Origin of the sequence: Janibacter sp. LM (assembly GCF_039631275.1) — a bacterium.
Lineage (GTDB): Bacteria > Actinomycetota > Actinomycetes > Actinomycetales > Dermatophilaceae > Janibacter > Janibacter terrae.
In genome coordinates, this window is record NZ_JBDIVG010000006.1 from 112,141 (window position 1) to 225,113 (window position 112,973).

Annotated in this window: 102 protein-coding genes, 8 tRNA genes and 1 pseudogene (2 of these 111 only partly in view); 72 read left to right on the forward strand and 39 right to left on the reverse strand. The window is 72.1% G+C overall.

Features of this window, described 5'->3' with window-relative positions; translation table 11 throughout:
• The 7 genes from dxs to ABC138_RS04345 all read left to right on the forward strand — a co-directional run.
• Window positions 1-685 carry the 3' portion of a 1-deoxy-D-xylulose-5-phosphate synthase gene (dxs, locus tag ABC138_RS04315; RefSeq protein ID WP_068324642.1) on the forward strand. 1,178 nt of this gene lie to the left of the window's left edge, so the window shows 685 of its 1,863 coding nt (coding positions 1,179-1,863); its start codon lies off the left edge, out of view; the stop codon is at window positions 683-685.
• 163 nt (window positions 686-848) lie between these two features.
• Complete coding sequence (locus ABC138_RS04320) at window positions 849-2,057, forward strand: substrate-binding domain-containing protein (protein WP_068324638.1); 1,209 nt, start codon at window positions 849-851, stop codon at window positions 2,055-2,057.
• Complete coding sequence (locus ABC138_RS04325; protein WP_068324634.1) at window positions 2,054-2,788, forward strand: ABC transporter ATP-binding protein; 735 nt, start codon at window positions 2,054-2,056, stop codon at window positions 2,786-2,788. The genes ABC138_RS04320 and ABC138_RS04325 overlap by 4 nt, the downstream gene beginning before the upstream one ends.
• Entirely contained in the window at window positions 2,785-3,522 is a 738-nt protein-coding gene (locus tag ABC138_RS04330; RefSeq protein ID WP_068324631.1) for an ABC transporter ATP-binding protein, read from the forward strand. The genes ABC138_RS04325 and ABC138_RS04330 overlap by 4 nt, the downstream gene beginning before the upstream one ends.
• Entirely contained in the window at window positions 3,519-4,403 is an 885-nt protein-coding gene (locus tag ABC138_RS04335; protein ID WP_068324628.1) for a branched-chain amino acid ABC transporter permease, read from the forward strand. Before ABC138_RS04330 ends, ABC138_RS04335 begins: the two co-directional genes overlap by 4 nt.
• A complete protein-coding gene (locus ABC138_RS04340; RefSeq protein WP_068324625.1) occupies window positions 4,400-5,434 on the forward strand; it encodes a branched-chain amino acid ABC transporter permease in 1,035 nt (344 codons plus the stop codon). The genes ABC138_RS04335 and ABC138_RS04340 overlap by 4 nt, the downstream gene beginning before the upstream one ends.
• Entirely contained in the window at window positions 5,431-6,360 is a 930-nt protein-coding gene (locus ABC138_RS04345) for an alpha/beta fold hydrolase (RefSeq protein ID WP_068324621.1), read from the forward strand. Before ABC138_RS04340 ends, ABC138_RS04345 begins: the two co-directional genes overlap by 4 nt.
• Window positions 6,361-6,472: 112 nt before the next feature.
• Here the strand turns inward: ABC138_RS04345 and ABC138_RS04350 are convergent, their stop codons facing one another.
• Window positions 6,473-8,329, reverse strand: a complete 1,857-nt coding sequence (locus ABC138_RS04350) for a helix-turn-helix domain-containing protein (protein ID WP_345912830.1) — start codon at window positions 8,327-8,329, stop codon at window positions 6,473-6,475.
• A 23-nt stretch (window positions 8,330-8,352) separates the two neighbouring features.
• Window positions 8,353-9,132 carry a 3-hydroxybutyrate dehydrogenase gene (locus ABC138_RS04355; RefSeq protein WP_068324615.1) on the reverse strand — a complete coding sequence of 260 codons (780 nt, stop codon included), beginning with the start codon at window positions 9,130-9,132 and terminating at the stop codon, window positions 8,353-8,355.
• 177 nt (window positions 9,133-9,309) lie between these two features.
• On the opposite strand from ABC138_RS04355, the gene ABC138_RS04360 reads away from it, so the two are divergent.
• On the forward strand, window positions 9,310-10,824 hold the full coding sequence (locus tag ABC138_RS04360) for a GntP family permease (RefSeq protein WP_068324612.1): 1,515 nt from the start codon (window positions 9,310-9,312) through the stop codon (window positions 10,822-10,824).
• 153 nt (window positions 10,825-10,977) lie between these two features.
• Here ABC138_RS04360 and ABC138_RS04365 read toward each other — a convergent pair whose 3' ends face one another.
• The 5 genes from ABC138_RS04365 to ABC138_RS04385 form a co-directional block, all read right to left on the reverse strand.
• Window positions 10,978-12,519, reverse strand: a complete 1,542-nt coding sequence (locus ABC138_RS04365; protein WP_068324609.1) for a UDP-N-acetylglucosamine 1-carboxyvinyltransferase — start codon at window positions 12,517-12,519, stop codon at window positions 10,978-10,980.
• A gap of 124 nt (window positions 12,520-12,643) precedes the next feature.
• Window positions 12,644-14,716 (reverse strand): 3-hydroxyacyl-CoA dehydrogenase NAD-binding domain-containing protein, encoded by a 2,073-nt coding sequence (locus tag ABC138_RS04370; protein WP_345912831.1) that lies wholly within the window; start codon window positions 14,714-14,716, stop codon window positions 12,644-12,646.
• Between the two features lie 2 nt (window positions 14,717-14,718).
• Complete coding sequence (locus tag ABC138_RS04375; RefSeq protein ID WP_345912832.1) at window positions 14,719-15,930, reverse strand: thiolase family protein; 1,212 nt, start codon at window positions 15,928-15,930, stop codon at window positions 14,719-14,721.
• Between the two features lie 221 nt (window positions 15,931-16,151).
• Window positions 16,152-17,384 carry an HRDC domain-containing protein gene (locus tag ABC138_RS04380; protein WP_345912833.1) on the reverse strand — a complete coding sequence of 411 codons (1,233 nt, stop codon included), beginning with the start codon at window positions 17,382-17,384 and terminating at the stop codon, window positions 16,152-16,154.
• Window positions 17,381-17,962, reverse strand: a complete 582-nt coding sequence (locus ABC138_RS04385) for a DUF3000 domain-containing protein (RefSeq protein ID WP_068325413.1) — start codon at window positions 17,960-17,962, stop codon at window positions 17,381-17,383. The genes ABC138_RS04380 and ABC138_RS04385 overlap by 4 nt, the downstream gene beginning before the upstream one ends.
• A 110-nt stretch (window positions 17,963-18,072) precedes the next feature.
• Here ABC138_RS04385 and hemE point away from each other — a divergent pair, with 110 nt between their 5' ends.
• Window positions 18,073-19,116, forward strand: a complete 1,044-nt coding sequence (gene hemE / locus ABC138_RS04390; RefSeq protein ID WP_170307474.1) for a uroporphyrinogen decarboxylase — start codon at window positions 18,073-18,075, stop codon at window positions 19,114-19,116.
• On the opposite strand, the gene ABC138_RS04395 is transcribed toward hemE, so the two are convergent.
• Window positions 19,103-20,002 carry a DUF4349 domain-containing protein gene (locus ABC138_RS04395; protein WP_170307473.1) on the reverse strand — a complete coding sequence of 300 codons (900 nt, stop codon included), beginning with the start codon at window positions 20,000-20,002 and terminating at the stop codon, window positions 19,103-19,105. The genes hemE and ABC138_RS04395 overlap by 14 nt on opposite strands.
• Before the next feature lie 108 nt (window positions 20,003-20,110).
• Between ABC138_RS04395 and hemG the strand changes: the two genes are divergently transcribed.
• From hemG to ABC138_RS04410, 3 genes are all read left to right on the forward strand, one after another.
• Window positions 20,111-21,526, forward strand: a complete 1,416-nt coding sequence (hemG, locus tag ABC138_RS04400; protein ID WP_345912834.1) for a protoporphyrinogen oxidase — start codon at window positions 20,111-20,113, stop codon at window positions 21,524-21,526.
• A complete protein-coding gene (hemQ, locus tag ABC138_RS04405; protein ID WP_068324591.1) occupies window positions 21,523-22,242 on the forward strand; it encodes a hydrogen peroxide-dependent heme synthase in 720 nt (239 codons plus the stop codon). The genes hemG and hemQ overlap by 4 nt, the downstream gene beginning before the upstream one ends.
• A 205-nt stretch (window positions 22,243-22,447) precedes the next feature.
• Complete coding sequence (locus ABC138_RS04410; protein WP_338538203.1) at window positions 22,448-23,359, forward strand: hypothetical protein; 912 nt, start codon at window positions 22,448-22,450, stop codon at window positions 23,357-23,359.
• A 101-nt stretch (window positions 23,360-23,460) separates the two neighbouring features.
• Here ABC138_RS04410 and msrB read toward each other — a convergent pair whose 3' ends face one another.
• Together msrB and ABC138_RS04420 are read right to left on the reverse strand one after the other, a co-directional pair.
• Complete coding sequence (gene msrB / locus ABC138_RS04415; protein ID WP_345912835.1) at window positions 23,461-23,889, reverse strand: peptide-methionine (R)-S-oxide reductase MsrB; 429 nt, start codon at window positions 23,887-23,889, stop codon at window positions 23,461-23,463.
• Between the two features lie 82 nt (window positions 23,890-23,971).
• On the reverse strand, window positions 23,972-26,392 hold the full coding sequence (locus tag ABC138_RS04420; RefSeq protein WP_345912836.1) for a lamin tail domain-containing protein: 2,421 nt from the start codon (window positions 26,390-26,392) through the stop codon (window positions 23,972-23,974).
• Between the two features lie 168 nt (window positions 26,393-26,560).
• On the opposite strand from ABC138_RS04420, the gene ABC138_RS04425 reads away from it, so the two are divergent.
• Complete coding sequence (locus ABC138_RS04425) at window positions 26,561-28,486, forward strand: penicillin-binding transpeptidase domain-containing protein (RefSeq protein WP_345912837.1); 1,926 nt, start codon at window positions 26,561-26,563, stop codon at window positions 28,484-28,486.
• Window positions 28,487-28,542: 56 nt separating this feature from the next.
• On the forward strand, window positions 28,543-29,622 hold the full coding sequence (locus tag ABC138_RS04430; protein ID WP_068421804.1) for a DNA polymerase domain-containing protein: 1,080 nt from the start codon (window positions 28,543-28,545) through the stop codon (window positions 29,620-29,622).
• 1 nt (window position 29,623) lies between these two features.
• Here ABC138_RS04430 and ABC138_RS04435 read toward each other — a convergent pair whose 3' ends face one another.
• Window positions 29,624-30,646 carry an ATP-dependent DNA ligase gene (locus ABC138_RS04435; RefSeq protein WP_345912936.1) on the reverse strand — a complete coding sequence of 341 codons (1,023 nt, stop codon included), beginning with the start codon at window positions 30,644-30,646 and terminating at the stop codon, window positions 29,624-29,626.
• 82 nt (window positions 30,647-30,728) lie between these two features.
• On the opposite strand from ABC138_RS04435, the gene ABC138_RS04440 reads away from it, so the two are divergent.
• Entirely contained in the window at window positions 30,729-31,895 is a 1,167-nt protein-coding gene (locus ABC138_RS04440; protein ID WP_245634691.1) for an alpha/beta fold hydrolase, read from the forward strand.
• Here the strand turns inward: ABC138_RS04440 and ABC138_RS04445 are convergent.
• Window positions 31,892-32,569 carry a dihydrofolate reductase family protein gene (locus ABC138_RS04445; RefSeq protein WP_345912838.1) on the reverse strand — a complete coding sequence of 226 codons (678 nt, stop codon included), beginning with the start codon at window positions 32,567-32,569 and terminating at the stop codon, window positions 31,892-31,894. The two genes, ABC138_RS04440 and ABC138_RS04445, sit on opposite strands and share 4 nt — an antisense overlap.
• Before the next feature lie 46 nt (window positions 32,570-32,615).
• Between ABC138_RS04445 and ABC138_RS04450 the strand changes: the two genes are divergently transcribed.
• Window positions 32,616-33,500: a polyphosphate kinase 2 family protein gene (locus ABC138_RS04450; RefSeq protein ID WP_345912839.1), complete on the forward strand. Its 885-nt coding sequence runs from the start codon at window positions 32,616-32,618 to the stop codon at window positions 33,498-33,500.
• Here the strand turns inward: ABC138_RS04450 and ABC138_RS04455 are convergent.
• Entirely contained in the window at window positions 33,487-35,163 is a 1,677-nt protein-coding gene (locus ABC138_RS04455) for an acyl-CoA dehydrogenase family protein (protein ID WP_345912840.1), read from the reverse strand. The genes ABC138_RS04450 and ABC138_RS04455 overlap by 14 nt on opposite strands.
• Window positions 35,164-35,286: 123 nt before the next feature.
• On the opposite strand from ABC138_RS04455, the gene ABC138_RS04460 reads away from it, so the two are divergent.
• The 7 genes from ABC138_RS04460 (at window position 35,287) to ABC138_RS04490 (ending at window position 37,094) form a co-directional block, all read left to right on the forward strand.
• A tRNA-Gly gene (locus ABC138_RS04460) sits at window positions 35,287-35,362 on the forward strand.
• 1 nt (window position 35,363) lies between these two features.
• A tRNA-Val gene (locus ABC138_RS04465) sits at window positions 35,364-35,435 on the forward strand.
• A gap of 68 nt (window positions 35,436-35,503) precedes the next feature.
• A tRNA-Val gene (locus ABC138_RS04470) sits at window positions 35,504-35,593 on the forward strand.
• 134 nt (window positions 35,594-35,727) lie between these two features.
• Window positions 35,728-36,534: a UbiA family prenyltransferase gene (locus tag ABC138_RS04475; RefSeq protein WP_345912841.1), complete on the forward strand. Its 807-nt coding sequence runs from the start codon at window positions 35,728-35,730 to the stop codon at window positions 36,532-36,534.
• 295 nt (window positions 36,535-36,829) lie between these two features.
• Window positions 36,830-36,902, forward strand: a tRNA-Gly gene (locus ABC138_RS04480).
• Window positions 36,903-36,923: 21 nt separating this feature from the next.
• Window positions 36,924-36,994 (forward strand) — tRNA-Cys (locus ABC138_RS04485).
• Window positions 36,995-37,022: 28 nt separating this feature from the next.
• Window positions 37,023-37,094, forward strand: a tRNA-Val gene (locus ABC138_RS04490).
• A gap of 13 nt (window positions 37,095-37,107) precedes the next feature.
• On the opposite strand, the gene ABC138_RS04495 is transcribed toward ABC138_RS04490, so the two are convergent.
• The 4 genes and pseudogenes from ABC138_RS04495 to ABC138_RS04510 all read right to left on the reverse strand — a co-directional run bounded on the left by ABC138_RS04495 (window position 37,108) and on the right by ABC138_RS04510 (window position 43,147).
• The gene (locus ABC138_RS04495) at window positions 37,108-38,661 is read right to left on the reverse strand and encodes an ABC transporter permease (RefSeq protein WP_345912842.1); all 1,554 of its coding nucleotides are present in this window, start codon (window positions 38,659-38,661) and stop codon (window positions 37,108-37,110) included.
• Window positions 38,662-38,720: 59 nt separating this feature from the next.
• Window positions 38,721-39,380 (reverse strand): annotated as a pseudogene (locus ABC138_RS04500) (ABC transporter ATP-binding protein); the annotation flags it as partial.
• Between the two features lie 101 nt (window positions 39,381-39,481).
• Complete coding sequence (locus ABC138_RS04505; RefSeq protein ID WP_345912843.1) at window positions 39,482-40,858, reverse strand: NAD-dependent succinate-semialdehyde dehydrogenase; 1,377 nt, start codon at window positions 40,856-40,858, stop codon at window positions 39,482-39,484.
• Window positions 40,859-40,897: 39 nt separating this feature from the next.
• Entirely contained in the window at window positions 40,898-43,147 is a 2,250-nt protein-coding gene (locus ABC138_RS04510; protein WP_345912844.1) for an MMPL family transporter, read from the reverse strand.
• 70 nt (window positions 43,148-43,217) lie between these two features.
• Here ABC138_RS04510 and ABC138_RS04515 point away from each other — a divergent pair, with 70 nt between their 5' ends.
• The 4 genes from ABC138_RS04515 (at window position 43,218) to ABC138_RS04530 (ending at window position 50,362) form a co-directional block, all read left to right on the forward strand.
• Entirely contained in the window at window positions 43,218-44,516 is a 1,299-nt protein-coding gene (locus ABC138_RS04515) for an ATP-grasp domain-containing protein (protein WP_345912845.1), read from the forward strand.
• Window positions 44,517-44,518: 2 nt separating this feature from the next.
• Window positions 44,519-46,564: a CocE/NonD family hydrolase gene (locus tag ABC138_RS04520; protein ID WP_345912846.1), complete on the forward strand. Its 2,046-nt coding sequence runs from the start codon at window positions 44,519-44,521 to the stop codon at window positions 46,562-46,564.
• A gap of 16 nt (window positions 46,565-46,580) precedes the next feature.
• Window positions 46,581-48,047 (forward strand): FAD-dependent oxidoreductase, encoded by a 1,467-nt coding sequence (locus tag ABC138_RS04525; RefSeq protein ID WP_345912847.1) that lies wholly within the window; start codon window positions 46,581-46,583, stop codon window positions 48,045-48,047.
• A 92-nt stretch (window positions 48,048-48,139) separates the two neighbouring features.
• Window positions 48,140-50,362: a catalase gene (locus ABC138_RS04530; protein WP_345912848.1), complete on the forward strand. Its 2,223-nt coding sequence runs from the start codon at window positions 48,140-48,142 to the stop codon at window positions 50,360-50,362.
• Between the two features lie 7 nt (window positions 50,363-50,369).
• Here ABC138_RS04530 and ABC138_RS04535 read toward each other — a convergent pair whose 3' ends face one another.
• From ABC138_RS04535 to ABC138_RS04545, 3 genes are all read right to left on the reverse strand, one after another.
• The gene (locus ABC138_RS04535; RefSeq protein ID WP_338538193.1) at window positions 50,370-51,467 is read right to left on the reverse strand and encodes an aromatic acid exporter family protein; all 1,098 of its coding nucleotides are present in this window, start codon (window positions 51,465-51,467) and stop codon (window positions 50,370-50,372) included.
• A gap of 416 nt (window positions 51,468-51,883) precedes the next feature.
• Window positions 51,884-52,552 carry a GAF and ANTAR domain-containing protein gene (locus ABC138_RS04540; protein WP_338538191.1) on the reverse strand — a complete coding sequence of 223 codons (669 nt, stop codon included), beginning with the start codon at window positions 52,550-52,552 and terminating at the stop codon, window positions 51,884-51,886.
• A gap of 71 nt (window positions 52,553-52,623) precedes the next feature.
• Entirely contained in the window at window positions 52,624-52,950 is a 327-nt protein-coding gene (locus ABC138_RS04545; protein WP_345912849.1) for a PRC-barrel domain-containing protein, read from the reverse strand.
• A 197-nt stretch (window positions 52,951-53,147) separates the two neighbouring features.
• On the opposite strand from ABC138_RS04545, the gene ABC138_RS04550 reads away from it, so the two are divergent.
• Entirely contained in the window at window positions 53,148-53,939 is a 792-nt protein-coding gene (locus ABC138_RS04550; RefSeq protein ID WP_345912850.1) for a SigB/SigF/SigG family RNA polymerase sigma factor, read from the forward strand.
• 147 nt (window positions 53,940-54,086) lie between these two features.
• Here ABC138_RS04550 and ABC138_RS04555 read toward each other — a convergent pair whose 3' ends face one another.
• The 3 genes from ABC138_RS04555 to ABC138_RS04565 all read right to left on the reverse strand — a co-directional run bounded on the left by ABC138_RS04555 (window position 54,087) and on the right by ABC138_RS04565 (window position 57,318).
• A complete protein-coding gene (locus tag ABC138_RS04555) occupies window positions 54,087-54,593 on the reverse strand; it encodes a hypothetical protein (RefSeq protein ID WP_345912851.1) in 507 nt (168 codons plus the stop codon).
• Between the two features lie 335 nt (window positions 54,594-54,928).
• Entirely contained in the window at window positions 54,929-55,579 is a 651-nt protein-coding gene (locus ABC138_RS04560) for a response regulator transcription factor (RefSeq protein WP_345912852.1), read from the reverse strand.
• Window positions 55,580-55,644: 65 nt separating this feature from the next.
• Window positions 55,645-57,318 carry a GAF domain-containing protein gene (locus tag ABC138_RS04565; RefSeq protein ID WP_345912853.1) on the reverse strand — a complete coding sequence of 558 codons (1,674 nt, stop codon included), beginning with the start codon at window positions 57,316-57,318 and terminating at the stop codon, window positions 55,645-55,647.
• A 171-nt stretch (window positions 57,319-57,489) separates the two neighbouring features.
• On the opposite strand from ABC138_RS04565, the gene ABC138_RS04570 reads away from it, so the two are divergent.
• Window positions 57,490-58,089 carry a hypothetical protein gene (locus ABC138_RS04570; protein ID WP_345912854.1) on the forward strand — a complete coding sequence of 200 codons (600 nt, stop codon included), beginning with the start codon at window positions 57,490-57,492 and terminating at the stop codon, window positions 58,087-58,089.
• 67 nt (window positions 58,090-58,156) lie between these two features.
• Here ABC138_RS04570 and ABC138_RS04575 read toward each other — a convergent pair whose 3' ends face one another.
• Complete coding sequence (locus ABC138_RS04575; protein WP_068324523.1) at window positions 58,157-59,008, reverse strand: helix-turn-helix transcriptional regulator; 852 nt, start codon at window positions 59,006-59,008, stop codon at window positions 58,157-58,159.
• 235 nt (window positions 59,009-59,243) lie between these two features.
• On the opposite strand from ABC138_RS04575, the gene ABC138_RS04580 reads away from it, so the two are divergent.
• The 5 genes from ABC138_RS04580 (at window position 59,244) to ABC138_RS04600 (ending at window position 62,269) form a co-directional block, all read left to right on the forward strand.
• The gene (locus ABC138_RS04580; RefSeq protein WP_338538185.1) at window positions 59,244-59,636 is read left to right on the forward strand and encodes an MmcQ/YjbR family DNA-binding protein; all 393 of its coding nucleotides are present in this window, start codon (window positions 59,244-59,246) and stop codon (window positions 59,634-59,636) included.
• Window positions 59,637-59,652: 16 nt separating this feature from the next.
• Entirely contained in the window at window positions 59,653-60,675 is a 1,023-nt protein-coding gene (locus tag ABC138_RS04585; protein ID WP_345912855.1) for a chorismate-binding protein, read from the forward strand.
• Window positions 60,672-61,520 (forward strand): aminotransferase class IV, encoded by an 849-nt coding sequence (locus ABC138_RS04590; protein WP_068421740.1) that lies wholly within the window; start codon window positions 60,672-60,674, stop codon window positions 61,518-61,520. The genes ABC138_RS04585 and ABC138_RS04590 overlap by 4 nt, the downstream gene beginning before the upstream one ends.
• A 26-nt stretch (window positions 61,521-61,546) precedes the next feature.
• Window positions 61,547-62,092 (forward strand): PGPGW domain-containing protein, encoded by a 546-nt coding sequence (locus ABC138_RS04595; RefSeq protein ID WP_338538183.1) that lies wholly within the window; start codon window positions 61,547-61,549, stop codon window positions 62,090-62,092.
• 100 nt (window positions 62,093-62,192) lie between these two features.
• Window positions 62,193-62,269 (forward strand) — tRNA-Val (locus ABC138_RS04600).
• 64 nt (window positions 62,270-62,333) lie between these two features.
• Here ABC138_RS04600 and ABC138_RS04605 read toward each other — a convergent pair.
• Window positions 62,334-62,513, reverse strand: a complete 180-nt coding sequence (locus ABC138_RS04605) for a hypothetical protein (RefSeq protein ID WP_345912856.1) — start codon at window positions 62,511-62,513, stop codon at window positions 62,334-62,336.
• Between the two features lie 73 nt (window positions 62,514-62,586).
• Here ABC138_RS04605 and ABC138_RS04610 point away from each other — a divergent pair, with 73 nt between their 5' ends.
• Window positions 62,587-63,699 carry a class I SAM-dependent methyltransferase gene (locus ABC138_RS04610; protein WP_068324506.1) on the forward strand — a complete coding sequence of 371 codons (1,113 nt, stop codon included), beginning with the start codon at window positions 62,587-62,589 and terminating at the stop codon, window positions 63,697-63,699.
• On the opposite strand, the gene ABC138_RS04615 is transcribed toward ABC138_RS04610, so the two are convergent.
• The gene (locus ABC138_RS04615) at window positions 63,692-64,807 is read right to left on the reverse strand and encodes a cysteine desulfurase family protein (protein ID WP_345912857.1); all 1,116 of its coding nucleotides are present in this window, start codon (window positions 64,805-64,807) and stop codon (window positions 63,692-63,694) included. The genes ABC138_RS04610 and ABC138_RS04615 overlap by 8 nt on opposite strands.
• 30 nt (window positions 64,808-64,837) lie before the next feature.
• Here ABC138_RS04615 and ABC138_RS04620 point away from each other — a divergent pair, with 30 nt between their 5' ends.
• From ABC138_RS04620 to ABC138_RS04630, 3 genes are all read left to right on the forward strand, one after another.
• Complete coding sequence (locus ABC138_RS04620) at window positions 64,838-65,680, forward strand: PhzF family phenazine biosynthesis protein (protein WP_345912858.1); 843 nt, start codon at window positions 64,838-64,840, stop codon at window positions 65,678-65,680.
• 30 nt (window positions 65,681-65,710) lie between these two features.
• Complete coding sequence (locus ABC138_RS04625) at window positions 65,711-65,944, forward strand: superinfection immunity protein (RefSeq protein WP_345912859.1); 234 nt, start codon at window positions 65,711-65,713, stop codon at window positions 65,942-65,944.
• A 71-nt stretch (window positions 65,945-66,015) separates the two neighbouring features.
• Window positions 66,016-67,701: an ATP-binding cassette domain-containing protein gene (locus ABC138_RS04630; RefSeq protein ID WP_345912860.1), complete on the forward strand. Its 1,686-nt coding sequence runs from the start codon at window positions 66,016-66,018 to the stop codon at window positions 67,699-67,701.
• A 17-nt stretch (window positions 67,702-67,718) separates the two neighbouring features.
• Here the strand turns inward: ABC138_RS04630 and ABC138_RS04635 are convergent, their stop codons facing one another.
• The 4 genes from ABC138_RS04635 to ABC138_RS04650 all read right to left on the reverse strand — a co-directional run bounded on the left by ABC138_RS04635 (window position 67,719) and on the right by ABC138_RS04650 (window position 73,243).
• A complete protein-coding gene (locus ABC138_RS04635; protein WP_345912861.1) occupies window positions 67,719-69,653 on the reverse strand; it encodes an acyl-CoA dehydrogenase in 1,935 nt (644 codons plus the stop codon).
• Between the two features lie 95 nt (window positions 69,654-69,748).
• Entirely contained in the window at window positions 69,749-71,176 is a 1,428-nt protein-coding gene (locus ABC138_RS04640; protein ID WP_345912862.1) for an MFS transporter, read from the reverse strand.
• Entirely contained in the window at window positions 71,173-72,546 is a 1,374-nt protein-coding gene (locus ABC138_RS04645) for a M20/M25/M40 family metallo-hydrolase (protein ID WP_345912863.1), read from the reverse strand. Before ABC138_RS04645 ends, ABC138_RS04640 begins: the two co-directional genes overlap by 4 nt.
• A gap of 22 nt (window positions 72,547-72,568) precedes the next feature.
• Window positions 72,569-73,243, reverse strand: coding sequence for a TetR family transcriptional regulator (locus ABC138_RS04650; RefSeq protein ID WP_068324486.1), 675 nt, complete (start codon window positions 73,241-73,243; stop codon window positions 72,569-72,571).
• Here ABC138_RS04650 and ABC138_RS04655 point away from each other — a divergent pair.
• The 4 genes from ABC138_RS04655 (at window position 73,125) to ABC138_RS04670 (ending at window position 77,261) form a co-directional block, all read left to right on the forward strand.
• Window positions 73,125-74,615, forward strand: a complete 1,491-nt coding sequence (locus tag ABC138_RS04655; protein ID WP_345912864.1) for an acetyl-CoA C-acetyltransferase — start codon at window positions 73,125-73,127, stop codon at window positions 74,613-74,615. The two genes, ABC138_RS04650 and ABC138_RS04655, sit on opposite strands and share 119 nt — an antisense overlap.
• Before the next feature lie 32 nt (window positions 74,616-74,647).
• A complete protein-coding gene (locus tag ABC138_RS04660; RefSeq protein WP_345912866.1) occupies window positions 74,648-75,985 on the forward strand; it encodes a 3-oxoacyl-ACP reductase in 1,338 nt (445 codons plus the stop codon).
• On the forward strand, window positions 75,985-76,830 hold the full coding sequence (locus tag ABC138_RS04665) for a MaoC/PaaZ C-terminal domain-containing protein (RefSeq protein WP_345912867.1): 846 nt from the start codon (window positions 75,985-75,987) through the stop codon (window positions 76,828-76,830). Before ABC138_RS04660 ends, ABC138_RS04665 begins: the two co-directional genes overlap by 1 nt.
• 65 nt (window positions 76,831-76,895) lie before the next feature.
• Complete coding sequence (locus tag ABC138_RS04670) at window positions 76,896-77,261, forward strand: VOC family protein (protein WP_345912868.1); 366 nt, start codon at window positions 76,896-76,898, stop codon at window positions 77,259-77,261.
• On the opposite strand, the gene ABC138_RS04675 is transcribed toward ABC138_RS04670, so the two are convergent.
• The 3 genes from ABC138_RS04675 to ABC138_RS04685 all read right to left on the reverse strand — a co-directional run bounded on the left by ABC138_RS04675 (window position 77,234) and on the right by ABC138_RS04685 (window position 79,504).
• A complete protein-coding gene (locus ABC138_RS04675; protein WP_345912870.1) occupies window positions 77,234-77,992 on the reverse strand; it encodes an MOSC N-terminal beta barrel domain-containing protein in 759 nt (252 codons plus the stop codon). The genes ABC138_RS04670 and ABC138_RS04675 overlap by 28 nt on opposite strands.
• 33 nt (window positions 77,993-78,025) lie before the next feature.
• Window positions 78,026-78,196 (reverse strand): hypothetical protein, encoded by a 171-nt coding sequence (locus ABC138_RS04680; RefSeq protein WP_211596765.1) that lies wholly within the window; start codon window positions 78,194-78,196, stop codon window positions 78,026-78,028.
• A gap of 201 nt (window positions 78,197-78,397) precedes the next feature.
• Window positions 78,398-79,504, reverse strand: a complete 1,107-nt coding sequence (locus ABC138_RS04685) for a sterol desaturase family protein (RefSeq protein WP_068421691.1) — start codon at window positions 79,502-79,504, stop codon at window positions 78,398-78,400.
• Window positions 79,505-79,653: 149 nt separating this feature from the next.
• Between ABC138_RS04685 and thrS the strand changes: the two genes are divergently transcribed.
• Genes thrS through ABC138_RS04700 form a run of 3 tightly spaced genes read left to right on the forward strand, consistent with a single transcriptional unit; the run spans window position 79,654 to window position 82,761 of the window.
• Complete coding sequence (thrS, locus tag ABC138_RS04690) at window positions 79,654-81,699, forward strand: threonine--tRNA ligase (protein ID WP_068421690.1); 2,046 nt, start codon at window positions 79,654-79,656, stop codon at window positions 81,697-81,699.
• Window positions 81,700-81,728: 29 nt separating this feature from the next.
• A complete protein-coding gene (locus ABC138_RS04695; RefSeq protein ID WP_068324462.1) occupies window positions 81,729-82,190 on the forward strand; it encodes a GNAT family N-acetyltransferase in 462 nt (153 codons plus the stop codon).
• Between the two features lie 13 nt (window positions 82,191-82,203).
• Window positions 82,204-82,761, forward strand: a complete 558-nt coding sequence (locus ABC138_RS04700; RefSeq protein ID WP_068324459.1) for an HIT domain-containing protein — start codon at window positions 82,204-82,206, stop codon at window positions 82,759-82,761.
• Here ABC138_RS04700 and ABC138_RS04705 read toward each other — a convergent pair.
• Both ABC138_RS04705 and ABC138_RS04710 read right to left on the reverse strand, forming a co-directional pair.
• Entirely contained in the window at window positions 82,682-83,560 is an 879-nt protein-coding gene (locus ABC138_RS04705; protein ID WP_174522855.1) for a hypothetical protein, read from the reverse strand. The two genes, ABC138_RS04700 and ABC138_RS04705, sit on opposite strands and share 80 nt — an antisense overlap.
• On the reverse strand, window positions 83,557-84,018 hold the full coding sequence (locus ABC138_RS04710) for a hypothetical protein (protein ID WP_345912872.1): 462 nt from the start codon (window positions 84,016-84,018) through the stop codon (window positions 83,557-83,559). The genes ABC138_RS04705 and ABC138_RS04710 overlap by 4 nt, the downstream gene beginning before the upstream one ends.
• 64 nt (window positions 84,019-84,082) lie before the next feature.
• On the opposite strand from ABC138_RS04710, the gene pgsA reads away from it, so the two are divergent.
• Genes pgsA through ABC138_RS04735 form a run of 5 tightly spaced genes read left to right on the forward strand, consistent with a single transcriptional unit; the run spans window position 84,083 to window position 87,868 of the window.
• Window positions 84,083-84,721 carry a phosphatidylinositol phosphate synthase gene (gene pgsA, locus ABC138_RS04715; protein ID WP_068324453.1) on the forward strand — a complete coding sequence of 213 codons (639 nt, stop codon included), beginning with the start codon at window positions 84,083-84,085 and terminating at the stop codon, window positions 84,719-84,721.
• On the forward strand, window positions 84,718-85,653 hold the full coding sequence (locus ABC138_RS04720; RefSeq protein ID WP_068324450.1) for a phosphatidylinositol mannoside acyltransferase: 936 nt from the start codon (window positions 84,718-84,720) through the stop codon (window positions 85,651-85,653). The genes pgsA and ABC138_RS04720 overlap by 4 nt, the downstream gene beginning before the upstream one ends.
• Window positions 85,650-86,825: a glycosyltransferase family 4 protein gene (locus ABC138_RS04725; protein ID WP_068324447.1), complete on the forward strand. Its 1,176-nt coding sequence runs from the start codon at window positions 85,650-85,652 to the stop codon at window positions 86,823-86,825. Before ABC138_RS04720 ends, ABC138_RS04725 begins: the two co-directional genes overlap by 4 nt.
• The gene (locus tag ABC138_RS04730) at window positions 86,822-87,394 is read left to right on the forward strand and encodes a hypothetical protein (RefSeq protein WP_068324444.1); all 573 of its coding nucleotides are present in this window, start codon (window positions 86,822-86,824) and stop codon (window positions 87,392-87,394) included. Before ABC138_RS04725 ends, ABC138_RS04730 begins: the two co-directional genes overlap by 4 nt.
• A 45-nt stretch (window positions 87,395-87,439) precedes the next feature.
• Entirely contained in the window at window positions 87,440-87,868 is a 429-nt protein-coding gene (locus tag ABC138_RS04735; RefSeq protein ID WP_068324441.1) for a hypothetical protein, read from the forward strand.
• Between the two features lie 4 nt (window positions 87,869-87,872).
• On the opposite strand, the gene ABC138_RS04740 is transcribed toward ABC138_RS04735, so the two are convergent.
• The gene (locus tag ABC138_RS04740) at window positions 87,873-89,204 is read right to left on the reverse strand and encodes an aminotransferase class I/II-fold pyridoxal phosphate-dependent enzyme (protein ID WP_068324438.1); all 1,332 of its coding nucleotides are present in this window, start codon (window positions 89,202-89,204) and stop codon (window positions 87,873-87,875) included.
• A gap of 126 nt (window positions 89,205-89,330) precedes the next feature.
• Between ABC138_RS04740 and pdxS the strand changes: the two genes are divergently transcribed.
• A complete protein-coding gene (pdxS, locus tag ABC138_RS04745) occupies window positions 89,331-90,227 on the forward strand; it encodes a pyridoxal 5'-phosphate synthase lyase subunit PdxS (protein ID WP_068421671.1) in 897 nt (298 codons plus the stop codon).
• A 75-nt stretch (window positions 90,228-90,302) separates the two neighbouring features.
• Here the strand turns inward: pdxS and ABC138_RS04750 are convergent, their stop codons facing one another.
• Window positions 90,303-90,635, reverse strand: coding sequence for a hypothetical protein (locus ABC138_RS04750; protein WP_338538150.1), 333 nt, complete (start codon window positions 90,633-90,635; stop codon window positions 90,303-90,305).
• 83 nt (window positions 90,636-90,718) lie between these two features.
• Between ABC138_RS04750 and pdxT the strand changes: the two genes are divergently transcribed.
• The 10 genes from pdxT (at window position 90,719) to ABC138_RS04800 (ending at window position 100,829) form a co-directional block, all read left to right on the forward strand.
• Window positions 90,719-91,330 (forward strand): pyridoxal 5'-phosphate synthase glutaminase subunit PdxT, encoded by a 612-nt coding sequence (pdxT, locus tag ABC138_RS04755; RefSeq protein ID WP_338538149.1) that lies wholly within the window; start codon window positions 90,719-90,721, stop codon window positions 91,328-91,330.
• A gap of 44 nt (window positions 91,331-91,374) precedes the next feature.
• Window positions 91,375-92,136 carry a YebC/PmpR family DNA-binding transcriptional regulator gene (locus ABC138_RS04760; RefSeq protein WP_068324426.1) on the forward strand — a complete coding sequence of 254 codons (762 nt, stop codon included), beginning with the start codon at window positions 91,375-91,377 and terminating at the stop codon, window positions 92,134-92,136.
• 86 nt (window positions 92,137-92,222) lie between these two features.
• Window positions 92,223-92,759, forward strand: coding sequence for a crossover junction endodeoxyribonuclease RuvC (ruvC, locus tag ABC138_RS04765; RefSeq protein WP_068325396.1), 537 nt, complete (start codon window positions 92,223-92,225; stop codon window positions 92,757-92,759).
• The gene (gene ruvA / locus ABC138_RS04770; protein WP_338538148.1) at window positions 92,756-93,349 is read left to right on the forward strand and encodes a Holliday junction branch migration protein RuvA; all 594 of its coding nucleotides are present in this window, start codon (window positions 92,756-92,758) and stop codon (window positions 93,347-93,349) included. Before ruvC ends, ruvA begins: the two co-directional genes overlap by 4 nt.
• Entirely contained in the window at window positions 93,346-94,467 is a 1,122-nt protein-coding gene (ruvB, locus tag ABC138_RS04775; RefSeq protein ID WP_068324420.1) for a Holliday junction branch migration DNA helicase RuvB, read from the forward strand. The genes ruvA and ruvB overlap by 4 nt, the downstream gene beginning before the upstream one ends.
• A 141-nt stretch (window positions 94,468-94,608) precedes the next feature.
• Complete coding sequence (yajC, locus tag ABC138_RS04780; RefSeq protein ID WP_068324417.1) at window positions 94,609-94,917, forward strand: preprotein translocase subunit YajC; 309 nt, start codon at window positions 94,609-94,611, stop codon at window positions 94,915-94,917.
• A gap of 1 nt (window position 94,918) precedes the next feature.
• Window positions 94,919-96,790 carry a protein translocase subunit SecD gene (secD, locus tag ABC138_RS04785; protein ID WP_345912873.1) on the forward strand — a complete coding sequence of 624 codons (1,872 nt, stop codon included), beginning with the start codon at window positions 94,919-94,921 and terminating at the stop codon, window positions 96,788-96,790.
• Window positions 96,787-98,004, forward strand: a complete 1,218-nt coding sequence (gene secF, locus ABC138_RS04790) for a protein translocase subunit SecF (protein WP_245634687.1) — start codon at window positions 96,787-96,789, stop codon at window positions 98,002-98,004. Before secD ends, secF begins: the two co-directional genes overlap by 4 nt.
• Window positions 98,001-98,531: an adenine phosphoribosyltransferase gene (locus tag ABC138_RS04795; RefSeq protein WP_345912875.1), complete on the forward strand. Its 531-nt coding sequence runs from the start codon at window positions 98,001-98,003 to the stop codon at window positions 98,529-98,531. Before secF ends, ABC138_RS04795 begins: the two co-directional genes overlap by 4 nt.
• 9 nt (window positions 98,532-98,540) lie before the next feature.
• A complete protein-coding gene (locus ABC138_RS04800; protein WP_345912876.1) occupies window positions 98,541-100,829 on the forward strand; it encodes a bifunctional (p)ppGpp synthetase/guanosine-3',5'-bis(diphosphate) 3'-pyrophosphohydrolase in 2,289 nt (762 codons plus the stop codon).
• Between the two features lie 8 nt (window positions 100,830-100,837).
• On the opposite strand, the gene ABC138_RS04805 is transcribed toward ABC138_RS04800, so the two are convergent.
• Window positions 100,838-102,211: a DUF349 domain-containing protein gene (locus ABC138_RS04805; protein ID WP_345912877.1), complete on the reverse strand. Its 1,374-nt coding sequence runs from the start codon at window positions 102,209-102,211 to the stop codon at window positions 100,838-100,840.
• Between the two features lie 56 nt (window positions 102,212-102,267).
• Here ABC138_RS04805 and ABC138_RS04810 point away from each other — a divergent pair, with 56 nt between their 5' ends.
• Both ABC138_RS04810 and hisS read left to right on the forward strand, forming a co-directional pair.
• Entirely contained in the window at window positions 102,268-102,972 is a 705-nt protein-coding gene (locus tag ABC138_RS04810) for an MBL fold metallo-hydrolase (protein WP_345912878.1), read from the forward strand.
• A complete protein-coding gene (gene hisS, locus ABC138_RS04815; protein WP_068421632.1) occupies window positions 102,969-104,330 on the forward strand; it encodes a histidine--tRNA ligase in 1,362 nt (453 codons plus the stop codon). Before ABC138_RS04810 ends, hisS begins: the two co-directional genes overlap by 4 nt.
• A gap of 131 nt (window positions 104,331-104,461) precedes the next feature.
• Here the strand turns inward: hisS and ABC138_RS04820 are convergent, their stop codons facing one another.
• Window positions 104,462-105,076 carry a hypothetical protein gene (locus ABC138_RS04820; RefSeq protein WP_345912880.1) on the reverse strand — a complete coding sequence of 205 codons (615 nt, stop codon included), beginning with the start codon at window positions 105,074-105,076 and terminating at the stop codon, window positions 104,462-104,464.
• Window positions 105,077-105,205: 129 nt separating this feature from the next.
• Between ABC138_RS04820 and ABC138_RS04825 the strand changes: the two genes are divergently transcribed.
• The 9 genes from ABC138_RS04825 to ABC138_RS04865 all read left to right on the forward strand — a co-directional run.
• On the forward strand, window positions 105,206-106,117 hold the full coding sequence (locus tag ABC138_RS04825) for a site-specific tyrosine recombinase XerD (RefSeq protein ID WP_345912937.1): 912 nt from the start codon (window positions 105,206-105,208) through the stop codon (window positions 106,115-106,117).
• A gap of 73 nt (window positions 106,118-106,190) precedes the next feature.
• Window positions 106,191-107,066, forward strand: coding sequence for a ParA family protein (locus ABC138_RS04830; protein WP_345912881.1), 876 nt, complete (start codon window positions 106,191-106,193; stop codon window positions 107,064-107,066).
• A 5-nt stretch (window positions 107,067-107,071) separates the two neighbouring features.
• On the forward strand, window positions 107,072-107,950 hold the full coding sequence (locus ABC138_RS04835) for a ScpA family protein (protein WP_255218262.1): 879 nt from the start codon (window positions 107,072-107,074) through the stop codon (window positions 107,948-107,950).
• Window positions 107,943-108,566: an SMC-Scp complex subunit ScpB gene (gene scpB, locus ABC138_RS04840; RefSeq protein ID WP_345912882.1), complete on the forward strand. Its 624-nt coding sequence runs from the start codon at window positions 107,943-107,945 to the stop codon at window positions 108,564-108,566. Before ABC138_RS04835 ends, scpB begins: the two co-directional genes overlap by 8 nt.
• Window positions 108,563-109,474, forward strand: coding sequence for a pseudouridine synthase (locus ABC138_RS04845; protein ID WP_345912884.1), 912 nt, complete (start codon window positions 108,563-108,565; stop codon window positions 109,472-109,474). Before scpB ends, ABC138_RS04845 begins: the two co-directional genes overlap by 4 nt.
• Window positions 109,471-110,598: a prephenate dehydrogenase gene (locus tag ABC138_RS04850; RefSeq protein ID WP_345912885.1), complete on the forward strand. Its 1,128-nt coding sequence runs from the start codon at window positions 109,471-109,473 to the stop codon at window positions 110,596-110,598. Before ABC138_RS04845 ends, ABC138_RS04850 begins: the two co-directional genes overlap by 4 nt.
• Window positions 110,599-110,620: 22 nt before the next feature.
• Entirely contained in the window at window positions 110,621-111,319 is a 699-nt protein-coding gene (cmk, locus tag ABC138_RS04855) for a (d)CMP kinase (RefSeq protein ID WP_345912887.1), read from the forward strand.
• 69 nt (window positions 111,320-111,388) lie between these two features.
• Window positions 111,389-112,876 carry a ribosome biogenesis GTPase Der gene (der, locus tag ABC138_RS04860; protein WP_068421618.1) on the forward strand — a complete coding sequence of 496 codons (1,488 nt, stop codon included), beginning with the start codon at window positions 111,389-111,391 and terminating at the stop codon, window positions 112,874-112,876.
• Window positions 112,877-112,953: 77 nt separating this feature from the next.
• Window positions 112,954-112,973 (forward strand) — tRNA-Pro (locus ABC138_RS04865); it runs 57 nt beyond the window's last position.

Below are 112,973 nucleotides of genomic sequence, written 5' to 3' on the forward strand. Positions count from 1 at the left end.
CCGCGCCTTCGACCAGCTCCTCATGGACTGCGCGATGCACCGGGCCGGGGTCACCTTCGTCCTCGACCGCTCGGGCGTCACCGGCCCGGACGGTGCGAGCCACCACGGCATGTGGGACATGTCCCTCGTCGCCCTCGTGCCCGGCCTGCGCCTCGCGGCGCCGCGCGACGGGTCCCAGGTCCGCCGCGCCCTGCGCGAGGCGGTCGGCGTCGAGGACGGGCCGACGGTGATCCGCTTCCCCAAGGGGAGCGTCGCCGCCCCGCTCGAGGCGATCGCCACGGTCGACGGCCTCGACGTCCTCGCCGGCGACCTCTCCGTCGACCCCGAGGTGCTCATCGTGTCGGTGGGCTCCATGGCCGGGACGGCGACCACCGTCGCCGAGAAGCTCGCCGCCGAGGACCACCCGACCCTCGTCGTCGACCCGCGCTGGGTGCTGCCGGTGCCCGACGCCGTCGTCGAGCTGGCTCGCCGCGCCGGTCGCGTCGCGGTCATCGAGGACAACAACGTCGCGGGCGGGGTGGGGGCCGAGGTGGCGCGGGCGCTCGACGAGGCGGGGGTGGCCGTGCCGGTCCACCGCTTCGGGCTGCCCAAGGAGTTCATCCACCACGCCTCCCGGGCCCAGGTGCTCGAGTCCGTCGGGCTCACCCCCGACCCGATCGTCGAGCGGTTGCGCAGCCACCTCTGAGGTGAGGGGGCATGGCCCCGCAGGACACCCCCTTCGCCCGAATGTGGTCTGACCTCACACACCTCGCTCGGGCTCCGACGGCTTGACTTCCCTCACCGGTCGGACGTCAACGGTTCTCGTTGCAGCAAAGGCGCGAGCGTCCGCCGGAGGTGGAGGTCTTCCCATGTCGACGAAGCGTTGGAGTCTTGCCCTCGCGGGCGCAGCCCTGAGCCTGTCCGTTGCCGCGTGCGGCACCCCCGGTCAGGCGGGAGGTGGCGGGGCGGAGGGTGACGGAGGCGCGGACGGGCCCCACAAGGTGGGCCTCGTCTACAGCAAGTCCGGGCCGCTCGCCCCCTACGGCGCGCAGTACAAGGCCGCCTTCGAGGTGGGCCTGGACTACGCCACCGACGGGACCGGCGAGGTCGGCGGGCAGAAGATCGAGATCACCGAGAAGGACGACGCGGGTGACCCGGCCAAGGCCGTCTCCGCCGTCACCGACCTCATCGGCCAGGACAACGAGATCATCGCCGGCTCGACCGCCTCGGGCGTCGCCCTGCAGGTCGCGCCGCTCGCCCAGGACAACAAGACCCTCTTCATCTCCGGGCCCGCCGCGGCCGACGCGGTCACCGGGGCCAACGACTACACCTTCCGCTCGGGCCGGCAGACCTACCAGGACGTCGCGACGGCCGGCACGATGCTCGGCGACGTCAAGGGCAAGCGGGTCACCGTCCTCGCCCAGGACAGCGCCTTCGGCACCGCCAACATCGACGCCGTCAAGAGCGTGCTCGGGACGAAGGGGGCGAAGGTCACCGCGATCGAGGCGCCGGCCGGCGCGAAGGACTTCACGCCCTACGCGACGAAGATCAAGAGCCAGAAGCCGGACCTGCTCTTCGTCGCCTGGGCCGGTGACAACGCGACCTCGATGTGGGGCACGCTCTCGCAGCAGGGTGTCTTCGACACGACGAAGGTCGTGACGGGCCTCGACATCAAGGCGACCCACGCGCTCTTCGGCGAGGCCGGGACCAAGATCGACTTCCTCTCGCACTTCTTCGCCGGCGCGGCGGACAACGAGGCGTACACCGCGCTCGAGGAGGGCCTGAAGGAGGACGGCGAGGAGGTCGACCTCTTCAGCACCGACGGCTTCGTGGCCGCGCAGATGGTCGTCCGGGCGCTCGAGGAGGGCGACGGTGACGTCGACAAGATGGTCTCCTCGCTCGAGGGCTGGAAGTTCGAGGGACCCAAGGGGCAGATGGAGATCCGTCCCGAGGACCACGCGATGCTGCAGCCGATGTTCACCGTCTCGCTGAAGAAGGAGGGCAAGCAGTTCGTGCCCGAGCTCGGCGAGACCATCGACGCAGCCGACGTGGCCCCGCCCGTCGCGACGAAGAAGTGATCGCCGCCACCGACGTCGGGTGGCGGGTCGGAGGGGCACGGATCCTCGAGGGCATCACCCTCGGCGTCGGGGCCGGTGAGCTGCTCGGCATCATCGGCCCCAACGGCGCCGGGAAGTCCTCGCTCGTCAACATCCTCTCCGGCGTCACCCGACCCACCGAAGGACGGGTCACGCTCGGGGAGCAGGACGTCACCCGGCTCAGCTCCACCCGCCGCGCGCGGCGCGGGCTGGCCCGGTCCTTCCAGACTTCGGCGCTCTTCGACGGGCTGAGCGCTCACGAGAACGTGCGCCTGGCGATCCAGGCGTCGGGCGCCGCGCCGTTCTCCCCCTTCCGGCCCGCGGGCTCGGTGGGCGGGGAGCGGATCGCGGAGCTGCTGACCCTGGTGCGGATGCCGGGCAAGGAGACGGTCCTGGCCCGCGACCTGTCGCACGGAGACCGGCGCAAGCTCGAGCTCGCGATGGCCCTCGCCTCCGAGCCGAGCGTCCTGCTGCTCGACGAACCGATGGCGGGGGTCTCGGCCGAGGACGTCGACGGGCTCACCGAGATCATCGGTGAGGTCAGGGACAGCGGGGTCGCCGTCGCCATGGTCGAGCACCACATGCACGTCGTGCTCGGCCTGGCCGACCGGGTCGCCGTCCTGCACCACGGACAGCTCCTCGCCGTCGGCAGCCCCACGGAGGTCACCTCCGACGACCGCGTGCAAGAGGCCTACCTGGGAGAAGCGCTGTGACCGACACCGACACGACGGGACCGAGAGCGGTCCTCGCCGTCGACGACCTGCACGTCCGCTACGGCGGCTCGCACATCCTCCAGGGCGTCTCCTTCGAGGTGCCGTCGACCGGCGTCACCGCCCTGCTCGGGCGCAACGGCGTGGGCAAGACGACGACGCTCAAGGCGATCCTCGGGCTCGCCCCGCGCACGGGTCGGATCGCCCTGCAGGGGACCGAGATCCAAGGACGGGCCACGACCCGGATCGTGCGCGACGGCATCGGCTACGTGCCCGAGGACCGCGAGGTCTTCGGCGGGCTGACCGTCGAGGAGAACCTGCGCCTCGTCGAGCCCGCTCTCGGCACCGACGCGCCCATCGTCCAACGGCTCTTCCCCGACCTGGTGGCGCGTCGCGCGCAGCGCGCCGGCACGCTCTCGGGGGGACAGCAGCAGATGGTCTCGCTCGCGCGGGTCCTGCTGCGGGACAACCGGTTGCTGCTCATCGACGAGCCGACCAAGGGCCTGGCGCCCAAGCTCGTCACCGAGGTCGCCGACGTCCTGGCGGAGGTCGGGCGGCAGACGCCGATCCTCCTCGTCGAGCAGAACCTGCCGCTCGTGCGGCGGATCGCGGACACGGTCGTCGTCCTCGACGCCGGGGTGGTCGTCCACACGGGGTCGGCGGCCGAGCTCGTCGCCGACCAGGAGCTGACGCGCGAGCTGCTCGGCGTCTCGATGCGACGGGAGGGTGTGGCATGAGCGAGTTCACCCTGATCCTCGCGACCGGTCTCGGGCTGGGCGCGCTGTACTTCCTGGCGGCCAGTGGCCTGAGCCTGATCTACGGCCTCATGGGCGTGCTCAACTTCGCCCACAGCGCCTTCATGATGGCCGGCTCGTACGCTGGCTGGGAGACGATGCAGCGGCTGCCTGAGAGCATGTCGACCTCGCTGCGCCTCGGCGTCGCGGTCCTCGTCGCGCTCGTCGTCGGCGCCCTCATCGGCGTCGTCGTCGAGGTCTGCCTCATCCGGCCGCTCTACAAGCACCACATCCAGCAGGTGCTCGTCACCGTCGGTCTCTCCCTCGCGGCGGTCGCCGCTGCGCAGGCGGTCTGGGGCGCGGACCCCAAGGCGATCGACAAGCCCGGCTGGATGGCCGCCACGACCGACCTCGGCGGGGCACGCCTGCCCAACGACCGGCTGCTCTTCGTCGTCATCGCCATCGCCGTCTTCGTCGGGCTGCTCGCGCTGCTGAAGTACACGCGGCTCGGCCTGATCATCCGGGCCGGTGTCGAGAACCGCACGATGGTCGAGGCGCTCGGCATCAACGTGCGCACGACCTTCACCATCGTCTTCGCGATGGGTGGGGCGGCCGCCGCACTGGCGGGCATCCTGTACTCGCAGTACGCGGGCTCGGTCTCGCCCGCCCAGGGCGGGTCGCTGCTCATCTACGCCTTCATCGTCGTCGTCATCGGCGGCATGGGCTCGCTCGTCGGGACCGCGGTCGCCGCCGTCGCCGTGGGCCTGGTGCAGCAGCTCGCGAACTACTACGCCGTGAGCGGCGTCGGCGACCTCTCGGTCGTGCTGCTCCTCGCCCTCGTCCTGCTCCTCCGTCCCGCATCGCTGAAGGGTGGTCACGGATGAGCTCCCGGTCCCTGGTCAAGGCCCTGCCGGGTCTGGTCCTCCTCCTGGTCCTCCTCGTCCTGCCCTACGTCAGCGCGACCATCCCCGGAGTCCTGCCGGGGCGGGTCAACGGACCGGGCTCGCTGCAGCTGCTCTCCGTCTGCTTCGTCATCGCGGGCATCGCCCTGAGCTACGACGTGATCTTCGGGCGCACGGGGCTGCTGAGCTTCGGTCACGCGCTCTTCGTCGCGGCGGGCAGCTACCTGCTGACCATCTCGCTGTCGTCGTGGTCGCTCCCGCTGCCGCTCGCGATCCTCGTCGCGCTCGGTGTCACGACGCTGCTGGCGCTCGTCGTCGGGGGCATCGCGCTGCGGGTCGGTGGCATCGCCTTCGCGATGGTCACGCTGGCCTTCGCCCAGGCGGCGTCGATCATCGTGCTGCGCAACCCTGGCGATGTCACGGGTGGCGAGGAGGGGCTGGCACTCAACCGCGAGGCGATCCCCGCGATGCTCGTCGGGGTGCAGAACGCGCCCTACCGCTACTGGCTCGCCCTCGGGTTCGTCGTCCTCGCCTGGGTCCTCGTGGCGCTGCTCGTGCGCTCACGGGCCGGGCACGCGATGGCCGCGGTCCGGGAGAACGAGGCCCGCGCGGCCGTCCTCGGTTACGAGGTCTACCGCGTCAAGCTGCTCGCGATCGTCGTCGGGGCCTTCATCGGCGGCCTCGGGGGAGTGGTCCACGCGATCGTCCTCGGCGGCTCGAGCCCGCACGTCACGACGACCGAGTTCACCCTCTCGCTGCTGCTCATGGTCGTGCTCGGCGGCGCGGGCAAGATGTGGGGTGCGGTCGTGGGAGGGTTCCTCTACCACTACGCCGACGCCCGACTCGTCGAGCTCAGCGGGTCCACGATCCTCGGTAGGCTGCCCGACCTCGTCCAGCGACTGCTGGGGGAGCCGCTCTTCATCCTCGGCATCCTCTTCGTCGCGATCGTGTACTTCGCGCCGCAGGGCATCACGGGCCTGGGAGCGCGGCTGCTCCGGCGGGAGCGGGCATGAGCACCGCGGCGAGCTTCGTCATCGAGCTGCCGGTCGGCAGCCTCGCGATCCACGACCTCACCGTCGGGACCGCCCGGCCCGGGGCGCCCGTCGTCCTGCTCGTCCACGGCATCACGGCCAACGGCCTGTCGTGGCGACGGGTGGCCGACGAGCTGCACCACCGTCACGGGGCGGGGGCCGTGCGGGTCCTCGCCCCGGACCTGAGGGGGCGGGCGGCGAGCCGCGAGGCGCCGGGGCCGTACGGGCTGGCGACCCACGCCGCCGACCTACGCACGGTCATCGGTGTCTTCGGTGCCCATCCGGTGCTCGTAGGGCACTCCATGGGCGGCTTCGTCGCGGCGCTCGCCGCCGCCGCGGACCCCGACCTGTACCGCTCGCTCGTCCTCGTCGACGGCGGTCTGGCCTTCCCGCCGCCACCGGACCTGGACATCGACGCGGCGCTGACGGCCGTCATCGGTCCAGCGATGGCGAGGCTGTCGATGCGCTTCGCCGACGAGGCGGCGCACCTGGGGTTCTGGCGCCAGCACCCGGCCCTCGGCGCGCTGCTGGCCGGCGGCCCGGTCGCCGACGCCGTCCGGCGCTACCTCGACCACGACCTCGTCCCCGCTCCCGACGCACCGGGGCAGTGGATGAGCTCGTGCCTCCTCGAGGCCGTCCGCGCCGACGGTGCCGACGTCCTCACCGACGAGGCCGCGCACTCGGCCGCCGCCCGCGCGGTCGCGGCGGGCCTGCCCGTCGAGCTCGTCTGGGCGCACCGCGGCCTGTTCGACGAGCCACAGGGGCTCTACGACGAAGGGAGGATCGACGCCCTTCGGCTGCCACCGGAGATCGCGGTGCACGGTGTCGACGCCAACCACTACGACGTCATCCTCCGTGGTGACGGTCTGGCGGCCGTCGTCGACGCGATCGACCGGGGCCTGGCCTGAGCGCACCCCCCCCGCTCTGCACGACAAACCTCGCCTTCGCAAGAGTTTCAAACTCTTGCGAAGGCGAGGTTTATCGGGTCACCCGAGAATCTTGGGGCGCGCGGGACGACGCTCAGGCAGCGAGCAGACGGCGCAGGCGCAGGGCGAGCTGGATCTCCAGGGCGCGGTCGGGGTGCTGCCAGTCGTCGCCGAGCAGCGCCGCGATGCGCGAGAGGCGCTGGGCCACGGTGTTGACGTGGACGTGCAGCTCGGTGGCCGCGTGCCGCGGGCTGGAGCCCGCCGCGAAGTAGGCCGCCAGGGTCCCGACGAGGTCGCTGCCGCGCTCGCGGTCGTAGTCGAGCGCGGGTCCGAGGACCGAGTCCACGTAGTCCTGCACGTCCGGGTCCGACCCGACGATGAGCCCTGCGAAGCCGAGCTCACGGGCCGCCGCACCCGTGCCGGCGCGCCCCAGCGCGATGAGCGCCGCGACGGTGCGGGCGCCGTCGTCGTGGGCAGCGGGCAGGTCGTCGACGTCCCGGACCGGGCCGCAGCCACCGACCGTGATCCGCGGACCGCGCGTCACCCGCTCGGCGAGCGAGCCGGCCAGGCGGTCCGGGTCGTCACCCGGCACGAGGGCGACGATCGAGTCCTCGTGGGTCCCGACGAGGCTGCCCTCGCCGAGCAGGGTGCTCACGGTGAGGGCGAGCGCGCGCTGCTGGGTCGGGTCACCCCCACGGACGACGAGCAGGCAGTAGGGCTGTCGGTGGTCCAGACCCGCTGAGCGGAGGTACCCGGTGCGGTCGTCGTGGCTGCCCCGTGCCGTGAGGAGGTCGGCGACGACGCGGTTGCGCGCGCTCTGCCGGGCGTCGTCGGCCTGGCGCTCGAAGAGGAGGACGAGCGCGGTGACGACGGCCGCACGCTCGACCGTGCGCTGGTCGCTGTCCTCCAGCGTGCCCTGGCCGCCCACGACGAGCGTGCCGAGCTGCTCGCGCGACGCCGTGACGCCGATGGCGTGGACCCCGGCGTGCTCCGCGAGCCGGGCCGGTTCGCTCCGCGCGCGGTCGACCGCCGCGTTGGCGAGCAGCTCGTCCTCGTCGTCGGCGGTGGGCGCCGGGCCGAAGACGCTGCGGCGCTCCCCGCTGTCGGAGTAGAGCACCGCCCAGCCGCCGAGCAGCTCGACGAGCGCGCGGGTGACGTCCTCGACGCCACCCCCTTCGAGCACCACGGAGGCGAAGCGGTCGTGCGCCGCGGCGGCCCGCTGGACGCCGTGGGACTGGTGACGCATCGTCTCGTGGGCCGCGGAGAGGGCAGCGAGCGCCTCCCGGGCGTCGGCGAGCGCACGGGTCTGCACGATGGCGACCGCCGCGAGCGCGGCGAGGTTGCCGAGGAGCCCGACCTCGTCGTGGGAGAAGGGTCGTGGCGTCCGGTTGGCGGCGAAGAGCACCCCGACGAAGTTGGACTCGACGATGAGCGGCGTGCCGCAGATGGCGATGATGCCCTCGTCGCCCACGCCGTGGTCGATGGTCGACGTGTGGCTGAACCGCAGGTCCGAGGGGTAGTCCGCGGTCCAGTACGGCTTGCGGGTGGAGGCGACGAGCCCGCCGAGCCCGTCGCCGAGGGAGAGCCGCAACGACTGGAAGTCCGCCGACACGGAGCCGTCGGTCACGCGCATGAAGGTGTCGCCGGCCTCCGGGTCGTACAGCGTGAGGTAGGCCAGGTCCGTGCCGAGCAGGGTCCTGGCCCGGCGGACGATCGCCTCGAGGACCAGAGCCGGGTCGATCTCCGAGGCCAGCTCCCGGGCGATGTCGAGCAGAGCGCTCTGCGCGGCCTCCCGCCGCCGGTGGGTCTCGCGCGCACTGCCGATGCGCAGCGCGAGGTCCCGGGCCTGCTCGGGGGCCGGACTGTCGGCGAGCAGGGACAGCGGGGCGTCGGCGGCCAGGAGCTCGAGCAGGCGGATCACCTGCTCCAGGGGCGCGTCCTCGCTCGACATGGGGTGCATCCTAGGCACCGGGCTCAGTGCGCGGTCCAGCCGCCGTCGACCGGGAGCGAGGACCCGGTGATGCTCGTCGCGGCGGGGGTGCACAGGAAGAGGGCCATCGCCGCGACCTCGTCGACCTCGACGAGCCGCTTGATCGCCACGGGCGCGAGCATGATCTGCTCGAGGACCTCGTCCTCGGGGATGCCGTGGGTGCTGGCCTGGTCCGCGATCTGCTTCTCCACGAGCGGGGTGCGCACGTAGGCCGGGTTGAGGCAGTTGCTCGTCACCCCGTGCGGCGCGCCCTCCAGCGCGACCACCTTGCTCAGCCCCTCGAGGCCGTGCTTGGCGGAGACGTAGGCGGACTTGAAGGCGCTGGCGCGCAGGCCGTGCACGCTCGAGACGTTGATGATGCGTCCCCAGCCCTGCGCGTACATGTGCGGCAGGTTGTCGCGGATCAGCCGGAAGGGTGACTGGAGCATCAACCGGTGGATGAGATCGAAGCGCTCCACCGGGAACTCGTGCACGGGGCTGACGTGCTGGATGCCGGCGTTGTTGACGAGGACGTCGACCTCGCCCGGCAGGTCCGCCAGCGCGTCGAGGTCGGCCAGGTCGGCGGCGCGCGTGTCCACGACCAGGCCCGGGAGGCCCTCGACGAGGTGCGTGAGACCCCCTTCGTCCAGGTCGACGGCGGTGACCCGCGCGCCGGCGGCGGCGAACCCGGCCACGCAGGCGGCGCCGATGCCGCTCGCGGCGCCGGTGACCAGGACGTGACGGCCGGACAGGTCGGGGACCAGGGAGGTGTGGGGGGAGCTCATGACGAGCAAGGTACGAGCCGTCCGGTCGGTGGCATGTGGGGCCGGACCACGTGATCTGGGTGAAAGGGTGTGCCGACACACCGAAGGTCCGCCCCGGACGTGGTGCCACGATCGGGGACGCCACACTGGCGTCGGCAGGGCCGACGTCGTCCCTGAATGACGAAAGTAGGAAGACCGATGTCCCTAGGACTCGTCGGCATCGTCCTGTCGCTCGGCCTGCTCATGTACCTGGCCTACCGCGGCATCAACGTGCTGATCCTCGCCCCGATCCTCGCCCTGCTGGCGACGCTGCTGGCCGGCGGGCCGCTGCTCGCGACGTACACGCAGGTCTTCATGCCGGCCCTGGGCAAGTACGCCATCACGTACTTCCCGCTCTTCCTCCTCGGAGCGATCTTCGGCAAGGTCATGGATGTCAGCGGCTCCGCCAAGGCGATCGCCGACTTCATCGTCGACCGGATCGGCGCCTCGCGCGCGATCCTCGCCATCACCCTGGCCTGCGGCATCCTCACCTACGGCGGCGTCTCGCTCTTCGTCGTCGCCTTCGCGGTCTTCCCGATCGCCGCAGCGCTGTTCAAGGAGTCCGGCATCCCCAAGCGGCTCATCCCCGCGACGATCGCCCTGGGGTCCTTCACCTTCACGATGACCGCCCTGCCGGGCACGCCCGCGATCCAGAACGCGATCCCGTCGCCGTACTTCTCGACGAACGCCTTCGCGGCCCCCGGCCTGGGTCTCGTCGCCGGCCTGATCATGTTCGGCGGCGGTGTCGCGTGGCTGAACCACCGCTCCCGCAAGCTCGTCGCGGCGGGCGAGGTCTACGAGCCCCCGGTGATGCCGGGCGGCGGCGGCTTCCTCGGCCTCGGTGGCAGGAAGCGCGACGACGACGCCCCGCTCGACGGCGGTGACGGCAGCGCCGGCGCCACCGTCGCGGTCAAGGAGAAGGCCCCGGCACTCGAGGTCAGCGAGACCGACGAGGACCTCATGGACCGTCCCGAGGTCCCGTGGGCCATCGCCTTCCTCCCGATCTTCGTCGTCATCGCGCTCAACTACGCGCTCGTCAACTGGATCTTCCCCGCGATGGACTTCGAGTACCTCAAGCAGGAGGCCTACGGGTCGGTCGGCATCGACGACGTCGCCGGCATCTGGGGCATCATCGTCGCGCTCGTCGCGTCCATCGTCATCGCGCTGGGCGCCAACTGGACCCGGATCGCCGACGTCAAGGGTGCGGTCAACGAGGGCACGATGGGTTCGCTGCTCCCGATCTTCAACACCGCGTCCGAGGTCGGCTACGGAGCCGTCATCAGCTCGCTGGCCGCCTTCGCCACGATCAAGGACGCCGTCCTGGGCATCTCGGGCAACCCGCTCGTCTCGCTGGCCCTCTCGGTCAACGTCCTCGCCGGCATCACCGGGTCCGCGTCCGGCGGCATGAGCATCGCCCTCGAGGCCCTCGGCGACCAGTTCAAGACGATGGCCATCGAGCAGGGGATCAGCCTCGAGCTCGTCCACCGCGTCACCGCGATCTCCTCGGGTGGCTTCGACGCCCTGCCGCACAACGGCGCGGTCATCACGCTGCTCGCGATCTGCGGCCTGAGCCACCGGCAGTCCTACAAGGACATCGCGGTCGTCGCGATCGCCGTCCCTGTCCTCGCGCTGGTCGTCGTGATCCTGCTCGGCACGATCTTCGGCAGCTTCTGACCGACCTGAGGACGACGGGCGCCGCCCTGAGGAGCCTGCGCAGCAAGCGTCTCGAAGGGCGCCGCCCTGAGGAGCTTGCTCAGCAAGCGTCTCGAAGGGGGAGGCCCCACCGGTGATCCGGTGGGGCCTCCCCCTTCGTCGTGCGCGGGAACGTCAGCCGATGTCGCGGAAGGGCTGCACGCTGGCCCCGAGCGCGTTGAGGCGCTCGGCCAGGTCCTCGTAGCCGCGGTTGATGACGTAGACGTTGCGCAGGTAGGACGTGCCCGGCGCGGCGAGCATCGCGAGCAGCACGACGACGCCGGGACGCAGCGCCGGCGGGCAGGTGACCTCGTTCGCGCGCCACCGGTTGGGGCCCTCGACGAGCACGCGGTGCGGGTCCATGAGGGTGACCTTGCCGCCGATCTTGTTGAGCTCGGTGAGGTAGATCGCCCGGTTGTCGTACACCCAGTCGTGGATCGTCGTCGTGCCCTCGGCGCAGGCGGCGATGAGGGCGAAGAAGGGCAGGTTGTCGATGTTCAGACCGGGGAAGGGCATCGGGTGGATCTTGTCGATCGGCGCCTTGAGCGGCCCGGGGTGGGTGGTGATGTCGACGAGGCGGGTGCGGCCGTTGTCGGCGAGGTACTCCTGCGAGAGGGAGTACTTCATGCCCATGCCGGCGAGGGTCGCCAGCTCGATCTCGAGGAACTCGATGGGGGAGCGGCGGATCGTGATCTCGGACTTGGTGACGACCGCGGCGGCGATCAGGCTCATGGCCTCGATCGGGTCCTCGCTCGGTGCGTACTCGACGTCGACGTCGATCTCGGTGAGCCCGATGACCTCCAGGGTCGTGGTGCCGATGCCCTTGACCTGGACACCGAGCTTCTCGAGGAAGAAGCACAGGTCCTGGACCATGTAGTTGGGCGAGGCGTTGCGGATCGTCGTGCGACCCGGGTGACGGGCGGCAGCCATGAGCGCGTTCTCCGTGACGGTGTCGCCGCGCTCGGTGAGGATGATCGTCGTGTCGGTGGCGTCCTGGTCGGTGACCTTCGCCTCGTACCAGCCCTGCGTGGCGGTCACGTCGAGGCCGAAGTGGGTCAGCGAGGTCATGTGCGGCTCGACGGTGCGGGTGCCGAGGTCGCAGCCGCCGGCGTAGGGCAGCCGGAAGCTGTCGAACTCGTGCAGCAGCGGGCCGAGGAACATGATCACCGTGCGGGTGCGCCGTGCGGCCTCCTCGTCCATGGCGTCGAGGTTGATCCGCGCCGGAGGGGTGATCTCGAGGTCGGAGCTGTCGGGGAGCCAGCGGGTCTTGACCCCGATGGAGTCGAGGACCTCGAGGATCCGGTTGACCTCCTCGATGCGGGCCAGGTTGCGCAGGGTCGTCGTGCCCTTGTTGAGCAGCGACGCGCAGAGCAGGGCGACGGCGGCGTTCTTGCTCGTCTTGACGTCGATCGCTCCGGAGAGGCGACGTCCCCCCTCGATCTTCAGGTGGACCGCGCCACTGGTCGGGGTGCGGGTCAGGGCGACGAGCTCGGTGTCGAGCGTCTCGCTGATCCGGGCGAGGTTGTCGAGCGTCAGGTTCTGACCGCCCGCCTCGATGCGGGCGACCGCGCTCTGGCTGGTCTCCAGCTTCACCGCGAGGTCCGCTTGGGAGAGGCCGGCGCGGTGACGCGCCTCCTTGATGGTGGTGCCGATACGGGCCAGGTAGTCATCAGACATGCGCTCAACCGTAACCCATATATGAGATAGAAGCAGATCCTGGAATCCCGTGCGTGTCGTGACGAAGGGGGAGGTCCCGCCCAGCGGCGGGACCCCCCTTCGAGACGCTTGCTGAGCCCGCGCCTCAGGCCGGGACGCTGGCAGCGCCGCGGGGCAGGAAACGCTGGCCGGTGACCTGCTCCGAGACGCCCTCACGGTCGAGGAGCGGGGTGAGGCCGCCGTTCCAGAACTGGAACCCGGCGCCGGTGATCATCGCCAGGTCGATGTCCATCGGGGCCTGGGCGACACCGTCGTCGAGCATCGTGCGGACCTCTTCGGCGAGGACGCCGAGGACGCGCTCGCGCACCTGCTGGGAGGTCAGCTCGACCGGGGAGGCGGGGGCCGTGAGCAGCTCCGCCACGCCGTCGTCGTCGTAGCCACGCTTGCCCGCCTCGACGATCGCCCTGAGGTTCGGCGAGACGTAGAACCGCTCGCCGAGCTCGCGGTGGAGCGTCTGGCTGTTGTGCAGCGCGATCGCCGGCCCGACGAGGCCGACGAGGACCTGCGGGGGCATCGGGGCCAGGCCCGCGATGCCTTCGTTCGCGACCTCGACGGGGGTGCCCTCGTCGACGATCCGGCTGAACTCGCCCATGAACCGGCCGAGCAGGCGGTTGGCGATGAAGGACGGCGAGTCCTTGACGAGGATGCACGTCTTCTTCAGGCCCTTGCCGGTGGCGAAGGCCGTCGCGAGCGCCGCGTCGTCCGTCCGCTCGCCCGGGATGATCTCGAGCAGCGGCATGACCGCGACCGGGTTGAAGAAGTGGAAGCCGACGACCCGCTCCGGGTGCCGCAGCCGCGACGCCATCTCGGTGATGGACAGCGACGAGGTGTTGGACGCGAGCACGCACTCGGGCGTGACGATCTGCTCGACCTCGGCCCAGACCTGCTGCTTGACGCCCATCTCCTCGAAGACGGCCTCGATGACGAAGTCCGCGTCGGCGAACCCGTCCTTGCTCGTGGAGCCGGTGATGAGCGCCTTGAGCTGGTTGGCCTTGTCCTGCGTGATCCTGCCCTTGGTCAGGGACGTGTCGATCTCGGCGTGGACGTACGCGACGCCCTTGTCGACACGCGCCTGGTCGAGGTCGGTCATGACGACCGGCACCTTGAGCGAGCGGATGAAGAGCAGCGCCAGCTGGCTGGCCATCAGGCCGGCGCCCACGATGCCGACCTTGCCGACGGGACGGGCGAGGGCCTTGTCCGGGGCGCCGGCAGGACGCTTGGCGCGCTTCTGCACGAGGTCGAAGGAGTACAGGCCGGCGCGCAGCTCGTCGCCCATGAGGAGGTCGGCCAGGGCCTCGTCCTCGGCGGCGAAGGCGGCGTCGCGTCCGGCCGTGCGGGCGGCGGTGACGAGCTCGATGGCACGGTAGGGCGAAGGGGACTTCCCCGCGGTCTTCGCGTCGGCGAGCTGGGTGGCGGCCGCGGCAGCGGCCTCCCACACGGCGGCGTCGTCGCTGACCGGCTCGCGCTCGACCGTCGTCTCCCCGGAGAGGACCCCGGCCGTCCAGATGATCGACTGCTCGAGGAAGTCGGCGCCGTCGAGGAGGACGTCGGCCAGGCCGAGAGAGGCGGCCGCCGGGCCGCTCAGCATCCGGTTGGTGCTCAGCGGGTTCTCGATGATGACCCGCAGCGCCTTCTCCGGTCCGACGAGGCGGGGGAGGAGGTAGCAGCCGCCCCAGCCCGGCACGAGCCCGAGGAAGACCTCCGGCAGGGCGATCGCGGGCACGGCCCTGCTCATGGTGCGGTAGTCGCAGGCGAGCGACAGCTCGACGCCGCCACCCATCGCGGCCCCGTTGACGAAGGCGAAGGTCGGCACCGGCAGGTCCATGACGGCCGCATAGGCGGCGTGGCCGGCGCGGGCGATCTCGAGGGCCTGCTCGCGGGTGGCGACACCCGGGACGCCGGAGAGGTCGGCACCGACGGCGAAGACGAAGGGCTTGCCGGTGACGGCGACCGCGACGATCTCGCCCGCCTCCGCACGCTGCTGCAGGGTCTCGACGACGGCTGACAGGCCGGCCAGGCCCTCGGGACCGAAGGTGTTGGGCCTGGTGTGGTCGTGGCCGTTGTCCAGGGTGATCAGGGCCAGCGTGCCGCCGTCGGCGGGGAGCTGGACGTCCTGGACGAGGGCGCGGGTGACGACCTCGGGCTTGGGCTCGCTCATGCTCAGTTCTCCTTGCCGTAGTCGGCGTGGTGCGGGTTCTCCCAGATGACGGCGCCACCCATGCCGATGCCGATGCACATGGCGGTCATGCCGTAGCGGACGCTCGGGTCCTCGGCGAACTGCCGGGACAGCTGCGTCATGAGGCGCACGCCGGAGGAGGCGAGCGGGTGCCCGGTGGCGATGGCGCCGCCGTAGCGGTTGACCTTGTCGGAGTCGTCGGCGATGCCGAAGTGCTCGAGGAAGGCGAGCACCTGCACGGCGAAGGCCTCGTTGAGCTCGAAGAGACCGATGTCGTCGATCGTCAGGTCGGCCTTGCCCAGAGCCTTCTCCGCGGCGGGGACGGGGCCGTAGCCCATGACCTCCGGCTCGACGCCGACGAAGGCGAACTCGACGAGGCGCATGCCGACGGGCAGGCCCAGCTCCTGGGCGGTCTCCTCGGCCGCGAGGATGCAGGCCGTGGCACCGTCGTTGAGACCGGCGGCATTGCCGGCCGTGACCTTGCCGTGCGGGCGGAAGGGGGTCTTCAGGCTCTGCAGGGACTCGAGCGTCGTCTGCGGGCGCGGGGGCTCGTCGGCCGTGGCCAGGCCCCAGCCCTTGTCGGCGTGGCGGGTCGCGGTCGGCACGAGGTCGGGCTGGATCCTGCCGTCCTCGTAGGCCCGGGCGAGCTTGCGCTGGCTGTTGACGGCGAACTTGTCCGAGCGCTCCTTGGTGAGGCTCGGGTAGCGGTCGTGCAGGTTCTCGGCCGTCTTGCCCATGACGAGGGCGGACGGGTCGACGAGCTTTTCGGCGACGACACGCGGGTTGGGGTCGACGCCCTCGCCCATGGGGTGACGGCCCATGTGCTCGACGCCCCCGGCCACGGCGATGTCGATGGACCCGAAGGAGATCGCGCCAGCGACATTGGTCACCGCGGTCATCGCGCCCGCGCACATGCGGTCGATCGAGTAACCGGGGGTCGTGGTGGGCAGGCCCGACAGCAGCGCGGCCATGCGACCGAGGGTGAGGCCCTGGTCCCCGATCTGGGTGGTCGCGGCGATCGCGACCTCCTCCACGCGCTCGGGCGGCAGCTGCGGGTGGCGCCGCATGAGCTCTCGGATGCAGTTGATGACGAGGTCGTCGGCGCGGGTCTGGGCGTACATGCCCTTGTCCCCGGCTTTGCCGAACGGTGTGCGGACGCCGTCGACGAAGACGACCTCACGAGAAGTGCGGGGCACGGTTGGCCTCTCTGTCGTGGTGCAGGTGACCTCAGGCTACTAAGCGCTTGCTTATCTGCCATCAGCTCGTGCAGTGACGCGTCCCACAGGCGGGCAGACAGCCACGTCCTGGAGGGAGCAACCGGGCAGACACGTTCCCTGAGGGAGCGGCCGGGCAGACACGTTCCCTGAGGAGGTTGCGCAGCACCGTCTCGAAGGGACGGTCGCACCAGGCGCGCAGGTCAGGCGTCGGGGTGGGCGGCGAAGGCGTCGGCGATCATCGGCGCGACGATCTCGCGCTGCCAGGGGCGCACCCCGAGGTCGGCGAGCGCGGAGGCGAAGGCCTCGGGACTGCGCTCGGCAGGCGGCGACCAGATGACCCGGCGGAGCGGGTCGGGCGAGCAGACGTTCTCGATCGGGATCGTGTGCTCCTCGGCGAAGGCGCCGAGGCTCTCGCGCGTCGTCGTCAGCCGCTCGGCCGCGATCGGGTCACGGTTGGCCCACGAGCGTTGCGGTGGGGGGCCGTCCGACTTCAGCGAGGGTGCGGGCAGCTCGTCGTCGCCGAGGTTGCGGGCGCGCTGGACCGCGTCGAGCCAGGCGCGCTGGCTGCGCTGGATCGCGCGGTGGCCCCGTGGCAGGTCGCCCGCGGACTGCGGGTTGGCCAGCGCGATGTCGACGAGGGAGGTGTCGGGGATGACGCGGCCGGGGGAGGTGTCGCGGTCCCGGGCGATGCGGTCACGCTCGTACCAGAGCTCGCGCACGGTCGCGAGGACCCGGGGCTGCCGGATCTTGTGCAGACCCGAGGTGCGGCGCCACGGGTCCTCCTTGACGGCCGGCCGCCAGGTGAGCAGCGCCTCGAACTCCTGGCGAGCCCACTCACTCTTGCCCTGCGCGGCCAGGTCGATCCCCATGAGGTTGCGCAGCTCGGTGAGGACCTCGACGTCGAGGGCGGCGTAGCGCAGCCACGGCTCGGGCAGCGGACGCGTCGACCAGTCGACGGCCGAGTGCTCCTTGGCCAGGCTGATCCCGAGGTAGTGCTCGATGACGGCGGACAGGCCCACCCGGGGCAGCCCGAGGAGCCGGGCGCCGAGCTCGGTGTCGAAGATCTGGCGGGGCGACAGGCCGAGGTCCTGCAGGCAGGGCAGGTCCTGGGTGGCCGCGTGCAGGATCCACTCGCCGGTGCCGATGGCCCGGTCGAGGGGGTCGAGGTCGGGCAGCGTCACCGGGTCGATGAGCCAGGTGCCGGCGCCGTCACGGCGCACCTGGACGAGGTAGGCGCTCTGGCCGTAGCGGTAGCCGGAGGCGCGCTCGGCGTCGAGGGCCACCGGGCCGGTGCCCGAGGCGATCGCCGCTGCGCAGTCGTCGAGCTCGGTCTCGGAGGTGATGACCGGCGGCACCCCGTCGGCGGGGGCGGTGAGGACGGGGAGCGGGGCCTCCTCGGCGGCGCTCCCGTCCGGTGCGGGCGGCTGGCTCAACGACGCCGCCCCGGGAGGGCCACCACTCCGGGCGGCAGGGGCGGCAGGCCCCCGACGGTGGCGAGCATGTCGATCCAGGCGAGCAGGTGGGTGCCGACGGAGGCGTCGGCGGGACTCCACGACGCACGGATCTCCATCTCGACGCCGACCTCCCGGTCCTCCAGGTCGCCGAAGGACTCCGACACGACGTGCGTGACGGTGCCCGCGAGGTTGGCGTCGCCGACCCCGTGCGCCTCGAGCGCGTCGGTGAGCCAGGACCAGCCGACGGCACCGAGCATCGGGTCACCGGCGACCTCGGCCTCGAGCTCGGCCCGGGCGAAGGTCACGACCCGCCACGGACCGCCCCAGGGCTCGGGCTCCGCCGGGTCGTGCAGCAGGACGAAGCGTCCGGTCGCGAGGTCCTCGCCGTCCTCGGAGTCGACGATGTCGGCGGTCATCGCGACGGCGTCGGGGGCGAGCCGGGTCGGCGCGGGCACCTCGGTGAGGCGGACCTCGGGGCGCAGGCGGGTCTCGTGCAGGCTCCGCAGTGCGCGGGCGAAGTCCGGCGACGGTGCGTCGGAGATCTCTCGGGTGGCCACCTCGTGAGACTAGGTCGCGCGGGGCCGTTCGCGCGGGAGGGCACGCCGAGGGGCGGCGACCAAGGGGGAGACCCCCCTTCGTCCTGCGGTCACCGTGGGAGGATGCGAGCGTGACCACCACTGCCTCGCCCTCCGACAGCCCCCTCGTCCGCGCGGCGCGTGGCGAGTCCGTGCCCCACACGCCGGTGTGGTTCATGCGCCAGGCCGGGCGGTCGCTGCCCGAGTACCGGGAGATCCGTCGCGGGACGGATATGCTTCAGGCCTGCCGCACCCCCGACCTCGTCACCGAGATCACCCTGCAGCCGGTCCGCCGGCACCGCGTCGACGCGGCGATCTTCTTCTCCGACATCGTCGTGCCGCTCGAGGCCACGGGCATCGCCATCGACATCGAGCCGGGGGTCGGGCCGGTACTCGACCAGCCCTTCGAGTCCCGCGCCGACCTCGACCGCATCCCCGAGCTGACGCCGGAGATGGTCCCGGACATCACCGAGTCCGTCCGGCGGATCGTCCTCGAGCTCGGTCCGACGCCGCTCATCGGTTTCGCCGGGGCGCCCTTCACCCTCGCCTCGTACCTGATCGAGGGCGGGCCGAGCAAGAACCACGAGCTGACCAAGTCGCTCATGCACGGGGACCCGCAGCTGTGGAACGACCTGTGCGAGCGCCTGACCCAGATCTCGACCGCCTTCCTCCAGGTGCAGGTCGAGGCCGGCGCCAGCGCGATCCAGCTCTTCGACAGCTGGGCCGGGTTCCTGTCCAAGGCCGACTACCGCAGGTACGTCCTACCGCACAGCCGCGCCACGCTCGCCGCCCTCGCCGACTCGGGTGTGCCGCGCATCCACTTCGGCGTGGGGACCGGTGAGCTGCTCCCCGACATGGCCGGCGCAGGGACCGAGGTCATCGGGGTCGACTACCGCGTCAACCTCGCCGAGGCCATCGAGCGGGTCGGCAGCACCCACCCGGTCCAGGGCAACCTCGACCCGGCGCTGCTCTTCGCCCCCTGGGAGGTCGTCGAGCGCGAGGTGCGGCGCATCCTGCAGGAGGGCCGCGCCGCACCCGGTCACATCTTCAACCTCGGCCACGGGGTCCTGCCCGACACCGACCCGGTGGTCCTCACCCGCGTCGTCGAGCTCGTGCACGACGTCAGCGCGCGGTAGTCCCCGTCAGTCCCGGCCGGCGGGTGCGGCGACGCAGCCACCACACGAGCGGGCCGCCGAGCACCAGGCCGGTCACGGCGAAGGGGGTCACCGCGCCCAGCACGGTCGCGCCCACCTCGAGCGCCGAGGTGAAGGCCCGCCAGCCGTCCTGCAGGCCGGCGCCGAAGCCGGTCTCGTCCTCGGCCGGTCCGTCCGCAGGAGGCGGCTCGGTCGACAGGCTCACCGTCACGGGGGCCGTCGTCGTCCGCCGCTCCAGGGCCGTGCGCTGGCTGACCATCGACTCGAGGTCCGCCTCGCGCGTGGACAGCTCGTCCTCGAGCGTGACGATCTGGCTCAGGTCCTCGGTGGAGGCGATGAGCTTGCGCAGGCGCTCGACCGACCGCGTGAGGGTCCGCACCCGCGAGGACGTGTCCGTGTACTGCGAGCTGAGGTCCTCGGCCGTGCTCGTGCGCTGCGTGACGTGGCCGACGTCGGCGAGCGTCGTCATCGTCGCGTCCAGCTCGGCGACGGGCACGGTGACGGTGATCTCGGCCCAGGCGCGGCCCCCTTCGTCGGTCGCGGCCCGCGAGTCCTCGGACGAGACGTAGCCCTCGACCTCGCTCGCCGCCGAACGCACCTTGGCGCTGGCCTGCTCGACGTCCTCGACGGTGATCGACATGCGGGCCGTCCGCGCGACGTGGGCGTTGCTCGGGGCCTTGTAGCTGCCGGCGCTCCTGACGTCCTTCGCGGCCTCGCCCGACCCGGCTGCGGAGTCCGACGCCGCGCTCGCCCCACTCTCCGGCCCGACGGCGTCGCCGCCCTCGGAGCCGCCGGCGCTGCAGCCGGCGAGGGCGATCCCGCCCGCCGCCACGAGTGCCGCCCAGGTCCTCGTCTGCGTGGTCCTCATCGTGCTGCCCCCTGCTGCTCGCGCGGTCGGGCGGTCCCGACCGTCTCGTGCCTCAGACGCGACGAGGGCACCGATCGGTTCCATCTGCGCGGGTGGGAGACTCGGGGCATGGGTTCGCGTGTCGTCGTCGTCGGTGGGGGCCTCGCCGGGCTGGCCACGGCCCACCACCTCCTGAGGGCGCGACCCGAGCTCGAGCTCACCCTCCTCGACGGGGGCGACCGCCCCGGCGGCAAGGTCCGTCGGGCGGAGGTCGGGGGAGTGCTCGTCGACGTCGGTGCCGAGTCGGTCGTGGCCTCGAGCGCCGCGGGGCGCGCCCTCTTCGCCGACCTCGGTCTCGCCGACCGGGTCGTGCACCCCGAGCCCGTCCCCGCCGCCATCTGGTCGCGTGGCGCGCGGCACCCCGTGCCCGGCCGCAGCTTCCTCGGCGTCCCCGGCCCGGAGACGGATCTCGCCGGCCTGCTCGACGAAGGGGAGGTCGCCCGCGCCGCGCGACCGGCTCCCTTCGTCCTCGACGCCGACGACGTGAGCGTCGCCGCGTCCGTGGGCGCCGTGTACGGCCGGGCGGTCGTCGACCGGGTCGTCGAGCCGCTCCTCGGTGGCGTCTACGCCGGCCGGGTCGACCGGCTCTCCCTGCGCGCGACCATGCCGGTGCTGTGGGCCGCGATGAGCGAGGGGCTGGCGATGCCCGAGGCCGTCGCGTCGCTGCTCCCGCCCGCCGACGCACCCCCGCGCCCGCGCGTGATGGGACTCGTCGGGGGCATCGGCACGCTCGCGGACGCCCTGGCACGCAGCGTCACCGACGCCGGTGGGCGGATCGACAGCGGTGCCCTCGTGCGCCGCGTCCGCCGCACGAGCACCGGCTGGCAGGTCGTCGCCGGCGCGACCAAGGCCCCCGTGGTCCATGACGCCGACGCCGTCGTCCTCGCCGTGCCGGCCGCCCCGACGGCCCGCCTGCTCACCGACCACGCCCCGGCAGCCGCCGCTGCGCTCGCAGGGATCGAGTACGCGTCGATGGCGGTCATGACCTTCGCGCTGCCGCGCGCCGGCGCCCCCGACCTGCCGGGGAGCGGGTTCCTCGTGCCGGCCGTCGACGGGCGCACCATCAAGGCCAGCACCTTCGCCGCGACCAAGTGGGCATGGGTCGGCGAGGCGAGCGAGGACGTCCTCCTCCTGCGCGCCTCGGCCGGCCGGGCCGGCGACGTCGCCGCGCTGCAGCGCGACGACGACGAGCTGACCGCGGTCGCCCTGACCGAGATCGGCGCGGCCGTCGGCGCACCCCTGCCCGAGCCCGTCGACGTCCACGTGCAGCGCTGGGGCGGCGGGCTGCCGCAGTACGACCTCGGGCACACTGACCGGGTCGCCGCAGTGCGCGCCGCCGTCGCCGCCCTGCCCGGGCTCGAGGTCGCCGGTGCCGCCTACGACGGCGTCGGCATCGGCGCCGTCCTCGCCGGCGCGGCCGCGACCGCCACCACGGTCCTCGACGCACTGCCCCCTTCGTCCACCACCCGACAGGAGTCCGCATGACCACCCGGCCCGCACCCGAGAAGCCCACCCGCGAGCAGCTCGAGGCGATCAACAGCAGCATCCACTACGCGATGTTCTCCGCCTTCGCGCTCACCACCCCGCTCGGCGACACCGACCGGGATGCGCTCGTGCAGGAGGTCGAGGCCCTCTTCGCCGAGGTGACCGACGGCGGCGTGCGCATCCGCGGCGTCTACGACGTGGGTGGCCTGCGCGCCGACGCCGACCTGCTGGTCTGGTGGCACGCCGACGAGATCGAGCTGCTCCAGGACGCGTACAAGCGGCTGCTGCGCACCGAGCTCGGCGCCCACCTCGAGCCGGTGTGGTCCAACGCGGCCGTGCACCGCCAGGCCGAGTTCAACCGCAGCCACGTCCCGGCCTTCATGGCCGGCGAGGAGCCGCGCGACTACGTGTGCGTCTACCCCTTCGTGCGCTCCTACGACTGGTACGTCCTCGACGACAAGGACCGCCGCTTCATGCTCGCCGAGCACGGCGCGATGGCCAAGGACTTCCCGGACGTGCGTGCCAACACCATCCCCGCCTTCGCCCTCGGCGACTACGAGTGGATCCTCGCCTTCGAGGCCGACGAGCTGCACCGCATCGTCGACCTGATGCGCGAGCTGCGCGCCTCCAAGGCCCGCCTGCACGTGCGCGAGGAGATCCCCTTCTTCACCGGCCCGCGGGTGAGCGTCTCGGCGCTGGTGGGTGGCTTGCGCTGAGGGAGGCGCCCCACCTGCCCCAGGATTCTCGGGTCACCCGATAAACCTCGCCTTCGCAAGAGTTTGAAACTCTTGCGAAGGCGAGGTTTCTCTTGCTGAGGCACAGCTGCGTCGCTCGATCCACATCCGGGCACTGCGAGCGGCGACTGTCCCCAGCCCGAAGACCGGCCGGTCAGGTCCTGGTCGGCGACATCAGGGTGAGCCCATGATCGACGTCACCGAGACCCCCTTCGCGCAGCTGCTGACACTGCCCGACGGCATCTTCACGCGGCAGGAGGCGCTGGGCGTCGGCCTGCGCGACGAGGTGCTGATCGCCGGCGTGCGCCGCGGAGTCATCCGTCGCCTCTGTCGTGGCGCGTACACCTCACCCGGGGCACGGACGAAGGGGGAGGAACGTCGCCTGCTCGCCCGGGCGGCCCTGCGGATGTACCCAGACGCGGTCCTCGTCGGTGCCACCGCGGCGGCCGCATACGGGATCCCGCTCTTCGAGGTGCCCGTCGTGCCTGCCGACCTGGCACGCCCGATCCAGCGGGAGGCGAGTACCCGACACATCCGGCTACGCCCCCTGCGTGACACACCCCTGGACACGCCCTGGGGACCGGCAACCGACACGGCGACGGCGCTCATCCAGATCTGTCTGGACCACGGGGTCCTGCCGGGGGTGGCCTCGATCGACGCAGCCTTGCACGCGCAGCGGGTCGACGTGCAGCAGCTGCAGACGGCGTTCGAGCGGGTGTCCGGGTGGCCGCACGCCGGACGGGCCCGGTGCGCGTTGGCGTGGTCCGACGGTGACGCGGAGTCGCTGGGGGAGAGCGTGACGCGGGCTATCCTCCTCGGGGCCGGCTTCCGGGTGGTCTCCCAGCTGCCCATCGCCGATCGCGACGGGGTGGTGTTCGCCCGCGTCGACCTGGGCATCGAGGACACTCCCGTGCTCCTCGAGTTCGACGGCAAGGTCAAGTACAGCGACGGCGGGCCGGACGCCCTCTTCAGGGAGAAGAAGCGTGAGGACCGCATCCGCGCCCGTGGCTACATCGTCATCCGCGTGGTCTGGGCCGATCTGTTCCACCCGGAACGGATCATCCGTGCCGTCATGGAAGCGCTCGCCCGGGTCGCGTGAGCGCTGGGCAAGAGAAACCTCGCCTTCGCAAGAGTTAGAAACCCTTGCGAAGGCGAGGTTTATCGGGTGACCCGAGAATCCTGAGGCGGGTGAGGCGTCGCTCAGCCCTGAGCGGGCCGCAGCGTCATCGAGATCGAGTTGATGCAGTAGCGCTGGTCGGTGGGGGTGTCGTACCCCTCTCCCTCGAAGACGTGACCCATGTGGCTGCCGCAGTTGGCGCAGCGGACCTCGATGCGGGGGCGGCCGGGCAGGGAGTCGTCCTGGATGTACTCCACCCGGTCCCCGGCGAGGGGGGAGTAGAAGGAGGGCCAGCCGCAGTGGCTCTCGAACTTGGTGTCGGAGGCGAAGAGCTCGCTGCCGCAGGCACGGCAGGCGTAGACGCCCTCCGTCTGGGTGTCGGTGTACTCACCGGTGAAGGGCCGCTCGGTCCCCGCTGCGCGCAGCACGGAGAACTCGTCGGGGCTGAGCTCGGCCCGCCACTGCTCGTCGGTCTTGGTGACCGCGTAGTCGCGGTCGGTGGGCTCCATCATGCGAAGACTCCTTCTGGCTGGGTGCGTCCATCATGCAACGACGTGGCCCCCGCAGAACTTCCGGGGGCCACGTCGCGCCCGGTCACCTCTTGAGGTCCAGGTGCACGACCTGCGGGTCGTGGTCGCTGTCCTGGTCGGCGAAGGGGGAGTTGGTGTGCACGATGTCGTACGTGAACGCGGGGCGCGTGCCCCGGCCCGTGCCGCTGCCGCTGCCGCTGCCGTCGAGCGTCGCGAGCGCCGGCGAGAGCAGGATGTGGTCGAGCACCTGGCTGTTGCCCTCGTAGACATAGGTCCACTGCTCGTGCTCGGGCAGCGTCCGCGGCAGGTCGGTCATCGCCGTCGGGCCCGAGCCCTCGAGGATGTCCGTGGTCTCGCTGAACTCGAAGTCGTTGACGTCACCGGCGACGACGAGCTTCGCGTCCGGGTCGGCGGCGAGCAGGTCGTCGGTCAGCGCGCGGACCTCACGGGCCTGCGCGTGGCGGTCGTCCTCGCTCGAGCGCACCGGCTGCTGCCAGCGACCGAAGAGCGGGTCGTCGCCCCCCTTCGAGCTGAAGTGCACGGCGGCGACGAAGACGCGCTCGCCGCGGTACCGGTACTCGGCGATGAGCGGCTTGCGGCTGCCGTCGAAGGCGGGCGAGGACGGCGCGATGCGGCCGGGGGACTCGGTGAGGTAGGCGCCCTTCTTGTCCGTGCCGACGCTCGTGGCGTGGTCGGCCGCACCCGAGCTGCGCTCGACGAAGTCGAGGTCGCGGTCGGTGCGGTGCAGCAGGACGTTGCGGATGTTGCCGCCGGGCTGGCCGCCGTCGGCCTTGTCCTGGGGGTCGACCCAGTGCGCCTCGTAGGTCGGGCCCCCCTGCGCCTCGATGGCCGCGATGAGCTTGTCCGTGGTCGCCGTCGAGTCGACGGTGCCGTCGTCGGCCGGGCCGCTCGCGTCCTGGATTTCCTCCATCGCGATGACGTCGGGGCTGCGCAGGTTGTCGACGACCTGCCCGGCGAGCCGGTCGAACTTGTCCTGCGGGTTCTGCGGCGCGAGGTTCTCGACGTTGAACGCGGCGACGGACAGCTGGCGGTCGTGCTGCTGCGGCGCGACCTCGCGCTCCAGGCCGCCGTCGGCGACCGTCGGGACCTGCGTCGCCAGCAGCTTGACGTTGGCGAAGGAGTAGTCGAGCGGTCCGGCGACGAGACCGGGGAGGGTGTCGCGCACGTCGGCGTCCGGGAGCGATCCCGAGGGCAGCAGGGCGTCGTCGACGAGGACGCGCATCGCGTTGGGGTGGTCGTAGCCGGAGTACAGGACGCCGCCCGCCTCGGTGCGGGTCGCGTCGACGCCGGAGCCGGGGACGACCGGGATCTCGTAGCCCGTCGGGCCGACGACCTGGGCGTCGCGGACGCCGACCTGCATGCCCTCCATCGACTCGTAGAAGTCGATGGCGTCGCGGTCGGGGCGGAAGTCCGCGTCGTCGTACTCGACGCTCTTGGGGTCCTCGGCGTCGACCGTCTGCTGCGGTGCGGTGCGGTCCTCGCCGAGCACGACGGGGACAGGGACCTCACCTCGGCCGGTGACGGTGACCGCGGGGGAGACGATCTCGGTGGTCGTCAGGTTGTCCCAGCCACCCGAGCCCCCGGGACGGAACTCGTCGACGAAGCCGTCGACGCTCACCGTGTCCCCGACGGCCACCGACGGGGCGGAGCGGGTGTAGGTGAGGATGCCCTCAGAGGTCGCGGCGTCGTCGTCCGGCGTGGTGCTCTGCATCCAGAACCCGTTGCGCGAGACCGCCGTGACGACTCCCTCCACCTCGTTGACGGCGGTGCCGTCGAGCTCGCTGAGGTGGTGGCTGCCCTGGATCCGCGCGATGGTCTCCGGCTCGTCGACCGGCGGCTCGCCGCCGTCGTCGGGCTCGCAGACCACCGCAGCCGTGCTGGAGCTCTGCGGGGTCGGTGCACCGACGACGAAGTCGGCCGCGTTGTTGTCCGTGTCCGTGCAGATGTCCCGGCGCGCGACCGAGGTCGCGTTGTTCGTCGCGTCCGCGGAGGCGCCCTCGGCCGGGCTGGCCCCGCCCCAGCCGAGGCGGTCCACGACCTGCCCGTCGGGCCCCACGACCTCGACGCGCGCACCGGAGGAGGACATCGCGACGGTGCCCGTGGCGTCCGCCGTCGGCAGCGGCAGCGCGGTGCCGCTCTGGTTGGCCCCGTCGGCCTGCTTGACGAGGTAGCGCCCGCCGGCGACGACCGTGCCCGACAAGGGCGTGGTCTGCGCGGTGGTGCCGCTCGCCGAGTAGTAGCGCAGCGTCCAGCCGGTGAGGTCGACGTCGCTCTGCGCGCGGTTGGCGAGCTCGACGAAGTCGCTTCTGTGGGTGGCACCGGAGTTGCCTCCGCCCCCGTAGGCCTCGGAGACCACGAGGTCGGGCGAGGCGGCGGACGCGCTCGGCGCGACGACGGCCAGCCCGGTGAGGGCGAAGGGGGCGAGGGTCAGGGCCGCGAGGGCGCGGCGTCGACGAGAGGGCATCTGGGCGGGCTCCTGGGAGGGATGGGGTGTGGCCCCCGCGACCCTAGGCCGCGCAGGTGCTGCGCGCAGCGCGACGAGGTGAACGTCGGACGTCCATCTCACCGCGCCGCGGTGACCGCCGTGACCCCCGCGCTGCGAGGAGGGATCCCGACGGGGAGACTCGTGCCCGTGACCGACCAGCCCCGACGTCGTCCCCGACGTGCCCGCTCCCTGCTCGCCGCCGTCGTGGCACTCGCCCTGCTCGTCGCCGTGGGCGGCTACTGGTGGACCCACCGCGACGACGGCACGGATGCCGCGCGCGAGCTGGGTGACCGGGTCGCTGCCGACCTCGCCGCCGGTCGCGTGCCCGCGGCCCTGCAGGTCGATGACCGGACGACCGCCCAGGAGGAGCTCGACGACGTCCTCGCCGGGATGGGGCGGCTGCGCCCCGAGGTGGACGTCACCGACGTCGCGGTCCCCGACGAGGGCGACGCCGCGACCGTGCGCCTCGACGTCTCGTGGACCGTCCACGAGGGCAAGGAGCCGTGGCGGTACACCTCCGACCTGCCGCTCACCCGCTCCGGGGAGACGTGGACGGGCGACTGGGCCCCGAGCGTGCTCGCTCCCGACCTGGCCGAAGGGGAGGTCCTGCGCGCCTCGCGCGTGGTCGCCGAGCGCGGCGAGGTGCTCGGCGACGGCGGCGACAGGATCGTCACCCCGCGGGCGGTCGTGCGGGTCGGCATCGACCGGGGCCGGGTGTCGGCCGGGTCGGCCGGCGAGTCCGCCGAGGCGCTCGCCGAGGCAGCCGACGTGACGGTGGCTCCCTTCGTCCGGGCCGTGGAGTCGGCCGGCGACGAGGCCTTCGTCGAGGCGATCGTCCTGCGCGCCGACGCCCGGGAGCTCGACGCGGTGCGCCGTGCCGTGCCCGACATCGAGGGTGCCCGGCTCATCGACGGGACGATGGACCTCGCCCCGTCCTCCGGGTTCGCGGCCCAGGTCCTCGGCCGCGTCGGCCCGGCGACCGCCGAGGTCATCGAGGCGGACCCGCAGGTGCGCGAGGGCGACGTCGTCGGGCTGAGCGGCCTGCAGGCCTCGCGCGACAAGCAGCTGCGCGGCAGGTCCGGCTTCACCGTCGAGGCCGTCGCCGAGGACGGGACCGCGCGCGAGCTGCACCGCGTCGACGCGGTCGACGGCACGGACCTGCGCACCACCCTGAGCATCACCCACCAGGCGGCGGCCGAGGACTCGCTGGCCGACCTGCGCAAGGCCGGGGCGATCGTCGCCGTCCGACCGTCCGACGGGCACGTCCTCGCGCTCGCCAGCGCGGAGGGCGGCGGAGGCCAGACGACGGCGACCCTCGGGCAGTACGCGCCCGGCTCGACCTTCAAGCCGGTCACGGCCCTGGCCCAGCTGCGTGCCGGCGCGACCCCGCGCACACAGCTCGACTGCCCGCGCACGATCGAGGTCGACGGGCGCGAGTTCAAGAACCACGACGACTTCCCCTCCGGCCGCAACGGCGCGATGAGCCTCCAGGACGCACTCGCCACCTCGTGCAACACCGCTCTCATCGGTGCCCGCGACCGGCTCCCGGCCGACGGGATCGGCTCTGCCGCATCGGCGCTCGGCATGACCCAGCAGCCCGCCCTCGGCGTCCCGGCGGCCATGGGTGAGGTGCCCTCGGCCCCCACGGGCACCGAGCTCGCCGCGACGAGCATCGGCCAGGGCGAGGTCGTCGCCACCCCCCTGTCGATGGCCACCGTCATGTCGAGCATCGTCGCCGGTCACCGGGTCGCCCCCGTCCTGCTCCCGGGCCGCGCCAAGGCGCCGGCGAAGGGTGGCTCCGTCACCTCCGCGGAGGCCGATCAGCTGCGTCGGATGCTGCGCGCCGTCGTCACGGACGGGTCGGCCACCTTCCTCGCGGACAACACGGGCGGTCCGGTCATCGCCAAGACCGGCACCGCCGAGTACGGCTCGGACTCGCCCCCGCGCACGCACGCCTGGATGATCGTCGCGCAGGACGACCTGGCGGTCGCGGTCTTCGTCGAGGACGGCGCCGGCGGGGCGTCGGTCGCGGGGCCCATCGCCGATCGCTACCTGGAGCTCGTGCGTCGGTAGGGCGAAGGGGGTCCCGCGCGCCTCCCTTCGCCCGCCCGTGGTCCTACGCTGACCGCATGGCCAAGACCCCCGCCGAGATGGTGCCCGCCGGCGACCGGGAGGTGCGCGTCTCGAGTCCCGACCGGGTCATCTACGAGGCGACCGGTCGCACCCCCGAGCTGACCAAGCTCGACGTGTGCCGCTACGTCGCCGACGTCGGCGAGGCGATGATGCGCACGATCGGTGACCGGCCCACGGCCATGGAGCGCTGGCCGGACGGGTGGCGCGAGGGCATGCGGCTGGCGGTCGGGCCGCGGGACAAGGACGCCGACGGCTTCTACCAGAAGCGGCTCCCGCGGGGCGCGCCCGACTGGGTCGAGACGGTCGAGATCGCCTTCCCCAGCGGGCGGACCGCCGACGAGCTGTGCCCCACGGAGCCCGCCGCACTGGTGTGGGCCGCGCAGATGGGGACGCTGACCTTCCACCCGTGGCCGGTGCGCCGGCCCGACGTCGACCATCCCGACGAGCTGCGGATCGACCTCGACCCGCAGCCGGGGACGAGCTTCGTCGACGCGCAGCGCGTGGCCGACGTCGCTCGCGAGCTGCTCGAGGAGCTCGGGATGCGCGGCTACCCGAAGACGAGCGGCAACCGTGGCGTGCACGTCTACGTCCGGGTCGAGCCACGGTGGTCCTTCGAGGAGCTGCGGCACGCGGCGATCGGCTTCGGCCGTGAGCTCGAGCGGCGCGACGACGGCGTGACGACGGCCTGGTGGAAGGAGGAGCGGGGGAGCCGGATCTTCGTCGACTTCAACCAGAACAACCGGGACCGCACGATCGCCGGCGCGTGGAGCCTGCGCGCCCGCCCCGGCGCCCCCGTGAGCACCCCGATGACCTGGGCGCAGCTCGCGGCCGTCACCGACCCGGCCGAGTACAACCTCACGACCGTGCGCGACCACCTCGCCGAGGGCGACCCGTGGGCGGACATGGACGAGCAGGCGTACTCGCTCGATCCGCTCCTGCAGCTCTGGGAGGACCTGCCCGGCGGCGAGCTGAACTTCCCGCCCGACTACCCGAAGATGCCCGGCGAGCCACCGCGCGTGCAGCCGAGCAAGAAGGTCGCGGAGCACTGGGACAGCGAGGGGAACCGGATCGAGTGACTCAGTCCAGGACCTCGCCCAGGTCGTAGGCCAGCGCCCGGTCGATCTGCTCGAGCGTGCACGACTCGGGCTCGCGGTCGGGCCGCCACCGCAGGAACTGCACGGTGTGCCGGAAACGCGACCCCTCGAGCTGGTCGAAGGCGACCTCGACGACCCGTTCGGGCCGCAGCGGCACGAAGCTCACGTCCTTGGCCGAGGAGAAGCGCGAGCGGTCGGTCTCCGCGTGCTCGACCTCCCCGCTCGCGTCCCGCTTGACGAGCGGCTCGAGCTCCTCGACGAGATCGAGGCGGCGCTGCGCGGTGAAGGCCGCGATGCCGCCGACGTTGAACAGCTGTCCCTCGTGGAAGAGCCCGAGCAGCAGCGACCCCACGCCCTGCCCGGACTTGTGCACGCGGTAGCCGGTGACGACGGCCTCGGCGGTGCGCTTGTGCTTGATCTTGAGCATTGTCCGCTTGCCGGGCGAGTACGGCGAGTCGAGCGCCTTGGCGACGACCCCGTCGAGCCCCGCGCCCTCGAAGCGGGTGAACCAGTCCGTCGCCTCGTCCGCGTCCCGCGTCACCCGCGTGAGGTGCAGCGGCGCTCCCTTCGCCATCCCGTCGAAGAGCGACTCGAGCCGCTCCCGGCGCCGGGCGAAGGAGAGGCTCGTCACGTCCTCGCCCCCCACGGCGAGCAGGTCGAAGGCGATGAGCTCGGCGGGCGTCTCGTCGGCGAGCCTGGTGATGCGCGACTCGGCGGGGTGGATGCGCTGCCCGAGCGCCTCCCAGTCCAGGCGCTGCGCGCCGGGCTCGCCGCTGCGCACGACGATCTCGCCGTCGACGACCGCGCTCCCGGGCAGGTGCTCCCGGATGGCCACGACGAGCTCGGGGAAGTACCGGGTCAGGGGCTTCTTGCCCCGGCTGACGAGCTCGACCTCGTCGCCGTCCTTGCGGACGAGGCAGCGGAACCCGTCCCACTTCGGCTCGTACGAGTAGCCGCCGTCGACGGCGTCGGCCGCGGGGACCTCCTTGACGGCCTTGGCGAGCATCGGGTCGAGGGCCACGTCGGGCAGCTGTGGTGTCACTCGTCACATTCTGCCTGTGGCGCAGGACTTTTGAGACGATGAGCGCGTGAAGAAGCGCACGGTGGCCGAGCGGGCCCTGACCTACGGCGCCGTCGCTGCCGGATCGGCGCTCGCCGGGGCCGGTTCCGTGTGGGTGGGCAGCGCGTCCTACTTCGCCCGCCGGGTCCTCACCCCCGAGCTGGTGCGCCCTGACGACACGGTGATCCACGTCGTCCACACCGACAGCGTCACGCTCTCCGGCGGGCCCGACCTGCTGGTCCCCGGCCGCTACGGACTGTGGTTCGACGGCGGACGCGGTCACGCGCGCATCGGCGGCGTGCTCGAGGTCGACCACCGGCTCCAGCGGGTGCGGCGCCAGCTCCTCGCCGTCGACGAGGGGATCCTCCAGCCGGGCCCGGCCCGGTTCAACAGCTACTACTACGCGCGGGACCCGGAGCTCGACCTCGGGCTGGCCACCGAGCACGTCCACGTGCCCTCCGACCTCGGTCCCATGCCCGCCTGGGTCGTGCCGAGCGAGCACGGGGACGGGTCGCGGTGGGCCGTGCTCGTCCACGGTCGGGGCGCCCGCCGCCACGAGACGCTGCGCGGCGTCCCCGCCCTCCACGCCGCGGGACTCACCTGCCTCGTGCCGAGCTACCGCAACGACGGTGACGCGCCCCAGGGGCCCGACGGCCGTTACAACCTCGGCCTGTCCGAGTGGCGCGACATCGAGGACGCGGTCACGCTCGCCCGGGCCCGTGGCGCCAAGGAGATCGTCCTCGTCGGCTGGTCGATGGGCGGAGCGATCATCCTGCAGTTCCTCGACCGGTCCGACCTGGCCAGCGTCGTCTCTCGCGCGGTGCTCGACGGGCCCGTCGTCGACTGGGGCGACGTGCTGACCCACCACGCGGACCTGCACCGGGTCCCCTCACCCGTCTCCCGGCTGGGCAATGCCCTCATGGGCCAGCCCTGGGCCCGCAGGCTCGTCGGCGTGTCCGAGAGCGTCGACGTCGCGCGCACCAACTGGGTCAAGCGCGCCGACGAGCTCTCCCACCGGATGCTGCTCATCCACTCGCGCGACGACGAGTTCGTCCCCGTCGGGCCGAGCGAGGCGCTGGCCGCCGCGCGGCCGGACCTCATCACCTTCGAGCCGTGGTCCCTGGCCCGGCACTGCAAGGAGTGGAACGTCGACCCGCGGCGCTGGGACGCCGTGGTGACCGACTTCGTCCGCTAGCGGTCCACGCGCCACAGGCCGAGGAGCGTCCCGTCCTCCTCGAGGAGGTGCCGACTCGACAGCTGCACGTCGAGGTCCGCGCCGTCGAGGATCCGCGGGTGCTCCCCGCGACCACCCCCGACCAGGCGCGGGGTCCACGAGAGCGCGAGCTCGTCGACGAGCCCGGCGGCGACCAGCTCGGCAGCGAGCGTCGGGCCCCCTTCGCACAGGACGTGGGGGCCGAAGGACGACCGGGCGCGCTCGACCACCGTGGCCGGGTCGACGGTGTCCTCGCCGCACAGCCACACGGTCCCGCTCTCGGTGGCGCCGCAGGACGAGCTCGTCGCGAGCACCACGCCCTGCGAGCCGCGGACCGTCTCGGGCAGCTGCGCGGACCGCGAGACGACGACCATTGGCACGCGCGCCGGCCCGTACTCCTCGGCCCGCACCGTCCCGGCACCGATGAGCAGGACGTCGGCGGCCCGGCGCATCGCGGCGAAGCCGCGGTGGTCGGGGGCGGAGTTGATCGTCCCCGACAGGCCGTCACCCCCCGTCGCCGCGCCGTCGAGCGTGGTGACGAAGTTGAGCCGGAGCAGGTCCCCGGTGTGCCCGTAGAGGGCGTCGAGGGTGGCGTCGTCGACCTCGTCACCGGGGGAGCACGGCACCGCCGCGTCGTCCGCGCTGAGGATCCGCATACCCGGCAGTCTGCCGCACGACGCGCCGGGCTGACATGATGCGCAGATGGCCAAGAAGACGTCAGCCACGAAGTCCGGTTCGTCGACCGAGTCGCCGGACACCCCCTTCGGTGACGCCCTGCGCGCGGGCGAGGGCACCGACCTCGGCGCGATCGACCCCCGCAGCACCCCCGGTTTCGACGGGGACAAGGCGGCCGGCCAGGAGGCCCTGGCGGACCTCTCGGACGAGGTCTCGCACCTGCAGGAGCGGTTCTACGCGGAGGCGAAGGGAGGTGGCCAGCGCAGCGTCCTGCTCGTCGTGCAGGGGATGGACACCGCGGGCAAGGGCGGCATCATGCGCCACGTCGTCGGCGCGGTCGACCCGCAGGGCGTGCAGATCCACGTCTTCAAGCAGCCGACGGCGGAGGAGAAGAAGCACCCCTTCCTCTGGCGGATCCGCAATGCCCTGCCCGAGCCGGGCGTGATCGGCGTCTTCGACCGCAGCCACTACGAGGACGTCCTCATCGTCCGCGTCCACGACCTCGTGCCCCGCGCGCAGTGGTCGCGCCGGTACGGCCAGATCAACACCTTCGAGAAGGCCGTCGCCGACAAGGGCACGACGATCGTCAAGGTCATGCTGCACATCAGCAAGGACGAGCAGAAGGCGCGCCTCACCGAACGGCTGGAGCGCCCCGACAAGCACTGGAAGTTCAACCCCGGCGACATCGACGAGCGCGGTCACTGGGCGGAGTACCAGGAGGCCTACCAGGCCGTCATCGACCGGACGTCCACGGACGTCGCCCCCTGGTACGTCGTGCCCGCGGACCGCAAGTGGTATGCCCGGCTCGCGGTGATGAACCTGCTCAAGGAGCACCTCACGGACCTCGACCCGCAGTGGCCCGAGGCCGACTTCGACGTCCTCGCCGAGCAGGCCCGGCTCAGGAAGAGCTGACGTCCGAGCGGTCGATCGCGCTCGGCCCGGCCAGCGCGGCGAGGCCGGCGTCGAGGGTGCCGAAGGTGTCCCCCTTCGCCCCGCCGAGGCGCGAGGCGACGAAGGCCTCGGCCATCTCCGCGGGGGAGTGCAGCACCATCAGGCTGCCCTGCAGCGTGAGGGCGAGTCGCTCGACCAGCCGTCGGCTGCCCGCCGCGAGCTCGACCGGGTCGACCGACGCCAGCCCGGCGCAGTCGCCCTCGAGGTCGTCGAGCGCGGTGTCGAGCACCGCGATCCGTCCGCGGGCGGCCGACGCCTCCTTGAGCAGCGCCATGAGCGCGGCCGGCTCCTTGCCGAGGGCGCGCAGGACGTCGAGTGCGTTGACATTGCCCGAGCCCTCCCAGATCGAGTTGAGCGGGGCCTGGCGGTACAGCCGCGCCATGCCGTGCTCCTCGACGTAGCCGTTGCCGCCCAGGCACTCGAGCGCCTCCGCGACGAAGGGTGCGGTCCGCTTGCACACCCAGTACTTGCCGACGGCGACGCCCAGCCGCGTCAGCTCGCTCTCGCCCTCGTCGAGCGCGTGCGCCAGCCGCAGGCCGAGCAGGGTCGCGGCCTCGGACTCCAGTGCCAGGTCGGTGAGGACATTGCGCATGAGCGGCTGGTCGACGAGTCGCGCACCGAAGGCCGACCGGTACCGCGTGTGGTGCACGGCCCGGGTGAGCGCCGCGCGCATCGTCGCGGCGGAGCCGAGCACGCAGTCCAGGCGCGTCGTCGAGACCATGTCGATGATCGCGCGGACCCCCCTTCCCTCCTCCCCGACGAGCGCGCCCCAGGTGCCGTCGAGCTCGATCTCGGAGGAGGCATTGGACCGGTCGCCGAGCTTGTCCTTGAGGCGTTGCAGGGCGAAGGGGTTGCGCGTCCCGTCCTCGAGGACCCGGGGGACGAGGAAGCAGCTCGGCGCCGCGCCCTCGGCGGTCTTGGCCAGGACGAGGAAGACGTCGCTCATGGGTGCCGAGCAGAACCACTTGTGACCGGTGAGCCGATAGGTCTCGCCGGTGAGCGGGCCGCCGGGACTGCGCACCGCGAGGGTCGAGTTGGCACGGACGTCCGAGCCGCCCTGCTTCTCGGTCATGCCCATGCCGGCGATGGCGCCGGCCTTGGTCTGCACCTCGCGCAGCCCGAAGTCGTACTCGCGGGAGGCGAGCCTGCCCTCCCAGCGTGCGGCCAGCTCGGGGGAGTGGCGAAGGGCGGGGACTGCCGCGTTGGTCATGGTGATGGGGCAGACGTGGCCGGCCTCGACCTGGCTCCAGGTGACGAAGCCCGCGGCCCGGCGCACGTGCGCGCCCGTCCCGACCGGCTGGGTCCACGGGACGGCCGTGAGCCCGGCGCCGGCCGCCACGGTCATCAGCTCGTGCCACGCGGGGTCGAACTCGACCTCGTCGACACGGTGGCCCCACCTGTCGTGCGTGACCAGCCGAGGGGTGTTGCGCTGGGCGAGGTCGGCCCAGCGCCCGGCCTCGTCGGAGCCGGCGCGCACCCCCAGGGCGGTGAGCTCGGCCACGGCCGGCTCGCGCTGCCCGGCCGGGACCCAGCGGTCGACCCCCTCGACGAGGACCTGGTCGGTCGCGAAGACGTCGTGCCCGCCGTAGGGCGGGACCTGGTTGGTGACCTCGTGCGTCGGCATGCGGGCACCCTACGACCCCGATGGGGCGGCCTGCCGGGCGGCTGTTCACCCCCGGTTTGGATTCTGGTGAGACTGTGGGCTAATCTCGCTCAGCGCGGTCACCGCAGTGCGGGGACAGCGAGTGCGGATGTAGCTCAGTTGGTAGAGCGCAACCTTGCCAAGGTTGAGGTCGCCGGTTCGAACCCGGTCATCCGCTCCACGGGCGATTGGCGCAGCGGTAGCGCGCTTCCTTGACACGGAAGAGGTCACTGGTTCAACCCCAGTATCGCCCACCCGCAGGAACGGCCCCTGACCCGGCATCTCCGCGGGTCAGGGGCCGTTCCTGCGGGTGGGCGATACTGGGTTTGGTGCAGTGACCTCTTGCGTGTCATGGTAGCGCGCTTCCGTGACACGGAAGAGGTCACTGGTTCAAACCCAGTATCGCCCACCAGCAGGAAAGGCCCCTGACCCGCGGAGACGCCGGGTCAGGGGCCTTCCTCGTGCGTGACGCGCCTGCATCGGCACGTCGCGGAGGTGCTGGCCTCGGCGCCGCCCGGACCAACCGTGCCGGGATAGGGTCGCGGTATGCCTGACCCGCGGGTCCCGGCACTCCTCCGGGCGGCTCACCCCCTGCCGACGACGGCGGTGACGGTGCTGGCTGCGGTACTTGCCCTCGCGACCCTCTCGGGTCCGGGGAGGGCGGTCCTCGTGACGGCCGCCGTGCTCAGCGGGCAGCTGTCGATCGGTTGGGGCAATGACCTGATCGACGCCCCCCGGGATCGCGCGGTCGGTCGTGTCGACAAGCCGCTGGCGACCGGCGAGCTCCCGACGTCGACCACCCGGGCCGCCTGCGTCGCGGCGCTCGTGGGCACGGTGGTCCTCTCCCTGGCCTGCGGGATCGTTGCGGGGATGGTGCACCTCGTGTGCGTCGCGGCGGGATGGTCGTACAACCTGGGCGTCAAGGCGACAGTGGTGTCCTTCCTCCCGTACGCCATCGCCTTCGGGGGTCTGCCGCTCTTCGTCGCGCTCGTCGAGCCGGGCGCGACACTCCCGCAGTGGTCGACCGTCGTCGCGGGCGCGCTCCTCGGGGTCGGTGCCCACCTGGTCAACGTCCTGCCAGACCTGGTCGACGACGAGGCGACCGGCGTCCGCGGGCTCGCGCACCGCATCGGGCCCCGAGCGGCCACTCTGCTGACGGTGGGCAGTCTGACCGCGGCGACCGCAGTCATCGCGGTGGGCGCGGGTGCTGTCCCCGCCGGTGTCCTGGTGCTGGTCGTGGCCGCAGTCGTCATCTTGGCTGGTGTCGCCCTGTTCGGCAGCGGCCGGGCGCCGTTCCGCGCGGCGATAGGGATCGCGGTGCTCGACGTGCTGCTGCTCGTGGTCGCCAGATGACGCCGGTGAGCGAGCCGGGCGGCGGGTGGCCCCGGTCGCACCAGCTGGAAGGAGCGGCTGCTGAGGCACCACCTGCGCGCAGCCGCCACCCCGGATCGCGTGCGAGATCTGCTGACCAAGGGCCGGCTGCTGGCCGTCGGTGTGACGCCGGTGCGCTGGCGGTCAGGTCACCGGCGACCGGCGCCCGGTCGCGCTGGCGACCCTCATGGCGGTCGCTCGTGCTCGGTTGGGAGACTGGACGGTCGATGGGCTAATGTCTCTTCGTGCCCTCGGCGTGAGCAACGCTCGGGGCCGCGCGGATGTAGCTCAGTTGGTAGAGCGCAACCTTGCCAAGGTTGAGGTCGCCGGTTCGAACCCGGTCATCCGCTCGGAAGGTATGACACCTTCGTGGTGGAGTGGCCGAGAGGCGAGGCAACGGCCTGCAAAGCCGTCTACACGGGTTCAAATCCCGTCTCCACCTCGACCATGCAGGACACCTGCATGCACCCGGGCGATTGGCGCAGTGGTAGCGCGCTTCCTTGACACGGAAGAGGTCACTGGTTCAAACCCAGTATCGCCCACCGACCACAGTGACTACTCGACGTCCCCTGCGCGGAAGACGAACCACGCGAGGGACACGAGGAGCGCGGCGAGCGCCGTCAGGACGAGCAGCGGGGGCCACCGCCACGGCTCGATCGGGTACATCGGTACCGCGGAGTACGGCGACAGGTCCTGCAGCCACACCGGCAGCTCCAGCAGCTCCCCGACGAGCGTCAGCGTGAGCGACAGGACGAAGAAGGCCCACCCCAGCCAGGGCCGACCGACCGCGAGGCCGAGCAGGGCCACCCCGCCGACGACGCCCACCGCCGGGATCCAGCCGAGCGCGGCCGGTACGGCAGACGGCGCATCGCTGCCGCCGGCAGCCCCGTAGCCGATCGAGAGCCCGAGCGCGCAGACGAGCAGCAGCGCCGCGCTGCCGGTCAGGGCGACCCCGGCGGTGGCGCCGAACCAACGTGCTCGCGAGACGCTCGTGGCCAGCACGAGCCCGGTGCGTCCCTCGGCCCGGTCGTGGTACGCCCCGGCGATGACGGAGATCGCGAAGGGGGTGACGAGGATGGCGGTGACCGAGAGCAGGGCGCCGATGAAGGACCCGCCGAGCCGGTCGATGAGCTCCTCGCCGCCGGAGCCGGCGAGCAGGTCGTCGAAACCCGGGGCCATGGCACCGAAGGCCAGTCCCATCGCGGCCACGCCCACCGTCCACTGGAGCAGGGACGTGCGTTGCAGGCGCAGGGTCAGTCCCCACGGTCCGGCGAGCCGGCTCCGGACGGGTCCGGGGCGCATGGTGACCAGACCGGCGCCGAGGTCACGGTGCGAGCGCATCAGCTGCGCCACGGCGACCAGTGCGGCAGAGGTGACGAGGTAGAGGGCGACCACCCACCAGCGGGGCTCGGACCAGGCGCGTAGCTGCGTGTTCCAGCCGAGGGGCGAGAGCCAGGACAGCCAGCCGAGACCCTCGACCGCGTCACCGACCGCCCGCACCGTGTAGGCACCGGCGAGCGCGCCCGCGGCGAGTGCCGAGCAGGTGCGCGCGCTCGCCGAGACCTGGCAGGCCACGGCCGCGACACCCGTCGCCACGACCCCGGTACCGGCCCACACGACGCCGAACCACACCGAGCCGGCCCACGGCAGACCGCCAGCCGTGCCCGCGAGGGCCAGGAGGCACCCCAGCCCGATCGCCAGGGCGGCGCACTCCATCACGGCCGCTGCCAAGGGGGCATCGCGCCCGACGACGGTGCCGCCGACGAGCTCGGCGCGACCGGACTCCTCCTCGACACGCGTGTGGCGTCTCACCACCGCGACGTAGAGGCCGGCGCTGAAGAGGGCGTAGAGGACCGTGAGCTTCGACATCGCCAGCTCGCCCGCGCTGTCGGGGTCGAGGATCGGTCCGTAGAGCGCGAGCAGCCCGGGCTGGCCGTTGATCTCGGTGGCCAGACGGACGCGCTCCGCGCTCGAGCCGAACAGCGCCGTCGTCGCACTCGCCGAGGCGTAGGTCATGACCACCAGGACGGCCACCCACCCCGGGACGAGGACCCGGTCGCGTCGCACCGCCTGACGCAGCAGCAGCGGAGCACCCGTCAGGGTGCTCATCGGTAGACCTCCAGGAACAGCTCCTCGAGGCTCGCATCGGACGTGGCGTGCTGGGTCAGTCGCAGCGAGGGGAGCGTGCCGGTCTCGACCGTGCGGCCCTCACGGATGATCGTGACCCGGTCGGCCAGGCGCTCCACCTCGCTGAGCACGTGGCTGGAGAGCAGTGCCGTGCCGCCACTGGTACGGTGCTCGGCCAGGCACTCGCGGAACACCTGCTCCATGAGCGGGTCGAGGCCGCTCGTCGGCTCGTCGAGCACGAGCAGGTCGGTGTCGACGGCCAGCGCCGCCACGAGGACGACCTTCTGCCGGTTGCCGCGCGAGTAGGCCCGCCCCCGCTTGCGCAGGTCCAGGCGGAAGCGCTCCACCAGCTCGTCCTTGCGACTGGCCACCGGGTCCACGCCGCGCATGCGCAGCAGCAGGTCGAGCGTCTCGCCACCCGAGAGGTTCGGCCACAGCGTGACGTCACCCGGGACGTAGGCCAGCCGGCGGTGCAGCTGCGGGGCCTCGGCCCAGGGATCCCTGCCGAAGAGCCGCGCGCTCCCTGCGGTGGGGCGCATGAGACCGAGCACGATCCGCAGGGCGGTCGACTTGCCAGCGCCGTTGGGGCCCAGGAACCCGTGGACCTCCCCGGGACGGACGGAGAGGTCCAGGCCGTCCAGCGCCCGGACGTGGCCGAAGGTCTTGACCAGGGCGCTGACGTCGATCACGGGGTCACCCATCGCACGCCCTCCCTCGTCACCCGTTGCCGGCGATGTCGTGCAGTCTTCGCCTGCTGGCGCGGCGGCTGTAGGGCCCTTGGTCCCTCGTCACCGCCCGGGGCCTACCTCGCGGCCACGCGCACCAGCTTGCGGTTGACGAACTCGTTCATGCCGTCCGAGGCGAGCTCTCGGCCGTATCCGGAGCGCTTGACCCCGCCGAAGGGCAGCCCCGGCATGGTCGTGCCGTGCTCGTTGACGTAGGCCATGCCGACGTCGAGCCGGGCGGCGACCTCCGCGGCCCGGTCCGGGTCGTCGCTCCACACCGACCCGGACAGGCCGAAGGCGGAGGCGTTGGCCTGCTCGAGGGCGGCGTCGACGTCGGTCATCCGGTAGACCATCGCGACCGGGCCGAAGAGCTCCTCGTCCCACGCGCGCATGTCGGGAGTGATGCCGGTGAGGACCGTCGGGGCGTAGAAGGCACCCTCGCGGTCGAGGGGCCGGCCACCGGTGTGGAGCGTCGCCCCCTTCGAGACCGCGTCCTGGACCTGCTCGTCGAGGTCGTCCCGGGCCTGGCTGGAGGACATCGGGCCCATCCGCGTGGCCGGGTCCAGCGGGTCGCCCACGGGTGTCTGCTCGACGTGGCGGGTCAGCGCCTCGACGAACTCGTCGTGGATCTCGTCCGCGACGAACATCCGCTTCGGCGAGTTGCACGCCTGACCGGCGTTGGACAGCCGGGCCCGCGCGGCCGTCTTCGCCATGGCGTCGACGTCGGCGGCGTCGAGCACGATCATCGCGTCGGAGCCGCCGAGCTCCAGGACCGACTTAGTGAGGTGCTTGCCCGCGGCCTCGGCCACGGAGGCACCGGCGGCCTCGCTCCCGGTGAGCGAGACCCCCTGCACACGCGGGTCGGCGATGACGTCCGGGATGAGCCGGCTCGAGGCGAAGAGGTTGACGTAGCCGCCCTCGGGCAGCCCGGCCTGGCGGAGGACCTCCTCCATGAGGGTCGCCGACGCGGCGCAGATCCCGGCGTGCTTGAGCAGGATCGTGTTGCCGAGCACGAGGTTGGGCGCCGCGAACCGCGCCACCTGGTAGTAGGGGTAGTTCCACGGCATCACGCCGAGGAGCACGCCGACCGGCTCCTTGCGGACGATGCTGCGCAGGGCGCCCTGGGCGTCGAGCTCCTCGTCGCGCAGCAGCTCGGGTCCGTGGTCGGCGTACCAGCGGTAGATGGACCCGGCGAGGGCGACCTCTCCCTTCGCCTCCTTGAGCGGCTTGCCCATCTCGGTGGCGATCGTGCGGGCCAGCTCGTCGGCGCGCTCGTCGTACAGGTCGGCGGTGCGGCGCAGGACCTCGGCGCGCTCCTCGGGCGACCGCTCGCGCCACCCCTCGTGGGCGGCGTGCGCGAGGTCGACGGCGGCGATCGCCCCGTCCCGGTCCACCTCGTCGAAGGTGCGCTCGACCTCACCGGTGGCAGGGTTCTCCGTGCGGTAGCTCGACATGGGTGCCTCTCGTGCTGGGTGTGTCCGGACCGGGTGGGCCTACCCGGTCCGTCCTCGCTCATGCGCGAGGGACTGCTCGGTGATGCCGAAGCGCGCGTGCAGGCCCTTCATCCAGCGGGGCGCCCACCAGTTCCACTCGCCGAGGACGGACATGGTCGCGGGCACGAGGAGCATGCGCACGAGCGTGGCGTCGATGAGGATCGCGAGGACGAGCGCGACCCCGGTCTCCTTCACGGCGAGGACCCGCGCGAGCACGAAGCCCGAGAAGACGATCACCATCAGCAGCGCCGCGCTCGTGATGATCCTGCCCGAGCGCTGCAGGCCCAGGCGCACGGCGTCGTCGGTGGGGTGCCCGCGCTCGTGCAGCTCGACGATGCGCGAGAGCAGGAAGACCTCGTAGTCCATCGACAGGCCGAAGCCGAAGGCCAGCACGAGGACCGGGATCGAGACCTCCACCGCGCCGACGGAGTCGAAGCCGAGCAGCCCCTCGAGGTGGCCGTCCTGGAAGACCCAGACGAGGACGCCGAGCGAGGCGCCGAGCGAGACGATGTTCATCAGCAGCGCCTTGACCGGCACGACGACCGACCCGGTCATGAGGAAGAGCAGGACGAAGGTCGCGAGCACGACCGTGCCCACGGCGAGCGGGGCGTTGTCGACGATGGAGGCGGTGAAGTCCCCGAGATCGGCGGCCTGCCCCCCGACGAGGGCGTCGAAGGGGGGACGCTCGTCCCGCAGCTGCGCCACGACGTCGCGGTTGCCGGGACCGAGCGGGCCGTCGTCGGTGCGCAGGTCGACGCTGCGGACCGTCTGCCCGTCCACCTCGCCGAGCGTGACCACCTCCGCGGACTCGACGTGCGGGAGGTCGGGGGCGGCCCCCTTCGCCCACGCCCCGACCTCGTCGGCGCCGGCGGTCGTCACGACGCGCACGTCCGGGGCGGCGAGCTCGGGGTAGTCCCGCCCGAGGTCCTCGAAGAACTGCCGCTGGTCGCTGTCGGTCGGCAGCAGCTCGACGCCGGAGGAGGTGACCTCCATGCGCGTGGCGGGCAGGGCCATCCCGACGAGGGCGGCGAGGACGAGGGCGACGACGAGCCACGGTGCCCGCTGCACCATCGCCGCGAGTGAGGCGAAGACGCCGGTGTCGGAGGTGCGCTCGGTGCCGCGCGCGAGCAGCCGGCGCGCCGACAGCGCGCACAGGGCGGGGATGAGCGTCACGGCGACGAGCAGGCAGACGAGGACGACCGACACCCCCGCGGCGCCCGCGGCCCGCATGAAGACGGAGGGGAAGAAGAGCAGGCCGGACAGGGCGATCGCGACGGTCACGGCGGAGAAGACGACGGTGCGACCGGCCCGGTCGACCGTGCGGGCCGTGACCTCGACGACGAGCTCCCGGGAGCCGTCCCCGAGCGGCTGCCCGTCGAGCAGCTCGCGGGCCTCCTCCCGGAACCGGGAGACCACGAGCAACCCGTAGTCGATGCACAGGCCCAGGCCGAGGACGCTCACGATGTTGACGACCGTGGCGTCGAGGTCGATGACGTGCGAGAAGCCCCACAGCGAGCCGAGCGCGCCGCCGATCGAGGCGAAGGCCCCGGCGAGGGGGATGCCCGCGGCGAGGAAGCCACCGAAGACGAGGACCATGACGACGAAGGAGACGGGCAGGGCCAGACCCTCGCCGAGCTTCATGTCGCTGGCCACCTGACCGACGATCTCGTCGATGAGCTGCTTGAGGCTGCCGCGCTGGCTGCTCGTCCCCTGCGACCCGGTGACGATCTCGTCGAGCTGGACGCCGACGTCGCGGCGCACCCGCTCCAGCTCCTCGTCCGAGAGGGAGCTGTCGTACTCGACCACGGTGAGGAAGCCGTAGCGGGAGCCGTCCTCCTCGACGACGAGCGGGGCGCCCTGCGGGCCCTCCACCCCGCCGTCGAGGACGAGCGGGTTGACGACGGACGCGACCCCGTCCATCGCGTGGATGCGTCGGACCGGCTCGGCGACCGCCCGCCGGACGAAGGGGTCGGTGGCGGGGGAGCCGGAGACCATCAGCGTGTCGGTGGCCAGCTCACCGCCGCCGGCGTCGACGACCAGGTCCCGCGCCTGCTGCGCCTCGCCCGGCGTCGTCACGTCGCCGCTGTGGAGCTGGTCGAAGAGCCCCTGGCCGGTGACCCCGCCGAGCGCGAGGGCGAAGGAGGCGACGACGAGCCCCACCCAGGTGAGCACGACGGTCCGCGGCCGCCGGCCCGTGAGCGTCCCCAGGCGGTGCAGGAGGGTGCGGCGCGGGGCGCGGTGTCGGCTCACCGGGACAGCCTGCCACTGCCGATCGACGCGCTGCGCGTGTCAGGCGCAGGTGAGTGGGTAGGGGCCGTGGATGACACACAACGTCTTCGTCCTGGGTCTGACCCCCATGCAGCGTGAGGAGCTCGGCACCGTCCACGAGACCGGTGGGCTGGAGTTCCACGACCTCCTCGACCACGAGTCCCTGGTCGCGACCGAGGAGATCGACTTCGACGCCCTCCTCGAGCGCGCCCGTGCCGAGCTCGACGCCTTCGACGGGAGCGTCGACGCCATCGTGAGCCACTGGGACTTCCCGACCTCCGTCCTCGGGCCGATGCTCGCCGCCGAGCGGGGCCTGCCCGCGCCCTCCCTGACGAGCCTGCTCAAGTGCGAGCACAAGTACTGGAGCCGGCTGGAGCAGCGCCGGGCCGTGCCCGAGGTCGTCCCCGGCTTCGTCGCCTTCGACCCCTTCGCCGACGACGTCGCCCAGCAGATCGATCTCGACTTCCCGTACTGGGTGAAGCCGATCAAGGGGCACTCGTCCAACCTGGGCTTCGAGATCCGCGACGACGCGGACCTGCAGGCGGCGCTCGAGGAGATCCGCGCGGAGATCACCGACGTCGGCGACGCCTTCGACCAGGTGCTGGCGCGGGTCGAGCTGCCCGAGGAGCTGCAGGGACTCGGCGGGTCCGCCTGCCTCGCGGAGGAGATCATCCGGGGCACCCAGTTCGCGCCCGAGGGCAGCGTCTCCCGGGGCGAGTACTCGGTGCACGGCGTCTTCGACATGCTCAAGAGCGCGAGCGGCCTGAGCATCGAGCGCATCGACTACCCGGCTGCCACGGTGCCCGACCACGTCCAGCAGCAGGCGCGGGACATCACCGGACGGCTGCTCGAGCACATCGGCTTCGACGACGGCTGCTTCAACTCCGAGTTCATGTGGGACGAGGAGGAGGAGCGCCTGCGCCTCATCGAGGTCAACACGCGCATCTCCCAGTCGCACAGCGAGATGTTCACCCTCGTCGACGGCCGGTCCAACCACCAGGTCGCCGTGGACGTCGCGCTCGGGCACGCGCCCAGCATGCCGAAGGGGGAGGGTGACCTCGCCGTCGCCGCGCAGTACGTCGTGGTCCACGAGGGCGACGCGATCGTGCGGGGCATCCCCGACGCGTCGGTGCTCGAGCAGCTCGCCGAGCGCTACCCCGGCACCAAGGTCGACTTCCCGGTCACGGTCGGGGACCGGCTCTCCGAGCTGCCGCACCAGGACTCCTACCGGTACCTGCTGGCCATCGTCTACGTGGGCGCCCCCGACAGGGAGAGCCTGCGCCGACGGATCGAGGACATCGAGGAGACCCTGCAGTTCGACCTCGAGGACTGCGGCGAAGGGAGGAGCTGACGATGACGACGACGCTCACGGACACGGAGGTCCGTCACGAGGTGCAGGTGGAGGAGAACGTCTTCATCCCCCTTCGCGACGGTCACCGGGTGGCCGCGCGGATCTGGCGCCCGGCCGGCGAGGTCGGGCCGCTGCCTGCGGTCCTCGAGTACATCCCCTACCGCAAGCGTGACCTCACGCGCGGTCGGGACGCGGTGAACCACCCGTACATCGCCGCCCACGGCTACGTGTGCGCGCGGGTCGACCTGCGCGGCAGCGGGGACTCCGACGGTGTGCTCGTCGACGAGTACCGCGAGCAGGAGCTCTCGGACGCCGAGGACGTCATCGCGTGGCTCGCCGCGCAGGACTGGTGCGACGGCGCCGTCGGGATGATGGGCATCTCCTGGGGCGGCTTCAACAGCCTGCAGGTCGCCGCGCGCCGCCCCCCGGCGCTCAAGGCCATCGTCAGCGCCTCCGCGACCGAGGACCTCTACGTCGACAACATGCACTACATGGGCGGCTGCCTCCTCGGGGACAACCTCTCCGAGGCGACGGTGATGCTGGCCTTCAACAGCCTGCCGCCCGACCCGGCGATCGTCGGCGACCGCTGGCGGGAGATGTGGCTGGAGCGGCTGCAGGGGAGCGGGCTGTGGCTCGACACGTGGCTGAGCCACCAGCGCCGTGACGAGTACTGGCGGCCGGCGTCGGTCAGCGAGGACTACTCGGCCATCCAGTGCCCCGTCATGGCGGTCGGCGGCTGGGCGGACGGCTACACCAACGCGATCTTCCGCCTGCTCGAGCACGTCGAGGTGCCCTGCCACGGTCTCATCGGCCCGTGGGGCCACAAGTACCCGCACCTCGGGGTGCCCGGGCCGGCCATCGGGTTCCTCCAGGAGCTCGTGCGCTGGTGGGACCACTGGCTCAAGGGCGAGGACACCGGCATCGACGAGGACCCCGCGCTGCGGGCGTGGATGCAGGACAGCGTCCCCCCGCGCGCCGCCTACGAGGAGCGCCCCGGACGCTGGGTCGCCGAGGAGCAGTGGCCCTCGCCGCGCATCACCGAGCGGGAGTTCCGCCTGACCAGAGCCAGCCTCGCGGAGGGCGCCCAGGGCGAAGGGGGGAGCGCCCCGCTCTCGCTCCGGTCGCCGCTCAGCGTCGGCATGTTCGCCGGCAAGTGGGCCTCCTACGCGGCCGTGCCCGACCTGCCGTACGACCAGCGCGAGGAGGACGGCGGCGCGCTCGTGTGGGAGAGCGAGCCGCTGACCGGGACGACCGAGGTCTTCGGCCTGCCGAGCCTCGACGTCGCGCTGAGCGCGGACCAACCGGTCGCCCAGGTCGCCGTGCGCCTGTCCGACGTGGCCCCGACCGGGGAGGCCACGCGCATCACGTACGGGGTCCTCAACCTCACCCACCGCAGCTCGAGCAGCGACCCCGAGCCGCTCGTCCCGGGTCAGCGGTACGATGTGCGGGTGCCGCTCAACGGGGTGGCCCACTCCCTCCCCGCGGGCCACCGGCTGCGGCTGTCGGTCTCCACGTCCTACTGGCCGCTCGTGTGGCCGGCCCCGCGCCCGACGACCCTGACGATCCTGCCGGCCGACAGCGTGCTGCGGGTCCCGGTGCGTCCGCCGCGCCCCGAGGACGGGGACCTTGCCCCCTTCCACGAGCCGGTCACCGCCCCCGAGATCGAGACGACGACGCTCGCCCCGAGCGAGCACGACTGGCGGGTCACGCGGGACCTGGCCACCGACGTCTCGACGCTGGAGATCGTCAACGACCAGGGCGCCTTCCGCATCGAGGAGACCGGCACCGTCGTGCGTCGCTCGACGACGGAGTGGTACTCCTTCCGCTGGGACGACCCGACGTCGGTGCGCGGCGAGACCCGCACCGTGCGCCGTCTGGAGCGCGACGACTGGCGTACCGAGGTCGTCACGACCACCGTCCTCACGTGCACGCAGGACGAGTTCATCATCCGCGCGGATCTCGACGCCTACGAGCTCGACGACGTCCGCGGGCACCGGCGCGTGCACTCCGAGAGCTGGGACCGGGCCATCCCCCGGGACCTCGTCTGACCGAGAAGGAGTCACCATGACCTCTGTGTGGCGCGCCTCCCGCGCAAGCACTCCCTCCGACGAGCCGGTGGAGCGGTGCGACGACGTCGTCGTCGGTGCCGGCATCACCGGGCTGGTGACCGCGCTGCTGCTCGCCCGGGCCGGCCGCGAGGTCGTCGTCCTCGAGGCGCGCGACCTCGGCGCCGTGACGACCGGGCACAGCACCGCCAAGGTCTCGCTGCTCCAGGGCACCCGCTACTCGCAGCTCCTGCGACGGCAGTCCGAGGAGGTGGTCGCGGGGTACGTCGAGGGCAACCGCGAGGGCCGGGACTGGCTGCTGCGGTACTGCGACGAGCACGACGTGCCGTACCAGCTGCGCTCGGCGGTGACCTACGCGGCGGACGACGGGCGCGGTCTGGAGCAGGCGCGGGCCGAGCTCGACGCCGCGTCGCGGATGGGGCTGCCGGTGCGCTGGAGCGAGGAGCTGCCGGTGCCCTTCGAGCACGCCGGGGGAGTGGTGCTCGACGAGCAGGCGCAGCTGGACCCGATGGACCTGCTCGACGCCCTCGTCGAGGACCTGCGTGCTCACGGCGGGCGGCTGGTCACCGGTGCCCGGGTCACGGGGATGGGCCAGTCCCTGCGCCCCGTTGTCCGGCACACACGAGGTCGCACCCGCTGCGACCACGTCGTCCTCGCCACGGGTACCCCGGTGCTCGACCGCGGCGGCTACTTCGCGAAGGTGAGCGCCGAGCGCTCCTACGCCCTCGCGTACGAGCACCCCGCCCCGCCGGAGATGATGCTGATCTCGACGGGTGGGTCGACCCGGTCCGTGCGCGACGCCCCCGGGTCGCGGCTCCTCGTCGGGGGGGAGGGCCACTCCGTCGGCCGCGCCCGCTCGGAGGAGGCGCACCTGGACCGGCTGCGCGCGTGGACCGCCCTGCACTTCCCGGAGGCGGTGGAGACCCACGCGTGGTCGGCCCAGGACTACCGCTCGCACGACGGATTCCCCTTCGTCGGTCCGATGCCGCGCGGCCTCGGTCACGTGCACGTCGCGACCGGCTTCGACAAGTGGGGCATGACCAACGGCGTCGCCGCGGCGCTGGACCTCAGCGCGTCCCTCCTCGGCGGCCAGATGTCCTGGTCGAGCCCCATCCACCGCCGGATCAGTCGGCCGGCCTCCGTCGCCCGCCTCGTCGGCATCAACGCCCGGGTCGGTCTCGACCTCGTCACGCGGGCCGCAGGGGTGGCGCTGCACCCCCTTCGTCCCGGCACGCCGGCAGAGGGCGAAGGGGAGGTCGGCCGCCGGGGCGTGGTCCCCGTGGCGCGCTCCACCGTCGAGGGTCGGACCTGCGCGGTCTCCGCGCTGTGCACCCACCTCGGCGGTGTCGTGGAGTGGAACGACGCCGAGCAGTCCTGGGACTGCCCGCTGCACGGCTCGCGGTTCACCGCGGCGGGGGAGGTGCTCGAGGGGCCCGCGACGCGTCCGCTGCCCGCCCGCGACTGACGCGGGCGGGAGACCCGCACCGGGGTGACGCGCATGTCACGACGTGGCAGGGGTAGTCGGGGAGCCCCCGATCCCACCCGCAGGAGAGATCCATGAGTGCCAAGCAGCCCCACGACGACATCCCCGTCCCCGGCTCGCCGGGGGTCGGTACGCCGGCGGTCGAGGAGCCGACCGAGCCTCGCGAGCCGCTGCCCCCTTCGCCCGACCAGCGGCCGGTCGCGCCGATCTCGCCGACGGGTCGCCCCAGCGGCGCCGAGGGGGACCGCACCCAGGCCGGTGCGTACCTCACGACCGCCCAGGGCGCCCGCGTGCGGGACACCGACCACTCGCTCAAGGCCGGCGAGCGAGGTCCCACCCTGCTCCAGGACCACCACCTGCGCGAGAAGATCACCCACTTCGACCACGAGCGCATCCCGGAGCGCGTGGTCCACGCGCGCGGTGCCGCAGCGCACGGGACGTTCACCGGGTACGGGACCGCGACCGGCGTGTGCCGGGCCGGCTTCCTCGCCGAAGGGGTCCAGACGCCTGTGTTCACCCGTTTCTCGACGGTCGTCGGGTCACGCGGCTCGGCCGACGCGGTCCGTGACACCCGCGGCTTCGCCACGAAGTTCTACACCGACGAGGGCACCTTCGACCTCGTCGGCAACAACATGCCGGTCTTCTTCATCCAGGACGCGATCAAGTTCCCCGACATCGTCCACGCGGCCAAGCCGCACCCCGACCGGGAGATCCCCCAGGCCCAGAGTGCGCACGACACCTTCTGGGACTTCGTCTCGCTGCACACGGAGGCCCAGCACCACGTCATCTGGCAGATGTCCGACCGGGCCATCCCGCGGTCGTACCGGATGATGGAGGGCTTCGGCATCCACACCTTCCGCCTGGTCAACGAGGCGGGGGAGAGCAGCCTGGTGAAGTTCCACTGGAAGCCGCGGCTCGGGGTCCACTCCCTTGTGTGGGACGAGGCGCAGCTCGTCAACGGCGCCGACCCCGACTTCCACCGGCGCGACCTCGCGGACGCCATCGAGGCCGGTGCCTTCCCCGAGTGGGAGCTCGGCATCCAGGTCATGCCCGACACCGAGGAGCAGACCCACGAGGGCATCGACCTCCTCGACCCGACGAAGATCGTGCCGGAGGAGCTCGTCCCGGTGCAGCCGATCGGCCTGCTCCAGCTCAACGCCAACCCGACGAACTACTTCGCGGAGACCGAGCAGGTCGCCTTCCACCCCGGCCATCTCGTGCCCGGCATCGACGTCACCGACGACCCGCTGCTGCAGGGTCGGCTCTTCTCCTACCTCGACACCCAGATCAGCCGGCTCGGCGGGCCCAACTTCGGCCAGCTCCCGATCAACCGTCCGCACGCGCCCGTCAACGACATGCTGCGCGACGGCATGCACCAGAGCGCCGACCATGCTGGCGTCGCGCCCTACCGGCCCAACTCACTCGACGGCGGCTGCCCCTTCCACGCCGGGACGCGGGACGGCGCGCTCATCGAGGTGCCGCAGGCGGTCTCGGGGACGAAGTCCCGGGAGGCAGGTGCCTCCTTCGCCGACCACTTCAGCCAGCCCCGCCTCTTCTGGCTGAGCCTGACGCCGACGGAGCAGGACCACATCGTCTCCGCGTACACCTTCGAGCTGGGGCGCTGCTACGAGCAGGCGGTGCGTGAGCGACAGCTGGCGGCCCTCGCCCAGATCGACACGGACCTGGCCGCCCGGGTGGCGCAGGGGCTCGGCCTGCCCGCCCCGAAGACCCGGGGGCTGGCCGAGGTCGAGCCGAGCCCGGCCCTGTCCCAGCTCGGTGGCCAGTGGCCGGCCGATGGTCGCACCATCGGCCTCGTGGTGGACGAGGACACCGATCTCGCGGAGCTGGCCGGGGTGCGCGCCGCCATCCACGACGCGGGCCTCGTCCCCCTCGTCATCGCGCCGGTGGGCGGGGTCCTCGGCACCGGGAAGCAGACCGTCCCCGTGCAGCGCACGCTCCTCACGGCACGGTCCGTGGAGTACGACGCCCTCGTGGTCATGGGCGCCCCGGCCTCGGCGGCGGACCCGCAGTCCGGGACGGACGCGCGGGCCTTCGACCCCTCGGGTGGGTCGGCGGGCCCGGCGATCGACCCCAGGCTGCTGCTGCTCGTCGCCGAGGCCTTCCGCCACGGCAAGGCCATCGGCGCCGTGGGACGAGGTGGCGACGTCCTGGCTGCCCTCGCCACGGACGGCGCCCCGGGAGTCGTCGTCGGGGAGGACCCGGCCGAGGTCTTCGCCCAGCTGCTGGCCCTGCTGGCCGAGCACCGGGTCTGGGAGCGACTCGCCCCCGCGGGGTGACCCGGGCTCAGCCCGCCCGAGTGGCCCCGGCCAGCGGGCCGTTGAGCACCTCGTCGACGATCTCGACGATGGTGCGGGTGCTGTTGATCAGTGCCCCGTAGACCGGCCACGCGACCTGCGGCAGGTCCTCGCGCGACATCTCGTCCGTGAGGGCCTGCAGGCGTGGCAGCAGGCTGGGCTGGTCCTTCGCCGGCGCGGCGATCCGCGCGCCGAGGTCGTGGAGCAACCGGAGCCAGACGTCGCGGAAGTGCGGGTCCCAGTTGTCCGGCTCGATGTGGGAGTTCTCGACGGTGCGAGCCATGGACCGGGTGTGCGTGAAACCCTCGTCGATGCGCCGCAGGAAGTTCTCGTAGGCCGCCGGGTCGATCTCTCGGGACCGCTTGCGCGGGTTGCCTCGCCGTGCCTCACGGGTGTGGCGCAGCAGCCCTCGCGCCTCGCCGACCTGCTCCTCCGCCCGCAGCGTGCGTTCCAACCACGCGGCGGGATCCACGTCCTTGGCGGTCGTCAGGGCGTCGGCCATCTCGTACAGGAGCTCCCCGAGCTCCGTGCGGAGGGCGTCGACCTGGTCCCGAGCGAGACGGTCGTCGAGGGGGGCGAGCACGAGGAGGTTGACGAGGATGCCCAGGGCGACGCCCAACCCGGTGCAGACCACCCGGTCGAGCAGGACCGGAGCCTGCTCGGCCTGGCCGGCGGTGATGACGAAGAGGGCCGTCGTCGCGACCGTGCTGCCCTCGTCGCGGATGGGGCGCACGCGGCCGAGCAGCATGCCGACGAGGAGCGCCAGCCCGAGGGCGGTGGGGGTCTGCCCGACGACCTCGACCGCCGCGTACGAGAGCAGGATGCCCGCGAGCGAGGCGATCATGACCTGTCCGCCGCGGGTGAAGGACCTGAACACCGTCGCGTGGACGGTGAGGAGCGCCGTCCACGGGGCCATGAAGGACTCCTGCAGGCCCAGGACGTGGGCGGCGACCAACCAGGCGAGCACCGCGGCCAGGACCGCCTTGAGGACCTGGGACAGGTCGGAGCGGGTCCGCAGGGAGGTCAGCGTCGGCACGAGGACCGGTCGCGCGCGGACGCGACGGCGTGCGGCACGGTCCTGGTCCACGATCACCTCTGTTGTCTTCACCGATGGGCAGCCACTCCTGTACCCCGTTGCTCGACATGCATGCGGGGTGGACCGCCTTGCCCCGCCGGGTCGTGATCGACGCGATGATCTCCGAGACGCGCGACGACGGTCGCCGACAGCAAGGTCGCGGGCGTCGTCGTCACCGGCAACGAGGACGGTGCGCACCACGTGGTCGCCGAGGTGGCCGGCGCCTTGGGTGGCATCGGGTTCACCGTGCCGGGGCAGGCCTGGACCTACCGGAACATGGGGCCCGGTCCCGGGCCGACGTACCCGGAGACCGAGCACGGCCACGCGTGGTCGGAGCGCACGGGTCGGACGATGGCGAGCAACCTGGTCGCGGCTCGCGCAGGCCCTGCGCGAGCACCCGGTGCCGGCGCCGCCGGCGTGACCGACGCTCAGTCGCGGATCTCCAGACCATCGACGAGGCCCTGGGCGACGTCGTGCAGCTTGGTGTTGGTCTCGTTGGACCGGCGGCGGAGGACCTCGAAGGAGCGGTTGAGGCTCAGTCCGTAGCGCTCCATGAGGATCCCCTGCGCCGCTCCGATGATGAGGCGGTTGTTCAGGGCGCTGCGCAGACCCGAGACCTCGCGGGCCTGCAGGATCGCGACCGAGGCCAGGCGGGCGTACACGACCCCGAGGTCGACCGCCTCACCGTCGAAGCCCCTCGGCTCGCGGGAGTACATGTTGAGGCACGCGAGGTAGGGCTCCTCGATCGCGAGGCGCAGGCTCAGCGCGGAGCGTACGCCGTGCTCCACGGCGCCGTCGGACCACCGCGGCCAGCGGTCGTCGGTCGCGGTGTCCGGCACCGACGCGATCTCGTGCTCCTGCAGGACGGAGAGGCACGGCCCCTCGTCGAACTCGAACTGGAGGTCGTCGACCCGGGTGGCCGACGGGTCGGTCGTCGCCGCGATCTCGACCGTCCCGTTGCGGCGGACGAAGACACTGCCCATGTCGCAGCCGGGCACGTAGCGGACCGCTTGGTCGACGACCTGCTGCAGCGTCAGGCTCTCCTCGGGCTCCATCGACAGCTGCTCGACGATGTGAGCGAGCTCGACATCCTTCATCCGTGGCACTCCTTCTTCGGGACTCTCGAGGGGGAGTGTGCTGCACGGACGGGGCCTCGCGCCACCTGCGCCTAGTGGGTGGTCCAGTGGGCGCGCAGACGTCTTTCCTGGGACGCGGTCAGGGCCCCGCCCAGGCGCACGTGCGGCGCCGCGAGCAGCGTGTGCCGCGTGGTCGGGACGACGAGCTGCCCGCGGACCTCGATCGAGAGGTTGACCGGTATCGCACGGTGACGTCGACGCATCCCGCGCACCCGGAGCACGAGCCACTGCACGGCTCCGCTCCGGGCGTCGACGAGGACGTCGTCGACGTCGCCGAGGACCCGCCCGTCGATCGTGCGCACACGCCGACCGACATAGCGGCAGAGGACTCGCCTCGGTCCCTGTTCCGGTACGACCATGCCTGGGTTCCTTCCGTCGGTCGTCCCTTCGTCTTGAGGCTCGCCGGGGGCTACCCGCGCAGTGCCGGGGTATGCGGGGATCAACGCACGACTTCGGTCGCCTGCGTTGCGGCCGCTGCACCTCTGTGGTTCTCTGGGATGGACGACACCGGCTCGTGACCGTGGCTGGCGCCTTCTTGATCGAAAGAGGCCGCTTCATGTCCGAAACCACCTCCGACGAACGTTCGACCGCCCATCAGGACCGTGAGGCTCACGCCGCGGAGACCTTGGCCGCCGCCCGCCGCGAGGCCGATCCCGCCGAGGCCGCGCGGCTGCGGGAGCGGGTCGTGGTCGACAACCAGGGCCTGGCCATCGGGCTCGCCACCCGCTTCGCCGGCCGCGGCATCGAGATGGACGACCTGGTGCAGGTGGCCATGCTCGGCCTCGTCCTCGCCGTCCGGCGCTACGACCCCGAGCGCGGGTTCGGCTTCACCGCCTTCGCCGCACCGACGATCACGGGCGAGCTCAAGCGCCACTTCCGGGACCACGGCTGGGCCGTGCGCCCGCCGCGGGGCGTGCAGGAGCTGCACCATCGGGTGCGCGAGACGACGACGCAGCTCCAGCAGGACCTCCAGCGCGAACCGACGATCGAGGAGATCGCGGCCGCAGGGAGTGTCTCGCCGCAGGAGGTACGTTCCGCCCGGGCGGCGGGGGAGCGCTACCGGTCGACGTCGCTGGACCAGCCGGTCCACGACGACGCCGGCGCCTCTCTGGGCGATGCCCTCGCGGACGACGCGGAGGACGTCTTCGAACGGTCGGCGACGCTCATCTCCCTTCGCTCGGCGATGGAGGAGGAGCTCGACGAGCGGGAGCGCAAGATCGTCAGCCTGCGCTTCGGGGCGGACCTGACCCAGCGTCAGATCGGCGAACGGTTCGGCATCAGCCAGATGCAGGTCTCGCGGATCCTCTCGGGCGTCTGCCGACGGTTGCGAACGCACCTCGAGGTCTGAGGGTGGGCGATGGCCGCCCAGGAGGCAGGACGGGGCCGTAGGGGCCTCACGATCCTGTCGCCCGAGGAGTGCCTGGAGAGGTCGTCATCCTGCCGGTCAACGGCCCCGGCACCTCTCGACGGCCTGCGGGATCCTTGCCCTTGATCCTCAGCTCGCGGCACGGTCAACAGGAGAGGGCGTGGTCGGTGCCGGTGCTCGCAGCGCGGCCGAGACCATGTGCTGACCGCTGGCGATGGTCTCCTCGAGCGTCCTCGCAGCCGCGTCGAGGTGACCGGACTCCAGGGACCACTTGGCGGCGGCCATGCCCTGGATCAGGGAGTCGGTGACCTCCGCCGCCTGCCGGTGGCGCAGCTGCGAGATCTCCAGCGCCTGTCGCTCCTCCTCGGCGTGGACGAGCCGGTCGGCGGCGTCCCCGATGAGCACCCCGAGGAAGAGCATCGTCCCCACCCGGGACACCCAGCCGACCAGCGACGGGTCCACGCCGACGATCCACGTCCACGCGACGACGAGTCCTGCTGCGACGAGGCCGGCGAGCGAGCCGACGCGCGCCCCGAAGGTGAGGGCGAGCAGGCTGATCGGGAAGATCAGGAGCATCAGCACCGCGTCACTGGCGTCGCCCAACCACAGGCTGGTCGCGAACACCGCGGTGTACATCGCCGCACTGGTAGCGGCCACGGTCGCGGGCCTCGCTCGGAACCACGGGTTCGGTCGGTCCGTGCCTGCGGCTGGAGCCTGTCGCGTGCCCATCCGTGCAGTCTTCCGCGCCGCGGTCCCCACGGGATGGGTCGATGGTCCCGTGAGGGCGGTGCGGAGAGCTCCGCACAGGTGTGAGGGGCTGTCTGGCGTCAGACAGCCCCTCGATCTCCCGTCTCCCCGCGGGAGAAGCGCCGGTACCGGTGCTGCCTCGTCCCCTGACTGGGCGACACCGGTGCCGGCCTGCTGCCACCATGGCCCTCCCTGGCGACCGTCGACAGGGCCGAAGGTCCCGATCAGCGAGGACCGCCCGAGGCACGGTTCTCCACCGCGTAGATGGCCGCCTGGGTGCGACGCTGGAACCCGAGCTTGGACAGGATCGAGGTGACGTAGTTCTTGACGGTCTTCTCCGCCAGGAACATGACCTCGCCGATCTGGCGGTTGGTGAGGCCCTCGGCGACGTGCTCGAGGATCAGCTGCTCCTGGGGGGTCAAGCGGCTGAGCAGCGCGTCAGGAGGGGTCGGTGGCGACCACTTCCTGCGCAGCTCGTCGGCGCGCTCGTCGTCCAGCAGGTTCTCGCCCGCGGCGACCCGACGGATCGCATCGATCAACCCGTTGCCCTTGATGTCCTTCAGCAGGTACCCCGAGGCCCCGGCGAGCACGGCGGCCGCCAGCGCCTGGCCGTCGTCGTACGACGTGAGGATGAGGCCCTTGATGCCCGGGTCCACCGACCGCACGTCCCGGCAGGCGTCGATGCCCGAGCCGTCCGGCAGGCGGGCGTCGAAGATCGCGACGTCGGGCCGCAGGGCGGGGATGCGACGGGTGGCCTCCGCCGCGGACGCGGACTCGCCGATGACGCTGATGTCGGACGTCGTCTCGAGCAGCTCGCGCAGCCCGCGTCGCACGACCTCGTGGTCGTCCAGGAGAAACACCGTCGTGGCCACCATCGACTCCTTCGCTCTCTCGAGAAGTATCGCCCCGTCGGACCCCCGATCGCCCGGGCCCAAGGTCCTCAGTCGTCGCGGTCCGCCGGGACCGTCCACGACAAGGCGGTGCCGGTCGGGACCCGCTGGCCCAGCTCGAAGCTGCCGCCCCGGGCAGCGGCCCGCGTCCCGAGGTTGACCAGACCGCTGCGCGCGCTGGCTGGGTCCATGCCGATGCCGTCGTCCGTCACCACGACCCTGAGTTCGTCCTCGCACTGCACGTGCACCCGGACCTCCTGGGCGCGGGCGTGCTTGGCGACATTGGCGAGCGCCTCACGGACCACGGCGACCAGATCGGCCGACAGCCCGTCGGTCAGGCCGGTCAGCCTCCCCTCGATGACCAGGGCGGGCTCGAAGCCGAGGCTCTGCGCCGCATCGTCGATCACCTCGCCGATCGCGTCACGGATCGTCCCGACCGGCAGGCGGTGGAGCGCGTAGATCGTGTGCCGGATGTCCTTGATGGCGCCGTCGAGGTCGTCGACCGCGTCGTCGAGCCGCTCCCGCACGGTGGGGTGCACCGCCAGGCGCGCCGCGGACTGGAGCGAGAGCCCGGTGGCGAAGAGTCGCTGGATCACGTGGTCGTGCATGTCCCGGGCGATCCGGTCGCGGTCCTCGAGGAGCGCGACCAGGGCCTGGTCGCGCCGCGAGCGGGCGGCGAGCAGGGCCACGCCGGCGTGCTGCCCGAAATCGGCGAAGGGCTGGATGACGTCGACCTCGGAGGGATCGTCGTCCCGCGTCCACACGACGACCAGGAAGCCGAGCCGGTCATGCTGCGGGCCCAACGGCAGGGCGGCGAAGCTGCCCGCCTCGGCACCCATCAGCTCGGCCACGCGCCGGGCCGCAGCGTCCGCCCCCGGCCCTGCACGTCTGCTCCGGTGCACCGGGCCTCTGACCCCGTCCCACCCGTCGGCGTCCACGCTGCTGCCCACCGCGAGGGGCGTCTCGTCAGAGGGGGCGAGCGCACGGCGGTTCGTCGCCCGCACCACCAGGAACTGCTCCTCCTCGTACAGCAGCACGAACGACACGTCAGCGTCGGTGCGTTCGCGGGCGAGGACGGCCATCTGCTCCAGTGCGGTCTGCTCCCCGGGGCCGGCGAGGAAGGCCTGGGTCAACGCGGCCTGGGCCTCGGACCACGCCCGCAGGTTCTTGCTCGAGGCGTACAACCGAGCATTGTCGATGGCCACGCCCGCGGCTGCCGCGAGCGCCGTGAGCAGGGCCTCGTCGTCCTGCGAGAACTCCGCGGCCCCCTCCTTCTCCGTCAGGTACAGGTTGCCAAAGACCTCGTCGCGGATGCGCACCGGCGCACCGAGGAAGCTGTGCATCGGCGGATGATGTGGTGGGAAGCCGTGGGACCTGGGGTGCTCCGACAGGTCCCTCAGGCGCTGCGGTCGCGGTTCCCGGATGAGCAGACCGAGGATGCCGTGCCCGTGCGGCAGAGCACCGATGTCGGACCGTTGCTCGGTGGTGATGCCATGGGTGACGAACTCGGCGAGGGAGTCGCCGTCCTGCCCGAGCACGCCGAGGGCTCCGTAACGAGCACCCACCAGCGCGCACGCCGAGCGGACGATGTGGGCGAGCACCTCGGACAGCTCGAGGTCGGAACTGATGACGGCGACGGTCTCCAGCAGGTCGACCGCGCCCTTGGAGGTGTTGCCCGCGCCGCTCGTCCCGGTCGCGTGCTCGTCGTCCCCGGAGCCGCTCATTGGCCGATCCTAGGGCGTGGACCCGCTCCGACGGGGCGGTGAGTGACCCCCGGGACCTTGGTCCCGAGATGTCGAAGGGGGACATTGGTCCCTGCCCCGGAGGGCGCTCGGCGAGCAGGATCAGAAGTGTCCGACAGACGGGCGTACTGCCAGCGAGAGGGAGAACAGGTCATGAGCACCCATGCCAAGCACTTCTGGAGCGCTGCGCCCGCGCAGCCCCGGGTCGGGACGACGTCCGCGACGCTCACCGCGGAGCGCGCCGTGCCCTACGTGATGGCCACGCTGCGCCTCAGCCTCGGCTGGGTGTTCCTGTGGGCCTTCCTCGACAAGTTGTTCGCGCTGGGCTTCGCCACCGGCCGCAACCCCGAGACAGGCGTGGTCGACCGGTTCGGTCCCGACGCGTGGGTCAACGGCGGCTCGCCCACCCTCGGCTTCCTGAAGTTCGGTACCGACGGCCCGCTGGCCGACTTCTACCAGAGCTTCGCCGGGGCCGCATGGGCCGACTGGCTCTTCATGATCGGTCTGGCAGCGATCGGTCTGTCGCTGATGCTGGGTGTCGGGATGCGTATCGCCGCCGCAGCGGGCGCGCTCATGCTCGTGCTGATGTGGAGCGCGGCACTGCCTCCGGCGAACAACCCCTTCATGGACGACCACCTGGTCTACGCGCTGGCGCTCGTCGCGCTGGCCCTCATGGGGGCAGGCAGGACGTGGGGGCTGGGCAGGATGTGGGAGCGCCTCCCCTTCGTGCAGCGTCACAGCTTCCTGAAGTAGTCGTCCACCGCAGCACGGGGCCGGGGAGCCATGGTCTCCCCGGCCCCGTGCTGCACCTGCGCGGCCGTCACCACCGCCAGGTGAACCCGAAGGCCCCCGGGCCGGCGTCCTCGAGCACGAGCGACGCCCGGTGGTGCTCGTCCAGGGCGACCCCGCCGAGGAACCGGAAGTCCTGGCCCGGGGCGCGCTCCACGCGGATCACCTGCGCGGGCGGCACCTCGAACTCGACCGACACGACGAGGGACCGCGCGGTGTGCAGCGGTCCCCAGACGAAGCCGTCGGCGTCGCCCTCACCCGCGGGGCCCTCGTCGCTGATGTCGTACGCGTAGGCGTGGGTCGCCCCCTTCGCCAGCCGCGTGGTGAGCCCGACCTCGAAGACCGCGACATTGCTCTCGGGGAAGATCCGGCGGCTGATGAGGTCGCAGCCCAGCAGCGGCGTGAACCGCAGGTCTGCGGCGTCGGTGGTCGCGTCACCGTTCTGCACGTTGAAGACGCGGTCCAGACCGTCCGCGACGGCGGCGATGCCGCAGTGGCAGGCGGTGTGGACGAGGCGGCGACCAGCGGAGACCCGGGTCCGCCACATCTGGCTGATGACCCGGTACGACCCCAGGGCCGGCCTCGTGAGCGCATCGATCTGCTCGAGCTCGGGCTCGGAGGGGTCGACGAGCAGCTGGTCGAAGCCGGTCGGCTGTGGCGTGGCCCAGGCGTGCAGGAACTCCGCCTGCTCCTGCGGTCCGAGGTGCAGCGCGACTGCGAGCTGCTGCAGGGTCGCGATCTGGGGCCGGTGGATCTCGCCGCGCTCGAGGCCGCGGATCGTGCGTGTGCTCACGCCGGAGTCGTGTCCCAGGTCGTCCTGGGTGCGGCCCCGCTGACGTCGCAGCGCGCGCAGCATCGGGCCGCCGGCCGGTGCACGCGTCATGGGTCCCACCTTGCCAAAGACACCGGGTTCCCGCTCGGTGTCAACCGACCCGGGTGGTCCCGGGCGCGGAGAAGGGGCCGCCCCCGGGTGCGAGGGACGGCCCCAGATCCCCCCGGAGCGTTGCAACATCAACGAAGTTAGACGGGCAGCTCGCCACACACCAGCATCTGCGTCGAAGTTGCCGCTGGCTTGCCGTTCCTGCCGTCGTCGACTCGACCGCGCGTACGCTGGGAGCGTGGCGCACCCCCTGATGTTCGACCCGAGGGACCCGCTGCTCCTGCAGGTCCGGGAGATCGCTCTCGACCTGCCGGGGGCGGACGAGAAGATCAGCCACGGCCATCCCGCGTTCTTCACGAAGAAGGTCTTCGCGTACTTCGCAGGCTCCGTGAAGGTGGACGGGGCGTGGTCGCAGCACGAGCAGTCCCTCGTCGTCCTGCCGGACGAGGAGGAGGCCCGGGCGCTGCTCGAGGAGCCGCGCTGCTACCGACCGGCCTACCTCGGTCCGAGTGGCTGGGTCGGCGTCGACCTCGACGAGGGTACCGACTGGCTGGAGGTCGCCGAGCTCGTCGAGTCCTCGTACCGGCGCACCGCGCGCACGCTGGACATCGCCCGGCTGGACGCCCGGTGACGCCTATCCTCGGCGGGTGGAGTTCGCGCGCTTCGGGTCGACGACGTGGTCCGACCCGGTGCAGGTCAGCCACGACCCGGCCGACCTGGAGTCCGGGTGCTGGGCGGTCGTGCTCACCTTCGAGGGCGAGCTCACCGCGGTCCGCTTCGCCCGCAGGGACGAAGGGGGAGGACCGCCCGGTGTCGCAGCGCGCTGGCCCGCGGTGACCGGCTGGACGTCCTCCCTCGACCGCGACGGGTACGTCGCCGGGGTCGAGGAGGTCCGCGCCCGCATCGCGGCGGGCACCGTCTACCAGGTCAACCTCACGACGGTCCTCGAGGCGGCCCTGCCGGACGAGGCGCACCTGCCCGACCTGGCGGCCGTGCTCGCGCGGGGCAACCCCGCCCCCTTCGCCGGGGTGCTGCACGTCCCCTCCGCGGGGGTCGACGTGGTGACCGCCTCGCCCGAGCGCTACCTGACCCGCACCGGCGACCGGTTGCTCTCGACCCCCATCAAGGGGACCGCGCCCACGCTCGGGCAGATGCTGCCCAAGGACGTCGCGGAGAACGTCATGATCGTCGACCTCGTGCGCAACGACCTGCAGCACGTCTGCGCGCCGGGCAGCGTCGTCGTCGAGCGGATCTGCGCGCCGGAGGAGCACCCGGGGCTCGTCCACCTCGTGAGCGATGTCGCCGGGACCCTGCGGCCGGGGACGACGTGGGCGGAGGTGCTCCGGGCAAGCTTCCCGCCCGGCTCGGTGAGCGGTGCACCCAAGTCGAGCGCGCTGACCACGATCCGCGACCTCGAACCGGTGCCGAGGGGTCCGTACTGCGGCGCGATCGGCTGGGTCGACGCCGACCACCCGGACGGTCCGCGCGGGGAACTCGCGGTGGGGATCCGCACGTTCAGCGCTGTGGTGGACCCGGACGGGGTGCGCCGGCTGCGCTTCGGGACCGGGGCGGGCATCACGTGGTCGTCGAGCCCGCAGGGGGAGTGGTCCGAGTGCGAGCTCAAGGCCCGCAACCTCGTGGGACTGGCATCTGGAAGAGTGGGGACATGAGCAGCGAGGTCAGGGTCTGGGTCAACGGATCACTCGTGGGGACGCAGGAGCCGGCGCTCGCCGCCCTCGACCACGGCATCACCGTGGGGGACGGTGCCTTCGAGACCTGCAAGATCGTCGACGGGGAGGTCTTCGCCGCCGACCGGCACTACGCGCGCCTGGACCGCACGCTCGGTGGCCTCGGCCTCCCTGCCGCCGACCGCGACGTCATCGAGGAGGGCGTGCGCGCCGTCCTCGGGGCCGGCGAGACGATCGGCTTCGGCCGGCTGCGCTACACCGTGACCGCCGGGCTCGGCCCGCTCGGCTCCGACCGAGGCGACAGCGGGCTGACCTACATCGTCACCGCGGCGGAGGTCCCCCCCTTCGCCCCGAGCGTCGCGATCGCGACGGTGCCGTGGACGCGCAACGAGCGCGCCGCCACCGCCGGTCTCAAGACGACCTCGTACGCGGACAACGTCATCGCGCTGGCCCACGCCAAGGCGAAGGGGGCGTCCGAGGCGATCTTCGGCAACACCCGTGACGAGCTCTGCGAGGCGACCGGCAGCAACATCTTCGTCGTCGTCGACGGTGTCGTGCGCACTCCGCCGCTGAGCAGCGGACCGCTCGCCGGGATCACCCGTGAGCTGACGATCGAGTGGGCGCGGGCGGCGGGCATCGAGGTCGTCGAGGAGGCCATGCCGCTCACCGTGCTCGAGACCGCCGACGAGGTCTTCCTCACCGGCACCACGCGTGACGTCCACCCGGTCCACGACGTCGACGGCCGCTCGCTCGAGGCGCCCGGTCCGGTCACGGCGCTCGTCCGCAAGGCCTTCGCCGAGGCCGCTGCGGCAGACCTCAACCCGTGAGCACGACGGAGGCCACCATGGGGGACGTGGACACCACCGACGAGCACGTCGGCGAGGGCAAGGACGAAGGCGGCCACCGGCGGCCGTACAGGGACATCCGCCGGGAGCACCACGCGATCGTGCGCCAGGAGCTGCTCGACCGCTTCGGCGAGGACGGGCGGATCGACCCGCACGAGGACCCGGTCCGCTGGCGTCGGGCGATCCGCACGCACCCCGTCTCCGGCCCGCTCTACCGCGTCGTCGTCGCCGTGGTCGGCCTCGCGCTGATCATCGCCGGCATCCCGATGGTCCCGCTCGTCGGGCCGGGCTGGGCGGTGATCTTCGTCGGCCTCTACCTCTGGAGCACCGAGTTCCTGTGGGCCCGCCGGGTCACGCAGTTCGTCAAGGCCGAGGTCAAGGCCTTCGACCAGTACGTGCGGGCGCTGCCGTGGAAGGCCAAGATCCCGATGCTGCTGCTCTCGGCGGCCTTCGGCTGGTTCTGCTTCTACCTCGCGCTGCTCGTGACCGGCGTCCCCGGCTGGACGCCCGACGCCGTCGAGCAGTACCTCGTGCAGGTCCCCGGCCTGGGCTGACGCCGACCGCCCCGCGAAGGGAGCCGATTGGCACCTTCGGGAGCGGTCCGGGTACTCTGCTCAGGTTGCCCGGCCGGGACGCTGGTTCGGGGAGCACCATGGACGTATAGCTCAGTTGGTTAGAGCGTTCGCTTCACACGCGAAAGGTCAGGGGTTCGAGTCCCTTTACGTCCACCAGCGAAAGCCCCGGACCCGGCGAGACCACGGGGCCGGGGCTTCTTCGTGTTGCTGTGGCTGGGACTCACTCGATCCCGGCGTCACGGGCCTCACGGGCGTCGATCCAGGCCAGGCTCTCGTGACAACCGTTGGGGCAGACCTGACGGGTGCTGCGGTCGTTGGCCTCACCCGGCTCGGACCCGCTCCTCACCGGCTCGGTCTCGAGGCCGCTACCGCACACGGGACACTTCTCGAAGTCGCTCATGGTCGCCCCGTACCCGATGGCGCCTGCGCCATGCCCTGCGGGGAGCGCGAGCAGGTGCCATACAGTCACCGGCATGAGCAACATCCACTGGACCGAGGACGGCGAGCAGCGCTCGGCCCGGTGGCACTCCGAGAGCTCGGCGGCGCCCCCTTCGCGCGTCGTGGTCGTCGACGACACGCTCACCGCCGACCGGGCGTACCGGATGGCCAGGGCAGGCACCGCGCTGCTGTGGCGCGGTGACCACCACAACGCCCGCCAGCTGCTCAAGGCGCTGGACCGCCGACTCGACAAGGACGCCGCCCGACGTGGCGACGACGGCAGCGACTTCGCGACGCACCGCGCCGCCCGGGCCCGACGCGCGGAGGTCCTCGGCCGGCTCGTCGTCGAGCTCGAGGACGACCACTCCCTGCGGCTGCGTCGTGCCCCGGACGTCCGTGAGGCCGCGACCGCGGCGTACGGCGCGCCGCACCGCAAGGTCATCGCCCTGCAGGAGCTGCTCGGCGTGATCGGCGCCCACCAGTGGCAGACGAAGGGGGTGCCCGTCCCGGCGCTCGGCGAGAGCGTCCACCCGGGCTACGGGGTCTTCTCACCCGTGCGCGGCGAGTACGTCGACCTCGTGGCCGAGGCGCCGCTCGACCCGGTGCCGGCGACGGCCTTCGACCTCGGGACCGGGACCGGTGTGCTCGCAGTCCTCCTCGCGCGCCGCGGCGTCGGCCGAGTCCTCGCGACCGACCTCAACCCGCGGGCGGTGGCCTCCGCCCGCTCGACGATGGAGCAGTTCGACCTCGCCGACCGCGTCGAGGTGGTCGAGGCCGACCTCTACCCGCAGGGTCGCGCGGAGCTCGTCGTGTGCAACCCGCCGTGGCTGCCCGGCGCGCCCACCTCCGACCTCGAGGCCGGTGTCTACGACCGGGACTCGGCGATGCTCCGCGGCTTCATCAGCGGCCTCGTGGAGCACCTGGAGCCCGGCGGCGAGGGCTGGCTGGTCATCTCCGACCTCGCCGAGCACCTCGGCCTGCGCACGCGCGAGGAGCTGCTCGGGTGGTTCGCCGAGGCCGGGTTGGCGGTCGTCGGCCGACTCGACACCGCGCCGCGCCACGGCCGGGCCTCCGACGCCCGCGACGCGCTGCACGCCGCCCGGCGGGCCGAGGTCACCTCGCTCTGGCGGCTGGCGCCCATCAGCTGAGGGCCGTGACGATCGCGTCGGCCGCGGTGGCGACGTCCGCCTCGGTCGTCGACCGGCCGAGCGTCAGGCGCAGCGACCCGAGTGCGGTGTCGTGGTCGATCCCCATCGCGAGCAGCGCCGCCGGTGGGGTGTGCACCCCCGAGTGGCAGGCGCTGCCCGTGGACGCTGCGACGGCTGTGGCCGACTCCAGCACCTCGGCGCCGACGCGACCGGGCACCACGACCATGAGCGTGTTGGGCAGGCAGCCGGTGGCAGGGGACACCCGCACGATGCCGGGGACGTCGCGAACGAGCCTGTCCCAGAGGCCATCTCGCAACCGGGACTGTCGACCCCCTTCGTCCTCGAGCAGGCGGGCGGCGAGCTCGGCGGCGACACCGAGCCCGACGATGCCCGCGACGTTCTCCGTCCCCGGCCGCAGACCACCCTCCTGGCCGGCGCCGCGCAGGACCGGGGCGATCGTCGTGCCACGGCGCACGTAGAGGGCACCGACCCCCTTCGGCCCGTAGAGCTTGTGGCCGGCGACGGAGAGCAGGTCCACGCCGAGCTCGTCGACGCGGACGGGGACCTTGCCGACCGCCTGCGCCGCGTCCGCGTGGACCCGACCCCCGGCGTCGTGGACCCGCTCCGCGAAGTCCGCCACGGGCTGGATCGCCCCCGTCTCGTTGTGCGCGAGGATCAGCGTCCCGAGGCCGAGCGGCGTGACAGGGAACTCGTCGAGCCGCACGCGGCACGCGTCGTCCACGGGCAGCTCCTGGACGCGCCACCCCTGCTCCTGCAGGTGCGCCAACGGCGCGACGGTCGCAGGGTGCTCCACGCCGGACGTGAGCGCCCGGTGCGTCGACGCCACCGCGGCGACCCCGCGGATCGCGAGGTTGTTGGACTCGGTGCCTCCCGAGGTGAAGACGATCTCGTCGGCGTGGGCACCGATCATTGCCGCGACCTGCTCCCGGGCCGCGGCGACAGCGGCCGCCGCACGCCGACCTGACGGCGAGGCGCTCGACGGGTTGCCGAAGTGCTCCGTGAGGTACGGCCACATCGCATCGGCGACCTCGGGCGCCACGGGGGTCGTCGCGTTGTGGTCGAGGTGGATCGGGTCCTGACCGGCCATGCACCCATCCTGCCGCGCGATGATGGTCCTGTGCCGACCCACCTCCCCTTCGCCCAGGTCGACGTCTTCGCGGTTACTCCCTACCGCGGCAACCCGCTGGCCGTCGTCCTCGACGCGTCGGGGCTCACGGACGAGCAGATGCAGGCCGTGGCGCGCTGGACCAACCTCTCCGAGACCTCCTTCGTCCTGCCGCCGACGTCCGACGCGGCCGACTACCTGGTGCGCATCTGGACCCCGCAGGGCGAGCTCCCCTTCGCCGGGCACCCGACCCTCGGGACGGCGCACGCGTGGCTCGAGCACGGGGGGAGCCCCCGGGACGCGGACGTCGTGCGGCAGGAGTGCGGCCTCGGGATCGTCATGGTGCGAAGGGGGGCCGCCGGGCTCGCCTTCGCCGCACCACCGCTGCGCCGGACCGGGCCCCTGGACGACGCCGACGTCGAGCGCGTCGCGGAGGCACTCGGCATCGCCACCGAGCAGATCCTCGACCACCAGTGGGTCGACAACGGGCCGAGGTGGTGCGCGGTCCGCCTCGGCTCCGCGGAGCAGGTGCGCGCGGTCGAGCCGGACCTCACGCACGCGGGCGACCTCGAGATCGGTGTAGTCGGCATGCACCCGAAGGGCGGCCCCCACCTCTACGAGGTCCGGGCCTTCGTCCCCGGGCTGGGCGTCGTCGAGGACCCGGTGACCGGCAGCCTCAACGCCGGGATCGCCCAGTGGCTGATCGGCGCCGGCGTCGCACCGCGCCGGTACACCGCGACCCAGGGCTCCTGCGTGCAGCGCGACGGGGTCATCTCGATCGAGGCCGACGACGACGGCCGGGTGTGGGTCGGCGGGGCCACCACCACCCTCGTCCGGGGGGACATCTCCATCTGAGCGGGACGCTGGCGCCCGTAGGCTGGTCACATGCCCACGATCATCACAGACCAGAAGACGCGAGTGGTCAGCGCGCCCCTCGCGATCCTCGTCGCGATCCTGTCCGCCGGCTACATGCTGCCCTGGGCGATCGCCGCCGTGCGGGGCAACCGCAACGCCTGGTCGGTGTTCTGGATCAACCTGCTGCTCGGCTGGACCGTCGTCGGCTGGATCGTCGCGCTCGTCATGTCGATCAAGGAGCACCGCGTCCTCGGGGTGCGCTGAGCCGCGTCCGAGGCTGGGCCCGTGGAGAACTCGCTGGTGCCCTGCTGCGCGATCGGAGAGGATCTCCCCTCGTGGGACATGTCGACGTGGCCGGGGTCCGGTACGAGCTCTCGGACGGGCGCGTGCTGCTCGACGAGGTCTCCTTCCGCGTGGGGGAAGGTGCCAAGGTCGCGCTGGTCGGTGCCAACGGCGCCGGCAAGACGACGCTCATGCGGATCGTCACCGGTGAGCTGACGCCGCACTCCGGCTCGGTGTCGCGCACGGGTGGGCTGGGCGTCATGCGCCAGCACGTGGGCGCCGCCCTCGGGGACCGACCCACGGTCGCCGACCTGCTCCTGTCGGTGTCGCCACCCGCCGTGCGCGACGCTGCGGCCGAGGTCGACCGGCTCGAGCTGGCCCTCATGGAGACGGAGGACGAGCGCACCCAGATGCGCTACGCCACGGCGCTGTCCGACTACGCGGACGCCGGAGGCTACGACCAAGAGGTCGTCTGGGACGTGTGCGCGACCGCGGCGCTGGGCGTCCCCTTCGAGCGGTGCCGGTACCGGGAGCTCAGCACGCTCTCCGGCGGCGAGCAGAAGCGGCTCGTCCTCGAGTACCTGCTGCGCGGTCCCGACGAGGTCCTGCTCCTCGACGAGCCGGACAACTACCTCGACGTGCCCGGCAAGATCTGGATGGAGGAGCAGATCCGCGAGAGCGCCAAGACGATCCTCTACATCAGCCACGACCGCGAGCTGCTCGCCAACACCGCCACGCGCGTCGTCACCGTCGAGCTCGGCAGTGCCGGCAACCGGGCGTGGACGCACCCCGGCGGCTTCGGCAGCTACCACGCGGCGCGGCAGGAGCGGTTCGCGCGCTTCGAGGAGCTGCGCAAGCGCTGGGACGAGGAGCACGCCAAGCTCAAGGCGCTCGTGCTCATGTACAAGCAGAAGTCGAAGTACAACTCCGACATGGCCACGCGGTACCAGTCCGCCCAGACCCGTCTGGCGCGCTTCGTCGCCGAGGGGCCACCGAGCGAGCAGCCGCGCGAGCAGAAGGTCACCATGCGCCTGCACGGCGGACGCACCGGCAAGCGCGCGGTCGTCTGCGAGCGGCTCGAGCTGACCGGCCTCATGCAGCCCTTCGACCTCGAGGTCTGGTACGGCGAGCGGGTCGCGGTCCTCGGGTCCAACGGCTCCGGCAAGTCGCACTTCCTGCGGCTGCTCGCCGCCGGTGGGAGCGACCCCGAGCCGGAGAACCTCCCCGTCGGCGAGGCCGTCATCGCGCCGGTCGAGCACAGCGGGCGGGCGCGTCTCGGTGCCCGCGTGCGGCCGGGCTGGTTCGTCCAGACGCACGAGCACCCCGAGCTCGTCGGCCGCACGCTCCTCGAGATCCTCCACCGCGGCGACGACCACCGCTCCGGCCTGGGGCGTGAGGCGGCCAGTCGCGTCCTCGACCGGTACGAGCTCGCGCACGCAGGTGAGCAGGCCTTCGAGTCGCTGTCGGGAGGGCAGCAGGCGCGGTTCCAGATCCTGCTGCTGGAGCTGTCGGGCGCCACCCTCCTGCTCCTCGACGAGCCGACGGACAACCTCGACGTCGAGTCCGCCGAGGCGCTGGAGGAGGGGCTCGATGCCTTCGAGGGGACCGTCCTCGCCGTCACGCACGACCGCTGGTTCGCCCGGGGCTTCGACCGCTTCCTCGTCTACGGGGCCGACGGCCGCGTGCGCGAGACGGATGGCCCCGTCTGGGACGAAGGGCGGGTCGCGCGCCAGCGCTGACGGCCTTCGCGCCGGCCTCAGAGCCCGGCCAGGTCGTCCATCATCTCGGTGGTCAGCCACGCCCGCGGGATCGCGAAGGCGTCGACGAGCGTGCCGGCGTGGGGGCGGACCTCGCCGAGCAGCTGGTTGGTCCGGGCGACGACCCCCTTCGCCTGGCTCGAGCTGAGGCGACCGTGCTCGATGTACCAGGCGCGGTGTGCCTCCACGGTGCTGAAGACGTAGAGGTCGCAGACGGTCGCGAGCAGCTCACGGGCCGGACCCTCCGGGGCGGTGTCGATCGCGGCGACGAAGGCCTCCAGCGCGATCCGGTCGACGTGGGCCCGGGCGGTCTCGAGCAGGTGGTCCTGTGCGTCGTTGAAGACCGCGAACTGGTCGGCCCCCTCGTCACCGGCCCGGCGCAGACGCATCGCGAGCGTCTCGGTCAGGTGCCGCTCCCGGTCCTCGAAGAGCGCGAGCTGACCGCCGCGGTCGTCGAGCGCGTCGTCCCCGTCCCTGCCCGGCGCGCCCGAGAGCAGGCGCTGGATGAGCGAGCCGCCGATGGTGTGCTCGATGACGGAGGTCGTCGCCTGCCGCGCACCGAAGAGGATCGCCCCACGGGTGTCGAGATCGGTGAACTCCGTCCTGTAGCTCGTGAGCATGCCCTTGGCGAGCAGCTGCAGCAGGACGGTGTTGTCGCCCTCGAAGGTCGTGAAGACATCCGTGTCGGCCTTGAGGTCGGCGAACCGGTTGAGGCTCATGTACCCCGCGCCGCCGCACGCCTCGCGGCAGGCCTGGATCGTGTCGGTGGCGTGCTCGGTGGTCATCGCCTTCAGGCCCGCCGCCCGCGACTCCAGCTCCCGCTGCTCCTGCTCGGAGTCGATCTCGCCGGAGGCGATGGCCGCCAGCTTCTCCACGAGCGCGTTCTGCGCGAGGGCCAGGGCGTAGGAGCGCGCCAGGCGGGGGAGGAGCTTGCGCTGGTGACCGCGGTAGTCGAGGATCGCGACCTCGCGCTCGCTGTCGGGGTGGTGGAACTGCGTGCGCTCGAGGCCGTACCGGACGGCGAGGGTGAGGGCGCTGCGCGTCGCAGCGCCGGCACCGCCACCGACCGTGACCCGGCCGCGCACGAGGGTGCCCAGCATCGTGAAGAAGCGGCGGTTGACGCTCTCGATCGGCGAGCTGTACGTCCCCTCGTCGTCGATCGCGCCGTATGTGTCGAGCAGGTTGTCGCGGGGGACGCGGACCCGGTCGAACATCAGCCGGCCGTTGTCGACGCCGCGCAGGCCCATCTTGGCGCCGCAGTCGCTGATGGTGACACCCGGCATCGGCTGCCCGTCCTCGTCCCGGATCGGGACGAGGACGCAGTGCACCCCCTGCCCCTCCCCGCCGACGACGAGCTGGGCGAAGACCGCGGCGAGCCGGGCGTCGCGGGCGGCCCCGCCGATGTAGTCCTTGCGGGCCGCGGGCGAAGGGGAGTGGACCACCAGCTCGTCGGTGGCCGGGTCGTACGTCGCCGTGGTGAGGATCGACTGGACGTCCGACCCGTGCCCGGTCTCGGTCATCGCGAAGCAGCCGGGCAGGGACAGGTCGGCGGCGCCGGGCAGGTACCGCTGGTGGTGCCGCTCGGTGCCGAGCGCGGCGATCGCGCCCCCGAAGAGGCCGAACTGCACGCCGGCCTTGACGAAGACCGACAGGTCGCCGTGGCCGATCATCTCCAGCCCCGTGACGGAGGCGCCGACGTCGCCCGCCCCGCCCACGGACTCGGGCAGTCCCGCACGGACGAGATCGCTGCCGCCCAACCGGGTGCACATCTCGAGCGTGCGCCGACGGTGCTCCTCCAGCCCGAGCTCGAGGGCCGGCACGGCGACGGGGAAGTCGGGGTCCGCCCGGAGCTGCTGCCGGACCCCCGCCCACCGACCGTCGAGGACGGTGCGGATCTGCTCGGCGACGGGGTCCAGGGTCTGCTCGGCGCTCATGCTCGGCACTCTTCCAGACCCACCGGGCCCGGGCAGTGGCGTGGCGCACCCTCGCGGCGGGTCACGTCATGCACCACAACCACGGTCTTGCTGCATCACGTGACCCTCTGCGGGGTGGGGAGGGGCGAAGGGGACGTCGCCGGCAGGCGGGAGAGAGCGACCGCGGCCAGCAGCGCGGACACCGAGCAGATCCCCCAGACGACGAGGTAGCCGGCCATGGGCGCGTGGCCGGTGGTCGGGTCGGAGATGCTGCCGGTCGACGCGAGGGCGACCGCGAAGAGGGCCGAGGCCAGGCAACCGCCGACCGTCTTGGTCGCGTTGGTCAGTCCCGCGGCCTCGGCGGTACCCCCGTGCTGTGCGGCCTGGGCCGCCGCAGCGGGCAGCGAGGCGACGAGCGCCCCGGACCCCACGCCGGCGAGGCCCATCGCCAGCATCGCGTGGACGAGCGCGTCGTGGAGTGGGATGAAGGTCCCGTAGCCGATCGCGACGAGCACCGCGGCGGTGACGAGCATCCACCGCACACCCAGCCGGCGGGCCGCCAGCGGCGAGAGCAGCGCGCCGATCGCCATGGCGACGACGTAGAGGCCGATGAGGTTGGCGATCGCGCCGGCGTCGACCCCGAGGCCGTAGCCGACCTCGGCCGGGTCGGTGCGGGCGAAGGTCGACCGTGGGATCTGGGCGCCGAGCACGCTCATGCCGAAGAGGACCGCGGCCAGCTGGACCGGCCACATGCCGGGCGCGGCGAGCGAGCGGACGTCGACCAGCGGCGAGTCGCTGGCGCGCTCGACCCGGACGAAGAGCGCCATGACCGCGAGTCCTGCGACGACGAGTGCCCAGGCGAGGAGGCTGGCCAGCCCCTGCAGCCGCACGACGACCAGGCCGCCCAGGACGAGCAGCAGGCCCACGCTGAGCAGCCCGGTCCCGGCGAGGTCGAGCCGGCCCGTGGCCGGGGCGGACTCGTCGCGCACCCCGAGGACGATGGCGACGAGGGCGATGGTCGTCGCCGCCGCGGGGATGGACAGGATCGCCGTCATGCCCCAGACCGGTTGCAGCGCACCGGCGCTCAGCGCGCCGACGATGACGCCGACCTCGAGCGCCAGGACGAGCAGGGCGGCGCCCCGGCGGACCAGGGCCGGGCGGTCGGGGGAGTCGCGCGATCGCTCGTGGAGGATCGCGATCTCCATCGGCAGCCAGACCGTGTAGGCGCCCTGCAGCCCCCAGCCGACGAGGAAGGTCCAGAAGCCTGGCGCGAGGGCGACGAGCCACCCGCCTGCGGCGGTGACGAGCGTGGCGATGATGAGCACCCGTCGGTGGCCGTGGAGGTCGCCGAGCCGGGACAGCACGGGCACCGCGAGTGCCGAGACGATGAGCTGCACCGCCTCGAACCAGTTGACGTCGCCGTCGGCGATCCGCAGGTGGTCGGCGATGTCGCTGTAGATCGGCGTGTAGTAGCCCTGCAGGATGCCCGACGCGATCTCGACGGCCGAAAGGAAGCCGACGAGGCGCCAGATCGTGGGACTCACCGGCCCGCCGCCACGTCGCCCAGACCCTCGAGCAGCGTGCGGTACCAACGGATCCCGTCGAGGAAGTCCGCCACGCCCAGCCGCTCGTCGTAGCCGTGGATCGCCTCACGCTGCTCGGCGTCCATCCGGAAGGGGGCGAAGCGGTAGACCCGCGGGCAGATCGTCGTGAAGTGTCGTGAGTCGGTCGCCGCGTACATGACGTACGGCACGGGCACGGCCTCCGGGAAGACGGTGGTCACGGTGCGCTCGAGGAGGGCGAAGGCCGGGTCGTCGACGGGGGAGACGGGGCTGGGGTCGTGCGCACCCTCGACGTCGACCTCGATCTCGGACCCGACGATGCGTCGCACCCGGGCGGTCGCGGCCGCCGCCGTCTCGCCGACCGCGATGCGCAGGTTGAGCCAGGCGCGCACGGAGGTCGGGCTGACGTTGATTGCCGGCGAGCCGGACAGCATCGTCACCGCCACCGTGGTGCGTGCGAGCGCCGCTGCCTCCGGTCCGGCGGCCACGAGGAGGCGTGCCAGCGCGCTCGGGAAGCGGTCGGCGTGCTCGGCGAGCGGCCGCACCGGCCGGGGCAGGTGCGGGGCCAGGCGCCGCAGCATCTCGAGGGCGGCGGGGGAGAGGCGCGCCGGGAAGGGGTACCGCTCGAGTCGAGTGATGGCGCCTGCGATGCGGGCGGCGGGACCCCCCTTCGCCGGGCGTGAAGCATGTCCTCCGCGACCGCTGGCGGTGAGGCGAAGGGAGAGGGTCCCCTTCTCGGAGACGCCCACGACCCCGAGCGGCCGGGTGACCCCGGGGAAGGCGTTGGAGGCGACGGCGCCCCCTTCGTCCAGCACGAACCACGGCGTGACGCCACGCGAGCTCAGGATCTCCACGGCCTGCTGCGCGCAGGAGCCCATGACCTCCTCGTCGCTGCCGAAGGAGAGCCAGACCTCCCGCGCCGGACGAAGACCGTCCGCCAGGAGCGACTCCACCGCCGCGATGACCGCGACGAGCTGCCCCTTGTCGTCGAGCGTCCCGCGACCCCAGATGACGCCGTCGACGACCTCGGCGGCGAGCGGTGGGTGCGTCCACCGCGACTCGTCGCCCAGGGGCACGACGTCCATGTGCGCCATGAGGACGACCGGGTCGGCGGACGCCGCGGGAGAGGCTGGGTCGGGCGGCACCCGGATCAGCAACCCGTGGGGCGGGACCTCGAGGACCTCGCCGACGGAGTGGGTGAGCGGGAAGTGCTCGCGCAGCAGCCGGTGCAGCTCGAGGAAGGGGGCTGCGTCGGTCTCGCCACCGTCGGGCGCCGCGACGGTGTGCAGCCTCAGGAGGTCGCGAAGGGCGGTGACGCTCGCGGGCTCGGACGCGGCCATGGGGAGGGACATGCGCAGACACTACGCACGGGGGTCAGTCGGCGGGGCGCTTCCAGGCGATCGCGATGCCGGACCACGCGAGGTCGCTGAGGTGCTCGGTCACCTGCTCCCGGCTGAAGTCGGCGGCGAGGCCGGCGAGCCAGGCATCGGCGCCGGCCCGCACGAGCCCGACGAGGGACTGGCCCCACAGGATCGCCGGTGCCGGGTCGTTGCCGCGGTCGACGAGGGCGGAGGAGATCAGCTCGCTGATCTGGCCGGCCATCTTGCCGGTCGCGCTCGCCACCGCCTCGGCGGCGTTGCCGGACGTCGAGGAGCCCACGATCGGCGCCGAGACGATGAAGCGGTAAAGCTCGGGGTCGCGCTCGACGAGGGCGAGGTAGGCATCGATCGCCGCCCGGATCACCGAGCGCGGGTCGAGGTCGAGGGCCCCGAGCCCGGTGCCCCTGGTGTTCTCGCCGAGGACGTTGCCGATGTCACGGATGATGAGCTCGTCGACGCGCTCGGCGACCGCCAGGTAGAGACCGCGGCGGTCGGTGAAGTGGCGGTAGAAGACGGTCTTGGAGGTCCCTGCCTCGGAGGCGAGCTCGTCCATGCCGACACCGGCGCCCCGGCTGCGGATGGTGCGCATCGCCGACTCGACGAGCTCCTTGCGTCGCTGCTGGCGATGCACCTCCCAGCGGGCGCTGCGGCCGTCGGTGGTGGTCCTCACAGCAGTGGACGGTAGCAGGTACTCGCGGTACCTGCTACCGTCCGTATCGCATAAGTGCAGACAACGATCCAGGAGACCTGTCGTGCCCAACAACCTGCCGCGTCGCGCCGCCGTCCTCGGTGGCAACCGCATCCCCTTCGCCCGCCAGTTCGGCCCGTACGCCGAGGCCTCCAACCAGGACATGTTCACCGCTGCCCTCGACGGGCTCGTCGCCCGGTACAACCTCAGCGGCAAGCACCTGGACGAGGTCGTCGGTGGGGCGGTCATCAAGCACTCCCGCGACTTCAACCTCACCCGCGAGTCGGTCCTCGGCTCCGCCCTGGCCCCGACCACCTCGGCCTACGACCTGCAGCAGGCCTGCGGCACCGGTCTCGAGGCCGCGATCCTCGTGTCCAACAAGATCAAGCTCGGCCAGATCGAGTCCGGTGCCGCCGGCGGCGTCGACACCGCCTCCGATGCGCCGATCATGGTCACCGAGTCGCTGCGCAAGAAGCTGCTGGGGGTCAACCGCGCGAAGGGGGGCAAGGCCCGGGCCCTCGCCCTGGCCAGGGTCCGCCCGACCGATCTGGGCATCTCCACGCCGGCCAACGTCGAGCCGCGCACCGGCCTGTCCATGGGGGAGCACATGGCCATCACCGCCAAGAAGTGGGGCATCACCCGCGAGGCGCAGGACCAGCTCGCGGTCAACAGCCACAAGAATCTCGCCCGCTCCTACGACGAGGGCTTCCACGACGACCTCGTCACCAGCTTCATGGGCCTGTCCAAGGACCAGAACCTGCGTCCCGACTCCTCCATGGAGAAGTTGGCGAGGCTCAATCCGGTCTTCGGCAAGGGCGACGGCGCGACGATGACCGCCGGCAACTCGACGCCGCTCACCGACGGCGCCTCCGTCGTGCTCCTGGGCTCCGAGGAGTGGGCCGCCGAGCAGGGCCTGACGCCCCTCGCGTGGTTCGTCGACGGCCAGGCCGCCGCGGTCGACTACGTGCACGGCGCCGAGGGCCTGCTCATGGCCCCCGCCTACGCCATCCCGCGCATGCTCGAGCGCAACGGCCTGACCCTGCAGGACTTCGACTACTACGAGATCCACGAGGCCTTCGCGGCCACGGTGCTCTCCACGCTCAAGGCCTGGGAGGACGAGGACTGGTGCCGCGAGAAGCTCGGTCGCGACTCCGCGCTCGGCTCGATCGACCGCGACAAGCTCAACGTCAACGGCTCCTCGCTGGCTGCCGGTCACCCCTTCGCCGCCACCGGCGGTCGCATCGTGGCATCCCTCGCCAAGACGCTCCACGCGAAGGGCCCGGGCAGCCGCGGCCTGATTTCCGTCTGCGCCGCCGGGGGACAGGGCGTCGTGGCCATCCTCGAGGGCGCCTGAGCCCTCCTCCACACCTGATCAAGGAGACCCTCATGGGATTCGAGTACGGCAAGTTCGTCAGCTCCGGCCTGGGCAAGCAGATGGCCAACACCCTCGGCCTGCCGCGGCCGACGACCCTGCGCCGCCACAAGGCCGGTGCCCCGCTCATCAACGGAGCGGTGCTCCTCGCCGGGCACGGTGAGGCCCCTGTCGCCGGGCTGCTCACCGAGGTCCTCTCGGCCGACGGCGTGCAGATCGCGACCTCCCCGTCGACCTCGGTCGCCGGTGTCGTCGTCGACATGACGCAGGCGAGGACCCCGGCCGACCTGGAGACCCTCCGCGGGATCCTCGCCCCGGCCCTGAAGACCCTCGCCCCCACGGGCCGGGTCATCGTCCTCGGTCGTCCGGTCGCGGACACCGACGACGTCGCCGAGGCCGCGGCCCGCCGCGCCCTCGAGGGCATCGTGCGCTCCGTCGGCAAGGAGATGCGCGCGGGTGGCACGGCCAACCTCGTGTACATCGCGGAGGACGCCGACGCCGACGCCGAGGCCACCATCCGCTTCTTCCTCTCCGGCCGCTCGGCCTACGTCTCGGGGCAGGTGGTGACCGTCGGCACGCCCGTCGGCGAGGTCGTCGCGCCCGCGAGCTGGGACGCCCCGCTCGAGGGCAAGGTCGCGGTCGTCACGGGTGCCGCGCGCGGCATCGGTGCGGCCATCGCCGAGGTCCTCGCCCGTGACGGCGCCACCGTCGTGTGCGTCGACATCCCGGCCGCCGGAGGACCCCTGGCCGACGTCGCCAACAAGCTCGGCGGGTCGGCCCTGCAGGTCGACGTCACCGCGGAGGACGCCGGCGCCAAGATCGTCGACCACGCGACCTCGCTCCACGGGGGCTTCGACATCGTCGTCCACAACGCCGGCATCACCCGCGACAAGCTGCTCGTCAACACCGACGCGGACCGGTGGGGCTCGGTGCTCAACGTCAACCTGCTGTCGATCCTCAGGATGAACGAGGTCCTCGTGCCCGCCATCAACGAGGGTGGCCACATCGTCAACGTCGCCTCGATCGCCGGTATCGCGGGCAACCGCGGCCAGGCCAACTACGGGGCCAGCAAGGCCGGCGTCATCGGCATGACCTCGAGCCTGGCCAAGGACCGGCAGGTCCTCGCCAAGGGGCTCACGGTCAATGCCGTCGCCCCCGGCTTCATCGAGACCGAGATGACCGCCAAGATCCCGCTCGCCACCCGCGAGATCGGCCGCCTGACCAACTCCCTCTCCCAGGGTGGTCTGCCGATCGACGTCGCCGAGACGATCGGCTGGTTCGCCTGGGACAGCAACCGTGCCGTCACGGGCAACACGGTCCGCGTCTGCGGCCAGATGATGCTGGGCGCCTGATGGCCGTCACGACCGTCACGAGCGTCCCGGCGCTCGGTCCGATCTACGCCCGCGCCGCGCTCCCGGGCAGGCGCACCGGCACGGAGCTCCCGGACCGTGTGCTGCGCCTCGAGGGCCACGCCGTCGACCGCGGCGACCTGCTCGAGTACCAGCGCATCTGCGGGTTCAACAACAGCGACGTGCTGCCGCACACCTACCCGCACGTCGTCGGGTTCCCGCTGCAGATGCAGCTCATGGCCGCGAAGGGGTTCCCGCTCCCGCTCATGGGTCTGGTGCACGTCGAGAACGTCATCACGGTCCACCGGGGGATCCGCTTCGACGAGCCGCTCGACATCACGGTCTCCGCGGAGCACCTGCGGGCCCACCCCAAGGGCAAGTCCGTCGACCTCGTCACCGAGGTGGACATCGCCGGTGAGCGCGTGTGGGAGGGTCGCTCGACCTACCTCGCCCGCGGTCGCGGCGACGCCGACGCCGAGCGCGGCGAACAACCGCCGGCGATCCCCACGGGTCAGGCTGTCGCGAGGTGGAGCCTGCCGAGCGACCTCGGTCGCACGTACGGCCTCGCCTCGGGCGACATCAACCCGATCCACATGAGCGCCGTCACGGCCAGGGTGATGGGCTTCCCGCGGGCCATCGCCCACGGCATGTGGACGTACGCCCGCGTGCTGGCGGCGATCGGTCCCGTCACGAGCGGGACCAGCACCAGCCACGTGTGGTTCAAGAAGCCGGTGCTGCTGCCCGGCAAGGTGGACTTCTTGATCGACAAGGGCGGCGACCAGGTGGTGGCTGGTCTGCGCAGCTCGCGCGGCCCGGAGACCGAGCACCTCGTGCTCACCCTGATCTGAGTCAAGGGTCGACCGTTCGCGTCATGGACGTGGCGGCCGTCACACCCCGGTGCCATGCTCGAGCCATGGCACACGGAGACATCACGCACATCGACATCCCGGTCACGGACCTGTCGGCGGCCACGAGCTTCTACAGCGGCCTGTTCGGCTGGCAGATCGCCGAGGTCCCCGGCTACGAGGGGTACCCCATGTGGCAGGCGCCCAACAGGATCAGCGGTGGCGGCCTCGCGCCACGCGGTGAGGGGTTCGAGCACCCTCGCTCCTACGTCGAGGTCGACTCGATCGACGAGGTCCTGGCCAAGGCCAAGGCCACTGGTGGCACCGTCCTGATGGAGAAGTCGCCGATCAGCGAGACGAGCTGGTTCGCCGTGCTGGGCGACCCCGACGGCAACCCCATCGGGATCTACGAGGGCATGACCGAGACCGGCTGACCGACCGCGACGTCGCCGGCGACGAGCACCTCGGCGTCGACGCCGAAGGGTAGCTCGCCCGTCGGGCGCGGCTGGTCCACGAGCGCGGCGAGATGGCGGGTGTCCATGACGCCTGTCGCCGGGTTGATGTCGATGACCCGGCAGCGGGGGATGCGCGCGCGCACCCGCAGCGTGGCGTCCCCGAGCCGCAGCACCGTGCCCGGCGCAGGGTCCTCGTCCGCGCGCAGGGTCAGGGTGGCGCGGAACCTGGCGTCCTCGGTCTCGCCGAGCCGGGCCAGGGCGCCCGTGGTGACGATGCTGACCGGCGCGCCGTAGACGACGGCGCCGGGGTCGACGAGCGCCAGCCGGACCCGGCGACCCAGGTGCGCGCCGAGCTGCGCGGCGTGCGGGGAGTCCAGCAGACGCAGGGTGACCTCCCGTCCCCAGTAGTCGGCGACGAGCTCCTCGCCGGTGGCGGCGGGCCGAGCGCTCACCCCGCACCCGTCGGGGGTGCGGGTCGTGAGCGTCGTGCCGTCCCACTGCGCGTCCACGAGCAGCATCCGGGGGTTCTCGACGGTACGCAGCACGCGTGCCTCTGCGTCGTCGACCAGGCACAGCGCGCGATCGCCGACGGGCCCGTCGCGCTCGAGGCGCACCCGCCGCAGGTCGCGGTGGCGGGCGCCCTTGAGCGGGGTCAGGCCGATCCGGGAGATGAGCACCCGGCCAGTCAACCAGTCGGCTGCTCGACGCATTGCCCTAGGGGAATGCAGAGTCAGGGGCTCGGGTCAGGGGGCGACGGAGCGAAGGGCGGTGCCCACCCGGTCGAAGGGTCCGGTGAGGTCGTGCTCGATGGCCATCCGGCTCATCGCGACCGGGTCGACGATGTCCGGCGGCAGGTGCAGGTCGAGGTCCCCGACCGGCACGTCGTGCGCGACCCGGACGACGAGCGGGGCCACGTCGAGGTAGGCGGCCGCCTCCTCGAGGCGGGCGCGGCGTGGCCCGCACTGCCGTCGACAAGGTGATGTGGAGCGTCGTCGCGGCCGACCGGCTGGACTGACCTCCCCTTCGCGTGCCTGGACCCGCATTGCCCTAGGGGAATGCAGATCTGAACCCGCATTGCCCTAGGGGAATGCAGACCTGAACCCGCGCTGCCAGGCTCAGGCGACGAACGAGTCGTACTCCCGGTCCCCGCGGAAGGGCATCAGGTGCTGGGCGAGTACGCCGCGGGGCACCGTCTCGAGCGTGAGCACCCCGTACTCCTGTGGCCAGCTGCCGTCGCGCGGGAGCCTGAAGCTGCCCATCAGCATGTCGACGACTGGCAGGTGGATCGCGTAGTTGCGGTCCCAGTAGTCGACGTGCCGGGCATGGTGCCAGTGGTGATAGCGGGGGAGCACCACGAGGTACTCGAGCCACCCGAGGCGCACCCCGATGTTGGCGTGGGCCACGACCGCCTGGAGCCCGACGATGATCACGTAGGCGTTGACCGCGGGCGTCGAGAAGCCCAGGACCATGAGCGGCAGCAGCACGATGCTGCGGGTGAGGACCGTCTCGGCGAGGTGGACACGTGACCCGGCCAGCCAGTCGAGGTCCCTGCTGGAGTGGTGCACCGCGTGGAACCTCCACAGCGTCCTGGTGCGGTGGTAGGTCCGGTGCAGGACGGCCTGGGCCAGATCGGCGACGAAGACGGCGACCAGGACCTGCACCCACAAGGGGAGGTCGACGACGCGTGACTGGACCCGGTCGATCGCGATGGCCGAGGCCACGGTCGTCGTGGACGCCGTCACGACGATGAGGATGAGCTGCACGAGCACGTGGCTGAGGAAGAAGTAGCAGACGTCCGTCCGCCAGCCGGTGCGCAGCACAGGGTGCCGGCGGTGCGCCAGGTAGTGCTCGAGGGGGATGAACACGAGTGCCGAGAAGACCAGCGAGAGGATGAACCAGTCGACGCCCAGCGAGTACGGGGTCGCCTCGATCGGGTCCATCGGCACGTCCGGGCCGCCGAGCAGGAGCGCCACCCCCGCTGCCACGAGGCCGATGATCGCGAGGCGGCGGTGCTGGCCGGCCAGCACGGCCAACGTGCCGACGACGAAGGTGGAGACGAGACCGAGGAGCAGCAGGCCGCGGGCGAAGTGCGAGGTGTACACGGTCCGGAACTCCTGGCTGGTGAGCAGCTCGGGGAAGTGGAAGCACAGGACGGCGAGCAGGCTGAGCGCGCCGAACCAGCAGGCGGTGTGGGGCAGGAGGCGTCGATCCGTGGCGAGCATGCCCCGACCCTAGGTTCGCGGGACAGCGCGGACCTGAGACGTCGTACTCAACGGATGTGGCGAAACGGCGTTGGGGTGGCCCTCACCGCGGGGATAGAGTTCGACGGGTGCCCGGCCGGGCACCGCGAACCGTCCCCCAGGAGCTCCACGTGTCTGCCCAGATCACCATCAACGTCGCCGGAGACGAGCGATCGGTGGACCCGGGCACCACCACGGCGGACCTCTTCGAGGGGGACCGCGCCGTGCTGGTCGCGCGGGTCAACGGCGAGCTGCGGGACCTCGCGCACGAGGTCGCCGAGGGTGACGTCGTCGAGCCGGTGACGGCCGCGGAGCAGGACGGTCTCGACGTCCTGCGCCACTCCACGGCCCATGTCCTCGCCCAGGCCGTCCAGCAGATCAACCCCACGGCCAAGCTCGGTATCGGCCCGCCGATCCGGGACGGCTTCTACTACGACTTCGACGTCGAGGAGCCCTTCACCCCTGAGGACCTCAAGGCCCTCGACAAGGCGATGCAACGGATCATCAACGAGGGCCAGACCTTCGTGCGCCGGGAGATCAGCGACGACGACGCACTCGTGGAGCTGGCCGACGAGCCGTACAAGTGCGAGCTCATCGGGCTCAAGGGCGGCGCCTCCGAGGAGGCCGCGGAGGGCGCGTCCGTCGAGGTCGGCGGTGCGCAGCTGACGATCTACGACAACGTCCGCCGCGACGGCACCCGGGCCTGGGGGGACCTGTGCCGCGGCCCGCACGTGCCGAGCACCAAGGTCATCGGCAACGCCTACAAGATCATGCGCAGCGCCGCCGCCTACTGGCGCGGCAGCGAGAAGAACCCGCAGCTGCAGCGCGTCTACGGGACGGCGTGGCCGAGCAAGGACGAGCTCAAGGCCTACCTCGACCGTCTCGCCGAGGCCGAGAAGCGGGACCACCGCAAGCTCGGTCGTGAGCTCGACCTGTACTCCTTCCCCGACGAGATCGGCTCCGGTCTGCCCGTCTTCCACCCGAAGGGTGGCGTCATCAAGCGCGAGATGGAGGACTACGTCCGCGCGCGGCACATCGAGGAGGGCTTCGAGTACGTCGGGACGCCGCACATCGCCAAGGAGGGGCTCTTCCACACCTCCGGGCACCTGCCCTACTACGGCGAGGGGATGTTCCCCGCCCTCGACGTCGACGGCATGGACTACCGCCTCAAGGCCATGAACTGCCCGATGCACAACCTCATCTACCGCTCCAGGCAGCGCTCCTACCGTGAGCTGCCGTTGCGCCTGTTCGAGTTCGGCCACGTCTACCGACACGAGAAGTCCGGTGTCATCCACGGCCTGACCCGGGTTCGCGGCTTCGCCCAGGACGACAGCCACTCCTATGTCACCAAGGAGCAGGCGCCCGACGAGATCCGCCACCTGCTCGACTTCGTCCTCGGGCTGCTGCGCGACTTCGGGCTCGACGACTTCTACCTCGAGCTGTCCACCCGCGACGAGGAGGGCGACAAGAGCGCCAAGTTCATCGGCTCCGACGAGGACTGGGCGGAGGCGACCAGGGTCCTGGAGGAGGTCTGCACCGAGACCGGTCTCGAGCTCGTGCCGGACCCGGGCGGCGCCGCCTACTACGGTCCCAAGGTCTCCGTGCAGGCCCGGGACGCCATCGGTCGCACCTGGCAGATGAGCACGATCCAGTACGACTTCAACCAGCCCTCGCCCGACCGGTTCGCGCTGGAGTACCAGGCCGCGGACGGCTCGCGCCAGCAGCCGGTGATGATCCACTCGGCCAAGTTCGGCTCGATCGAGCGGTTCATCGGCGTGCTCGTGGAGCACTATGCCGGCGCCTTCCCCGTGTGGCTCAGCCCCGTCCAGGTCCTCGGCGTCCCGGTCGCGGAGGAGTACAACGACTACCTGTGGGAGGTGCTCCAGCGGATGCGGGCGAAGGGGATCCGCGTCGAGCTCGACGAGAGCGACGACCGCTTCCCCAAGAAGATCCGCAACGCCAGCAAGTCCAAGGTGCCGTTCACCCTCATCGCCGGCGAGGAGGACCGCAGCAACGGCGCGGTCTCCTTCCGCTACCGCGACGGGTCCCAGGAGAACGGGCTGCCGATCGAGACCGCCATCGAGCGCGTGCTCGAGGCGATCTCGACCAAGGCCCAGGTCATCGGTGCGCCGAGCCTGGTCAACCCGGGACCGTCGGCGGGGACCGACCCGGCCTGACCCCCGCCCGACCCCGGTAGGTTGCGGTCATGGACACGCGGATCCGGCCCGTCGAGCGGGACGACGCCTTCGCCCTCGCGGCGCTGCGGGTGCAGCAGGACCGGGAGCGCGGGCACGCCCCGCGCGACGGGTTCCTGCTGGCCTACGCCGACGCCTTCCTCGCCGACTTCGCGTCGTACCGCGGGTGGATCGCCGAGCAGGGCGACGGCCGCCCGGTCGGCTGCGTGCTCGCGCTGCGCGTGCGCAAGCTGCCGACGCTCGGCCTGCCCGGGCGCCCGGAGTGGTGGTACGTCCAGCAGGTCTACGTCTCGGCGGACCTGCGGCGAAGGGGGGTGGCCACCCGTCTCGTGCACGCGGTCCAGGAGGCCGCCGCGGCCGAGCGGGTGCGCTGGGTGCGCCTCAACGCGAGCGACGCGGGCCGTCCGTTCTTCGACGCGATGGGCTTCACGGCGCCGCGGGACCGGCTGCGTGAGTGGCTCCCTTCGTCGTGACAGGATCGGGGACATGACCCACTCCCACGACCGACCGCTCGAGGACGAGCGCTCCTTCGCGGGGGTGCCGGACGGCTTCGACCGGCTGTGGACGCCGCACCGCATGGCCTACGTGACCGGGGAGCGGCCGAGCGACGAGGCCGGTGACGGCTGCCCCTTCTGCGCTGCGCCCGACAAGGACGACGCCGAGGGGCTCGTCGTGCACCGCGGCGAGACCTGCTTCGTCGTGATGAACCTCTTCCCGTACAACGCCGGTCACGTGCTCGTCTGCCCCTACCGCCACGTCTCGCTCTACGTCGACCTCACCGACGAGGAGACGGCGGAGTTCACCGCGCTGACCAAGACCGCGATCCGGGTCCTGCAGACGACGTCCAGCCCGCACGGCTTCAACCTCGGCATGAACCAGGGCGCGGTCGCCGGTGCCGGCGTCGCGGCCCACCTGCACCAGCACGTCATCCCCCGCTGGGGCGGCGACATGAACTTCCTGCCGATCATCGCCCAGACGAAGGCGCTGCCGATCCTGCTCGAGGACGCGCGCGCCGCTCTCGTCGACGCGTGGCCCACGGACTGATCCGCTCCAGCGGCGCGAAGGCGGTCAGGCACACCACGAGCGGCAGGAAGTGGATGTGCAGCAGGTAGAGCGTCATGACGTGGAATCCGACGAAGAGTCCCACGCCGAGCGCGAGGAACCGGCCACGCAGCCACATCAGGAGCGGTGAGGCGAGCTCCAGCCCGAGCAGCGCCCACTGGCTGGCGTGGACGAGCCACGGGTAGCCGGCCATCCACTGCGCCAACCAGTTGCCGCGACGGCTGAAGGCCCACACGAAGGTCGCGCCGTTGGCCCAGCCCCACCCGCCGAAACGGAACTTCGCGAGCGCCGAGAGGAAGTAGACCGAGACCGCGCCCGCCTGGATCATCCGGACCGCCCAGCCGGCTGCCCGGCTCGTCACGTCGACCTCGGCCGTCGACGCGCGCCCCACGGTCGGCAGGACGAAGAGCGCGACCATGAGCGCGAAGTGGTCGTGGTCGACCTTGCTGTAGGAGAAGGCGTTGGACACCCAGTCGAGCATCCCGAAGGCGCAGACCCATCCGGCCAGGCGCGGCGCGCGACCCGTCATCGCCACGAGGGCGGCGACGAGGACCACCACCCTCAGAGCCTCGACGTACAGCGGCGTCGGTGCCGGCAGGTGCAGCAGCTCGCGCACGACGAGCGGCCGGTAGAGGTCGGCCGGCACGTCGCCGTGGGGGATGGGGTCCGTGACGTTGACGAGCACGTCGAAGACGACGAAGGCGTAGACGAACCGACGCAGCCACGCGACCCGGGCGAGCGGGACCTGCGGCATGAGCTGGTCCCACAGCCAGCGGCTCACAACCCCTGCTCCGGGTCCTGCGGGGAGCGGACCCGCCAGCGGGCGAGCAGCTCGTCGGTCTCCGTGCGCTCGGCCCCGAGCACGATGCGCCGGGTGCGCACCTCGACGAGTGCCCAGCGCGGCTCGTCGGGGCGGCGGCGCTGGTGGAGGACGGCGACGGCCTGCAGCTTCGACGGGTCGGCGACGATCGAGCCGAGCTGGCCCTCGATCTCGCTGCGCTCGATGCCGAGGGCCTCGCGGCTCAGCTCGACGCGGACCCGATCACCGTCCGTGGTCTCGGCGACCATGTACGGGGAGTCGATGACACCCCCTTCGTCGTCCACCGAGAAGGCGTACTGCGACATCGGGGCCATCGGCCACCACTGGTCGTCGCCGACGAGCGTCCCCGCGGCCACACCCCCGAGCACGAGGCCCCCGACGACGAGGCGCCACATCCGGGACGCCGGGGTCAGGTGCACCCGTTCACCCAACCGGAGTCGTTCGCCTTGGGCAAGCCCCACGCCGGTTACGCTGTCTCCCGAGATGCTCAATCGATACGCACGCGCCGCCGTCACCCGGATCCTGACCCCGGTGGCGAGACTGCTCATCCGCCTGGGCATCAGCCCCGACGTCGTGACCATCGTGGGCACGATCGGTGTCTGCCTCGGCGCCCTCGTCTTCTTCCCCCGCGGGGAGCTGCTCGTCGGCGTCCTCGTCATCACCGCCTTCGTCTTCTCCGACACCATCGACGGCGTCATGGCCCGCCTGCAGGGCCGCACGAGCAAGTGGGGGGCCTTCCTCGACTCGACGCTCGACCGCATCGGTGACGCGGCGATCTTCTCCGGCCTGGCGATCTGGTTCTTCCAGGGCGGCGACGACCGTGTCATGGCCTGGCTGGCGCTGGCCTGCCTCGTCCTCGGCAGCGTCGTCTCCTACGCCCGGGCACGCGCCGAGGGCCTCGGCATGACCGCCAGCGTCGGGATCGCCGAGCGCGCCGACCGGCTCGTCGCCGCACTCGTGACGACCGGTCTCGTCGGCCTCGGCCTGCCGGAGATCGTGCTCAAGGTCGTGCTCGCGGTGCTCGCCGTCGCCAGCGTCGTCACGATCCTCCAACGGGTGCTCTTCGTCCGCCAGCAGTGCATCGCCGCAGAGTCCGCCGACTCCACACCCGCGTCCTCGTGACCCGGCTGCGTCGACGGGTCACGGTCTGGGCCTTCCTCCTGGCGTGGCGGGTCCTGCGGGTCCTGCCGACGGGCGTGGCCTACCGGGTCTTCGACCTCGCCGCCGACCGCACGTACGCCGGCAACGGCACGTCGGTGCAGCGGCTGCGCGCCAACTACGCACGGGTGCGCCCTGAGCTGACCCCCGAGCAGCTCGAGGAGCTCGTGGCGAAGGGGGTCCGGGCCGCCCTGCGCTACTACGTCGAGGCTTTCCGCCTCCCCGCGGTCCGCGGGGACCGCGTCGACTCGATCGTCAGGTACGAGGGCGCGATGCCCGAGCTGAAGTCGCACCTGCTCGCCGGCCGCCCCGTCCTGTGCTTCCTCGGCCACACCGGCAACTGGGACCTCGCCGGCGTGTGGTGCGCCCGCCACCTCGGGACCGTCGTCACCGTCGCCGAGCGCCTGGAGCCGGAGGAGATGTTCCGCGCCTTCCTCGACTACCGCGAGGGCCTGGGCATGGTGATCCACCCGGCGGAGCGAGGCACCTTCGCCAAGCTGCGCGCCCAGCTCGAGACGGGGGACCCGGTCGTCATGCCGTTGCTGGCCGACCGTGACCTGTCCTCGAGCGGCATCGAGGTCGACCTGTGCGGGCACCGCGCCCGGGTGGCCGCCGGCCCCGCCGCGCTGGCGGTCGAGAGCGGCTACCCGCTCTACCCCGTGACGCTGCGCCACGAGCGCGTCGGCCGCACCTGGGGCATGGTCGTGACGATCCACGAGGCCGTCGACGTCCCTCCGCCCGGCGACCCGGGTGCCGTGGCCCGCGCGACCCAGGCCTGCGCCGACGCCTTCGGGCGGGCGATCACGGAGCACACGCAGGACTGGCACATGATGCAGCGCGTCTTCGTCGAGGATCTCGACCCCGCGCGCCCGGCCGCCCGCGAGGAGGCCGCATGAGGATCGGGCTCGTCAGCCCCTACTCCTTCGATGTGCCGGGTGGGGTGCAGTTCCACATCCGGGACCTCGCCGAGTACCTCATCGCCCACGGCCACCACGCGTCCGTCCTGGCGCCCGCCGACGAGGGGACGGTCCTCCCTTCGTACGTCGTGCCCGCGGGCCGGGCGGTGCCGATCCGCTACAACGGCTCGACCGCCCGGCTGCTCTTCGGCCCGGTGGCGGCCGCCCGCGTCGGCCGGTGGCTCGACGAGGGCGACTTCGACGTCGTGCACATCCACGAGCCGCTCGCCCCGAGCCTGTCGATTCTCGCGCTGTGGGCCGCCACGAGCCCGGTCGTCGCGACCTTCCACACGTCCAACGTCCGCTCGCGCGTCATGCAGGCGGCGTACCCGCTGCTGCGCCCGTCGCTGGAGAAGATCCACGGTCGGATCGCCGTCTCGGAGGACGCCCGCCGGACGGTGACGACCCACATCGGTGGCGACGCGGTCGTCATCCCCAACGGTGTCGACACCCGGGCCTTCGCGCAGGCCACCCGCGACCCGCGGTGGACCGGTGCTCCCGGCCGCCCGACCCTCGTCTTCCTCGGCCGGATCGACGAGCCGCGCAAGGGCCTGCAGGTCCTCGCGGCCGCGATGCCGGCGATCCTCGACGAGGTGCCCGGCGCACGGCTGCTCGTCGTCGGCCCGGGGTCCCTCGACGCGGCCAGGGCGCGGCTGACCGAGCGGGTGCTCGCCGCGACGGAGTTCCTCGGGGCGCTCTCCGACGAGGACAAGGCGGCCGCCCTCGCCTCGGCCGACCTCTACATCGCGCCGCACACCGGGGGCGAGAGCTTCGGGATCGTCCTCGTCGAGGCGATGGCTGCCGGGGCGCCCGTGCTCGCCAGCGACCTCGCCGCCTTCCAGCGGGTCCTCGACGGTGGCCGCTCGGGGATGGCCGGGGCCACCTTCGCCAACGAGCGCCCCGAGGACCTCGCCGCCCGCGCGGTCGAGCTGCTCCGCGACCCGGCGCGCCTGCGGGCACTGTCCGAGCTCGGGCAGGAGCGGGCGCGGGTCTTCGACTGGCAGGTCGTCGCCAAGGAGATCCTGGCCGTCTACGAGACGGTCCTCGACGCACGTCCCGCGCCGCGAGCCGTCACCCGCCTGCGGCCGGGGCTCGGCGGTGACCGCGCATGACCGCGCTCAGCTGGGTCGCCGTCGTCGTCTGCGTGCTCCTCGTGCTCGCCTGGTACCTCTCCTACAGCGCCGCGCGCCTCGACCGGCTGCACGCCAAGGTCGAGGGGGCCCTGTCCGCGCTCGACGCCCACGTGGTGCGTCGCGCCGAGGCGAGCCTCGAGCTGGCCAACAGCGGGGCGCTCGACCCGGCGAGCGGCTTCCTGCTCGCGGCCGCCGCGAGCCAGTCGCTGGAGCTGGTCAACGAGCGCACCTTCGAGTCCGACCTCCTCGAGGGCCAGCACTTCGCGGGCCGCGAGAGCGTCGAGAGCGAGCTGACCGAGATCCTCCACGCGGCCCTCCCGCCGGAGGTCACCCGCGAGATCCGGGCGAAGGGGGATCCCGGCGCGGCCACGCTCGAGCGGGTCCGCGAGGCGAGCCTGCGCGTGCAGCTCGCTCGCCGCTTCCACAACGAGGCGGTCAAGGAGGTCCAACGGGTGCGCACCAAGCGCGTCGTGGGCCTCTTCCGGCTCGCCGGCCACGCCGACCTGCCGCAGACCGTGGAGTTCGACGACACCCTGCCGGGGGAGTGACCCCCACCGCTCCCCAGCCGGCCGGTGACGGGGCATGATCGACCCATGACTCCGGCGGACCTGACCCTCGTCGCCCCCATCAACGAGCTGCTGACGCTCTCCGGACTGCCGCGCATCGGGCTGGGGCACCTCCTGGGTGCCCAGCTCGTCGTGCTGCTCGGGGACCAGGCGCTGAGCGCGGTGCCTGCCGCCAGGCGCCGTCGGCGGCGCCGACGCCGTGGCGGAGGTGGGTTCGGCTTCCTCCTGCTGCTGTGCTGCCTCCTGCCGCTCGCGGCCCTCGCGGTCGTGGCCTACCTCGTCTGGAACCGCCGTCGTGGCGGTGGCGGTGGCGGTGGCGGAGGGACGCCTCCCTTCGGGGGCGGGTCGGGACACCAGCCGCCCCCGTCGACCGGGACGCAGCTGCCGCCGCCCGCGCCGGGTGCGCCGGGGACGCCCCCGCCGCCCCCGAGCGGTCCGGGGCACCCACTGCCGTAGGCGCTCAGCCGCTCTCGTGGACGGCAGCGACGATGTCCGTGGCCAGCGTCGCCGCGTCCTCGTCGTCGAGGTCGTGCACGGTGAGGCGCAGGTGGCGCGAGGGCTCGTCGGTCTCCTCGAGACGGAAGTCGTCACCGGTGCGCACCAGCCAGCCCCGCCGGGTCAGCCGCTCGGCGACCTCGCGAGCGGCGACGGGCAGGCCGACCCACAGGCTCATCCCGTCGCCGGCCGCCGTCGCCAGACCCCGCTCGGTGAGCAGCGCTGCGAAGGCGGCATTGCGCTGCGCGTAGTGCGAGCTCGCGCGGTCGATGAGGGCCAGGGCGGCCTCGTCCGTCATGACCGAGTGGGTGATGCGTTGCAGCAGGTGGCTGACCCACGTGGTGCCGGGGCTGAGGCGCATCTCCAGCCGTGAGGCCGTGTCGGCGTCGCACGCCGTCACGGCGAGGCACATGTCCGGTCCGGCGAACTTCGAGACCGAGCGCACGAGCGCCCAGCGCTGGTGCTCCGGCCCGATGATCGAGTGGAAGGGCCGGCGGGACAGGTAGGAGAAGTAGTCGTCCTGCACGACGAGGACGTAGGGATGCGCGGCCAGCACGGCCCGCAGGGCCTCGGCGCGGCGGGCGCTCAGCGACGCGCCGGTCGGGTTCTGGGCCCGGGGCGTGCACACCACCGCCCGCGCCCCCTGCTCCAGGGCGCGGCGCAGTCCGTCGACGGTCATCCCCTCCGCGTCGACGGGGACGGGAACGGCGCGGTAGCCCCCGAGCTGGGCGAGGTGGATGCTCGCGAGGAAGCAGGGGTCCTCGAGCGCGACCGTGTCGTCGCGCAGGAGTGCCTGGGCGAGGAGCCGCTCGACGGCGTCGACCGCACCGCTGGTGAGCGTGAGGCGCAGCTCGTCGGCGTCCGCCGGCACGTCCGGCGCCATCCACTCGCGGGCCCAGGCCAGCAGGTCGCGGTCGATCGTCGGTTCGCCGTAGAGCACGTGCCGTCCGGCAGCGGCCGCCAGGGCCGGACCGAGGTCGGGGATCAGGCGGGGGTCTGGGTTGCCGGTCCCGACGTCGCGCAGGGAGCCCGCGGCCGCGAAGCCCTCCTGCGGCACCCGGGAGCGCCGGGCGACGCGGGTGCCGGCACGGCCCTGGGAGACGACGACACCCGAGCGGGCGAGCACGCGGTAGGCGGCCACTGCCGTGTTGCGGTTGACGCCGAGCTGCTCGGCCAGGGCACGCACCGGCGGGAGGACCTCGCCGGGGGAGAGGTGGCCGCGCTCGACGAGACCCCGCACGCTGTCGGCGATCTCGGCGGCCGTGCCACCCGTGATCAGTGCTGCCTCGGTACCCACGCCCGCAGTCTAGGTGTGGTTCCCACGCCGCGGACGGTCAGGCCTGGTTTGACCTGTGCCGTGCTAGTTTCTGGCCTAGATCAAACAATCGGCCTGCGTGCCGGGCCACGGACGAGGGAGAAGACCATGGGCAACGAGACGACCGAGACCGGGACCGCGCGGGTCAAGCGCGGCATGGCCGAGATGCTCAAGGGCGGCGTCATCATGGACGTCGTCACCCCGGACCAGGCGAAGATCGCCGAGGACGCGGGCGCGGTCGCCGTGATGGCCCTCGAGCGTGTCCCGGCCGACATCCGTGCCCAGGGTGGTGTCTCGCGGATGAGCGACCCGGACATGATCGATGGGATCATCGAGGCCGTCTCGATCCCGGTCATGGCCAAGGCGCGCATCGGGCACTTCGTCGAGGCGCAGGTCCTGCAGGCCCTCGGCGTCGACTACATCGACGAGTCCGAGGTGCTCACCCCGGCCGACTACGCCAACCACATCGACAAGTGGAACTTCACCGTCCCCTTCGTCTGTGGTGCGACCAACCTCGGGGAGGCGCTGCGGCGTATCACCGAGGGCGCGGCGATGATCCGCTCCAAGGGTGAGGCCGGCACCGGCGACGTCTCCAACGCCACCACGCACATGCGCCAGATCCGCCAGCAGATCCGCCATCTCCAGGGTCTGCCCGAGGACGAGCTCTACGTCGCAGCCAAGGAGCTGCAGGCGCCGTACGAGCTCGTCAAGGAGGTCGCGACCGCGGGCAAGCTGCCGGTCGTGCTCTTCACCGCTGGTGGGATCGCGACCCCGGCCGACGCCGCGATGATGATGCAGCTCGGCGCCGAGGGCGTCTTCGTCGGCTCCGGCATCTTCAAGTCCGGCAACCCGGCGCAGCGCGCCGAGGCGATCGTCAAGGCGACGACCTTCTACGACGACCCCGACACCCTGGCCAAGGTCTCCCGCGGCCTCGGCGAGGCGATGGTCGGCATCAACGTCGACGAGATCCCGCAACCGCACCGCCTCGCCGAGCGCGGTTGGTGACGACGGGCCGAGCGACGACGCCGGCCGGGACGTGCTGTCCCGGCCGGCGTCGGCGTGCGCCCTGCGTCCCGGGCATCAGGCGAAGGTGCCCCCGCCGGGCGTGTCGCTCCCCGTGGTGGGGCGGTGGACATCGCCCACGCCCATCGTGCCCGTGCCCGGGGTCGGGCTCGTCGTGGTCCCCGAGGAGTCGCCTCCCGTGTGCTCCTTGACCTTCGACGTGACCTTCTCCTCGGCCTTGTGACCCAGGCCGACGGCAGCCTCCTGGGCCTGACCGGCCTTGCGCTGCACCTTCGGGTCACGCCAGACGCGCTTGGCCTGCGTGCTCAGCTTGTCGTACTGCTCGCGGCCGGCTCGGGTACCGAGCACATAGCCCACGGCTCCTGCGGCCAGCATCGTGATCTTGCCCATGACGTCCTCCAGAGGGGTTGGTGTGGGGTGGTGCGCCCTGTCGCTACCCGACGTCACCGACCTCAAACGGTTACATTCCGCCCATGACAGACCGCACCCGTCCCGTCATCGGCGTCCTGGCCGTCCAGGGCGACGTCCGGGAGCACCTGGCCGCGCTGGAGGGGGCAGGCGCGCAGGCCCTCGCGGTCCGTCGCCGCGAGGAGCTGGCGAGCGTGGACGCGCTCGTCCTGCCCGGCGGCGAGTCGACCACGATCGACAAGCTGACCCGCATCTTCGACCTGCGCGACCCCCTTCGCTCCCGCATCGCGGAGGGGATGCCGGTCTACGGCAGCTGCGCCGGGATGATCCTGCTCGCCGACCGCATCCTGGACGGGCACCGGGACCAGCAGACCCTTGGGGGCATCGACATCACGGTGCGGCGCAATGCCTTCGGGCGTCAGGTGGACTCCTACGAGACCGACCTCGACGTCGTCGGCGTCGACGGCGGTCCGGTGCGTGCGGTGTTCATCCGCGCCCCGTGGGTGGAGGAGGCCGGGCCGGGAGTGGAGGTGCTCGCGTCCGTCGAGGCGAAGGGGGAGACCCACCCCGTCGTCGTCCGGCAGGGCCGTCTGCTCGCCACGAGCTTCCACCCCGAGGTCACCGGTGACCACCGCGTGCACCGTCTCTTCGTCCAGATGGTGCACGGCTCCGCGTAGGATCGATCCTCGGACTACCTGCCAGCCAGTACGAGGAGACCAACGTGTCCGGCCACTCCAAATGGGCAACCACGAAGCACAAGAAGGCGGCGATCGACGCCAAGCGCGGCAAGCTCTTCGCCAAGCTCATCAAGAACATCGAGGTGGCCGCCCGCACGGGCGGTGGTGACCTCTCCGGCAACCCCACGCTCTACGACGCGGTCCAGAAGGCGAAGAAGAGCTCGGTCCCCAACGACAACATCGACCGCGCGGTCAAGCGCGGCTCCGGGGCCGAGGCCGGCGGCGCCGACTGGGAGAACATCACCTACGAGGGATACGCACCGGGCGGGGTCGCGATCCTCATCGAGTGCCTCACCGACAACAAGAACCGCGCGGCGACCGAGGTGCGGACCGCGCTGTCCCGCAACGGCGGCAACCTCGCCGACCCCAACTCCGTCGCCTACCTCTTCAACCGCAAGGGCGTCGTCATGGTGCCCAAGACGGAGAAGAGCGAGGACGACCTGCTCGAGATCGTGCTCGAGGCAGGCGCCGAGGAGATCAACGACTTCGGCGAGTCCTGGCAGATCGTCTCGGAGGCGACCGACTTCGTCGCGGTGCGCACCGCGCTGCAGGAGGCCGGCGTCGACTACGACTCCGCCGAGGCCTCCTTCCTGCCGAGCATGCAGGTGCCTCTCGACAAGGAGGGCGCGAAGAAGATGATGCGCGTCATCGACGCCCTCGAGGACAGCGACGACGTGCAGGACGTGTACACCAACGGTGACGTGTCCGACGAGGTCCTCGCCGAGCTCGAGGCCGAAGCCGAGTGACCCCGGCGTGTCGACGGCGCCGCCTGCGCCGTCGACACGTAGTCTCGAGTAGAACAGGTGTTCTAGTCGACGACAGGAGGGTGCACGTGCGCGTGCTTGCCGTGGACCCCGGCCTCACCCGGTGCGGCCTCGGCGTGGTCGAAGGTGAGGCCCGGGCCCTGCGCATGGTGGCCGTGGGCGTCGTGCGCACCTCCAGCGACCGCGACACCGGGGACCGGCTCGCGTACGTCCAGGACGAGCTCGATGCCTGGCTGGACCGCTTCGACCCGGACGCGATCGCGCTCGAGCGGGTCTACGCCGCCGACCACGTGCCGACCGTCATGACCACCGCCCAGGTGAGCGGGCTCGTGCTCCTCGCCGGTGCCCGCCGCGGCCTGCCGGTGGCGCTGCACACCCCGACCGAGGTCAAGGCCGCCGTCACCGGCTCCGGGCGGGCCGACAAGAGCCAGGTGACCTCGATGGTCACGCGCATCCTGTCGCTGCCCGAGGCCCCCACCCCGGCCGATGCCGCCGACGCGCTCGCCCTGGCGATCTGCCACCAGTGGCGTGGGGCCGGCTCCGCCCGGCGCGAGCTCGCGGCGGCCAGCGAGCGGGCACGGCTGCGGGCGGTGGCCGGCCCGTGATCGCCTCCGTCACCGGCACCGCCCGGCACGTCGGGCTCGACCGGGTCGTCGTCGACGTCCACGGCGTCGGCCTGCTCGTGCACACCCCGCCGTCGGTCGCCGCCGGCTGCCGCACCGGAGCCCCGGTCGAGCTCGCGACGACCATGGTCGTGCGCGAGGACTCGATGACCCTCTACGGCTTCGCGACCGTGGGGGAGAGGGACACCTTCGAGCTGGCGCAGACCGTGAGCGGGGTCGGGCCGCGCGTCGCGCTGGCGATCCTGTCCGTGCTCAGCCCCGACGACCTCGCCGCGGCCGTGGCCGGCGACGACATCGCGACCCTGACCAAGGTGCCCGGCATCGGCAAGAAGGGCGCCGAGCGCATCGCCCTCGAGCTGCGCGACAAGCTCCCGCAGGTGCCCGGCGGCGGGGCCGGCCCCGGGGCGGGCGCCCCCGTCGGCTCCTGGCAGGACCAGGTGGTCGAGGCCCTCGTCGGCCTGGGCTACTCGGTGAAGCAGTCCGCCGACGCCGTGGCCAGGGTGGCGGACGACCACGCCGGAGGCGATGTCTCCAGCGCCCTGCGCGCGGCCCTGCAGGTGCTCGCCCGATGAGCGGCTTCAGCTCCGAGATCAAGGTGGCCGACGAGGACCCGCGGCAGGGCGACGGCTCCTTCGACGCGACCGCCCGCATCGTCGACGCCGGCGGGACCGACGAGGACACGACCGTCGAGGCGGCCCTGCGCCCGAGACGGCTCTCCGAGTTCCCCGGCCAGCCCAAGGTGCGAGACCAGCTCGGCCTCGTCCTCGAGGCCGCCCGCCGGCGGGGGTCCCCGCCGGACCACGTGCTGCTGTCCGGCCCGCCGGGGCTCGGCAAGACGACCCTGGCGATGATCGTCGCCGCCGAGCTCGAGCAGCCGATCAGGGTCACCTCGGGCCCGGCGATCCAGCACGCGGGCGACCTGGCCTCGGTGCTGTCCTCGCTCGCGGAGGGCGAGGTGCTGTTCCTCGACGAGATCCACCGCATGTCCCGGCCGGCCGAGGAGATGCTCTACCTCGCCATGGAGGACTTCCGCGTCGACGTCATCGTCGGCAAGGGGCCCGGGGCGACGGCCATCCCGCTCGAGCTGCCCCCCTTCACCGTGGTCGGCGCCACCACGCGTGCCGGGCTGCTGCCCGCGCCGCTGCGCGACCGCTTCGGCTTCACCGGCCACCTCGACTTCTACGAGGTCGCCGACCTCGAGCGGATCCTCGCCCGCAGCGCGCGCCTGCTCGGCGTCGTCGCCGACGAGGACTCGCTCGCCGAGATCGCCACCCGGTCGCGGGGCACGCCACGCATCGCCAACCGGCTGCTGCGTCGGGTGCGCGACTGGGCGCAGGTCCACGGCAGCGGTCAGGTCGACCTCGACGCGGCCCGGGCTGCCCTCACGCTCTTCGACGTCGACGCCGCCGGGCTCGACCGGCTCGACCGGGCCGTGCTGGACGCGCTCTGCCGACGCTTCGGCGGGGGACCGGTCGGTCTGTCGACGCTCTCGGTCGCGGTCGGCGAGGAGACCGACACCGTCGAGACCGTCGCCGAGCCCTACCTCGTGCGACAGGGGTACATCGTGCGCAGCCCCCGCGGGCGCATCGCGACCGCGACGGCGTGGGAGCACCTGGGCCTCACCGCACCGGCGGGCGAGCAGGCCCCCCTTCGCCTCGACGACGGGCCGGAGACCGGGCGGCTGGGCTGATCCCGAACCGGAACCGGACGGGGTCGCGTGTCCGTTGGTGAGGGCAACGGCGCTGACCTAGACTCGGCCACTGGCTCGGGCCTCCCCGAGCCACTGCGACGTCGTGCCGACCGACCAGTCCCGACCCAGGAAGTCCTCCTCATGAACCAAGGCTCGCAGACCGCCAGCCTGCTCCTCCTCGTCCTGCCGCTGGTCCTCATCGGATTCATGCTCTGGTCCGCGCGCAGGCGGCAGAAGACCATGGCGGAGTTCTCCGCCTCGCTGCAGGTGGGGGACGAGATCTTCACGACCTCCGGGATCCTCGGTCGGATCACCGAGCTGGACACGGACCGGGTGCGCCTCGAGGTCGCGCCGGGCACCGTGCTCACGCTCGACCGTCGCGCCGTGGGCATGAAGGCGGAGCCGACCGGGCCGACCGGGCCGGTCGACGACCAGGCCGGGCAGGGCTGACATGGCGGAGCGTCGACGCACGCGGGACGTGGCCCGCAAGGACCACGCCAAGCGCACCCTGATGTGGCTGTTCGCCATGGTCGTCGTCATGACCGGTGCCCTGGGCTACGGCGTCCTGCAGAAGGACGCGAGCTGGGCCCCGCGCCTCGGACTCGACCTCGCAGGGGGCACCCAGATCGTCCTCGAGCCCCGCGTCGGCGGCGGCGGGTCGGTCTCCCAGGAGCAGCTCGCCGAGGCGCGCGACATCATCGTGCAGCGCATCGACTCGCAGGGCACCACCGGCGCCGAGGTCACCACGCAGGGTGACTCCAACATCGTCGTCGCGATGCCCGGCACCCCGACCAAGGAGCAGGAGGACGCCATCGCGGCGTCCTCGCAGATGCAGTTCCGCCCGGTCCTGGCCACCGACATCGGCAGCCCTGAGCTCCTCCAGCCGCAGCCCTCCGCGACCGGCTCCGGCTCTTCGAGCCCGACATCGGGTGCCGCGGAGCCGAGCGGGAGCTCGACCTCCCCGCGGCCCAGCGCCAGCCGCAGCAGCGAGACCTCTGCATCCCGCGACCGTGCCCGCACCGCGGCGACGACGTCCCCGAGCACCAGTCCCAAGAGCACCAGCAGCAAGAGCACCAGCAGCAAGAGCACCAGCGCCGCGCCCACCGAGGCGCCCACGCAGGGCTGGACGCCGTCCGGCAAGCCCACCGGCCCATTGGACCCCAACAACATCACCCCCGAGGTCTGGAAGCAGTTCCAGGAGCTCGACTGCTCCAAGCCGCCGGAGCAGCGTCCCGACACCAAGACCACCGAGCCGATCGTCGCCTGCAAGCAGGACGGCTCGCTGAAGTACGTGCTCGGCCCGGTCGTCGTGGCCGGTACCGAGATCGCCGACGCCGAGGCCGGCTACCGGGTCGGCCCGCAGGGCCAGCAGACCAACGAGCCCGAGATCTCCCTGACCCTCACGAGCAAGGGTCGCGGCGAGTACGGGGACATCTCCACGAAGATGGTCCAGCTGCCCGGGCTGTCCCCGGCCTCCCCGACCAACCCGCCCGGCTCCTACAACGCCCTCGCGGCGGTCCTCGACTCGCAGGTCCTCATCGACCCCGGCTTCAACGAGGCGATCCCCAACGGGCAGGCGAGCATCTCCGGCTTCCCGATCGAGGAGGCGCGCGCCCTCGCCAAGTCGCTGAAGTTCGGCGCACTGCCGCTCTCCTTCGACGTGCAGACCCGTCAGGAGATCAGCCCGACGCTCGGCTCCGAGCAGCTGCGCTACGGCGTCATCGCCGGCATCATCGGCCTCTTCGTCGTGCTGCTGTACTCGCTGCTGCAGTACCGCGCGCTGTCGGTCGTCGTCATGGGGTCGATGCTCATCGCCTTCGGCATGACGTACCTGTCGATCGCCCTGTTGGCGTGGGGGTACAACTACCGTCTCGACATGGCCGGCGTGACCGGCCTGATCATCGCCATCGGTGTCACCGCCGACAGCTTCATCGTCTACTTCGAACGGGTGAGGGACGAGCTGCGCGAGGGACGCAACCTGCGCGCCGCCGTCGAGGCCGGCTGGGCCCGCGCCAAGGGCACGATCCTCGTGGCCGACGGCGTCAACCTCATCGCCGCCGTCGTCCTCTACGTCCTCGCGAGCTCGGGCGTGCGTGGCTTCGCCTTCACGCTCGGCCTCACGACGCTCATCGACCTCATCGTCTTCTGGCTCTTCACGCACCCGCTGCTGACGATCCTCGCGCGCAACAAGTTCTTCGCGTCCGGTCACGCGTGGTCCGGCTTCGACGTCGACACCCTGCGTGAGGTCAAGCTGCGCTACCGCGGCCGGGGGCAGGTGGACGTCCCGCCCGCAGTGTCCGCCGCCGAGGGGAGCGTGTCATGAGCAGTCGGATGGCCCAGTGGGGCAACGACCTGTACACCGGCGACCGGTCGATCAACTTCGTCGGCAAGTCCAGGACCTGGTACATCATCTCGGCCGTGATCATGGCCGTCGCCGCCCTCGGGTTCCTCGTGCAGGGGCTCAACCTCAGCCTCGAGTTCACCGGTGGCTCGGAGTTCCGCGTCGCCACCTCGGGTGCCCCGGCCGACTACGAGGACGAGGCGACCGCCGCGGTCCGCGAGGTCGCCGGCAACGCCGCCTCTGCCAACGTCTCCACCCTCGGCGGGACGACGATCCGCGTCCAGACCGAGGAGCTCGACGGTGACCAGGCGCGCGAGGTCGCGCAGCAGCTCGCCACGACCTTCGGGGTCGAGAGCAACAAGGTCAGCTCCAGCTTCATCGGCCCCTCGTGGGGTGCCTCGGTGAGCCAGCAGGCCCTGCGCGCGCTCGTCGTCTTCATCATCATCACGACGGCGCTCATGGCGCTGTACTACCGCAACTGGAAGATGGCCCTCGCCTCGATGGTCGCCCTCGCCCACGACATGCTCATCACGGTGGGCATCTACACGTGGACCGGCTTCGAGGTCTCGCCGGCGACGCTCATCGGCTTCCTGACCGTCCTCGGCTACTCGCTCTACGACACGGTGGTCGTCTTCGACCACGTCAAGGAGAACACCCGAGCGGCCTTCCAGAACAAGCGCTCGACCTTCGCGAACGCGGCCAACCTCGCCGTCAACCAGACGCTCGTCCGCTCGGTCAACACCACGGTCATCGCCGTGCTGCCGATCCTCGCGGTCCTGGTCATCGGGTTCGCCAAGCTCGGTCCGGGCACCCTCCTCGACCTCTCGCTCGCGCTGTTCATCGGCATGACCGTGGGCGCCTTCTCCTCGGTCTTCATCGCGACCCCGCTCCTGGTGGACCTGCGGCGCAAGGACCCGGAGGTCCTCGCCCTCGACAAGGCCGCGGCCAAGCAGCCGGTGCGGACCCCCCTTCGCGAGTCCGTGCCCGCCGGCGCCGCGCCCACGACGACGAAGGGGGCGACCCCCGCCGCCTCCACGTCGGCGCCGAGCACGTCGGTCTCGTCGAGAGATGCGGAGCCGGTCGCCGGGGAGACCCCGCAGACCGTCACCGGTCGCGCCGTGCACAAGTACGCCCAGTCGGCCGGTCCGCGCAACCAGCCGAAGAAGACGCCGCGCAACCGACGGGGCAGCCGGTGAGCCGGACCCCGATGGAGCAGCGGATCCTCGTCGCGCTGCGGGACGTGCCCGACTTCCCCGAGCCGGGCGTGACCTTCAAGGACATCACCCCGCTGCTCGCGGACGCGGCGCTCTTCGCGGACGTCGTGCGGGCGCACGCGCGGCCTTGGCACGGCCGGGTCGACCTCGTCGCCGGTCTCGAGGCCCGTGGCTTCATCTTCGGGGCCGCGGTGGCCCTCGAGCTGGGCGTCGGGTTCGTGCCGGTGCGCAAGGCGGGGAAGCTGCCGGGGACCACCGTGGGGCTCGACTACGCGCTCGAGTACGGCTCGGCCCGGATCGAGGTCCACGAGGACGCGGTCGCCGCGGGCTCGCGGGTCCTCGTCGTCGACGACGTGCTCGCGACCGGGGGCACCGCGCGCGCGGCGTGCGAGCTCCTCGAGTCCTGCGGGGCGGTCGTGCCGGCGGTGGAGATCCTCGTGGAGATCGCGGTCCTCGACGGGCGGGCAGCCCTCGCGGGGCGTGACGTCCGGGCGCTGGTCACGGTCTAGGCTCACTCCATGAGCGAGCGCAGCACGGGCAGCGGAGGCGGGTTCTCACCCCGCTCGCTGGCGCGCGCCTCGCTCGCACGCATCGGCAGTGGTCGCGCCCCGACACCCGGTGTCCTCGACCCGCTGCTGACGATCGTGCGGCAGTCGCACCCCAAGAGCGACCTGTCGATCATCGAGCGCGCCTACGAGGTCGCGGAGCGCGCCCACCGTGGCCAGGTGCGCAAGAGCGGTGACCCCTACATCACCCACCCGCTTGCGGTGACGACGATCCTCGCCGAGCTCGGCATGACGCCGGTGACCCTGGCCGCTGCCCTCCTGCACGACACGGTCGAGGACACCGACTACAGCCTCGACGACCTCGAGGCCGAGTTCGGCGCCGAGGTGGCCAAGCTCGTCGACGGCGTGACCAAGCTCGACAAGGTCACCTACGGGGAGAGCGCCCAGGCCGAGACCGTGCGCAAGATGATCGTCGCGATGGCCCGCGACATCCGCGTCCTCGTCATCAAGCTCGCCGACCGGCTCCACAACGCCCGGACCTGGCGCTACGTCTCGGCGGCGTCGGCGCAGCGCAAGGCGCAGGAGACCCTCGAGATCTACGCGCCGCTGGCGCACCGCCTCGGCATGAACACCATCAAGTGGGAGCTGGAGGACCTGTCCTTCGCCACCCTGTACCCCAAGGTCTACGAGGAGATCGTCCGCCTCGTCGCCGAGCGTGCCCCGGCCCGCGAGGAGTACCTCGCGACGGTCCGCGCCCAGGTCGTGCTGGACCTGCGGGAGGCGCGGATCAAGGCGACGGTGACCGGCCGCCCCAAGCACTACTACTCCGTGTACCAGAAGATGATCGTCGGGGGTCGGGAGTTCGGGGAGATCTACGACCTCGTCGCGGTCCGGGTGCTCGTCGACACCGTCCGTGACTGCTACGCGGCCCTCGGGGCGCTGCACGCGCGGTGGAACCCGCTGCCCGGGCGCTTCAAGGACTACATCTCCCTGCCGAAGTTCAACATGTACCAGTCCCTGCACACGACCGTGATCGGTCCGCAGGGCAAGCCGGTCGAGATCCAGATCCGCACCCACCAGATGCACCGCCGCGCCGAGTACGGCGTCGCCGCGCACTGGAAGTACAAGGACCAGGCGCGAGCCGACGGCGGCAAGGTCGACGACGGCCAGATGGGGGAGATGGCCTGGCTGCGCCAGCTGCTCGACTGGCAGAAGGAGACTTCCGACCCGAGCGAGTTCCTCGACTCGCTGCGCTACGAGATCAAGACCCAAGAGGTCTACGCCTTCACGCCCAAGGGGCAGGTTATCGCCCTGCCTGCGGGCTCGACCGCCGTGGACTTCGCTTACGCGGTGCACACCGAGGTCGGGCACCGGTGCATCGGTGCCCGGATCAACGGCCGCCTCGTGCCCCTGGACTCGCCGCTCGAGAACGGTGACGCCGTCGAGGTCCTGACGTCCAAGGCCGAGGGCGCCGGGCCGTCGCGGGACTGGCTGAACTTCGTGCGCTCGGCGCGCGCCCGCAACAAGATCAAGCAGTGGTTCACCAAGGAACGCCGCGAGGAGATGATCGACTCCGGCAAGGAGGCCATCGCCAAGGTCGTGCGCAAGCAGAACCTCCCGCTCCACCGGCTGGTCACCGTCGAGAGCCTCACGGCGGTCGCGAGCGAGCTGCGCCGCCAGGACGTCGACGGCCTCTACGCCGCGGTCGGCGAGGGGCACGTCTCCGCCCAGCACGTCGTCGAGCGGCTCATCGCCGCGGCCGGCGGCAAGGAGGGGGCGACGGAGGACCTCGCCGAGGCCACGCTGCCGGGACCGGTCGGGCAGCGCCGCAGCCACGGTGACCCGGGCGTCGTCGTCAAGGGCATGGACGACCTGTGGGTCAAGCTGGCGCGCTGCTGCACGCCCGTGCCCGGCGACGAGATCATGGGCTTCATCACCCGCGGCAACGGCGTGTCCGTCCACCGGGTCGACTGCCCCAATGCCGGCTCCCTGCAGAAGGAGTCGGAGCGGCTCATCGAGGTCGAGTGGGCGCCGAGCAGCTCGAGCCTCTTCCTCGTGCAGATCCAGGTCGAGGCGCTCGACCGCGCGGGGCTGCTGTCGGACGTGACCCGGGTCCTGTCGGAGTCCGGGGTCAACATCCTCTCGGCGGCCGTGCACACCTCGCGCGACCGGGTGGCCGTGCTGCGGTTCACCTTCGAGATGGGCGAGGTGGCGCACCTCAGCCACGTGATGCAGCAGGTGAAGCGGATCGAGTCGGTCTTCGACACCTTCCGCATCACCGGAGGCAGCTCCAAGGGCTGAGGGGCGCGTCAGCCGCCGAACTCGTCCAGGCCCTTGCGTGCCTGGTCCAACCACGCCTGCTGGGCGTCGATCTGCTCCTGGATCTTCGCGGCGCGGGAGGTATCCCCCTTCGCCTCTGCCGTGGCGAGGTCGTCACGCAGGTCGGTGACCCTGGACTCGAGCTGGGCGACCATCGAGGCGGCGCGGGCGGACAGCTCCGGGTTGGACTGCGACCACTTCTTGTCCTCGGCGTCGCGCACCGTCTGCTCGATGCGTCGCATGCCCTTCTCCATCCGGTCGATGTCGGCACGCGGGACCTTGCCCGCGGCCTCCCACCGCTCCTGGATGTCGCGCAGTGCGGCCTTGGTCTTCTCGAGGTCCTTGACCGGCAGCAGCGCCTCGGCCTCGGCGAGGATCGCCTCCTTGACCTGGAGGTTGCCGCGGTGGGCCTCGTCCTCCTTGGCCGCCTCGGCGTCCTTGGCGTTGAAAAAGGTGTCCTGGGCGCTGCGGAAGCGCTCCCACAGGCGGTCGTCGTCGGCACGGCCGGCGCGGCCGGCCCGGCGCCACTCGTCCATCAGGCGCTTGTAGGCACCGGCGGTGGCATTCCAGTCGGTGGAGGTGGAGAGACGCTCGGCCTCGGTGGCCAGCTCCTCCTTCGTCGCCTTGGCGTCGCCACGGGTCTGCTCGACGTGCGCGAAGTGGGAGCGACGCGCCTTGTCGAAGCCGTTGCGGGCCTTGGAGAACCGCTGCCACAGGGCGCCCTCGACGTCCTTGTCCAGACGGACCTTGCCGCGCTGGTGGGCCTTCCACTCGTCGAGGAGAGCGCGCATGCGGGCGGTGGACTGCTTCCACTGCACCTTGTCGACGGGCTGGGCGGCGATCTGCTCTGCCTCGGCGACGAGCGCCTCGCGCTCCAGCGCTGCGGCCTTCTTGGCCTCGGCGCGCACGGCGGACTCGGCCTCGCGCTTGGCGGCCAGGCCCTCCTCCAGCTCGGCGATGAGGGCGGCGAGGGCCGGCAGGTCACCGACGACGTTGGGTTCCTGCGCGTGCTCACGCAGGGACTTCAGGCCGTCGGCCAGCTCCTTGGCGGAGACGTCGGGGGAGTCCAGGCGGTGGCGCAGGAGGGTGGCGGAGGCGAAGAGCTCGTCGTACTTGCGGGCGAAGTACTGCAGGGCCTCGTCCGGCGTCGCACCGGGGTAGGAGCCGACCTCGCGCTCGCCCTCGCCGTCCTTGACGAAGACCCTGCCCTCCTCGTCCGCGCGGCCGAAGGCGGCCGACGCCGAGTGGTCGGTGGTCACCGTGGGGACCTCCGCAGCGGGGGTCGCGGGCGGCCGGGGAGCCATGCGGGCCAGGGCCGCAGGCGAGGGCGCCGAAGGGCGCGGGGCGTTGGTCTCGTCACTCACAGGCTCGAGGTTACCCATTCGCGGGGGAGGAGCGGGGGCGCACGTAGGGTTGGACCGTGCTGACCATCTCGTTCCCGGCGCAGGCGTTCGGGACCAACTGCTATGTCCTGGCGGATGCTCCCGGTGAGGAGTGCCTCATCGTCGACCCCGGGATCGGGATCGAGGAGACGCTGCGCGAGGTGCTCACGGAGCACCGGCTGAAGCCCGCGGCCGTGCTCCTCACCCACGGGCACGTCGACCATGTCTTCTCCGTGACGCCGGTCTGCGGCGGTGAGCTCGCGGCCTACATCCACCGTGACGACCGCTACCGGCTCGTCGACCCGCTCGGTGGTTCGTCGCTCGGCCCGCAGCTGACGGGGATGCTCGAGCAGCAGTTCGGCAAGCGGGTCACCTGGCGCGAGCCCGAGCGTGTCGTGGAGGTCACCGACAGCGAGACCGTGACGGTCGCCGGCCTCGACCTCGAGGTCGTGCACGCGCCAGGCCACACGGAGGGCTCGGTCATGTTCGCGACGGGCCGGGTGCCCGAGGGCGTCCCCGCAGAGGCGGAGGTGGACCGCACGCTCATCACGGGCGACGTGCTCTTCGCCGGGTCGATCGGCCGCACCGACCTGCCGGGCGGGTCGCACGAGGCGATGCAGGACTCCCTTCGTCGGGCCGTGCATCCGCGCCCCGACTCCAGCCTCGTCCTGCCCGGACACGGACCCGCGACGACGCTGGGCCGTGAAAAGGCGACCAACCCGTACCTGCAAGGACTGTCATGAGCACCCCCCGCGCCACCAAGGTCACCCCGCTGTCGGGCTTCCCCGAGTACCTGCCCGAGCAGCGGGTCGTCGAGCAGCACTTCATCGACGTCATCCGCAGCACCTTCGAGCTGCACGGCTTCCCGTCGATCGAGACCCGCGCGGTCGAGCCGGTCGAGCGCCTGCTCGGCAAGGGCGGCGACGCGGACAAGGAGATCTACGGGATCCACCGCCTTGCGGACGACGAAGGGGGTGCCCCCGGTCGCGAGTCCGAGCTGGGGCTGCACTTCGACCTCACCGTGCCCTTCGCGCGCTACGTGGTCGAGAACGCCGGCCGCCTGAACTTCCCGTTTCGGCGCCACCAGATCCAGAAGGTCTGGCGCGGCGAGCGCCCGCAGGAGGGGCGCTACCGCGAGTTCACCCAGTGCGACATCGACGTCGTCGACGTGGGGGAGCTGGCGCCGCACTTCGAGGCGGAGATGCCGCTCGTGATGGCGGAGATCTTCGCGAAGCTGCCGATCCCGCCCATGGTCATCCAGGTGAACAACCGCAAGATCCCGGAGGGCTTCTACCGCGGCCTGGGCATCGAGGACGTCGCGGGGACGCTGCGCACCGTCGACAAGCTGGACAAGATCGGCCCGGACAAGGTCGCCGCCCTCCTCGTGGAGGCCGGGCGGACGACAAAGCAGGCGCAGGCCGTGCTGGCGCTGGCCGAGATCCGCACGCAGGACACCTCCTTCGTCGAGCGCGTCCGCGCGCTCGGGGTCGAGCACCCGCTGCTCGACGAGGGTCTGGAGGCCCTCGCCGCCGTGATCGACACGGGGGCGGCCGCCGCGCCCGGCGCGATGGTCGCGGACCTGCGCATCGCCCGCGGTCTCGACTACTACACGGGTACGGTCTACGAGACCCAGCTCGTCGGGTACGAGTCGTGGGGTTCCTTCTGCTCCGGCGGCCGCTACGACGAGCTGGCGAGCGACGGCAAGAACACCTATCCCGGCGTCGGCATCTCCATCGGCCTCTCGCGCCTGCTGGGGCTGCTCCTCGGCAAGGGTCTGGTCGGCGCCAGCCGCAAGTCGCCCTCCGCGGTCCTCGTGGCCGTGACGGACGAAGGGAGCCGCCCCGCCTCCGTCGCGGTCGCCACGGCGCTGCGTGCCCGCGGGATCCCCTGCGAGGTCGCTCCGGCCGCGGCGAAGTTCGGCAAGCAGATCCGCTTCGCCGAGCGGCGCGGGATCCCGTACGTGTGGTTCCCCGGCGCCGGTGAGGGAGACGGCGACCAGGTCAAGGACATCCGCTCGGGCGAGCAGGTCGACGCGGACGCCGCGGCCTGGGAGTGCCCGGCGGCGGACCTGCGCCCCCAGGTCGTCGCGCTGGGGGAGTAACCGATCGCTCCTCCGCATTCCCCTAGGGGAATGCCGCTCGGGGGCGACCGCTCGTCCGCATTCCCCTAGGGGAATGCCGCTCGGGGGCGACCGCTCGTCCGCATTCCCCTAGGGGAATGACGATGAGGGGGTCAGCTGGTGGCGTCCGGGGGACGGAGGCCGCAGGCGGCGAGCTCGAGGCCGGCGAGCTCGCGGATCGTCTCGGTGTCGCCGCGGCGCCAGGCGCCGGCGGGGTCGGGGCTGATCCGCGCGAGGCGTTGGAGCGGCTGGTTGGCCATCGCCCGCAGGGCGAAGAGGTCGAGGTCGTTCACGGAGTCGACGAGCGACTGTGCGGCGGTCGCGCGGCGCACGAAGCGCAGGCGCGCGGCGAACCAGAACGCACCGACGATGACGACCGGGGTGAGAGCGGTGACCCATCCCAGGGTCGTGGCGAGCCGCTCGACGGCGTCGACGAGGTCGCGCCCGGCGTCCTCGATGCTTGTCCCGGCGCCGGCCGCGTCCCGGAACGGCTCGGCCACCCGGTCGTCGAGGAGCGGCAGGTCGTCCACACCCTCGCCCGCGGTCTTCAGCCGTTCACGGAAACTGCTGCCCGCATCCTGGAGCCGGTGGCCCGGCTCGGCGAGGGACAGGGCCGAGTCGTGGACGGCGTGACCGACCTTGGCCCACAACAGGATCCACGCGACCATCAGCAGGTCGGCGAGGACCTGACCACGACGACGGGCCGGGAGATCCGCATAAAGCTTCATGCGGGCCATTACACTTGCCCGCAGTGGCCCAGGCCACCCGTGGGCACAACGGCGTGCCCGCGGTTCAACACCCACCGCGCCACACCACACCGCCCCGATGGAGGCCACGGCCCCGTGAGCACGACGCCGATGGAGCGCGCCGTGCGGACCTGGCTGACCCAGATCGACGTCGAGCGAGGGGTCTCCGCGCACACACTCTCCGCCTACCGCCGCGACGCCGGACGGTACGTCGAGCACCTCGCGGGGCACGGCATCACCAGTCCCGAGGACGTCACCGAGCTGCACGTGTCCGGCTTCCTGGCGGCGCTGCGCACCGGTGACGACGCCCACCCTCCGCTTGCCGCGAGCTCCGCGGCTCGCACGCTCGTCGCCATCCGCGGGCTCCACAAGTTCCTCGCCCTCGAGGGTGAGACCACGCACGACCCGGCCGAGGACGTGGCGCCGCCGGCACCCCCTTCGCGCCTGCCCAAGGCTATCGCCCTCGACGAGGTGATCCGGCTGATCGACTCTGCCGGGCTCGGCGACGGACCCGCACCGCTGCGCGACCGCGCGCTCCTGGAGGTCCTCTACGGCACCGGCGCCCGCATCTCCGAGGCCGTCGGGCTCGACATCGACGACCTCGACCTCGACGTCGGTGCCGCCCGCCTGCTCGGCAAGGGCGGCAAGGAGCGGGTCGTCCCGCTCGGCTCCTACGCGGTGGAGTCCGTGCGCGCGTGGCTCGTGCGCGGCCGGCCGACGCTGTCGGCCAAGGGGAAGGCCGGCCCGGCGGTCTTCCTCAACCAGCGCGGCGCCCGGCTCTCCCGGCAGAGCGCCTGGGGCGTCATCACCGCCGCCGCCGGCCGCGCGGGCCTCGAGGGTCACGTCTCGCCGCACACGCTGCGGCACTCCTTCGCGACCCACCTCCTCGAGGGCGGCGCGGACGTGCGGGTGGTGCAGGAGCTGCTCGGGCACGCCTCGGTGACGACCACGCAGATCTACACGATGGTCACCGTGCAGCAGCTGCGCGAGGTCTACGCGCAGAGCCACCCCCGTGCCCGCTGATAGGGTCGTCGCTGATCAGCGAGAGGCTGACCGACCGCAGACCCGATGGAGTGATCCGACCTTGGCATCCGAGGTGACGCCACAGCTCGACATCGAGCACGACCAGGCACAGCCCGGTCCCACCGGCCGACCCCTGCCCACCTTCCCGGAGCCGCCGCCGCTGGCGTCGCACGGCCCGGCCCGCATCATCGCGATGTGCAACCAGAAGGGTGGGGTCGGCAAGACGACGACCACGATCAACCTCGGCGCCGCCCTGGCGGAGGCCGGGCGCAAGGTGCTGCTCGTCGACTTCGACCCGCAGGGCGCGCTGTCCGTGGGCCTCGGGGTCCCCACCCACACGCTCGACCTGACGATCTACGACCTGCTGGTCACCCGCGGGCACCAGATCACCGAGATCATCCAGCGCACCTCGGTCCCCGGGCTCCACGTCGCCCCGGCCAACATCGACCTCTCCGCCGCCGAGGTCCAGCTCGTCGGCGAGGTCGCCCGCGAGCAGATCCTGGCGCGCGTGCTCCGCCCGGTCCTCGACGACTACGACGTCATCCTCATCGACTGCCAGCCCTCCCTCGGCCTGTTGACCGTCAACGCGCTCACCGCGGCGCACGGCGTGGTCATCCCGCTCGAGACCGAGTACTTCGCCATGCGCGGCGTCGCCCTGCTCGTGGAGACGATCGACAAGATCACCGACCGCCTCAACCCGGGCCTCGTCGTCGACGGCATCCTCGCCACGATGTACGACGGCCGCACGCTGCACAGCCGCGAGGTCGTCGGCTCGGTCGTCGACCACTTCGGCGACAAGGTCTTCCACACGGTCATCTCGCGCACCGTGAAGTTCCCCGACGCGACCCTCGCCGCGGAGCCGATCACGACCTACGCGACCGGCCACTCCGGCGCCAACGCCTACCGACAGCTGGCCCGCGAGCTCATCTCGCGCGGCGGTGCTCCCTGACGACCGTGGAGGGGACTGACACCGCCGTCCCCGGTGGCGTCATCACCAAGCGGGGCGCAGAGCAGGCCTTCACCGTCCACCTGGACAACTTCGAGGGACCCTTCGACCTGCTGCTGGGTCTGATCAGCAAGCACCAGCTGGACATCACCGAGATCGCACTGGCCAGGGTCACCGACGAGTTCATCGCCCACCTGCGCGCCCTGCAGGCGAGCGACCCGGCGTGGGACCTCGGCCAGACCAGCGAGTTCCTCCTCGTCGCCGCGACGCTGCTCGACATCAAGGCCGCCCGGCTCCTGCCCGACATGCGGGAGACCGACGAGGACGACCTCGAGCTCATCGAGGCGCGGGACCTGCTCTTCGCGCGCCTGCTCCAGTACCGCGCCTTCAAGGACGTCGCGGCGCACTTCGGCGAGACGATGGCGACGACCGGTCGCATGACCCCGCGGCAGGCCGGTCTGGAGCCGCACCTGGCCTCGCTGCTGCCCGAGCTGGTCATCAGCGTCACCCCCGAGCAGCTGGCCATGGTCGCCGCGCGGGCCCTGACCCCCCGGGAGCCCGAGACCGTCGGTCTGGCCCACCTGCACGCGCCCGCGGTGAGCGTGCGCGAGCAGGCCGTCATCGTCGTCGACCGCCTGCGGGAGCAGGGCGCGCTCTCCTTCCGCGAGCTCGTCCGCGACGCGGACTCGACGCTCGTGGTCGTGGCGCGGTTCCTCGCCCTGCTCGAGCTCTTCCGCGACCGGCAGGTCGTCTTCGACCAGCCGGAGGCGCTCGGTGACCTCGAGGTCAGCTGGACCGGCAGCGAGGAGGGCACCGTCGACGTCGGTGCCGAGTTCGACGAAGGGGAGGACCCCCCTTCGTCCGATGAGGAGGATGACGATGAGTGAGCCGCCCCCGGAGCCCGAGGTGGAGGGCGACGACGTCCAGGTCGCCTTCGACGTGGGCGACCTGCCCGGCGGTGCGCGCGGGGCGATCGAGGCCGTGCTGATGATCGTCGAGGAGCCGGTCACCGACCACGCCCTCTCCTCCGCGCTCGAACTGCCCGTGGAGGAGATCCGTGAGCACCTCGCCGCGATCGAGTCCGCCTACGCGGACGGCACGCACGGGTTCACGGTGCGCAACGTCGGTGGGGGATGGCGCTTCTACAGCCACCACGCGTACGCGCCGGTCGTCGAGCGGTTCGTCCTCGACGGCCAGCAGTCCCGCCTGACGACGGCCTCCCTCGAGACGCTCGCCGTCGTCGCCTACCGCCAACCGATCTCGCGGGCGCGGATCGGCGCCGTCCGCGGCGTCAACGTCGACGGCGTCGTCCGCACGCTCCTCACCCGCGGCCTCATCACCGAGGTCACCAAGGACGAGGAGTCGGGTGCGACCCTGTACGGGACGACGCCCTACTTCCTGGAGCGGATGGGTCTGAACTCGCTCGACGACCTGCCCGCCCTCGCCCCCTATCTCCCCGATGCAGCACTACTCGACGATCTCGTGAATGAGGCCCGGCCATGACCCCTCCCACCAACCGCCGACCCGGAGGCCCCCAGGGCGCCCCCCGGGGCAAGGGACCCCGCAAGCCCCCGCGGCCCGGCCGCCGCAACCAGCCGGAGCGCGGCACGACCGGACGCAGCCGCCAGGGCCAGCCCGACCTCGCACCCGAGCCGCCGCAGGCCCCGACGATCGACGTCCACGACCCCGAGGGCACCCGCCTGCAGAAGGTCCTCGCCGCCGCAGGCATCGGCTCCCGCCGAGCCTGCGAGCTGCTCATCCAGGAGGGCCGCGTCGAGGTCGACGGGCAGGTCGTCACCGAGCTCGGCCTGCGCGTGGACCCCCTTCGCCAGACCGTGCACGTCGACGGTGAGCGCGTCCACCTCGACGAGTCGCGCGTCTACCTCGCCTTCAACAAGCCCATCGGCGTCGTCACGACGATGTCCGACGAGCTCGGCCGGCTGAGCATCGGCGACTACGTCGCCGGGCGCCCCGAGCGGCTCTTCCACGTCGGTCGCCTCGACGCCGACACGGAGGGTCTGCTCATCCTCACCAACGACGGCGACCTCGCGCACCGGCTGCAGCACCCGGCGCACGGCGTGCTCAAGACGTACATCGCCGAGATCCCCGGGCCCGTGCCCAAGGACCTCGGCAAGCGCCTGCGCGAAGGCGTCCAGCTCGAGGACGGCCCCGTCGCCGTCGACTCCTTCCGGGTCGTCGACTCCCGCCCGGGCAAGGCGATCGTCGAGGTGATCCTCCACGAGGGCCGCAAGCACATCGTGCGGCGCATGCTCGAGCACGTCGGCCACCCGGTCCTCTCGCTCGTGCGCACCCAGGTCGGACCCATCACGCTCGGCACGACCAAGTCCGGCCGGTGGCGCGCCCTCAGCCGGGCGGAGATCGCGGACCTGTACAAGGCCGCGGGTCTGTGACGGCGACCTCCGAGGCGAAGGGGGCCGCGGCCGCCCTCCCACCCGTGCACGTCATCGGGACGGGCCTCATCGGGACGAGCATCGGGCTGGCCCTGACGTCCGTCGGCGTCGACGTCACCCTCGAGGACCAGTCCGAGACCTCGGCCGCGCTGGCGCGCGACCTCGGGGCGGGGCGCACCACGGGGGAGGTGCGACCGGGCATCGTCGTCGTCGCCGGGCCGCCGGACGTCTCGCCCCGCCTCGTGCTCGGCGCCCTCGAGCGCTGGCCCGAGGCCGTCGTCACCGACGTCACCTCCGTCAAGCAGGTGGTCCTCCTCGACCTCATCCGGTCCGGGGTGCCGATCGACCGCTACCTCGGCAGCCACCCGATGGCCGGCCGCGAGCGCTCGGGCGCGATCAGTGCCCGGGCCGACCTCTTCACCGGCCGCGCGTGGGTCCTCTGCCCGCACGACGGCAGCGACCCGAGCGCGACGGCGCTCGTCGCCCGGCTCGCGCAGGCCACCGGCGCCGCGGTCACGACGCTCAGCCCGCAGGAGCACGACGAGGCGGTCGCCGCGGTCTCCCACGTGCCCCAGGTGGCGGCCTCGCTCGTCGCCGCCCGGCTGGAGCACCTCAGCGACCACGCCATCGGCCTGGCCGGCCCGGGCGTACGGGACGTGACCCGCATCGCGGCCAGCGACCCCGGCCTGTGGACCCAGATCCTCTCGGGCAACGCACCGGCCGTCGCCGCCGTCCTGCGTGACGTCGCTGCCGACCTGGGCCGCGTCGTCGACGCCCTCGAGGCGCTCGGCGCGGGGGAGGACGACGTCGCCGACGCCCCCGGCGCGCGTGCCGTGCTCGCCCGCAGCATCGCCGACGGCAACGCCGGCCACGCCCGCATCCCCGGCAAGCACGGTGCCCCGCCCGCGACCTACGCGGTCGTCAGCGTGGTCGTCGACGACCGGCCCGGCGAGGTCGCCCGACTGCTCACCGACATCGGCTCGGCGGGGGTCAACATGGAGGACCTGCGCCTCGACCACGGGCTGGGCCTCCCCTTCGGCCTGGCGGAGGTCTCCGTCCTCCCGGCGGCCGCCGGACCGCTCACCGAGGCGCTCACGGCACGTGGGTGGCGGATCCACAGCTGAGCGACGACTAGGCTGACCCCTCGTGACCAGCCAGCCCGCCCCCTTCGTCATCGCCATCGACGGACCCTCGGGATCCGGCAAGTCCAGCGTCTCGCGCGCCGTGGCCACCCAGCTCGGCGCCGGCTACCTCGACACCGGGGCCATGTACCGGGCCCTCACGTGGTGGTGCCGGCACACCGAGGTCGACCTCGAGGACCCGGCCGCGATCGCCCACGCGGCCCGCGAGCTGCCGCTGCACATCGGTGACGACCCGCAGGCCCCGACGGTGCGCGTCGCCGACATCGACGTCGCCGAAGGGATCCGCACGAGCGAGATCTCCGCGCTCGTCTCGACCGTCGCGACCGTCCCGGACGTGCGCACCGAGATGCAGCAGCGCCAGCGCGAGCTCATCGCCGACATCGCGGGCCGCCACGGTGCCTGCGTCGCGGAGGGGCGTGATGTCACGACCGTCGTCGCCCCCGAGGCACCCGTGCGGATCCTGCTCACCGCGAGCGAGGAGGCCCGGCTGCGCCGCCGCTCGCTCGAGGTGCACGGCACGAGCGACGCGGCAGCGATCGACGCGACCCGCGACCAGGTCGTGCGCCGGGACCGGGACGACTCGACGGTCTCCCAGTTCACCGTCGCCGCGGACGGGGTCGTCGTCGTCGACACCTCTGACCTCGACTTCGACGGGTCGGTCGACGCGGTGATGGCCGTCGTCATCGCCGCGCGCACGAGCTGACCCACCACGCGGCCCCGGCCGCTGACGGCTGCGACAATGGCCGTGACCACCCCACAGACCAGGAGCATCGTGGACACCACCCCTGACCCCACCGACCCCACCGGGACGCAGGCCCCGGACGCCGAGGGCGTCGAGCGGGTGCTGCGCGCCGGTCTCGAGGACTTCGAGCTGACGCCGGAGGACCGGGCGATCATCGACGGCTTCCAGGAGGACGCGGACGAGACGCCCGCCGGCCCCTTGCCGGTCGTCGCGATCGTCGGGCGGCCCAATGTCGGCAAGTCGACCTTCGTCAACCGCGTGCTGCGGCGTCGCGAGGCCGTCGTCGAGGACACCCCCGGTGTCACGCGAGACCGCGTCGCCTACGACGCCGAGTGGTCCGGTCGCCGGTTCACCCTGCTCGACACCGGTGGCTGGGAGATCGGCGCCGAGGGCATCCACCTGCGCGTCGCCGAGCAGGCCGAGGTCGCGATCGAGATGGCCGACGTCGTCGTCTTCGTCGTCGACGCCATCGTCGGCGCGACCGATGACGACGAGGCCGTGGTCAAGCTGCTGCGCAAGTCGGGCAAGCCCGTCGTGCTCGTCGCCAACAAGGTCGACGACCAGCGCTTCGAGGCCGACGCGTCCGCCCTGTGGAACCTCGGTCTGGGCGAGCCCCTGCCCGTCTCCGCGCTGCACGGGCGGGGGAGCGGCGACGCCCTCGACGCGATCCTCGACGTCATGCCGGATGTCTCCGCGAGCGGCAAGGCACAGCCCGAAGGGGGTCCGCGCCGCGTGGCCCTCATCGGCCGCCCCAACGTCGGCAAGTCGAGCCTGCTCAACAAGCTCGCGGGGGAGGAGCGGGTCGTCGTCGACGACGTGGCGGGGACCACGCGCGACCCCGTCGACGAGATCATCGAGCTGGGCGGGCGTCCCTGGCGCTTCGTCGACACCGCCGGCATCCGACGCCGCGTGCACCAGACGCGCGGAGCCGACTTCTACGCGTCCCTGCGCACGCAGGCGGCCCTGGAGAAGGCCGAGGTCGCAGTCGTCCTCATCGACACCCACGAGCCGATCACCGAGCAGGACCTGCGGATCATCAGCCAGGTCACCGAGGCCGGCCGCGCGCTCGTCATCGGGTACAACAAGTGGGACCTGATCGACGAGGAGCGTCGCTTCTACCTCGAGCGGGAGATCGAGCGCGACCTCGTCCAGGTGACGTGGGCGCCGCGGGTCAACCTCTCGGCCCACACGGGCCGGCACGTCGACCGGCTCACCCCGGCCCTCGACACCGCTCTCGACTCCTGGGACCGCCGCGTGCCGACCTCCCGGCTCAACTCCGTCCTCGGCGAGATCGCCTCGGCGCACCCGCACCCGATCCGGGGCGGCAAGCAGCCCCGGATCCTCTTCGCGACGCAGGCCTCGACGCGCCCGCCGCGCTTCGTCATCTTCGCCTCGGGGTTCATCGAGGCGGGCTACCGACGCTTCCTCGAGCGCCGGCTGCGCGAGGAGTTCGGCTTCGAGGGCACGCCCATCGAGATCAGCGTCCGGGTGCGCGAGAAGCGCGGTCGTCGCTCGTGATCCGGTGTGCCGGGGGCCGATTCGGCACCTGTGGCTGGCGTGGGATAAGGTGACGTTCGCTCCTGAGGGAGCAGCCACGGGCTGTGGCGCAGCTTGG

Excerpts from the sequence above, each read along its gene's own strand:
- ABC138_RS04695 (WP_068324462.1), top strand. The coding sequence starts at position 81,729 with ATGGACACGCGGATCCGGCCCGTCGAGCGGGACGACGCCTTCGCCCTC.
- ABC138_RS04660 (WP_345912866.1), top strand. The coding sequence starts at position 74,648 with ATGGGATTCGAGTACGGCAAGTTCGTCAGCTCCGGCCTGGGCAAGCAG.
- ABC138_RS04350 (WP_345912830.1), bottom strand. The coding sequence starts at position 8,329 with ATGTCGAGCGAGGACGCGCCCCTGGAGCAGGTGATCCGCCTGCTCGAG.
- ABC138_RS04545 (WP_345912849.1), bottom strand. The coding sequence starts at position 52,950 with ATGGTCGTACCGGAACAGGGACCGAGGCGAGTCCTCTGCCGCTATGTC.
- ABC138_RS04340 (WP_068324625.1), top strand. The coding sequence starts at position 4,400 with ATGAGCTCCCGGTCCCTGGTCAAGGCCCTGCCGGGTCTGGTCCTCCTC.
- ABC138_RS04335 (WP_068324628.1), top strand. The coding sequence starts at position 3,519 with ATGAGCGAGTTCACCCTGATCCTCGCGACCGGTCTCGGGCTGGGCGCG.
- ABC138_RS04750 (WP_338538150.1), bottom strand. The coding sequence starts at position 90,635 with ATGGGCAAGATCACGATGCTGGCCGCAGGAGCCGTGGGCTATGTGCTC.
- ABC138_RS04525 (WP_345912847.1), top strand. The coding sequence starts at position 46,581 with ATGACCTCTGTGTGGCGCGCCTCCCGCGCAAGCACTCCCTCCGACGAG.
- ABC138_RS04800 (WP_345912876.1), top strand. The coding sequence starts at position 98,541 with ATGAGCGAGCGCAGCACGGGCAGCGGAGGCGGGTTCTCACCCCGCTCG.
- ABC138_RS04615 (WP_345912857.1), bottom strand. The coding sequence starts at position 64,807 with ATGGCCGGTCAGGACCCGATCCACCTCGACCACAACGCGACGACCCCC.
- ABC138_RS04505 (WP_345912843.1), bottom strand. The coding sequence starts at position 40,858 with ATGTCGAGCTACCGCACGGAGAACCCTGCCACCGGTGAGGTCGAGCGC.
- ABC138_RS04675 (WP_345912870.1), bottom strand. The coding sequence starts at position 77,992 with ATGCGTCGAGCAGCCGACTGGTTGACTGGCCGGGTGCTCATCTCCCGG.
- scpB (WP_345912882.1), top strand. The coding sequence starts at position 107,943 with ATGAGTGAGCCGCCCCCGGAGCCCGAGGTGGAGGGCGACGACGTCCAG.
- ABC138_RS04565 (WP_345912853.1), bottom strand. The coding sequence starts at position 57,318 with ATGAGCGGCTCCGGGGACGACGAGCACGCGACCGGGACGAGCGGCGCG.
- hisS (WP_068421632.1), top strand. The coding sequence starts at position 102,969 with ATGAGCACCCCCCGCGCCACCAAGGTCACCCCGCTGTCGGGCTTCCCC.
- ABC138_RS04495 (WP_345912842.1), bottom strand. The coding sequence starts at position 38,661 with ATGAGCACCCTGACGGGTGCTCCGCTGCTGCTGCGTCAGGCGGTGCGA.
- ABC138_RS04430 (WP_068421804.1), top strand. The coding sequence starts at position 28,543 with ATGGCCAAGACCCCCGCCGAGATGGTGCCCGCCGGCGACCGGGAGGTG.
- ABC138_RS04420 (WP_345912836.1), bottom strand. The coding sequence starts at position 26,392 with ATGCCCTCTCGTCGACGCCGCGCCCTCGCGGCCCTGACCCTCGCCCCC.
- ABC138_RS04360 (WP_068324612.1), top strand. The coding sequence starts at position 9,310 with ATGTCCCTAGGACTCGTCGGCATCGTCCTGTCGCTCGGCCTGCTCATG.
- ABC138_RS04590 (WP_068421740.1), top strand. The coding sequence starts at position 60,672 with ATGAGCAGCGAGGTCAGGGTCTGGGTCAACGGATCACTCGTGGGGACG.
- ABC138_RS04370 (WP_345912831.1), bottom strand. The coding sequence starts at position 14,716 with ATGAGCGAGCCCAAGCCCGAGGTCGTCACCCGCGCCCTCGTCCAGGAC.
- ABC138_RS04445 (WP_345912838.1), bottom strand. The coding sequence starts at position 32,569 with ATGCGGATCCTCAGCGCGGACGACGCGGCGGTGCCGTGCTCCCCCGGT.
- ABC138_RS04435 (WP_345912936.1), bottom strand. The coding sequence starts at position 30,646 with ATGCTCGCCAAGGCCGTCAAGGAGGTCCCCGCGGCCGACGCCGTCGAC.
- ABC138_RS04540 (WP_338538191.1), bottom strand. The coding sequence starts at position 52,552 with ATGAAGGATGTCGAGCTCGCTCACATCGTCGAGCAGCTGTCGATGGAG.
- ABC138_RS04670 (WP_345912868.1), top strand. The coding sequence starts at position 76,896 with ATGGCACACGGAGACATCACGCACATCGACATCCCGGTCACGGACCTG.
- pgsA (WP_068324453.1), top strand. The coding sequence starts at position 84,083 with ATGCTCAATCGATACGCACGCGCCGCCGTCACCCGGATCCTGACCCCG.
- ABC138_RS04320 (WP_068324638.1), top strand. The coding sequence starts at position 849 with ATGTCGACGAAGCGTTGGAGTCTTGCCCTCGCGGGCGCAGCCCTGAGC.
- ABC138_RS04515 (WP_345912845.1), top strand. The coding sequence starts at position 43,218 with ATGACACACAACGTCTTCGTCCTGGGTCTGACCCCCATGCAGCGTGAG.
- ABC138_RS04665 (WP_345912867.1), top strand. The coding sequence starts at position 75,985 with ATGGCCGTCACGACCGTCACGAGCGTCCCGGCGCTCGGTCCGATCTAC.
- ABC138_RS04410 (WP_338538203.1), top strand. The coding sequence starts at position 22,448 with ATGATCGACGTCACCGAGACCCCCTTCGCGCAGCTGCTGACACTGCCC.
- ABC138_RS04455 (WP_345912840.1), bottom strand. The coding sequence starts at position 35,163 with ATGCCGACGCACGAGGTCACCAACCAGGTCCCGCCCTACGGCGGGCAC.
- hemG (WP_345912834.1), top strand. The coding sequence starts at position 20,111 with ATGGGTTCGCGTGTCGTCGTCGTCGGTGGGGGCCTCGCCGGGCTGGCC.
- ABC138_RS04820 (WP_345912880.1), bottom strand. The coding sequence starts at position 105,076 with ATGAAGCTTTATGCGGATCTCCCGGCCCGTCGTCGTGGTCAGGTCCTC.
- ABC138_RS04655 (WP_345912864.1), top strand. The coding sequence starts at position 73,125 with ATGCCGACACCGGCGCCCCGGCTGCGGATGGTGCGCATCGCCGACTCG.
- ABC138_RS04610 (WP_068324506.1), top strand. The coding sequence starts at position 62,587 with ATGAGCAACATCCACTGGACCGAGGACGGCGAGCAGCGCTCGGCCCGG.
- ABC138_RS04550 (WP_345912850.1), top strand. The coding sequence starts at position 53,148 with ATGTCCGAAACCACCTCCGACGAACGTTCGACCGCCCATCAGGACCGT.
- ABC138_RS04700 (WP_068324459.1), top strand. The coding sequence starts at position 82,204 with ATGACCCACTCCCACGACCGACCGCTCGAGGACGAGCGCTCCTTCGCG.
- ABC138_RS04365 (WP_068324609.1), bottom strand. The coding sequence starts at position 12,519 with ATGTCTGATGACTACCTGGCCCGTATCGGCACCACCATCAAGGAGGCG.
- ABC138_RS04530 (WP_345912848.1), top strand. The coding sequence starts at position 48,140 with ATGAGTGCCAAGCAGCCCCACGACGACATCCCCGTCCCCGGCTCGCCG.
- msrB (WP_345912835.1), bottom strand. The coding sequence starts at position 23,889 with ATGATGGAGCCCACCGACCGCGACTACGCGGTCACCAAGACCGACGAG.
- yajC (WP_068324417.1), top strand. The coding sequence starts at position 94,609 with ATGAACCAAGGCTCGCAGACCGCCAGCCTGCTCCTCCTCGTCCTGCCG.
- ABC138_RS04560 (WP_345912852.1), bottom strand. The coding sequence starts at position 55,579 with ATGGTGGCCACGACGGTGTTTCTCCTGGACGACCACGAGGTCGTGCGA.
- ABC138_RS04645 (WP_345912863.1), bottom strand. The coding sequence starts at position 72,546 with ATGTCCCTCCCCATGGCCGCGTCCGAGCCCGCGAGCGTCACCGCCCTT.
- ABC138_RS04355 (WP_068324615.1), bottom strand. The coding sequence starts at position 9,132 with ATGAGCTCCCCCCACACCTCCCTGGTCCCCGACCTGTCCGGCCGTCAC.
- pdxT (WP_338538149.1), top strand. The coding sequence starts at position 90,719 with ATGACAGACCGCACCCGTCCCGTCATCGGCGTCCTGGCCGTCCAGGGC.
- ABC138_RS04570 (WP_345912854.1), top strand. The coding sequence starts at position 57,490 with ATGAGCACCCATGCCAAGCACTTCTGGAGCGCTGCGCCCGCGCAGCCC.
- ABC138_RS04685 (WP_068421691.1), bottom strand. The coding sequence starts at position 79,504 with ATGCTCGCCACGGATCGACGCCTCCTGCCCCACACCGCCTGCTGGTTC.
- ABC138_RS04635 (WP_345912861.1), bottom strand. The coding sequence starts at position 69,653 with ATGAGCGCCGAGCAGACCCTGGACCCCGTCGCCGAGCAGATCCGCACC.
- ABC138_RS04845 (WP_345912884.1), top strand. The coding sequence starts at position 108,563 with ATGACCCCTCCCACCAACCGCCGACCCGGAGGCCCCCAGGGCGCCCCC.
- ABC138_RS04575 (WP_068324523.1), bottom strand. The coding sequence starts at position 59,008 with ATGACGCGTGCACCGGCCGGCGGCCCGATGCTGCGCGCGCTGCGACGT.
- ABC138_RS04725 (WP_068324447.1), top strand. The coding sequence starts at position 85,650 with ATGAGGATCGGGCTCGTCAGCCCCTACTCCTTCGATGTGCCGGGTGGG.
- ABC138_RS04395 (WP_170307473.1), bottom strand. The coding sequence starts at position 20,002 with ATGAGGACCACGCAGACGAGGACCTGGGCGGCACTCGTGGCGGCGGGC.
- ABC138_RS04605 (WP_345912856.1), bottom strand. The coding sequence starts at position 62,513 with ATGAGCGACTTCGAGAAGTGTCCCGTGTGCGGTAGCGGCCTCGAGACC.
- ruvB (WP_068324420.1), top strand. The coding sequence starts at position 93,346 with ATGAGCGGCTTCAGCTCCGAGATCAAGGTGGCCGACGAGGACCCGCGG.
- pdxS (WP_068421671.1), top strand. The coding sequence starts at position 89,331 with ATGGGCAACGAGACGACCGAGACCGGGACCGCGCGGGTCAAGCGCGGC.
- ABC138_RS04475 (WP_345912841.1), top strand. The coding sequence starts at position 35,728 with ATGCCTGACCCGCGGGTCCCGGCACTCCTCCGGGCGGCTCACCCCCTG.
- ABC138_RS04730 (WP_068324444.1), top strand. The coding sequence starts at position 86,822 with ATGACCGCGCTCAGCTGGGTCGCCGTCGTCGTCTGCGTGCTCCTCGTG.
- hemQ (WP_068324591.1), top strand. The coding sequence starts at position 21,523 with ATGACCACCCGGCCCGCACCCGAGAAGCCCACCCGCGAGCAGCTCGAG.
- ABC138_RS04450 (WP_345912839.1), top strand. The coding sequence starts at position 32,616 with ATGGCCAAGAAGACGTCAGCCACGAAGTCCGGTTCGTCGACCGAGTCG.
- ABC138_RS04825 (WP_345912937.1), top strand. The coding sequence starts at position 105,206 with ATGGAGCGCGCCGTGCGGACCTGGCTGACCCAGATCGACGTCGAGCGA.
- ABC138_RS04520 (WP_345912846.1), top strand. The coding sequence starts at position 44,519 with ATGACGACGACGCTCACGGACACGGAGGTCCGTCACGAGGTGCAGGTG.
- ABC138_RS04735 (WP_068324441.1), top strand. The coding sequence starts at position 87,440 with ATGACTCCGGCGGACCTGACCCTCGTCGCCCCCATCAACGAGCTGCTG.
- ABC138_RS04345 (WP_068324621.1), top strand. The coding sequence starts at position 5,431 with ATGAGCACCGCGGCGAGCTTCGTCATCGAGCTGCCGGTCGGCAGCCTC.
- ABC138_RS04625 (WP_345912859.1), top strand. The coding sequence starts at position 65,711 with ATGCCCACGATCATCACAGACCAGAAGACGCGAGTGGTCAGCGCGCCC.
- secD (WP_345912873.1), top strand. The coding sequence starts at position 94,919 with ATGGCGGAGCGTCGACGCACGCGGGACGTGGCCCGCAAGGACCACGCC.
- ABC138_RS04555 (WP_345912851.1), bottom strand. The coding sequence starts at position 54,593 with ATGTACACCGCGGTGTTCGCGACCAGCCTGTGGTTGGGCGACGCCAGT.
- secF (WP_245634687.1), top strand. The coding sequence starts at position 96,787 with ATGAGCAGTCGGATGGCCCAGTGGGGCAACGACCTGTACACCGGCGAC.